This is a genomic window from Microbacterium sp. NPDC090003 (assembly GCF_044748385.1).
GTDB lineage: Bacteria > Actinomycetota > Actinomycetes > Actinomycetales > Microbacteriaceae > Microbacterium.
In genome coordinates, this window is the sequence record NZ_JBIVFW010000001.1 from 338,217 (window position 1) to 452,206 (window position 113,990).

The 113,990-nt window shown below is 68.5% G+C and carries 108 protein-coding genes and 4 tRNA genes (2 of these 112 cut by a window edge); 77 read left to right on the plus strand and 35 right to left on the minus strand.

Annotated elements, in window-relative coordinates; genetic code table 11:
• Positions 1-1,230: the final stretch of a bifunctional [glutamine synthetase] adenylyltransferase/[glutamine synthetase]-adenylyl-L-tyrosine phosphorylase gene (locus tag ACIPVN_RS01680; protein WP_400438599.1), read on the plus strand. Its footprint begins 1,746 nt before the window's first position; only the last 1,230 of its 2,976 coding nucleotides appear in the window; the start codon falls outside the window, past its left edge; it ends in the stop codon at positions 1,228-1,230.
• Between the two features lie 48 nt (positions 1,231-1,278).
• On the plus strand, positions 1,279-2,199 hold the full coding sequence (locus ACIPVN_RS01685; protein ID WP_400438602.1) for a diacylglycerol/lipid kinase family protein: 921 nt from the start codon (positions 1,279-1,281) through the stop codon (positions 2,197-2,199).
• On the opposite strand, the gene ACIPVN_RS01690 is transcribed toward ACIPVN_RS01685, so the two are convergent.
• Complete coding sequence (locus tag ACIPVN_RS01690) at positions 2,186-3,343, minus strand: AI-2E family transporter (RefSeq protein WP_400438604.1); 1,158 nt, start codon at positions 3,341-3,343, stop codon at positions 2,186-2,188. The two genes, ACIPVN_RS01685 and ACIPVN_RS01690, sit on opposite strands and share 14 nt — an antisense overlap.
• Before the next feature lie 119 nt (positions 3,344-3,462).
• On the opposite strand from ACIPVN_RS01690, the gene ACIPVN_RS01695 reads away from it, so the two are divergent.
• Together ACIPVN_RS01695 and glsA are read left to right on the plus strand one after the other, a co-directional pair.
• Positions 3,463-3,801 carry a YciI family protein gene (locus ACIPVN_RS01695; RefSeq protein WP_400438607.1) on the plus strand — a complete coding sequence of 113 codons (339 nt, stop codon included), beginning with the start codon at positions 3,463-3,465 and terminating at the stop codon, positions 3,799-3,801.
• 35 nt (positions 3,802-3,836) lie between these two features.
• Positions 3,837-4,775 (plus strand): glutaminase A, encoded by a 939-nt coding sequence (glsA, locus tag ACIPVN_RS01700; protein WP_400438610.1) that lies wholly within the window; start codon positions 3,837-3,839, stop codon positions 4,773-4,775.
• 66 nt (positions 4,776-4,841) lie between these two features.
• On the opposite strand, the gene glnA is transcribed toward glsA, so the two are convergent.
• Positions 4,842-6,266, minus strand: a complete 1,425-nt coding sequence (gene glnA / locus ACIPVN_RS01705) for a type I glutamate--ammonia ligase (RefSeq protein WP_400438613.1) — start codon at positions 6,264-6,266, stop codon at positions 4,842-4,844.
• Between the two features lie 146 nt (positions 6,267-6,412).
• Here glnA and ACIPVN_RS01710 point away from each other — a divergent pair, with 146 nt between their 5' ends.
• Positions 6,413-6,841: an RDD family protein gene (locus tag ACIPVN_RS01710; protein ID WP_400438616.1), complete on the plus strand. Its 429-nt coding sequence runs from the start codon at positions 6,413-6,415 to the stop codon at positions 6,839-6,841.
• 4 nt (positions 6,842-6,845) lie between these two features.
• On the opposite strand, the gene ACIPVN_RS01715 is transcribed toward ACIPVN_RS01710, so the two are convergent.
• Entirely contained in the window at positions 6,846-7,325 is a 480-nt protein-coding gene (locus ACIPVN_RS01715; protein WP_400438619.1) for an ATP-dependent zinc protease, read from the minus strand.
• Between the two features lie 25 nt (positions 7,326-7,350).
• Here ACIPVN_RS01715 and ACIPVN_RS01720 point away from each other — a divergent pair, with 25 nt between their 5' ends.
• Entirely contained in the window at positions 7,351-8,538 is a 1,188-nt protein-coding gene (locus ACIPVN_RS01720) for a RimK family alpha-L-glutamate ligase (RefSeq protein ID WP_247622353.1), read from the plus strand.
• Between the two features lie 61 nt (positions 8,539-8,599).
• Here ACIPVN_RS01720 and ACIPVN_RS01725 read toward each other — a convergent pair whose 3' ends face one another.
• Positions 8,600-9,307, minus strand: coding sequence for a DUF4191 family protein (locus ACIPVN_RS01725; protein ID WP_400438624.1), 708 nt, complete (start codon positions 9,305-9,307; stop codon positions 8,600-8,602).
• Positions 9,308-9,476: 169 nt separating this feature from the next.
• On the opposite strand from ACIPVN_RS01725, the gene ACIPVN_RS01730 reads away from it, so the two are divergent.
• Entirely contained in the window at positions 9,477-10,955 is a 1,479-nt protein-coding gene (locus ACIPVN_RS01730) for a hypothetical protein (RefSeq protein WP_400438627.1), read from the plus strand.
• Positions 10,956-10,966: 11 nt separating this feature from the next.
• On the opposite strand, the gene sucB is transcribed toward ACIPVN_RS01730, so the two are convergent.
• The 3 genes from sucB to ACIPVN_RS01745 form a co-directional block, all read right to left on the minus strand.
• Positions 10,967-12,694, minus strand: a complete 1,728-nt coding sequence (gene sucB / locus ACIPVN_RS01735; RefSeq protein WP_400438630.1) for a 2-oxoglutarate dehydrogenase, E2 component, dihydrolipoamide succinyltransferase — start codon at positions 12,692-12,694, stop codon at positions 10,967-10,969.
• 69 nt (positions 12,695-12,763) lie between these two features.
• A complete protein-coding gene (lpdA, locus tag ACIPVN_RS01740) occupies positions 12,764-14,137 on the minus strand; it encodes a dihydrolipoyl dehydrogenase (RefSeq protein WP_400438633.1) in 1,374 nt (457 codons plus the stop codon).
• A 1-nt stretch (position 14,138) separates the two neighbouring features.
• Positions 14,139-15,611, minus strand: a complete 1,473-nt coding sequence (locus ACIPVN_RS01745) for a leucyl aminopeptidase (protein WP_400438636.1) — start codon at positions 15,609-15,611, stop codon at positions 14,139-14,141.
• A gap of 114 nt (positions 15,612-15,725) precedes the next feature.
• Here ACIPVN_RS01745 and ACIPVN_RS01750 point away from each other — a divergent pair, with 114 nt between their 5' ends.
• The 3 genes from ACIPVN_RS01750 to ACIPVN_RS01760 all read left to right on the plus strand — a co-directional run bounded on the left by ACIPVN_RS01750 (position 15,726) and on the right by ACIPVN_RS01760 (position 18,772).
• The gene (locus ACIPVN_RS01750; protein WP_400438639.1) at positions 15,726-16,667 is read left to right on the plus strand and encodes a proteasome assembly chaperone family protein; all 942 of its coding nucleotides are present in this window, start codon (positions 15,726-15,728) and stop codon (positions 16,665-16,667) included.
• Between the two features lie 168 nt (positions 16,668-16,835).
• The gene (locus ACIPVN_RS01755) at positions 16,836-18,080 is read left to right on the plus strand and encodes an RNA polymerase sigma factor (RefSeq protein WP_400438641.1); all 1,245 of its coding nucleotides are present in this window, start codon (positions 16,836-16,838) and stop codon (positions 18,078-18,080) included.
• Positions 18,080-18,772, plus strand: coding sequence for a coenzyme F420-0:L-glutamate ligase (locus tag ACIPVN_RS01760; RefSeq protein WP_400443280.1), 693 nt, complete (start codon positions 18,080-18,082; stop codon positions 18,770-18,772). The genes ACIPVN_RS01755 and ACIPVN_RS01760 overlap by 1 nt, the downstream gene beginning before the upstream one ends.
• Before the next feature lie 68 nt (positions 18,773-18,840).
• On the opposite strand, the gene ACIPVN_RS01765 is transcribed toward ACIPVN_RS01760, so the two are convergent.
• A complete protein-coding gene (locus ACIPVN_RS01765; protein WP_400438644.1) occupies positions 18,841-19,857 on the minus strand; it encodes a sugar-transfer associated ATP-grasp domain-containing protein in 1,017 nt (338 codons plus the stop codon).
• Positions 19,858-19,940: 83 nt separating this feature from the next.
• On the opposite strand from ACIPVN_RS01765, the gene ACIPVN_RS01770 reads away from it, so the two are divergent.
• Both ACIPVN_RS01770 and ACIPVN_RS01775 read left to right on the plus strand, forming a co-directional pair.
• On the plus strand, positions 19,941-20,645 hold the full coding sequence (locus tag ACIPVN_RS01770) for an alanine racemase C-terminal domain-containing protein (protein ID WP_400438647.1): 705 nt from the start codon (positions 19,941-19,943) through the stop codon (positions 20,643-20,645).
• Entirely contained in the window at positions 20,642-21,679 is a 1,038-nt protein-coding gene (locus ACIPVN_RS01775; protein WP_400438650.1) for an alanine racemase, read from the plus strand. Before ACIPVN_RS01770 ends, ACIPVN_RS01775 begins: the two co-directional genes overlap by 4 nt.
• Before the next feature lie 96 nt (positions 21,680-21,775).
• Here ACIPVN_RS01775 and ACIPVN_RS01780 read toward each other — a convergent pair whose 3' ends face one another.
• Positions 21,776-21,994 (minus strand): hypothetical protein, encoded by a 219-nt coding sequence (locus ACIPVN_RS01780; RefSeq protein ID WP_400438653.1) that lies wholly within the window; start codon positions 21,992-21,994, stop codon positions 21,776-21,778.
• Between the two features lie 179 nt (positions 21,995-22,173).
• Here ACIPVN_RS01780 and ACIPVN_RS01785 point away from each other — a divergent pair, with 179 nt between their 5' ends.
• Both ACIPVN_RS01785 and ACIPVN_RS01790 read left to right on the plus strand, forming a co-directional pair.
• Positions 22,174-24,252, plus strand: a complete 2,079-nt coding sequence (locus tag ACIPVN_RS01785; protein ID WP_400438656.1) for a type IIA DNA topoisomerase subunit B — start codon at positions 22,174-22,176, stop codon at positions 24,250-24,252.
• Positions 24,253-24,271: 19 nt separating this feature from the next.
• Positions 24,272-25,090, plus strand: coding sequence for an alpha/beta fold hydrolase (locus tag ACIPVN_RS01790; RefSeq protein WP_400438659.1), 819 nt, complete (start codon positions 24,272-24,274; stop codon positions 25,088-25,090).
• Between the two features lie 12 nt (positions 25,091-25,102).
• On the opposite strand, the gene ACIPVN_RS01795 is transcribed toward ACIPVN_RS01790, so the two are convergent.
• A complete protein-coding gene (locus ACIPVN_RS01795; RefSeq protein WP_400438661.1) occupies positions 25,103-27,544 on the minus strand; it encodes a DNA topoisomerase (ATP-hydrolyzing) subunit A in 2,442 nt (813 codons plus the stop codon).
• Between the two features lie 95 nt (positions 27,545-27,639).
• Between ACIPVN_RS01795 and ACIPVN_RS01800 the strand changes: the two genes are divergently transcribed.
• Positions 27,640-28,710 carry an alkaline phosphatase family protein gene (locus tag ACIPVN_RS01800; protein WP_400438664.1) on the plus strand — a complete coding sequence of 357 codons (1,071 nt, stop codon included), beginning with the start codon at positions 27,640-27,642 and terminating at the stop codon, positions 28,708-28,710.
• Positions 28,711-28,721: 11 nt separating this feature from the next.
• Here ACIPVN_RS01800 and sepH read toward each other — a convergent pair whose 3' ends face one another.
• Complete coding sequence (gene sepH, locus ACIPVN_RS01805) at positions 28,722-29,807, minus strand: septation protein SepH (protein ID WP_400438666.1); 1,086 nt, start codon at positions 29,805-29,807, stop codon at positions 28,722-28,724.
• 198 nt (positions 29,808-30,005) lie between these two features.
• Between sepH and ACIPVN_RS01810 the strand changes: the two genes are divergently transcribed.
• Positions 30,006-30,299, plus strand: a complete 294-nt coding sequence (locus tag ACIPVN_RS01810) for a DUF4193 domain-containing protein (protein ID WP_247622371.1) — start codon at positions 30,006-30,008, stop codon at positions 30,297-30,299.
• 89 nt (positions 30,300-30,388) lie between these two features.
• Here ACIPVN_RS01810 and ACIPVN_RS01815 read toward each other — a convergent pair whose 3' ends face one another.
• Positions 30,389-30,853 (minus strand): DUF3093 domain-containing protein, encoded by a 465-nt coding sequence (locus tag ACIPVN_RS01815; RefSeq protein ID WP_400438669.1) that lies wholly within the window; start codon positions 30,851-30,853, stop codon positions 30,389-30,391.
• Between the two features lie 12 nt (positions 30,854-30,865).
• On the opposite strand from ACIPVN_RS01815, the gene dut reads away from it, so the two are divergent.
• The 5 genes from dut (at position 30,866) to dxs (ending at position 37,730) form a co-directional block, all read left to right on the plus strand.
• Positions 30,866-31,318 carry a dUTP diphosphatase gene (gene dut, locus ACIPVN_RS01820; protein ID WP_400438672.1) on the plus strand — a complete coding sequence of 151 codons (453 nt, stop codon included), beginning with the start codon at positions 30,866-30,868 and terminating at the stop codon, positions 31,316-31,318.
• A complete protein-coding gene (locus tag ACIPVN_RS01825; protein WP_400438675.1) occupies positions 31,311-31,898 on the plus strand; it encodes a DUF3710 domain-containing protein in 588 nt (195 codons plus the stop codon). The genes dut and ACIPVN_RS01825 overlap by 8 nt, the downstream gene beginning before the upstream one ends.
• The gene (locus ACIPVN_RS01830) at positions 31,895-32,641 is read left to right on the plus strand and encodes a DUF3159 domain-containing protein (protein WP_400438677.1); all 747 of its coding nucleotides are present in this window, start codon (positions 31,895-31,897) and stop codon (positions 32,639-32,641) included. Before ACIPVN_RS01825 ends, ACIPVN_RS01830 begins: the two co-directional genes overlap by 4 nt.
• A 154-nt stretch (positions 32,642-32,795) precedes the next feature.
• On the plus strand, positions 32,796-35,633 hold the full coding sequence (locus tag ACIPVN_RS01835) for an aconitate hydratase (RefSeq protein WP_400438680.1): 2,838 nt from the start codon (positions 32,796-32,798) through the stop codon (positions 35,631-35,633).
• Positions 35,634-35,789: 156 nt separating this feature from the next.
• Positions 35,790-37,730: a 1-deoxy-D-xylulose-5-phosphate synthase gene (dxs, locus tag ACIPVN_RS01840; RefSeq protein ID WP_400438683.1), complete on the plus strand. Its 1,941-nt coding sequence runs from the start codon at positions 35,790-35,792 to the stop codon at positions 37,728-37,730.
• A gap of 7 nt (positions 37,731-37,737) precedes the next feature.
• Here the strand turns inward: dxs and ACIPVN_RS01845 are convergent, their stop codons facing one another.
• The 7 genes from ACIPVN_RS01845 to ACIPVN_RS01875 form a co-directional block, all read right to left on the minus strand.
• Positions 37,738-38,319, minus strand: coding sequence for a hypothetical protein (locus ACIPVN_RS01845; protein WP_400438686.1), 582 nt, complete (start codon positions 38,317-38,319; stop codon positions 37,738-37,740).
• Positions 38,316-38,993 carry a TetR/AcrR family transcriptional regulator gene (locus ACIPVN_RS01850; RefSeq protein WP_400438689.1) on the minus strand — a complete coding sequence of 226 codons (678 nt, stop codon included), beginning with the start codon at positions 38,991-38,993 and terminating at the stop codon, positions 38,316-38,318. The genes ACIPVN_RS01845 and ACIPVN_RS01850 overlap by 4 nt, the downstream gene beginning before the upstream one ends.
• A gap of 53 nt (positions 38,994-39,046) precedes the next feature.
• On the minus strand, positions 39,047-39,742 hold the full coding sequence (locus tag ACIPVN_RS01855; RefSeq protein WP_400438692.1) for an SPFH domain-containing protein: 696 nt from the start codon (positions 39,740-39,742) through the stop codon (positions 39,047-39,049).
• Positions 39,743-39,927: 185 nt separating this feature from the next.
• A complete protein-coding gene (locus ACIPVN_RS01860; RefSeq protein WP_400438694.1) occupies positions 39,928-42,087 on the minus strand; it encodes a 3-hydroxyacyl-CoA dehydrogenase NAD-binding domain-containing protein in 2,160 nt (719 codons plus the stop codon).
• Positions 42,088-42,095: 8 nt separating this feature from the next.
• Positions 42,096-43,301, minus strand: a complete 1,206-nt coding sequence (locus ACIPVN_RS01865; protein WP_247622379.1) for a thiolase family protein — start codon at positions 43,299-43,301, stop codon at positions 42,096-42,098.
• A gap of 73 nt (positions 43,302-43,374) precedes the next feature.
• Entirely contained in the window at positions 43,375-44,568 is a 1,194-nt protein-coding gene (locus ACIPVN_RS01870; RefSeq protein ID WP_400438697.1) for an HRDC domain-containing protein, read from the minus strand.
• A complete protein-coding gene (locus ACIPVN_RS01875) occupies positions 44,561-45,142 on the minus strand; it encodes a DUF3000 family protein (RefSeq protein WP_400438700.1) in 582 nt (193 codons plus the stop codon). Before ACIPVN_RS01875 ends, ACIPVN_RS01870 begins: the two co-directional genes overlap by 8 nt.
• A gap of 25 nt (positions 45,143-45,167) precedes the next feature.
• Between ACIPVN_RS01875 and ACIPVN_RS01880 the strand changes: the two genes are divergently transcribed.
• On the plus strand, positions 45,168-46,322 hold the full coding sequence (locus tag ACIPVN_RS01880; RefSeq protein WP_400438703.1) for an alpha/beta hydrolase family protein: 1,155 nt from the start codon (positions 45,168-45,170) through the stop codon (positions 46,320-46,322).
• Here the strand turns inward: ACIPVN_RS01880 and ACIPVN_RS01885 are convergent.
• Positions 46,306-46,737 carry a SufE family protein gene (locus ACIPVN_RS01885; protein ID WP_400438708.1) on the minus strand — a complete coding sequence of 144 codons (432 nt, stop codon included), beginning with the start codon at positions 46,735-46,737 and terminating at the stop codon, positions 46,306-46,308. The genes ACIPVN_RS01880 and ACIPVN_RS01885 overlap by 17 nt on opposite strands.
• A gap of 19 nt (positions 46,738-46,756) precedes the next feature.
• Positions 46,757-47,650 carry a sulfurtransferase gene (locus ACIPVN_RS01890; RefSeq protein WP_400438711.1) on the minus strand — a complete coding sequence of 298 codons (894 nt, stop codon included), beginning with the start codon at positions 47,648-47,650 and terminating at the stop codon, positions 46,757-46,759.
• A gap of 130 nt (positions 47,651-47,780) precedes the next feature.
• Here ACIPVN_RS01890 and zapE point away from each other — a divergent pair, with 130 nt between their 5' ends.
• The 4 genes from zapE to ACIPVN_RS01910 all read left to right on the plus strand — a co-directional run bounded on the left by zapE (position 47,781) and on the right by ACIPVN_RS01910 (position 51,227).
• A complete protein-coding gene (zapE, locus tag ACIPVN_RS01895) occupies positions 47,781-48,824 on the plus strand; it encodes a cell division protein ZapE (protein WP_400438714.1) in 1,044 nt (347 codons plus the stop codon).
• A gap of 114 nt (positions 48,825-48,938) precedes the next feature.
• On the plus strand, positions 48,939-50,177 hold the full coding sequence (locus tag ACIPVN_RS01900) for an ammonium transporter (protein ID WP_400438717.1): 1,239 nt from the start codon (positions 48,939-48,941) through the stop codon (positions 50,175-50,177).
• A gap of 31 nt (positions 50,178-50,208) precedes the next feature.
• Positions 50,209-50,763, plus strand: coding sequence for a type II toxin-antitoxin system PemK/MazF family toxin (locus ACIPVN_RS01905; protein WP_400438720.1), 555 nt, complete (start codon positions 50,209-50,211; stop codon positions 50,761-50,763).
• 80 nt (positions 50,764-50,843) lie between these two features.
• Positions 50,844-51,227 (plus strand): SPW repeat protein, encoded by a 384-nt coding sequence (locus tag ACIPVN_RS01910; RefSeq protein ID WP_400438723.1) that lies wholly within the window; start codon positions 50,844-50,846, stop codon positions 51,225-51,227.
• A 66-nt stretch (positions 51,228-51,293) separates the two neighbouring features.
• Here the strand turns inward: ACIPVN_RS01910 and ACIPVN_RS01915 are convergent, their stop codons facing one another.
• From ACIPVN_RS01915 to ACIPVN_RS01930, 4 genes are all read right to left on the minus strand, one after another.
• Positions 51,294-51,500 carry a hypothetical protein gene (locus tag ACIPVN_RS01915; protein WP_400438726.1) on the minus strand — a complete coding sequence of 69 codons (207 nt, stop codon included), beginning with the start codon at positions 51,498-51,500 and terminating at the stop codon, positions 51,294-51,296.
• Between the two features lie 115 nt (positions 51,501-51,615).
• Positions 51,616-52,947: a flavin monoamine oxidase family protein gene (locus ACIPVN_RS01920; RefSeq protein ID WP_400438729.1), complete on the minus strand. Its 1,332-nt coding sequence runs from the start codon at positions 52,945-52,947 to the stop codon at positions 51,616-51,618.
• A 133-nt stretch (positions 52,948-53,080) separates the two neighbouring features.
• Positions 53,081-54,130 (minus strand): 2,3-butanediol dehydrogenase, encoded by a 1,050-nt coding sequence (locus ACIPVN_RS01925; protein ID WP_400438732.1) that lies wholly within the window; start codon positions 54,128-54,130, stop codon positions 53,081-53,083.
• 24 nt (positions 54,131-54,154) lie between these two features.
• Complete coding sequence (locus ACIPVN_RS01930; protein WP_400438736.1) at positions 54,155-54,706, minus strand: TetR/AcrR family transcriptional regulator; 552 nt, start codon at positions 54,704-54,706, stop codon at positions 54,155-54,157.
• A gap of 86 nt (positions 54,707-54,792) precedes the next feature.
• Here ACIPVN_RS01930 and ACIPVN_RS01935 point away from each other — a divergent pair, with 86 nt between their 5' ends.
• Entirely contained in the window at positions 54,793-55,569 is a 777-nt protein-coding gene (locus ACIPVN_RS01935) for an SDR family NAD(P)-dependent oxidoreductase (RefSeq protein WP_400438739.1), read from the plus strand.
• A 69-nt stretch (positions 55,570-55,638) separates the two neighbouring features.
• Here the strand turns inward: ACIPVN_RS01935 and ACIPVN_RS01940 are convergent.
• Positions 55,639-55,711: transfer RNA gene (locus tag ACIPVN_RS01940), tRNA-Val, on the minus strand.
• Between the two features lie 151 nt (positions 55,712-55,862).
• Here ACIPVN_RS01940 and ACIPVN_RS01945 point away from each other — a divergent pair.
• The 3 genes from ACIPVN_RS01945 (at position 55,863) to ACIPVN_RS01955 (ending at position 56,158) form a co-directional block, all read left to right on the plus strand.
• A tRNA-Gly gene (locus ACIPVN_RS01945) sits at positions 55,863-55,935 on the plus strand.
• A 54-nt stretch (positions 55,936-55,989) separates the two neighbouring features.
• Positions 55,990-56,060 (plus strand) — tRNA-Cys (locus ACIPVN_RS01950).
• A 26-nt stretch (positions 56,061-56,086) separates the two neighbouring features.
• Positions 56,087-56,158: transfer RNA gene (locus ACIPVN_RS01955), tRNA-Val, on the plus strand.
• A 76-nt stretch (positions 56,159-56,234) separates the two neighbouring features.
• Here ACIPVN_RS01955 and ACIPVN_RS01960 read toward each other — a convergent pair.
• The 4 genes from ACIPVN_RS01960 to ACIPVN_RS01975 all read right to left on the minus strand — a co-directional run bounded on the left by ACIPVN_RS01960 (position 56,235) and on the right by ACIPVN_RS01975 (position 59,661).
• On the minus strand, positions 56,235-56,528 hold the full coding sequence (locus ACIPVN_RS01960; protein ID WP_400438741.1) for a hypothetical protein: 294 nt from the start codon (positions 56,526-56,528) through the stop codon (positions 56,235-56,237).
• Positions 56,529-56,616: 88 nt separating this feature from the next.
• Positions 56,617-57,780, minus strand: coding sequence for a MalY/PatB family protein (locus ACIPVN_RS01965; RefSeq protein WP_400438744.1), 1,164 nt, complete (start codon positions 57,778-57,780; stop codon positions 56,617-56,619).
• Positions 57,781-57,871: 91 nt separating this feature from the next.
• A complete protein-coding gene (locus ACIPVN_RS01970) occupies positions 57,872-59,218 on the minus strand; it encodes a cryptochrome/photolyase family protein (RefSeq protein WP_400438747.1) in 1,347 nt (448 codons plus the stop codon).
• Positions 59,219-59,256: 38 nt separating this feature from the next.
• Positions 59,257-59,661, minus strand: coding sequence for a hypothetical protein (locus ACIPVN_RS01975; RefSeq protein ID WP_400438750.1), 405 nt, complete (start codon positions 59,659-59,661; stop codon positions 59,257-59,259).
• A 35-nt stretch (positions 59,662-59,696) separates the two neighbouring features.
• Between ACIPVN_RS01975 and ACIPVN_RS01980 the strand changes: the two genes are divergently transcribed.
• The 3 genes from ACIPVN_RS01980 (at position 59,697) to ACIPVN_RS01990 (ending at position 62,642) form a co-directional block, all read left to right on the plus strand.
• On the plus strand, positions 59,697-60,056 hold the full coding sequence (locus tag ACIPVN_RS01980) for a YnfA family protein (protein WP_400438752.1): 360 nt from the start codon (positions 59,697-59,699) through the stop codon (positions 60,054-60,056).
• A 121-nt stretch (positions 60,057-60,177) separates the two neighbouring features.
• Positions 60,178-62,103 (plus strand): threonine--tRNA ligase, encoded by a 1,926-nt coding sequence (gene thrS / locus ACIPVN_RS01985; RefSeq protein ID WP_400443282.1) that lies wholly within the window; start codon positions 60,178-60,180, stop codon positions 62,101-62,103.
• Entirely contained in the window at positions 62,100-62,642 is a 543-nt protein-coding gene (locus tag ACIPVN_RS01990) for an HIT family protein (protein WP_400438755.1), read from the plus strand. The genes thrS and ACIPVN_RS01990 overlap by 4 nt, the downstream gene beginning before the upstream one ends.
• Positions 62,643-62,644: 2 nt before the next feature.
• On the opposite strand, the gene pdxY is transcribed toward ACIPVN_RS01990, so the two are convergent.
• Both pdxY and ACIPVN_RS02000 read right to left on the minus strand, forming a co-directional pair.
• Positions 62,645-63,496 (minus strand): pyridoxal kinase PdxY, encoded by an 852-nt coding sequence (gene pdxY, locus ACIPVN_RS01995; protein WP_400438757.1) that lies wholly within the window; start codon positions 63,494-63,496, stop codon positions 62,645-62,647.
• 46 nt (positions 63,497-63,542) lie between these two features.
• Entirely contained in the window at positions 63,543-64,850 is a 1,308-nt protein-coding gene (locus tag ACIPVN_RS02000) for an aminotransferase class I/II-fold pyridoxal phosphate-dependent enzyme (protein WP_400438760.1), read from the minus strand.
• A 91-nt stretch (positions 64,851-64,941) separates the two neighbouring features.
• On the opposite strand from ACIPVN_RS02000, the gene pdxS reads away from it, so the two are divergent.
• From pdxS to ACIPVN_RS02050, 10 genes are all read left to right on the plus strand, one after another.
• Positions 64,942-65,835 (plus strand): pyridoxal 5'-phosphate synthase lyase subunit PdxS, encoded by an 894-nt coding sequence (pdxS, locus tag ACIPVN_RS02005; protein ID WP_400438763.1) that lies wholly within the window; start codon positions 64,942-64,944, stop codon positions 65,833-65,835.
• Positions 65,825-66,433: a pyridoxal 5'-phosphate synthase glutaminase subunit PdxT gene (gene pdxT / locus ACIPVN_RS02010; RefSeq protein ID WP_400438766.1), complete on the plus strand. Its 609-nt coding sequence runs from the start codon at positions 65,825-65,827 to the stop codon at positions 66,431-66,433. The genes pdxS and pdxT overlap by 11 nt, the downstream gene beginning before the upstream one ends.
• A 73-nt stretch (positions 66,434-66,506) precedes the next feature.
• Positions 66,507-67,268, plus strand: a complete 762-nt coding sequence (locus ACIPVN_RS02015) for a YebC/PmpR family DNA-binding transcriptional regulator (RefSeq protein WP_400443283.1) — start codon at positions 66,507-66,509, stop codon at positions 67,266-67,268.
• A 45-nt stretch (positions 67,269-67,313) separates the two neighbouring features.
• Complete coding sequence (gene ruvC / locus ACIPVN_RS02020; RefSeq protein WP_400438768.1) at positions 67,314-67,901, plus strand: crossover junction endodeoxyribonuclease RuvC; 588 nt, start codon at positions 67,314-67,316, stop codon at positions 67,899-67,901.
• A gap of 9 nt (positions 67,902-67,910) precedes the next feature.
• Entirely contained in the window at positions 67,911-68,513 is a 603-nt protein-coding gene (ruvA, locus tag ACIPVN_RS02025; RefSeq protein ID WP_400438770.1) for a Holliday junction branch migration protein RuvA, read from the plus strand.
• On the plus strand, positions 68,506-69,531 hold the full coding sequence (ruvB, locus tag ACIPVN_RS02030) for a Holliday junction branch migration DNA helicase RuvB (protein ID WP_400438773.1): 1,026 nt from the start codon (positions 68,506-68,508) through the stop codon (positions 69,529-69,531). The genes ruvA and ruvB overlap by 8 nt, the downstream gene beginning before the upstream one ends.
• Positions 69,532-69,603: 72 nt before the next feature.
• Entirely contained in the window at positions 69,604-69,996 is a 393-nt protein-coding gene (yajC, locus tag ACIPVN_RS02035) for a preprotein translocase subunit YajC (RefSeq protein WP_400438776.1), read from the plus strand.
• A 55-nt stretch (positions 69,997-70,051) separates the two neighbouring features.
• Entirely contained in the window at positions 70,052-71,779 is a 1,728-nt protein-coding gene (gene secD, locus ACIPVN_RS02040) for a protein translocase subunit SecD (RefSeq protein ID WP_400438779.1), read from the plus strand.
• The gene (gene secF / locus ACIPVN_RS02045) at positions 71,779-72,768 is read left to right on the plus strand and encodes a protein translocase subunit SecF (RefSeq protein ID WP_400438782.1); all 990 of its coding nucleotides are present in this window, start codon (positions 71,779-71,781) and stop codon (positions 72,766-72,768) included. The genes secD and secF overlap by 1 nt, the downstream gene beginning before the upstream one ends.
• A gap of 75 nt (positions 72,769-72,843) precedes the next feature.
• Positions 72,844-75,093 carry a bifunctional (p)ppGpp synthetase/guanosine-3',5'-bis(diphosphate) 3'-pyrophosphohydrolase gene (locus ACIPVN_RS02050; protein WP_247622426.1) on the plus strand — a complete coding sequence of 750 codons (2,250 nt, stop codon included), beginning with the start codon at positions 72,844-72,846 and terminating at the stop codon, positions 75,091-75,093.
• Here ACIPVN_RS02050 and ACIPVN_RS02055 read toward each other — a convergent pair.
• The 3 genes from ACIPVN_RS02055 to ACIPVN_RS02065 form a co-directional block, all read right to left on the minus strand.
• Complete coding sequence (locus tag ACIPVN_RS02055; RefSeq protein ID WP_400438786.1) at positions 75,080-75,631, minus strand: type IV toxin-antitoxin system AbiEi family antitoxin; 552 nt, start codon at positions 75,629-75,631, stop codon at positions 75,080-75,082. The genes ACIPVN_RS02050 and ACIPVN_RS02055 overlap by 14 nt on opposite strands.
• Before the next feature lie 63 nt (positions 75,632-75,694).
• Complete coding sequence (locus tag ACIPVN_RS02060) at positions 75,695-77,047, minus strand: DUF349 domain-containing protein (protein WP_400438789.1); 1,353 nt, start codon at positions 77,045-77,047, stop codon at positions 75,695-75,697.
• 112 nt (positions 77,048-77,159) lie between these two features.
• Positions 77,160-77,459 carry a hypothetical protein gene (locus ACIPVN_RS02065; protein ID WP_400438792.1) on the minus strand — a complete coding sequence of 100 codons (300 nt, stop codon included), beginning with the start codon at positions 77,457-77,459 and terminating at the stop codon, positions 77,160-77,162.
• Between the two features lie 87 nt (positions 77,460-77,546).
• Between ACIPVN_RS02065 and ACIPVN_RS02070 the strand changes: the two genes are divergently transcribed.
• From ACIPVN_RS02070 to hisF, 34 genes are all read left to right on the plus strand, one after another.
• Positions 77,547-78,968 carry a replication-associated recombination protein A gene (locus tag ACIPVN_RS02070; RefSeq protein ID WP_400438795.1) on the plus strand — a complete coding sequence of 474 codons (1,422 nt, stop codon included), beginning with the start codon at positions 77,547-77,549 and terminating at the stop codon, positions 78,966-78,968.
• A 50-nt stretch (positions 78,969-79,018) separates the two neighbouring features.
• The gene (locus ACIPVN_RS02075) at positions 79,019-80,326 is read left to right on the plus strand and encodes an acyltransferase (protein WP_400438798.1); all 1,308 of its coding nucleotides are present in this window, start codon (positions 79,019-79,021) and stop codon (positions 80,324-80,326) included.
• Positions 80,327-80,476: 150 nt separating this feature from the next.
• Positions 80,477-81,106, plus strand: coding sequence for a 30S ribosomal protein S4 (rpsD, locus tag ACIPVN_RS02080; protein ID WP_400438800.1), 630 nt, complete (start codon positions 80,477-80,479; stop codon positions 81,104-81,106).
• A gap of 121 nt (positions 81,107-81,227) precedes the next feature.
• A complete protein-coding gene (locus ACIPVN_RS02085) occupies positions 81,228-81,416 on the plus strand; it encodes a hypothetical protein (RefSeq protein ID WP_247622433.1) in 189 nt (62 codons plus the stop codon).
• 58 nt (positions 81,417-81,474) lie between these two features.
• On the plus strand, positions 81,475-84,135 hold the full coding sequence (gene alaS / locus ACIPVN_RS02090) for an alanine--tRNA ligase (RefSeq protein WP_400438804.1): 2,661 nt from the start codon (positions 81,475-81,477) through the stop codon (positions 84,133-84,135).
• On the plus strand, positions 84,132-84,605 hold the full coding sequence (ruvX, locus tag ACIPVN_RS02095; protein ID WP_400438807.1) for a Holliday junction resolvase RuvX: 474 nt from the start codon (positions 84,132-84,134) through the stop codon (positions 84,603-84,605). Before alaS ends, ruvX begins: the two co-directional genes overlap by 4 nt.
• Positions 84,606-84,607: 2 nt before the next feature.
• On the plus strand, positions 84,608-86,125 hold the full coding sequence (mltG, locus tag ACIPVN_RS02100) for an endolytic transglycosylase MltG (RefSeq protein WP_400438810.1): 1,518 nt from the start codon (positions 84,608-84,610) through the stop codon (positions 86,123-86,125).
• Between the two features lie 25 nt (positions 86,126-86,150).
• Positions 86,151-86,942 carry a shikimate dehydrogenase family protein gene (locus tag ACIPVN_RS02105; RefSeq protein WP_400438813.1) on the plus strand — a complete coding sequence of 264 codons (792 nt, stop codon included), beginning with the start codon at positions 86,151-86,153 and terminating at the stop codon, positions 86,940-86,942.
• A gap of 70 nt (positions 86,943-87,012) precedes the next feature.
• A complete protein-coding gene (gene aroC, locus ACIPVN_RS02110) occupies positions 87,013-88,242 on the plus strand; it encodes a chorismate synthase (RefSeq protein ID WP_400438819.1) in 1,230 nt (409 codons plus the stop codon).
• Positions 88,226-88,744 (plus strand): shikimate kinase, encoded by a 519-nt coding sequence (locus ACIPVN_RS02115; RefSeq protein ID WP_400438822.1) that lies wholly within the window; start codon positions 88,226-88,228, stop codon positions 88,742-88,744. The genes aroC and ACIPVN_RS02115 overlap by 17 nt, the downstream gene beginning before the upstream one ends.
• The gene (aroB, locus tag ACIPVN_RS02120) at positions 88,741-89,829 is read left to right on the plus strand and encodes a 3-dehydroquinate synthase (RefSeq protein ID WP_400438825.1); all 1,089 of its coding nucleotides are present in this window, start codon (positions 88,741-88,743) and stop codon (positions 89,827-89,829) included. Before ACIPVN_RS02115 ends, aroB begins: the two co-directional genes overlap by 4 nt.
• Entirely contained in the window at positions 89,826-90,263 is a 438-nt protein-coding gene (aroQ, locus tag ACIPVN_RS02125; protein WP_400438827.1) for a type II 3-dehydroquinate dehydratase, read from the plus strand. Before aroB ends, aroQ begins: the two co-directional genes overlap by 4 nt.
• 73 nt (positions 90,264-90,336) lie before the next feature.
• On the plus strand, positions 90,337-90,897 hold the full coding sequence (gene efp, locus ACIPVN_RS02130) for an elongation factor P (protein WP_247622442.1): 561 nt from the start codon (positions 90,337-90,339) through the stop codon (positions 90,895-90,897).
• Positions 90,898-90,900: 3 nt separating this feature from the next.
• Positions 90,901-91,311: a transcription antitermination factor NusB gene (nusB, locus tag ACIPVN_RS02135; RefSeq protein ID WP_247622443.1), complete on the plus strand. Its 411-nt coding sequence runs from the start codon at positions 90,901-90,903 to the stop codon at positions 91,309-91,311.
• A gap of 54 nt (positions 91,312-91,365) precedes the next feature.
• Positions 91,366-94,329 carry a DEAD/DEAH box helicase gene (locus ACIPVN_RS02140; protein WP_400438832.1) on the plus strand — a complete coding sequence of 988 codons (2,964 nt, stop codon included), beginning with the start codon at positions 91,366-91,368 and terminating at the stop codon, positions 94,327-94,329.
• A gap of 122 nt (positions 94,330-94,451) precedes the next feature.
• A complete protein-coding gene (locus tag ACIPVN_RS02145) occupies positions 94,452-96,029 on the plus strand; it encodes a Rieske 2Fe-2S domain-containing protein (RefSeq protein WP_400438835.1) in 1,578 nt (525 codons plus the stop codon).
• Positions 96,030-96,033: 4 nt separating this feature from the next.
• Positions 96,034-96,519, plus strand: coding sequence for a hypothetical protein (locus ACIPVN_RS02150; RefSeq protein WP_400438838.1), 486 nt, complete (start codon positions 96,034-96,036; stop codon positions 96,517-96,519).
• Positions 96,520-96,587: 68 nt separating this feature from the next.
• Entirely contained in the window at positions 96,588-97,118 is a 531-nt protein-coding gene (gene pyrR / locus ACIPVN_RS02155; protein ID WP_247956180.1) for a bifunctional pyr operon transcriptional regulator/uracil phosphoribosyltransferase PyrR, read from the plus strand.
• The gene (locus tag ACIPVN_RS02160; RefSeq protein ID WP_400438841.1) at positions 97,115-98,080 is read left to right on the plus strand and encodes an aspartate carbamoyltransferase catalytic subunit; all 966 of its coding nucleotides are present in this window, start codon (positions 97,115-97,117) and stop codon (positions 98,078-98,080) included. The genes pyrR and ACIPVN_RS02160 overlap by 4 nt, the downstream gene beginning before the upstream one ends.
• The gene (locus ACIPVN_RS02165; protein WP_400438844.1) at positions 98,077-99,381 is read left to right on the plus strand and encodes a dihydroorotase; all 1,305 of its coding nucleotides are present in this window, start codon (positions 98,077-98,079) and stop codon (positions 99,379-99,381) included. The genes ACIPVN_RS02160 and ACIPVN_RS02165 overlap by 4 nt, the downstream gene beginning before the upstream one ends.
• On the plus strand, positions 99,378-99,890 hold the full coding sequence (locus tag ACIPVN_RS02170) for a hypothetical protein (protein WP_400438847.1): 513 nt from the start codon (positions 99,378-99,380) through the stop codon (positions 99,888-99,890). The genes ACIPVN_RS02165 and ACIPVN_RS02170 overlap by 4 nt, the downstream gene beginning before the upstream one ends.
• Entirely contained in the window at positions 99,887-101,032 is a 1,146-nt protein-coding gene (carA, locus tag ACIPVN_RS02175) for a glutamine-hydrolyzing carbamoyl-phosphate synthase small subunit (protein ID WP_400438850.1), read from the plus strand. Before ACIPVN_RS02170 ends, carA begins: the two co-directional genes overlap by 4 nt.
• The gene (gene carB, locus ACIPVN_RS02180) at positions 101,033-104,320 is read left to right on the plus strand and encodes a carbamoyl-phosphate synthase large subunit (protein ID WP_400438853.1); all 3,288 of its coding nucleotides are present in this window, start codon (positions 101,033-101,035) and stop codon (positions 104,318-104,320) included. It begins immediately after the preceding gene.
• Entirely contained in the window at positions 104,317-105,159 is an 843-nt protein-coding gene (gene pyrF / locus ACIPVN_RS02185) for an orotidine-5'-phosphate decarboxylase (RefSeq protein WP_400438856.1), read from the plus strand. Before carB ends, pyrF begins: the two co-directional genes overlap by 4 nt.
• A complete protein-coding gene (gene gmk, locus ACIPVN_RS02190; RefSeq protein ID WP_400438858.1) occupies positions 105,152-106,060 on the plus strand; it encodes a guanylate kinase in 909 nt (302 codons plus the stop codon). The genes pyrF and gmk overlap by 8 nt, the downstream gene beginning before the upstream one ends.
• 65 nt (positions 106,061-106,125) lie before the next feature.
• Positions 106,126-106,383, plus strand: a complete 258-nt coding sequence (rpoZ, locus tag ACIPVN_RS02195; protein WP_247622455.1) for a DNA-directed RNA polymerase subunit omega — start codon at positions 106,126-106,128, stop codon at positions 106,381-106,383.
• A 91-nt stretch (positions 106,384-106,474) separates the two neighbouring features.
• Positions 106,475-107,668, plus strand: a complete 1,194-nt coding sequence (metK, locus tag ACIPVN_RS02200; RefSeq protein ID WP_400438861.1) for a methionine adenosyltransferase — start codon at positions 106,475-106,477, stop codon at positions 107,666-107,668.
• 16 nt (positions 107,669-107,684) lie between these two features.
• A complete protein-coding gene (locus ACIPVN_RS02205) occupies positions 107,685-109,643 on the plus strand; it encodes a primosomal protein N' (RefSeq protein ID WP_400438864.1) in 1,959 nt (652 codons plus the stop codon).
• Positions 109,644-109,662: 19 nt separating this feature from the next.
• Complete coding sequence (fmt, locus tag ACIPVN_RS02210) at positions 109,663-110,583, plus strand: methionyl-tRNA formyltransferase (protein WP_400438867.1); 921 nt, start codon at positions 109,663-109,665, stop codon at positions 110,581-110,583.
• The gene (locus ACIPVN_RS02215) at positions 110,580-112,058 is read left to right on the plus strand and encodes an RsmB/NOP family class I SAM-dependent RNA methyltransferase (protein ID WP_400438870.1); all 1,479 of its coding nucleotides are present in this window, start codon (positions 110,580-110,582) and stop codon (positions 112,056-112,058) included. The genes fmt and ACIPVN_RS02215 overlap by 4 nt, the downstream gene beginning before the upstream one ends.
• Positions 112,059-112,060: 2 nt before the next feature.
• A complete protein-coding gene (rpe, locus tag ACIPVN_RS02220) occupies positions 112,061-112,741 on the plus strand; it encodes a ribulose-phosphate 3-epimerase (RefSeq protein ID WP_400438873.1) in 681 nt (226 codons plus the stop codon).
• A complete protein-coding gene (locus ACIPVN_RS02225) occupies positions 112,738-113,001 on the plus strand; it encodes a phosphoribosyl-ATP diphosphatase (RefSeq protein WP_047519541.1) in 264 nt (87 codons plus the stop codon). The genes rpe and ACIPVN_RS02225 overlap by 4 nt, the downstream gene beginning before the upstream one ends.
• A gap of 38 nt (positions 113,002-113,039) precedes the next feature.
• Positions 113,040-113,879 carry an ATP phosphoribosyltransferase gene (gene hisG, locus ACIPVN_RS02230; protein ID WP_400438877.1) on the plus strand — a complete coding sequence of 280 codons (840 nt, stop codon included), beginning with the start codon at positions 113,040-113,042 and terminating at the stop codon, positions 113,877-113,879.
• A protein-coding gene (hisF, locus tag ACIPVN_RS02235) for an imidazole glycerol phosphate synthase subunit HisF (RefSeq protein WP_400438880.1) crosses the window boundary here: on the plus strand, positions 113,879-113,990 show its 5' portion. 650 nt of this gene lie beyond the right edge of the window; 112 of the gene's 762 nt are visible here — the first part of the coding sequence; the start codon lies at positions 113,879-113,881; its stop codon lies off the right edge, out of view. Before hisG ends, hisF begins: the two co-directional genes overlap by 1 nt.

Sequence of the window (113,990 nt, forward strand, 5' to 3'; positions counted from 1 at the left end):
CTCCGGATGCTGCGGGATTCGTCGGGGGCGGCCGAAAGCCTCACACGGATCCTCTCGACCTCGCGGTACATCGGCGAGCTCATGGAGTGGATCCCGGAGTCCGTGGCCTGGCTCGACAGCACCGATTCCCTGCGTCCTCGCGGCGGCGCCGCGCTGTCGGAGGAGGCCAGGGCGATCCAGACGCGGCACGAGACGATCGGTGACGCGCTCCGTGCGGTGCGGGCGCTACGGCGTCGCGAGCTGCTGCGCACCGCGATGGGCGGAGTGCTCGACGTGCTGACGATCGAGGACGTCGCGAGGGCTCTCACCGACATCACCGAGGCGACCATCCAGGCCGCGCTGCGCGCGGTGCTGCGCGAGGTCGTGCCGCCCGAAGACGACGCGCTCGACTTCGCGGTGATCGCCATGGGCCGGTTCGGGGGAGCGGAGCTGGGCTTCGGATCGGATGCCGACATCCTGTACGTGTACGCGGCGAACGGCGTCGACCCCGATCGCGCGCAGACGCTCGCGACGAAGATCGTCGCGGGTCTCCGCGAACAGGTCACCGACCATCGTCTGCCGCTCGATCTCGACGCGGGACTCCGCCCGGAGGGGCGCAACGGCCCGGTGGTGCGATCGATCGAGGCGTACGCCGAGTACTACCGTCGCTGGTCGCTGTCCTGGGAGGCGCAGGCACTTCTGCGGGCGCGAGGCGTCGCGGGCAGCGCCAAGCTGATCGCGCGCTTCACCGAGCTCGCCGACACGATCCGCTACCCCGCGGCGATCGATCTGCAGGGCACCCGCGAGATCAAGCGCATCAAAGCGCGCGTCGAGGGGGAGAGGCTTCCCCAGGGGGCCGACCCGCGTCGCCACCTCAAGCTCGGCCCCGGCACGCTCAGCGACGTCGAGTGGCTCGTGCAGCTGCTCCAGTTGCAGCACGCGCACGCCGTGCCGGGCCTGCGCACGACGTCGACGTTGGGCGCGCTCGGCGCGGCGGTCGATGCCGGTCTCCTCCCGGCCGAGGCCGCTGATCGGCTCCGCGAGGCCTGGCTGCTGTCGAGCCGTCTGCGTTCCGCGATCACGATCCTCACCGGGACGACCAGCGACGTGCTCCCTGCGGATCGCCGCGAGCTCGACGGCATCGCGCGGATCCTCGGCTATCCCGACCGCTCGGCCACCGAACTCGAGGAGGAGTACCTGGGTGTGACCCGGCGCGCCCGCAAGGCGTTCGAGAACGAGTTCTACGGCTAGACCCGTGTCGACTTGCGGCCGGAGGCGTTCGGCCCCAGGCTTGGCCTCATGAGCGTCTCGAGCATCGGCATCGTCTGGAATCCGTCCAAGATCGATGGAGACGAGGTGCGAGCCGCCGTCGACGAGGTCTTCGGCGTGGACGCTCCGGTCCGTTGGTGGGAGACGAGCGTCGACGACCCCGGGCGCGGGATGGCGGAAGAGGCCATCGCGGAGGGGTGCGAAGTGGTCGTCGCCGTCGGCGGCGACGGGACGGTCCGTGCGGTCGCCGAAGCGCTCGCGGGCACCGAGGTGGCCCTGGGCATCGTGCCGCAGGGCACCGGCAACCTGCTCGCCCGCAACCTCGGTGTGCCGCTGACGGGCATCCCCGCAGCCCTCGAGCGCGTGCGCGACGCGACGCCCCAGCACATCGACCTGGGCTGGGTCGAGTTCGACGGCGCGACCCGAGCGTTCGCCGTGATGGTCGGGTTCGGGATCGATGCGCAGATGCTTGTGGAGACCGATGACGATCTCAAGGATCGCGCAGGTTGGCTCGCGTACGTGGAGGCGATGGGGCGCGCGCTCGCGGGTACCGAGATGACCGACATCACGGTGACCGTCGACGGTGGGGATCCCGAGGAGGTGCGCGGGCACACCATGCTCATCGGAAACTGCGGCATGCTCCAGGGCGGACTTCGTCTGCTGCCCGACGCGCAGCTCGATGACGGCCTCCTCGACATCCTCCTCATCAGCTCGGAGGGCGCGCTGCAGTGGATGAACACCCTGCGATCGGTGGTCTGGGACAACGGCATCCGTCGCCTGCTCACGCGGGGCGACGAGGCGGTCAGCACCGATTCGGCACAGCACCTCGCCGTCGAGAAGATCTCCGTGACGCTCGCTCAGCCCCTCGTCTTCGAGATCGACGGCGAGGAGATGGGCGAGGTCTCGGAGTTCTCGGTGTGGGTTCAGGCGGGCGCGCTCACGGTGCGGTGAGGGCGGGCGGCACCAGCTTGCGGTCCTGTGAGGGGAACACGACCTTCTGCACGATGATGATGATGCTGGCGGCCACCGGGATGGCGACGAGCGCCCCAAGGATGCCTCCGAGCGCCCCGCCGGCGACGGCGGCGATCACGACGAGGGCGCCCGGCACGGCCACGGCCTTGTTCATGATGCGCGGCGAGAGCACGTACGCCTCGATCTGCATGTAGACGAGGTAGTAGATGATCGCGATGAGCGCCGTCAGGGGGCTGATGAACAGGCAGATCAGCGAGTTGATGATGGATGCCGCCAGGGTGCCGACGAGCGGGATCATCGAGCCGATGAAGGCGATCAGGGCGAGCAGCGCGGGCACGGGGGCTCCGATGATGCTGAGGAAGATCAGGCTCAGGATGCCGTTGACGAGGGCGAGGCTGGCCTGACCCATGACGTAGCGGCCGACGGCGCCGGAAACGTCCTCGAGCAGGCCGCTGAACGTCTCGCGCTGGTAGGCGGGGACGAAGCGCGTCGCGACCTTCTTCATGCTGCGCAGCGAAGCCATGAAGTAGAGCGTGAGGATGAGCACGATCGTCACACCGGTGAAACCGCCCGCGATGCCCGCTCCGACGGCGAACACGCCTCCGCTGATGTTGAGGATGTTGCCGGGGTCCTGAACGAAACTCAGAACCCCCTGCGCCGCGTCCTCGAATGTCGACCCGAACTGAGCCGTCACATCCTTGAACCAGGCGCTGGCCATGAAGTCCTCGACCATCTGCGGCCCGTCGGTGACGAGGTTGGTGATCTGTTCGACGAGGATCGGGACGATCGCGAGGATGATGCCGGCGAAGGCAAGCACGACGACGGCGACGACGATCGCGACGGCGGCGGGCCGTGGGAGCTTTCGCTCGATGAACGCGACGATGGGGTCGAGCCCGAGGGCGAGGAAGATCGCGACTCCGATGTAGACGAAGACCGTCGTCAACTGGCCGACCATCCCGCCGATCCCGAGGGCCACCAGCACACCGAGTGCCCCGAGCAGGCCGAACATGAAAGGATTCGTGCGGGCCGCGGCCGTGACCGAACTGACCTGTCGCGAGGTGCGGCTCGTCGCGGGGCCCGATTCGATGATCTCGGAGGTCGGGACTGTCTTCTTGCGGCGCATGGCGTTCCCCTCGGTAGTGCAGACCTCTCAGTTGACCACCGCACACCACCGTGGTCAAGCCGGGGCGGCGGGCTTGCGCAGCCGTTGATTCTGTGGTGCGCGTGGCGCACCATCGACGTATGACCAAATATCTGATCTCGTTCCCCGGTGAAGCGATGGACCTCAGCGAGGAGGAGTTCCCCCGCGTGGTGGCGAGTTCGCATGCCGTGATCGAGGAGGCGAAGGCTGCAGGGGTGTATGTTTTCGGCGGCGGGATCGACGAGGACGTCGCTCCCGTGCTGGTGACCGGGCGGGGCGCGGTCAGCGACGAGACGTATCCGGGAGTGCGGATCACGGGCGGGTTCCTCGTGCTCGAGCTGCCCTCGCGGGCGGATGCCGTCGACTGGGCGAGTCGTGTGGCGCACGCCTGCCGTTGCCCGCAGGAGCTCCGCGAGTTCGGCTACGATCCCGCGAGCTGAGGCGCGACGTGCGGCCGGCGTGACAGGCTGGTGTCATGAGTGCCGCCGAGGATCCCCGACGACTCGATCTCGACGACCTGCGGGTCCGAGCATTCGGAGAGCGAGGCGGCGCGGTCGACGACAGCATCCCGGAGCTCGCGGAGGCCGACCCGGATCTGCTGGGCATCGCCCTCGTCACCGTCGATGGCGCGACGCGGGCGAGCGAACAGGCCGACGTGAAGATCAGCATCCAATCGGCAGTGAAGCCGTTCCTCTTCGCGCTCGCGCTGCAGGACCACGGATCCGACGCGCTCGATCGCCTGGGGATCGAACCGACCGGCGAGGCGTTCGATGCCATCAAGCTGGAGAGCGGCACCGGGCGTCCCCCGAATCCGATGGTGAACGCCGGAGCGCTGCTCACCGCGGCCCTGGTCGACGGCGACGATGCCGAGGCCAGGAGTCGTCGCATCCTCGCCGGCCTCTCGGCGTTCGCCGGGCGTGATCTGCGGGTGTCCGAACGGATCGCCGAGAACGAGCACCTGCTCGGGGACCGCAATCACGCGCTCGCCCATCTGATGCGCGCCGAAGGCACGCTGGAGGTCGGCGCCGATGATGCCGTCGCCGTATACGCCCGGGCCTGCGCGGTGCTCGTCGACGCGCGGGATCTGGCGGTGATGGGTGCGACGCTGGCGGCCGGTGGGCGCAATCCCGTCACGGGTGCGGATGTCGTCGGTGCCGCGGTCGCGCGAGACGTCATCTCGGTCATGGCCACGTGCGGGGTGTACGACGGGTCCGGCCGGTGGATGCGACGTGTCGGCGTCCCCGCGAAGTCGAGCGTGTCCGGCGCGATCGTGCTGGCGGCGCCGGGAGTGCTCGGCGCGGCCGTGGTGAGTCCGCCCCTCGATGCGCAGGGCACCAGCGTGCGCGGCCACGCCGTCAGTGCGGCGCTGAGCGAGGAACTCGGCCTGCACGCCTTCGGGGTCCCCTCGCACTGACCCGCGCGGAGAACGAGAGAGCGCCCCGCCGGCCGGAGCCGGTGGGGCGCTCTTTTCGATCCGGGATCAGACGCCGAAGTACAGCTCGTACTCGAACGGGTGCGGGCGCTGGGCCATCGGAAGGATCTCGTTCTCGTACTTGTATGAGATCCAGGTCTCGATGAGCTCCTTGGTGAACACGCCGCCCTCGAGGAGGAACTGGTGGTCGGCCGCGAGAGCGTCGAGCGAGTCGAGCAGCGAGTTCGGCACCTGCGGGATGTTCTTCGCCTCCTCGGGGGGAAGCTCGTAGAGGTCCTTGTCGACCGGCTCGTGCGGCTCGGTGCGGTTCTTGATGCCGTCGAGGCCGGCCATGAGCTGTGCGGCGAAGGCCAGGTACGGGTTGCCCGAGGCGTCCGGTGCGCGGAACTCGATGCGCTTGGCCTTGGGGTTGGAGCCCGTGATCGGGATGCGGATCGCGGCCGAGCGGTTGCCGGCCGAGTAGACCAGGTTGACCGGAGCCTCGAAGCCCTTGACCAGACGGTGGTAGCTGTTCAGCGTCGGGTTGGTGAAGGCGAGCAGGGCCGGCGCGTGCGCCAGGATGCCGCCGATGTACCAGCGCGCGATGTCGCTGAGCTGGCCGTAGCCGGCCTCGTCGTAGAACAGCGGCTTGCCGTCGTTCCAGAGCGACTGGTGCGTGTGCATACCGGAGCCGTTGTCGCCGTAGAGCGGCTTGGGCATGAAGGTCGCGACCTTGCCCCACTCGTTGGCGGTGTTCTTGACGATGTACTTGAACTTCAGGATGTCGTCGGCCGCGTGCACCATGGTGTCGAAGCGGTAGTTGATCTCCTGCTGACCCGCGGTACCCACCTCGTGGTGCGAACGCTCGAGGATGAAGCCGGCGTCGATCAGCTTGAGCGTGATGTCGTCGCGCAGGTCGGCCGTCTTGTCGACCGGGCTGACGGGGAAGTAGCCGCCCTTGTAGGGGGTCTTGTTGGCGAGGTTTCCGCCCTCTTCCTCGCGACCGGTGTTCCACGCGGCCTCTTCGGAGTCGACCTTGTAGAAGCTCTCCCCGGCGGTGACCGAGTAGCGCACGTCGTCGAAGATGTAGAACTCGGCCTCGGGGGCGAAGAACGCGGTGTCGGCGATGCCGGTGGAGGCGAGGTACTTCTCTGCCTTCTTGGCGACCTGGCGCGGGTCCTTCGAGTAGATCTCGCCCGTGCGCGGGTTGTAGATGTCGAAGATCATCACGAGGGTGCTCGCCTCGCGGAAGGGGTCGATGTACGCGGTGGTGACATCGGGGATGAGCTGCATGTCGGACTCGTGGATGCTGGCGAAGCCGCGGATCGAGGATCCGTCGAACAGCTGGCCCTCGGTGAAGAACGCCTCGTCGACCGTCGATGCAGGAATGTTGAAGTGCTGCTGCACACCCGGGAGATCGGTGAAACGGATGTCAAGGAACTTGACGTCGTTCTCCTTGATGTAGCTCAGAACCTCGGACGAATCTTTGAACATGTACGACTCCTGTAAGACGGATCGATGGCTTCGGGGCCACTCGCAGAGTACGGTCGGGGGATTTCTCCACGGTATCGACTTTGTTTCGGGCGTGTTACGGCGCCTCGCCGGTCGGGGCGCATATCGGCCCTCGGTAGGCTGGGGTGGTGACGGATGCTGTGAACTCTTACCCCGGTGAACGCCTCGGACTGCCCGCATCGGGTACGGGGAGTGTCGGGCGCCTCGGGCGACGCATCGGAGCACTCCTGATCGACTACGTCGCGGCGACGATCATCGCCACGGCGTTCCTCGGTTTCGACCAGTTCGCGCTCCCGGCCGAGGCGGGACTCAGCCAGTTCGGTCCGATGGCCGTGTTCGCCCTGCTGCAGATCCTGTTCATCCCCACGGCGGGTGGAAGCCCCGGGCACCGCATCCTCGGGATGCGAGTGGTGCGCCTCGACGGCGGCTGGGTGGGCCTGTGGCGTCCGATCGTCCGCACGGCGCTGCTCGTGGTCGTGATCCCCGCGGTGATCTTCGACGCCGACCAGCGCGGACTTCACGACAAGGTCGTGGGCACGGTGCTGATCCGCGCGTGAGCGGTCAGATCCTGCCGCGGTTCCGGCGACGAGCTTCACGCGGTGCCCGGCCCCCGAGGAACGATCGGGCGGGGTCGACGGAGAACCCCTGTCGGAGCGCTTCCCGTCCGATGAGCATGCGGAACCCCATCTCATCGCGATTGCTCAGCGTGACCTCCGCCCGCACTTCGCGGTCGACGAGACGGATGAGGAGCTCCACCACGAGGCGCTCCTGCGCGTGACCGGAAGAGCTGCGCACCGCGCGGCGATCGTGCACGGGGGACTCGACGACGACGGCATCCGCCTGACTGTCCTGCCAGGGCTTCACCTTGAATCTGACCCACGGGGAGCCGTCCTGCTCGAACTCGTGGATGTCGAACGCGTGGAGCGACGAGGTGCGTGCGCCCGTGTCGATCTTGGCCTTGATCCAGTCGACGCCGAGATCGGGCAGGCTCACCCATTCTCGCCACCCCGTAAGAGTGTTTGAATGGGATGTCTTCGTCACCCGACCATCCTGGCAGGAAATCTTCGTGAAGCTCGCAGTGCTCTCCCGTGCGCCTCAGGCGTACTCCACCCAGCGCCTCCGTGCCGCCGCACTCCAGCGCGGACACAACGTCAAGGTGCTGAACACTCTGCGCTTCGCGATCGACCTCACTGCGGACGAACCCGATCTCCACTACCGGGGGCGTCAGCTCAGCGATTACGACGCGATCCTGCCGCGCATCGGCAACTCGATCACGTACTTCGGCACCGCCGTCGTGCGGCAGTTCGAGCAGATGGACGTCTACACGCCGAACACGGCCAACGGCATCTCGAGCGCCCGTGACAAGCTGCGCGCGAACCAGATCCTGTCGCGACACAACATCGCCATGCCGCCGACGGCCTTCGTGCGCAACCGCGCCGACGTGCGTCCGGCCATCGAGCGCGTCGGCGGGGCGCCCGTCGTCATCAAGCTCCTCGAGGGCACCCAGGGGATCGGCGTGATCCTCGCCCCGCAGGTGAAGGTGGCGGAAGCCATCATCGAGACCCTGCACTCCACGAAGCAGAACGTGCTGATCCAGAAGTTCATCGCCGAGAGCCGTGGGCGCGACATCCGCGCGCTCGTCGTCGGCGATCGCGTCGTCGCGGCGATGCGCCGTTCGGCAGCGGGCGACGAATTCCGATCGAACGTGCACCGCGGCGGATCGGTCGAGGCGGTCGAGCTCGATCCCGTGTACGAGCGCGCCGCGGTCCGGTCTGCTCAGATCATGGGTCTGCGCGTCGCCGGCGTCGACATGCTCGAGGGTGACGACGGACCCCTCGTGATGGAGGTGAACTCGTCCCCGGGGCTCCAGGGCATCGAAACGGCGACCAAGCTCGACGTCGCGGGAGCGATCATCGACTACATCGCCGGACAGGTCGCGTTCCCCGAGATAGACGTGCGTCAGCGCCTCACGGTCTCGACCGGTTACGGCGTCGCGGAGCTGATGGTGCACGGTGCCGTCGATCTCGTGGGCAAGACGCTCGGCGAGGCCGGCCTGTGGGAGCGCGACATCACGGTGCTCACGCTGCACCGCGGGGTCACGGTGATTCCCAACCCGCGCAAGCACGTGGTGCTCGAGGCCGATGACCGGCTGTTCTGTTTCGGAAAGCTCGACGAGATGCGCTCGATGGTTCCCGAGCGCCGCCGTCGGCGCGCCAAGGTGCGTCGGCTGCCCCGTCAGCCGCTCTCGGAGTGAGAGAAGCGCGGCCGTCCCCGAGGGGCACGGCCGCGCTTCGTCCTTCTTCGGCTGTCGGCGCTCAGCGCGGACGCTGGGCGCGCACCTTGGTCGGGTCGATCCCCTTCGGGATCGGCAGCGACGACAGCGACTGCGACACCGATTCGATGCGGCGGATGACCGCGGCCATCGTCGCCTTGTCGATCGCCTTCGGGATCTTCTTGATCGTCTTGGCGAGATCCGAGATCGCGACCTCGTCATCGCCGTGGCCGACGTAGAGCACCGTGACGGGAACGCCGTTGGCCACGCGCTGCGCCTTGCTGCGCTCCTCGTTGATCAGGCGGGTGAGGCGTCCGCGCGCGCCCTCGCCGACGACGACGATACCGCCGCGGCCCACCGCGCGGTAGACGGCCTCCTGGGTCTTGGGGTTGATGCCGACCGGGGTGTCGGAGGCCTGCCAGCGGCGGCCGAGGCTGGTGCTGAGGACGTGGCCGGTGGCGCCGGGCATGCCGTCGATCTTCGTGTACATCGCCGATGTCGACAGGCGCGTCATCAGGAACATCGCGGCGAGGACGCCGAGCATGAGGCCGGTGATGCCCCAGAGCAGAAGAGTCCACCACTGCAGTGGCGGGATCAGATACCCGACGACGAGCCCGATGAGGATGCCGCCGATGAGGATCGCGAGCTGCGCCCAGGGCAGCCAGGGGTACGCCTCCTTGGTGAACCTGAAGAGGGACTTGATCTGGGAGAAGAACCCAGGACGCTTCTCGGGTTCGGGAGTCTTTGCCATAGGGACAAGCCTACCGAGTCCCCGGTGCCGCTGAAGCCGTCGTTCGCGCCGAGCGGAGAGCGACAGGCCGGGCGTCTACCGCTCCTGCACAGTGCACGGATCGCGCGAATCCATCCCCACCAGCCGGTTTCCCCCTCTCGAGGCCGAGCCGTTGCGCTGTCATAGAGGCATGACAGATGACCTACACGGCGCCCCGGCACCGCCGCTCGTGCCGGATGCCCATCGCATCATCCGCACCCTCGACGCGGCGGAGACTCCGTTCGGCGGACTGCTCGTCACCCGCGGGGAGGGCGTGGCGGTGCAGGTCGACGCCGGCATGCTCGCGGGATGGGCGGGCTGGGGCTTCGCCGGCGCCGAGCACATCGCCGCACCGCTCGACGTCGTACGACGTCGGGACGGGCACGACGCTCTGCTGCCGTGGTGCACCGAGAGGGTCGCGAGTCTTCTCGCACGTCGACTCGTCGTCGACGAGCATCTGTCGTTGGGGGAGTGCAGCACGCTCGTGGCGAGCGTGCTGCGCGGGATCGACGAACTCGGGGAGCCAGGGGCTCGTGAGAGCGGCACCTGGTGGGTCACCGGGGAGGGACGCCCCGTGTTCGTCGTCGGGGAGGGGGAGGCTGCGTGCGTGGGAGCGGCGCGCGTGGTCGAGCTCGTCGCGGAGGGGTGCCGCGACAGGGGAATGGGTCGCGTCCTCGCTCAGGTGCAGATGGGGCTGCATCTGGGCGAGGCGCAACCACGCATACCGCAGCGTCAGATCGAGGAATGGGAGGCTGCCCTCCTGCGGATCGCCGCTCCTCGTCCTTTGCGGTGCGACGTGCTGGCGCCCGCGCGCGCCCAGGATGTCGCCCGCGCGGCGAATGCTCGACCGAGCGAGCGGGAGGCGCTCGGGCGTCGGGGCTCGGCAGCGCGCGTGACCATGCGATCCCGGCGGTCCCGAAGGGCGCAGAAGTCGTCCCTCGTCGGTGACGTGCTCGGGGTGATACGACGGAACGTGACGGAGGTGCTGCGGCGCATCGCGGCTGTGTTGCCGGACCGCGATCGTCGCTGGTCGGTTCATCGGACGGTTGCACCGACGACGGACGCAGTGAGGAGCCGGGCCACCCGTGGCTCGGCGGTTGGTTCTCGGCGTCGCAGTCTTCTGATCGCCGGTGCCGCTGCGATGGCGGTGCTGGCGGGCGGATTGCTCTGGCCCGGAGGGGAATCGGGAGAGGCCGCCGAAGGGCAGGGCGAGGCATCCCCGGCCTCGCACGCGAGCGCGACCACCGAGCCGATGGCCGGCGACGAGAGTCCGAGGGGAGAGAGAGCGAAATCGACGGCGACGGCGACCGCGGCACCGGGAGCGGACACCGGGATCACCAGCGCAGCGCCGATCGCGGCGGCGCCCTCACTGCTCAGCGGGGCGGCCGCCTGCGTGGAGGCTGCGGCCGTGTCATGCCCGGAGGTCATCGCCGAAGGATCGACGGTCGGCGTTGCGGAGTTGGCCGCGATCGCCGATGCGGAACCGTCGATCGCTCCGGTCGACGAGTACGGTGACGTCGCGGTGCTCCGTGCGGAGTCCGCGGCGGTGTCGCGCATTCTCGTTCTCGTGCGGGTGAACGAGAAATGGCTGGTCCGCGACGTGTACGACGTCGCGGACCAGCCAGAATGAGGCGTCGGTCGTCAGGCCCCGAGCTGAGCGGCGAACTCCGCCGACTCGAGGCGGGCCTTCACCGCGCCGAGGAAGCGGGCTGCGTCCGCACCATCGATGATGCGGTGGTCGTACGAGAGCGCGAGGTACACGTACGAGCGGATCGCGATCGCGTCCGAACCGCCGACCTTGACCAAGCCCGGACGCTTGACGACCGTTCCCGTGCCGAGGATCGCCGACTGCGGCAGGAAGACGACGGGGGTATCGAAGAGCGCGCCACGCGAACCGGTGTTCGTCAGCGTGAACGTTCCGCCGGCGAGCTCGTCGGGCTTCAACTTGTTGTCGCGCGTGCGGGCCGCGAGATCGGCGATCTCATGCGCGATCTCGGCGATGTTCTTCGACGCTGCGTCGCGCAGCACCGGGGTCAGCAGGCCACGCTCGGTGTCGACGGCGATCGAGAGGTTCTCGGTCGCCGGGTACACGATCTGGTCGCCGTCGACCGTGGAGTTCACGATCGGGAAGGCACGCAGAGCCTCAGCAGCGGCGAGAGCGAAGAACGGCAGGAACGAGAGCTTGTCGCCCGTCTTCTGCAGGAACGACGCCTTCACGCTGTCGCGGTACTCCGCGAGAGCCGTGACGTCGACCTCCACGACGGTGGTCAGCTGAGCCGTCTGCTGCATCGAGGCGACAGCGCGCTCTGCCAGCACCTTGCGCAGGCGCGACATCGGCTGGGTCGTGCCCCGCAGCGGCGACACCTCCAGGGGAGCCGGCGCGGCGGGAGCCGCAGCGGCCGGAGCGGAGCCGGCCGACTCGGCGGCCTTCAGCACGTCTTCCTTGCGGATGCGTCCGCCGACGCCGGTGCCGGTCACCGAGGCGAGATCGACACCCTGCTGGGACGCCAGACGACGCACGAGCGGAGTGACGTACAGGTTGTCGTTCTCGGCGGCCGGAGCCTGCGCCGCAGCAGGTGCCGGAGTGGCGGCAGGTGCCGGAGTGGCGGCAGGTGCCGGAGTGGCGGCAGGTGCCGGGGCCGCGGCAGGTGCCGGAGCGGCGGCAGGTGCCGGAGCCGGGGCAGCCTCGGGTGCGGGGGCGGCGGCCTCGGGCGCGGCCGGCGCCGCGGTGGGAGCGGCGCCCGATCCGATGCGTGCGAGCACCGCGCCGACCGAGATCGTCTCGTCTTCGGCGGCGAGGATCTCCTGCAGAACGCCGGCGACGGGCGACGGGATCTCGGTGTCGACCTTGTCGGTCGAGATCTCGAGGAGGGCCTCGTCGACCGCGACCTCGTCGCCGACCTGCTTGAGCCAGCGAGTGACGGTGCCCTCGGTCACGCTCTCGCCGAGCTCGGGGAGGACGATGTCCTTGGCGTCTCCGGCCGGAGCGGTGGCGGCAGCCGGAGCGGGCTCCGCGGCCGGTGCGGCAGCGGTTTCGGCCGGTTCGGCTGCGGCGGGTGCGGCTTCGGCGGGTGCGGCCTCGGCCGCGGGAGCAGCGGCTTCGGGGGCGTCGGCGGTCGGTGCGGGCGCGCTGCCGTCGCCGATGCGGGCGAGGAGGGCGCCGACCTCGACGGTCTCGTCCTCGGCGACCAGGATCTCCTCGATCACGCCGGTGACCGGCGAGGGGATCTCGGTGTCGACCTTGTCGGTCGAGATCTCGAGCAGGCCCTCGTCCGCCTGCACAGTGTCACCCACCTGCTTGAGCCAGCGGGTGACCGTACCCTCTGTAACGCTCTCTCCGAGCGGGGGGAGGATAACGGATGTGCTCATGACGGAGTCTCCTTAAAAAAGTTGTTCAAACGCGTGTCTAGCTTAGTGACCCTGGGCACCGGTTGGTGTTCAGAGGGCGTGCAGGGGTTTGCCCGCGAGGGCGAGGAAGGCTTCTCCGAGCGCTTCGCTCTGCGTCGGATGCGCGTGGATGAGGGGCGCGATGTCCTCGGGGTGCGCCTCCCACGCGACGGCCAGCTGGCCCTCGGTGATGAGCTCGCCGACGCGATCTCCCAGCAGGTGCACGCCGAGGACGGGCCCGTCCTTGCGGCGTACGACCTTGACCAGGCCGCCGGTGCCGATGATCTCGCTCTTGCCGTTGCCGGCGAGGTTGTACTCGTACGAGACGATCCCGTCCGCGCCGTGCTCGGCGATCGCGGCCTCCTCCGTCGCACCCACCGAGGCGACCTCGGGACTGGAGTAGGTGACCTTCGGGATCTGGCTGTCGGGGACGTTCACGGGCGACAGGCCCGCGATCCGCTCCGCGACCGCGATCCCCTGCTGGAAGCCGCGGTGCGCGAGCTGGAGGCCGGGCACGATGTCCCCGACTGCCCACACCCCGGGAACGCCGGTGCGCAGATCGTGGTCGACGCTCACGAAGCCGCGGTCGAGCGCCACACCTGCCTCCTCGAAGCCGAGGTCGGCGGTCACCGGGCCGCGGCCGACCGCGACGAGCAGGTAGTCCGCGGTGAACTCCTTGCCGTCCTCGAGGGTCACGGTCACCGAGGTGTCGTCCTGGGTCGCGGTCTGGAAGCGGGTGCCGAGCGAATACTGGATCCCGCGACGGCGGAAGGCGCGCTCGAGCCCCTTGCTCATCGCGATGTCCTCGTTCGGCACGAGATGGGGAAGAGCCTCGATGATGGTCACCTCGGCGCCGAACGAGCGCCAGACGCTCGCGAACTCGACCCCGATGACGCCCCCGCCGAGGACGAGGACGCTCTTCGGCACCTCGTCGAGGGCGAGAGCGTGCTCACTCGTGAGGATGCGCCCGCCGATCTCGAGCCCCGGGAGCGTGCGGCTGTACGAGCCCGTCGCGAGAACGACGTCGGCGCCGACGTAGACGTCGTCCCCGACGCTCACGCTGCGATCGGCGTTCAGCCGTCCCGTGCCCGCCACGGTCGTGATGCCGCGGGCTTTGACGAGCCCCTCGAGGCCTTTGAACTTCTTCGCGACGATGCCTTCGCGGTATGCGCGTACGCCCGCGGCGTCGATCCCGTCGAAGGATGCGGTCACACCGACCGCGGCCGCGTCGCGCACGTGCTCCGCGACCTCGGCGGCGTGCAGCAGGGCCTTCGTCGGGATGCATCCGCGGTGCAGGCAGGTGCCGCCGACCTTGTCCTTCTCGATCAGGGCGACGGACTTGCCGAGTTCGCTCGCACGCAGTGCTGCCGCGTAGCCGCCGCTGCCGCCGCCCAGGACCACGATGTCGAAGGTGTGCGTCGTCATGTCAGGCCTCCTGTGCCGATGCGGCCGCGAAGGCGACGATCGACCGGACCATCGCCCCGGTCGGGCCCTTCTCGGTGTATCCGAACGGCGCACTGCCGTTCTCGCCGGAACCGGCGATGTCGAGGTGCACCCAGGGGATGCGCGGAGCGTCCGTGTCGTCGGAGACACGGCCGACGAATCGACGGAGGAACAGCCCCGCGAAGGAAGCACCGGCCGCTCGGTCGCTCATGTTCGCGTTGATGAGATCGGCGATGGGGGAGTCGAGGGAATCCTCCATGTAATCCGGCAGCGGCATCCGCCACGCCGGTTCGTCGACGGACTCGGCAGCCGCGAGGAAGCGCGTCACCGTGTCGTCGTCGCCCATGACACCGGTGTGGCGGTGACCGAGCGCCATGACGATCGCTCCGGTGAGGGTGGCGACGTCGATGATCACGTCGGGCTTCTCACGGCTCGCCGCGACGAGGCCGTCGGCCATCACCAGACGGCCCTCGGCATCCGTATTGAGCACCTCGACCGTGGTGCCGTCGAGCATCCGCAGCACATCGCCGGGGCGCGTCGCGCGGCCGGACGGCATGTTGTCGGCGATGCAGAGCCACGCCGTGACCCGCACGGGGAGCGCCAGCGTCGCGATCGCGCGAAGCGCGGCGAGGCTGGTGGCGGCACCCGCCATGTCGAACTTCATCCCCACCATCGATGCCGCGGGCTTCAGCGAGAGCCCGCCCGTGTCGAAGGTGATGCCCTTGCCGACCAGGGCGATATGCCGCGTCGCGCCGGCGGGGGAGTAGTCGAGGCGAACGAGGCGCGGGGGGCGGTCGGACCCCTGCCCGACGCCCAGGATGCCGCCGAAACCCTGGTCTGCCAGGGCCGACTCGTCGAGGATCTCGACGGTGACGTCGAGATCGGCGACGCTGTCGAGCGCGCTCTGGGCGAGGTCGGCCGGGCTCTGCCACTCGGCTGGGACGTTCACGAGATCCTTCACCAGCGCCACGGCGTCGCCCATGGCCTGGATCCGGGCGACCGAGTCGTCGTCGAGCGCACCGTGCAGGATGACGGCGGAGGCACGGGCGGCGGGCTTCGTGGAGCGATAGCCATCGAAGCGGTGGCCACCCAGAACGGCGCCTTCCGCCGCTGCTTCGGCGTACTCCTCCAGGCCGGGCGCCAGAGCCAGCGACACCGTCGAGAAGCCGGTCAGCGTGCGCAGCGCCGCGCCTGCCGCGTTCCGCACCGCTTCGGCCGACGGGGTGGATCCGATGCCGACCACGGCGAACGGCAGGCTCGTCACCTCGGGGGCATGCACTCGTGCGAAGGCGGAGGCCGAGCCGGTGAAACCCACCGCGGCGAGGGCCTCGGCGAGACCGGGATACGACTCGAGCGACGTCGCCGCATCGGCGAGGTCGGGCACGACGAGCACTGCGGCATCGGCAGCGCTTCCGGGGAACTGATCGGGGGTGTGCGAGAGCACGGGAAGCGTCATGCCCTCCATCCTAGGCAAGCCGCAGGCGGCACGGGCGCGGACGGGCGGGGGTGTGTTCGCTCTCAGCAAGACCCCGCCAGCCCGTGCGTGCCGCCGTGCTCGTAGCATGGAGGAATGCCCTTCTCCGGTGAGATCCACGAACGAGTCGCGAACGCTCCGGCGGTGCCGCCCGGACTTCCGCTGGTCATGCTGCTGACCGGCTTCACGGATGCGGGCAACGCCGTCTCCGGACTCATCGAGCACCTCCGCGAGACCGCCGACCCGCAGCCCGTGGTGGTGTTCGACAACGACGTGCTGCTCGACTACCGCGCCCGCCGTCCGGTGATCTCGTTCGATCAGGATCACCTGACGCAGTTCCGACCCGCCAGGCTCGAGCTCTCCCTCGCGACCGACGCCCTGGGGCAGCCGTTCCTGCTGCTCGCCGGCTACGAGCCCGACTTCGCCTGGAACGCCTTCGCCCGCACGGTGCTCGACCTCGCCACCGAGTTCGAGGTCTCGGGACTGAACTGGGTGCACTCGATCGCGATGCCGGTACCGCACACCCGCCCGATCGGCACCACCGTCAGTGGCAACCGTCGCGACCTCAGCGTCGTGCATTCCGTCTGGCGCCCGCGCACCCAGGTGCCGGCGACGGCCGGGCACCTCCTGGAGTTCCGGTTCGCGGAGCGCGGCGATCGCGCCGTCGGGTTCGTGCTGCTCGTTCCCCACTACCTCGCCGAGACCGAGAACCCGAACGCCGTGATCGCCGCGGCCGAGAAGCTCATGGCGTCGACCGGGCTCGTGCTCATGCTCGATGAGATCCAGGAACGCCGCGAGGACTACCTCGCCAAGATCGACGAGCAGGTTGTCGGTAACGAGGAACTGCAGCAGATGGTGCACAACCTCGAGCGTCGGTACGACGCGTACATGGCCGGCCGCAACCCCGAGGACGGTACCTACGACGAGGGTGGCTTCAACGAGCGCGACCTCCCCAGCGCCGACGAGCTCGCCGCCGAACTCGAGCGCTACCTCGCCTCCCGGCCGTCGGGAGACGACGACAAGTCGGGGCGCGGGTGACGTTCGACGCCACGATCTCGGCACGAATGCACCCGCTTCCTTCCACGTGTGCGATACTGGGTGTCTGACCCGTTGTCAATCGTTCCTTCCGGGGAGCGGACTTGACAAGGGTCTTACTAGTGTCCGAAATGTCCCGGAGGGGCTCTGCCGCTCCGTGAAAGGCGAAACGTGACTCCTGCCACGACCAACAAATCCCGGACGAAGAAGACTGCCGACGACGCCGACCTCGACGTGAAGGCCGAGGTCGAAGAGAAGGTTGCTCCCAAGACCGCCGCCAAGCGCGCGGCCGCGAAGCGCGCCCCGGTCAAGAAGAAGAAGGCGGACGACATCGTCGAAGATGACGACGCCCCCGCCGCCGCGAACGACGACGCCTCGGGCGACGATGAGGATGACGACGGCAGCAAGCCCAAGTTCACCGAGCCGCTGCCGACCGGCGCCATCGTCATCTCGTCGAACGACGACGAGGACGTCCCGGTCTACTCGACGCAGATCACCGGCGCGACCGCCGACCCGGTCAAGGACTACCTGAAGCAGATCGGAAAGGTCGCGCTGCTGAACGCGGCCGAAGAGGTCGAGCTCGCGATGCGCATCGAGGCGGGTCTCTTCGCCGAGGAGAAGCTGTCGTCGATGACCGCTGCCGAGAAGACGAGCCAGCTCGGACTCGACCTGCAGTGGGTCGCCCGCGACGGTCAGCGCGCGAAGAGCCACCTGCTCGGCGCGAACCTCCGTCTCGTCGTCTCGCTCGCCAAGCGCTACACCGGCCGCGGCATGCAGTTCCTGGATCTCATCCAGGAGGGCAACCTGGGGCTCATCCGCGCGGTCGAGAAATTCGACTACACCAAGGGTTTCAAGTTCTCGACGTACGCCACCTGGTGGATCCGTCAGGCGATCACCCGCGCCATGGCCGATCAGGCCCGCACCATCCGCATCCCGGTGCACATGGTCGAGGTCATCAACAAGCTCGCCCGCGTCCAGCGCCAGATGCTGCAGGACCTCGGCCGCGAGCCCACCCCCGAAGAGCTGAGCCGCGAACTCGACATGACGCCCGAGAAGGTCGTCGAGGTGCAGAAGTACGGGCGCGAGCCCATCTCGCTGCACACGCCGCTGGGTGAAGACGGCGACAGCGAGTTCGGCGATCTCATCGAAGACACCGAGGCCGTAGTCCCGGCCGACGCGGTGGGCTTCACGATGCTGCAGCGTCAGCTCGAGCAACTGCTCGACTCGCTGTCGGAGCGGGAGGCGGGAGTCATCCGCATGCGCTTCGGCCTCGGCGACGGGCAGCCCAAGACGCTCGATCAGATCGGCGACACCTTCGGCGTGACGCGCGAGCGAATCCGTCAGATCGAGTCCAAGACGATGGCGAAGCTGCGCCACCCGAGCCGCTCGCAGTCGCTGCGGGACTACCTCGAGTGATGCAGGCGAACGAGGGCAAGGCGCTCGAGACCAGCGTCGACGGGAAGACCTTCGCGCGCATCCCGCTGCGTACACGCGTCGTGATGCCGAACGACGACATCGACCAGGTCATCACCGAATACGCGGCGTCCGCCGTGCAGCCGGGTGATCTGCTGTTCGTCACCGAGAAGATCGTGGCGATCACGCAGGGGCGCTCCTACCGTCTCGACGAGATCCAGCCGCGCAAGCTCGCGCTGTTCCTGTCGAAGTACGTCACCCGCACCCCGTACGGGATCGGGCTCGGCATGCCGGAGACGATGGAGATGGCGCTTCGCGAATGCGGCACTCCGCGGATCCTCTTCGCCGCCGCGGTGTCGGCGGTGACGAAGGCGTTCGGCCGACGCGGTGACTTCTACCGCATCGCCGGCGACAAGGCGCGCGCGATCGACGGACCCACCAAGCACACGATCCCGCCCTACAACCAGGCGGTCGTGCTCGGGCCGAAGAACCCGCGAGAGGTCGCCGCGCGACTCAAGGCACTGCTGGGCGGCACGGCGGAGGTCGCCGTCGTCGACATCAACGACATCGGCGGGAACATCCTCGGATCGACCCTCGATAAGGACGGCGAACGCCGACTCGTCAAGATCCTCGGCGACAACCCGCTCGGTCAGGGCCTGGAGTCCACGCCGTTGGGCATCGTCCGCGAGATCTGACCGCTCGCGGGCGCGACACGAGAAAGGGCCCCGGATGCTTCGGCATCCGGGGCCCTTCCGTCTGTGTCTCAGAAGCCGATGACCTCGCGATAGCGCGGCTTGTGCCCCGTGCGGATACCCGTCACGCTCGGCTTGTTCTCATACACTCCCGCGCCCCAGTTGCCCTCGACGAGGACAGGGCCGTCGGGGGAGACGACGATGTCCCAACCGACGTACTGCACCTGCGGAACGACGCGTGCGACCTGATCGATGAAGGCGCGCACCTCATCCATGTACGGCAGCTGGAAGTCTGCGATCCGGAAGCCGGAGTCGGGGTGCGTCTCGTGAACGTGCCCGTGGGAGTCGTACCCGGCGCCCACGGCGTGGCCGTTCTGGTCGAGCATCGTGTAGAAGCCGCCGAAAGTCATCTGATCGCTCACCGCCCCGCGACCGAACTTCTGCGCCATCGCGAGGATATGCGCCTTCTCTCCGTCGAAAAACGCCGTGATCCTGGTGGTGTTGACGGTGCCGGGGCAGACCGCGGCGAGGGCGTCGTGCTGGCGGATGACCTCTTCGATGAGGAGTTCGCCCCGATTGAGGAGCCCGCGGTGGAATTCGTCCCAGTCCTCGATGTCGGCCGCGTGGTAGCGGTGCACACCGGTGCCGGCCTGGCCGACCGGCTCCTTGGTGACGATCGTGCCGAGACGCTGCGTGAGTTCGCGCACGGCGTCGGCGTTGCCCTCCTCGACCACCAGCCACTCCCGATGCAGGTGGGCGGAGAAGTGCTTGTCGAACTCCACCTTGTCCTGGAAGATCCACCGGAAGTCGGGGTGGTCGTAGCGCTGAGACAGCTGGTTGGAGACGGGGTGGGTCATGTACGTCTCACGCTCCGCGCGCGTGAGCATCGCGAAGTCGTAGTCGATGTAGTCCTGGAATCCGACGTTGTGCCGTGCCGCCGACCAGAGCATGTCGACGACGATGGCGGGCACGGCCTTGTGGTGCTGCTCGGACGCCTCCTTCGCGCGTTCGACGACCGATCCGACATCGATGCGCCGTGCGCGTCCCATCAGATAGCGGATGCGGGGCGCGAGGGAAAGACGTGACATGTGACTCCGAAGGTGAGAGGGGTTCTCCCCAGTCTACGGTGGGCGCCGGTCGGCGCCTGGGAGACACCGATAGGCTGGAAAGCGTGCGTGAGACGACTTCGAGTGCCCGTCCTCGGGCGATGATCTCCCGCTCCGCTCTGGCCTCCGGCGCTGCCGCTGCGCTCCACGCGGGCGGGAGCGTCGCCGACCTGCGACGCGATGCCTGGGGGCACGGCGTGCTCGCCGTCGCGCACGCGGTGACGGCGGCCGGCGCGGAGGGCGTGCTCGTCGATTCGCAGGGCGTGCTCGAGGCACTGGCGCTCGAAGGAATCGAGGCGACGCTCGACGACGAGGCCGACATCGACTCCGCCCTGCTCTACGGCCTTCCCGATCGCGACGGCGCGGTGCCGGTCCGAGCCGTGATGCGCCTGCACGGGCTCGTGCTCTCGACCAAGCGCCTGCGGGCGGGCGATGCAGTGTCGTACGGCTACACGTTCCGGGCGGAGACCGACACCACGGTGGCGCTCATCACCGGCGGTTACGCCCAAGGAATCATGCGGGCCCTCGGTAATCGCGCGTCCGTCGAGATCGACGGACGCGAGTGTCCGATCGTCGGGCGTGTCGCGATGGACGTCTGCGTTGTCGATCTCGGCGGGGCGGATGCCGCGGTCGGAACCGAAGCGACCTACTTCGGCGGCGCGGGTCCCGCCGCCCCCGGATTGGCGCGATGGGCCGAGGTCACCGGGCTCACGATGCCCGAGCTCGTCACGGTCGCCGGCATCCATGCGGATCGGGGGTGGGAGGTATGACGCGTCCCGAACTGCGGCTCGACGGAAACGTGCTGCGTGCCAACATCGCCGCGGTGCGGCGGCGTATCGCGCCGTCCGAGCTCATGCTCGTCGTGAAGGACGACGCGTACGGCCACGGCCTGCCGTGGGCGGTCGAGACGGCGATCGAGTCCGGCGTGGGCTGGATCGGGAGCTTCGACGTGCGCAGCGCCATCGACGTGCGGCGGGTCGCGGGCGGCCGCGCGCGCATCTTCGCGTGGGCGACCTCCACCGACGCGGAGATCGACGAGGCGCTGCTGCACGACGTCGACCTGGGCATCGGCACGGCGGAATACCTCGAGCGGGTGATCGACCGCGCGGCGGCGATGGAGGTGCGCGCGCGCGTGCACCTCAAGATCGACACCGGCCTGCACCGCAGCGGCATCCTGCCGGAGGACTGGGCGGATGCCGTCGCGACCGCACGGGCCGCCGAGGCCGCCGGTGCGCTGGAGGTCGTCGGCGTCTGGAGCCACATCGCGGAAGCGAGCGATGCCGAGGACGACGAGGCCCAGGCGGTCTTCCTCGAGGCGGTGCGACACGTCGGCGACACCGGTGCTGCTCCGACCTTCCTCCATCTGACGGCGTCCGCTGCCTCGTGGTGGCGGCCCGAGTTGCGCGGCTCGCTCTCACGGATCGGCGCGTTCTGCTACGGCGTCCGCTCGGCCGACGGTCCTGAGCTCGACGGCATCCGTCCGGTCGCGACGCTGACCGCCTCGGTGGTCGACGTCGTCGACGGCGACGCGATCGTGGCGATCGGGAGCTTCGACGGCATCCCCTCGACTCTCGCGGGTGTCGCCGTCGGCACCCCGCAGGGCGCGCGGGAGCTGCGCAGCATCGATCACACCCGGAGCGTCGTCGCGGGGTGGCCGGGCGCGGCCGTGGGTGACGTCGTGCGCTTCTTCGGTGCGGGCGAGTGGGGGGAGTCGTCTGCGACGACGCTCGCCGAGCGGATCGACACCGTGGGCGAGGAGATCCTCACCCGGCTGACCTCGCGCGTGCGCCGCGTCGTGATCTGACGTAGAAGCAGGGACGCACTCGCGGCGCTGCGCGGGGGCATGCAGAAGGCCCTCGACGCGTCACCGCGGGAGGGCCTTCGTGGGCTCGGGTCGGACTCAGACGGCTTCGACGAGACGCGCGGTCTCATCGTGCCAGCTCGTCGCGATGGCTCGGAGCTTCTCTTCGTACTTGCGTCCGTGGTGGGCGCAGAACAGGAGCTCGGAGCCGTTGACCTCGGCTGCGATGTAGGCCTGTGCGCCGCACGAATCGCAGCGGTCGGCTGCGGTCAGGCGGAACTCGACCACGGAGGTCTGGCGTTCGGTCGTTGCGTTCATCTCGGTGCCTCCTCGATTCGGGTTCGCTGGGGAGCGTGCTCAATACAACCACGGAGTGGGTGGGAGCATGCCCGGATCACGGCGTGTTTCGCTCACCGCGTACGCGCGCGGTACGCGGTCGGGCGGTCAGGGGAGTGTCGGCGAGCCGCGCGGGGTGTTCGAACATAGAATCGGAGATTGTGACCGCCGAGTATTCCGCCCATCATCTCCAGGTGCTCGAAGGCCTCGAGGCTGTCCGCAAGCGTCCCGGTATGTACATCGGCTCGAACGGATCGCCCGGGCTCATGCACTGCCTCTGGGAGATCATCGACAACGCCGTCGACGAAGCCGTCGCAGGGAACGGTGCGAAGATCGACGTGATCCTGCACCCGGACGGCAGCGTCGAGGTGCACGACAACGGTCGCGGCATCCCCGTCGACGTCGAGCCGCGCACCGGTCTGACCGGTGTCGAGGTCGTGTTCACCAAACTGCATGCCGGCGGCAAGTTCGGTGGAGGGTCGTACGCCGCCTCCGGTGGTCTGCACGGCGTCGGCGCCTCTGTCGTGAACGCGCTCTCCGAGCGCCTCGACGTCGAGGTGGATCGAGGCGGCAAGACCTACGCGATGTCGTTCCACCGCGGCGAGCCCGGTCTCTTCGACGACCGTGACGGCAAGCGTCCGGATGCGGCGTTCACCCCGTTCGAGCAGAAGAGCGAGCTGCGCGTCGTCGGCAAGGCACCTCGGGGTGTCACCGGTACACGCATCCGATACTGGGCCGACCGCCAGATCTTCACGAAGGACGCCGCCTTCCAGCTCGGCGACCTCGAGACGCGCGCCCGTCAGACCGCGTTCCTCGTGCCCGGGCTCGAGATCGTCGTGCGCGACGAGCGTGCGGAGGAGAGCGTCGAGACGAGCTACCACTACGAGGGCGGCATCTCGGAGTTCGTCGACTACCTCGCCACCGATCCGCCCGTCACCGACACGTGGCGCGTGCAGGGCGAGGGGACGTTCACGGAGACCGTTCCCGTGCTGCAGGCCGACGGCCACATGGTCGCGACCGAGGTGGAGCGCGTCTGCAAGGTCGACATCGCAATGCGATGGGGGACGGGCTACGAGACCACGACGCGGTCGTTCGTCAACATCATCGCGACGCCCAAGGGCGGCACGCATCAGCAGGGCTTCGATCAGGAACTGCTCAAGGTGCTGCGCGCACAGGTGGAGCAGAACGCCCGCAGACTCAAGGTCGGCAACGACAAGCTCGAGAAGGACGACGTGCTCGCCGGCCTCACGGCCGTGCTCACGGTCAACGTCCCCGAGCCGCAGTTCGAGGGTCAGACCAAGGAGGTTCTCGGTACGCCCGCCGTGCGCCAGATCGTGGCCCAGGTGATCCGCAAGGATCTCGCCGCGCGCTTCAGCTCGACGAAGCGCGACGACAAGAGCCAGGCCACTCAGCTGCTCGACAAGATCGTCGCCGAGATGAAGGCCCGCGTCTCGGCGCGCGCCCACAAGGAGACGCAGCGTCGTAAGAACGCTCTCGAATCGTCGACGCTGCCGACCAAGCTCGTCGACTGCCGCACGAACGAGGTGGAGCGCAGCGAGCTCTTCATCGTGGAGGGCGACTCGGCCCTGGGGACGGCGAAGAATGCGCGCAACAGCGAGTTCCAGGCGCTTCTCCCCATCCGCGGAAAGATCCTCAATGTGCAGAAGGCGTCGATCGGCGACATGCTCTCGAACGCGGAGTGCGCATCCATCATCCAGGTGATCGGTGCCGGCTCGGGGCGCAGCTTCGACATCGACGCCGCGCGGTACGGCAAGGTGATCCTGATGAGCGATGCCGACGTCGACGGCGCTCACATCCGCACCCTGCTGCTCACTCTCTTCTTCCGCTACATGCGGCCGCTCATCGAGCACGGCCGTGTGTTCGCCGCCGTGCCGCCGCTGCATCGCGTGGTCGTCATGAACCCGGGCTCCAAGCCGAACGAGACGATCTACACCTACAGCGAGCAGGAGATGCACGCGTTGCTGGCCAAGCTCCGCAAGGCCGGCAAGCGCTGGCAGGAGCCGATCCAGCGCTACAAGGGTCTCGGTGAGATGGATGCGGAGCAGTTGGCGAACACCACGATGGACCGATCCGGGCGCCTGCTCCGCCGCGTGCGCATGGAGGATGCCGAAGCGGCCGGCCGCGTCTTCGAGCTGTTGATGGGCAACGAGGTCGCTCCGCGCCGCGAGTTCATCATCGATTCCTCCGACCGGCTGTCGCGCGAGGCGATCGACGCCTAGGTCGTCGTAGGGTCGGAACGTGGACACCCTCGACCGACGCCTGGCGCGGCCGGGGGCGGTGATCGCCTTCGCCGACGGCGGGGGAGACGGGCGACCGGTGCTGCTCGTGCACGGTGCCGGGATGGATCACACGATGTTCGACGCGCAGGCGGAGGCGCTGACTGCTGCCGGCTTGCGTGTGCTCCGTTCAGACCTCCGCGGGCATGGGGCGTCCGCTCTCGACGAGGGGGTGCGGTTCTCGGCGCGTGAGGCTCTCGGCGACATCACGGCGCTGTTGGCCGAGTGCCGGATCGCGCGAGCCGTGATCGTCGGCCATTCGCTGGGCGGCAACCTCGCGCAGGCCTACGCGGCAGCTCAGCCCGCCCGGGTGAGCGGAGTGGTGGTGATGGATGCGAGCTGGAACGCGGGACCGCTTTCGCATGCGGAACGCTTCGCCCTTCGTCTCGCCGCTCCGACGCTCGCCCTGGTGCCGTCTCGCCGGCTCCCTGGGATCATGGCGCGTGCCTCGGCAGTGACGGCAGGCGCGATCGCTCGCACAGAGGAGATGTTCGCCCGCACGCCGAAGTCGGTCTTCCTCGATGTCTGGCGCGCGACAGCCTCGCTGATCGCCCCCGAGCCGGGATACCGCTCGCCCGTACCGCTCGGACTCATCCGCGGGGCCGAAGATCGCACCGGCAACATCGCAGCAGCCATGCCTCGGTGGGCGGAGGCCGAAGGCGTCGATGAGCGCGTCGTTCCCGACGCCGGACACATCCTCACCTGGGATGCGCCGGACGAGACATCCACGGCACTCCTGGAGATCCTCGCCGAGGAATCCTTCGTCACCGCGATGCGATGAGCGTGGGAAGGATCAGACGAGCGTGCGACCGATGCTCCCGATGACACCGTCCGTCGGCTGACCCGAGGCGTCGCGTCGTGCGCCGGACTCGGGCAGCCTCCGCACGGCGCCGGTCGGGTCGACGGCCTGCGCGGGGCTCGGCCCGACCCACGCCACCGTCAATCGGTCCTCACCCTTCAGGAAGGCATGCGCACGCACGCCCCCTGTGGCACGGCCCTTCGCCGGGTACTCCGTGAACGACGACACCTTCGCCCGACCTGCATCGGTGCCGGGGAGGATGCTGTCGGAGCCCGAGACCGTCGCCACGACGGCATCCGATCCCGCGCCGACGACGCCGAAGAAGAGCACGGATGCCCCCGCCCCGAGCTTCACGCCGGCCATGCCTCCCGCGGGGGCGCCCTGCGGGCGCACGGCCGAAGCCGAGAAACGCAGCAGTTGGGCGTCGGTGGTGACGAACACCACCTCGGAGTCGTCGGGTGCGTCCGCGGCACCCACGACGGAGTCCCCGGCCTTCATCGCGATGACCTCGATGTCCGGGCGAACGGGAATCGATGTCGGGACGATGCGCTTCACCGTTCCCTGCGCCGTCCCCAGCGCGATGGGGGTCTCACTGTCGAAGCGAACGAATCCGAGGATGCGTTCTCCGCGGGTGGTGATCCCGAGGTAGTCGCGCAGCGGCGTGCCTGCGGCGAGCTGCACCGAGCTGGAGGGCACCGAGGGCAGGTCGACGGGGGAGAACCGGACGACGCGCCCCGCGCTCGTCAGCGCGCCGATCTCCGCCCGAACCGTCGTCTCGATCGTGGCGAGGATCGCATCGTGCTTGCTACGGCGCGCGGGAACCGTGAGCTCCTGTCCGTCGACGAGGTCGACCCGAACCGCGCGTCCGGTCGTCGACAGCACGAGGACGGTCGGAGCGTCCGCGATCTGCAGGTCGGCGGCGCCCTTCGTCGCACGGGGCTTCGGCGGTGCGGCGTTCATGAGCAACGTGCGGCGCGGGGTGCCGTAGGCGTCCGCGGCGGCGTCGAGTTCGGTGGCGACCGCCTGACGCAGCAGCGCGTCGCTGCCCAGGAGCTCGCGGAGCGCCGCGATGTCGGCGAGGAGAGCATCGCGCTCTGCTTCGAGTTCGATGCGCGAGAACTTGGTGAGTCGACGCAGGCGAAGCTCGAGGATGTACTCGGCCTGGAGCTCGCTGAGATCGAACACGTCGCGCAGCTTGGTGCGTGCCTGCTCGGAATCGTCGGACGAGCGGATGACCTGGATGACCTCGTCGATGTCGAGGATCGCGATCAGGAGGCCCTCGACGAGATGCAGACGCTCTTCGCGCCGGGCCAGACGGTAGCGACTGCGGCGGGTGATGACCTCCAGCCGGTGCGCCACGTAGACGCTGAGCATCTCCTTGAGGCCGAGCGTGCGGGGCTGGCCGTCCACGAGCGCGACGTTGTTGATGTTGAACGAGTCCTCGAGGGGGGTGAGGCGGTACAGCTGCTCGAGCACGGCGTTCGGGTCGAAACCGGTCTTGATCCCGATCGCGACGCGCAGACCGTGGTTACGATCCGTGAGGTCGGTGACGTCGCTGATGCCCTGGAGCTTCTTCGCCTGGACGGCATCCCGGATCTTCTCGATCAGTCGCTCGGGTCCGACCATGTACGGCAGCTCGGAGACGATGATGCCGGTGCGCCGTGGGCCGAGCGGCTCGATCGACACCTTCCCCCGCACCTTGAGCGCGCCGCGCCCGGTCGTGTATGCATCCTTGACGCCGTCGAGGCCCATGAGGACTCCGCCGGATGGGAAGTCCGGTCCCGGAACGTACTCCATGAGCTCTTCGGTCGTGGCGTCCGGGTGCTCGAGCAGGTGCGTCGCGGCGGCCACGACCTCGATCAGGTTGTGCGGCGCCATGTTGGTCGCCATGCCCACGGCGATACCGCTCGCGCCGTTGACCAGGAGGTTGGGGAACGCAGCCGGCAGCACGGCCGGCTGCTGGAACTGACCGTCGTAGTTGGGGATGAAGTCGACGACGTCCTCATCGAGGTTCTCGGTGAGCGCGAGGGCCGAGGCGGCGAGGCGCGCCTCCGTGTAGCGCGCGGCGGCGGGGCCGTCGTCGAGCGAGCCGAAGTTGCCGTGCCCGTCGACGAGCGGCACGCGGAGGGCGAAGTCCTGAGCGAGGCGCACCAGTGCGTCGTAGATCGCCGAGTCGCCGTGCGGGTGCAGCTTCCCCATGACCTCGCCGACGACGCGGGCGCTCTTGACGTGTCCGCGGTCGGGACGCAACCCCATCTCCGCCATCTGGTACAGGATTCGACGCTGCACGGGCTTGAGGCCGTCGCGGGCATCGGGGAGGGCGCGCGAGTAGATCACGGAGTACGCGTACTCGAGGAAGGACCCCTGCATCTCGCTGGAGAGATCGATGTCCTGGATGCGCTCCTCGACGGGCTCGGGCGGCGGCGTTTTCGGCATGGGGTTCCTGAGGGCGTGCGGGAGCCTGTGTCAGACTGGCTCGGGTGTCCCTCATGCTACCGTCCGAGTCCGCGTCAGCCCGGAGCATCGTCGGGGTGGCGGACGACGTGTTCTCCGCATTGCACGGCGATGCCGGGCGTCTTCCGCGAGCGTCGTCGGTCGTGCTCGTCGTCATCGACGGGCTCGGTGCCATCGGGCTGCGTGCGCACGCCGGTCATGCCCGCAACCTGACGGCGCAGATGACCAAGCGCGACGTCGCGACATCGGTCTTCCCCTCGACGACGGCCTCGGCGTTGACGAGCATCCTCACCGGCGTCTGGCCGGGCGAGCACGGGCTGATGGGGTACCGGGTCATCGACCCGGATCGTGACCTCCTCGTCAATCAGCTCACGGGATGGGAGAGCGAGGGGCTGGACCCTGCGACCTGGCAGATGGCTCCGACGATCTTCGAGCGTGCCGCGACGGCCGGGCTCGGGGCGTTCGCGGTCGGACTCGCCGCGTATGCGCAGAGCGGGTTCACCCGTGCGACCATGCGCGGCGCGGCCTTCGCTGCAGAGGCGCGTGCGGCCGACCGCGTGCGACTCGCCTACGCCCTCGCCGAACAGAACCCCGGTTCCCTGGTCTACTGCTATCTGCCCGAGGTCGACAAAGCGGGGCACAAGCACGGGATGGCGTCGGCGGAGTGGTTGGCTGCGCTCGAGGACGTGGATGCGGCGCTCTCGGCACGCGTGCCCTCTGGCGTGGGAGCGCTGGTCACGTCGGATCACGGCATGATCGACGTTCCCGAACGGCGGCAGATCGTTCTCGACGAGGCTCACCTGGCGGGTGTCCGGCACGTGGGGGGAGAGCCGCGCATGATCCATGCCTATCTCGAACCCGCATCCGACGCCGAGGCGGTCATCGAGCGGTGGCGTTCCGACCTCGCGGGCCTCGCCGACGTCGTCTCACGGAACGAGGCGGTGGCCGCAGGGCTGTTCGGACCGCGGGTCGCGGATGCCGCGGCGGCGCGCATCGGTGACCTGCTCGCCGTGCCGCGGGGGAACGGGGCGATCTACGATGGCACGGCCGCCGATCAACGCGGTCGCGGCATGGTGGGACAACACGGCGGGCTCACTCCGGAGGAGCGTCAGGTGCCGCTGGTCGGACTGGGTGCGTTCGCGCACTGAGCCCGCGAGGGTCACTCGTCGGTGCGTGCTCCGAAGACGATCTCGTCCCAGGAGGGCATCGCGTTGCGGCGACGCTTGCGCGAGGACGAATCGTTCGACTCGGAAGAGTCGCGCGGGGCAGGGGGAGCGTCCGTGCGGGTCTCCTCGGGCTGCTCCGGCTCGAAGGCGTCCTCGAAGAGCGCGATCAGGTTGCGATCCGGCTCGTCGTCGGTCGCGCCGGCCGACGGGCTCGGCTCTGCAGCCGGCGCTTCGTCGATGACCGGCGACGCCTCGCGCTGTCCGCGACGGCGACGGAGCGCCTCCAGCAGATCCGCGGTCTCGGGATTGGTGCTCTGCGTCTCCGGCGCGCGGTTGATGGCCGCGGCCTGCGCAGCTGCGTTCGATCGTTCGGGAGCGGGCGGCTCCTCGACGGAGACCTCGGGTGAGGGCACGAGGCGCGGGCCGAACGCTCCGGAATCGAACCGGCTGTCGTCCTTGTAGGGCGAGGAGGTGCGGTCGGACTCCACGGCACGGAGTCGCGGAATGAGTCCGTCGGGGAGGGAACCCTGACGGGAGAGCTGGGTGGCGTCGGCGTTCAGCGGCGACAGCGCGCTGCGGCGGGGGTCGAAGCTCCACCGCGCGTCATGATCGACCTCGTTCGCCGTGAACTCCAGCTTGATGATCCAGCCGGACTCCTCTTTCCAGCTCGCCCAGCGCTCGGCGGTCGCCGCGACATCGGAGAGCTTGGCGCGGATGGCCGTGCCGAACGTGGGCTGCGCGTCCGGTTCGACCTCGCTGCCGATCAGGACCGGAACGGCGAGCGCCTGTCCGATGACGTGCTCACGCTCGGCGAGCACCGGTGCCTCGAAGCGCACGACGTCATCGACGCTGATGCCGAGCAGGGCGGACACCTCGGATGCCGTGAGGCCGGCGCGGATCTGCGCCTGGATGTCGCGCGGGCTGGCGGCGAGCTTCTGGGCGGCCGGTTCGGCCTGCCGGGTCGCCCTGCGCAGCTCGCGCTGCAGCACGTCGTCGATGGCCAGCGCGAACCGCTCGCCAGACTCGGTCGCGAGCACGAGGACTCCTGCCTCGGTGCCGACGATGGTGACGTTTTCCATGCGAATGCCCCTCTGATGGGTGTGCATTCATGGTGTCACGCATGGCCCCGTCCGCGCGGGAATACCCTGGGCGCGCCGCGAGTTTGCTCTGTCGATCGCACCGGCATTTGCGAAATGCCTCTCGGTCATGCAAACTATGGCCGCCGAATACCCGACGGCGCACCACCACTCGCACCATGAATGTGGAGATCTAACCGCATGGCAACCGACTACGACGCCCCCCGTAAGAGCGAAGACGACTCCGAGTCGATCGAAGCCCTGAAGGAGCGCGTTCCCGACAAGCTCTCCGGATCGACCGGAGACGAGGACGCCGACAACCCGTCCAGCTTCGACCTCCCCGGAGCCGACCTCTCCGACCTCGAGCTGGATGTCGTCGTGCTGCCCGCGCAGCAGGACGAGTTCACGTGCATGAGCTGTTTCCTCGTGAAGCACCGCTCGCAGCTCGACCATGAAGAGGCCGCGGGCCCGATCTGCAAGGAATGCGCGGCCTGACGGCTCAGCGCGACGAATCACGCGCCCCGACCCTCGCGGTCAGGGGCGCGTTGTCGTCTGCGGGCGGTGGTCGGTGACGGACGACGCGCTCAACGCTGAGCGCTGCGGATGGCCGCGGCGAGGCGGTCGGGGGTGCGGGTCGAGATCGTCCACGCGGTCACCGGGTCGGCTGGGTCGTCGTTCGGGACGACGACGATGCCCTCGATGCCGCCGCGGATGAGGTGCCACCCACGGGCGGGCAGTCCCGTTCCGCGTGCGGCTTTCGCATCGGTGCCCGTGAGCGCGAGCGGAGCGCCCAGATGGGTGACGTCGATGTGCGCACGGCCGGCGCGCAGCACCCCGTCCTCCACCGAGACGACCGGCGTGACGACGATGGAGAGCGCCACGAGGAGCGCGGAGACGGCTGCTCCGGCGACGAGGGCGATCGTCGCGCCGACCGGCACGAAGATGAGGGCCACCATGGGGCCGGCGAGAGCGACCGTGACCAGGAGCCACAGGCTCGGCGAGAGCCTCTCGCGGTAGCGCGATCGTGCGTCGGTGGTGGGGTTCTGCATTAGCCTCATGGGGTGACCGATTCCGTTGATATCCCCATTATCGCCGCTCAACCGCCGGTCTATGCGCATCCCGGCGATGCCGGCGCGGACCTGACGGCCGCTGAGGCCGTGCGTCTCGAGCCGGGGGAGCGCGCCCTGGTGGCCACGGGTGTGCGTATCGCGCTGCCGGACGGCTATGCCGCCTTCGTCGTGCCGCGCAGCGGTCTCGCGGCGAAGCACGGCATCTCGATCGTGAACTCGCCGGGAACCGTCGACGCGGGCTACCGGGGTGAGATCAAGGTGAGTCTGATCAACACCGATACGAGGAGCGCGTACGATGTGGCGGTCGGCGATCGCATCGCGCAACTGATCATCATGCCGGTGACGCGAGCCGTGTTCCACCCGGTCGACGAGCTGCCCGTGAGCGTTCGCGGCGAAGGCGGATTCGGATCCACCGGATATCAGGCAGGGAAGAGCAATGACTGACAACACCCCCACTCCCCAGGAGTCCGGACCGCTGAACCGTGCCGTCGACGGCCCCTTCGACGACTCCGAGGCGAATCCCGTCCGGCCCTACATCGACCTCGGCGGCATCAAGATCCTGCCGCGCGAGGGCCTCAACCTCCGTCTCGAGGTCGAGGAGCAGTCGAAGCGCATCGTGGCCGTCGGACTCGACTACGCGGACTCATCGCTGCAGGTCCAGCCCTTCGCGGCGCCTCGCTCCGGTGGGCTCTGGGACGAGACCCGGGTCCAGCTGCGCGACCAGGTCAAGGCACAGGGTGGCCGCGTCGAAGAGCGCGAGGGTTCCCTCGGCAAGGAGCTGTTGGCCGAGGTGCCCGCCTCCGCGAACGAGGGCAGCGGGCTCCGCCTCGCGCGTTTCATCGGCATCGACGGTCCGCGGTGGTTCCTGCGCGGCGTGATCGGCGGTGCCGCGGCATCCGATCCCGACGCCGCCGCGAAGGTCGAGGACCTCTTCCGCTCGATCGTCGTCGTGCGCGGTGGATCGCCGATGCCGCCTCGCGATCTCATTCCGCTGAAGATGCCGGCCACGCCGGGATCGGCGTGAGCGGGGGGACCCCGCAGGGCGACCGCGAGCAGTCGGCCTCGGAGATCCTCGGCGCGGCTCTCAGCGGAGCGGCACGCCGCGCCGGTGTCGACCCGGCTGAGGGCGCGAACACGCACACCGTGGTCTGGTCGGCTATCGGAGGGTGGCGGGGGATCCTCGAGTCGGTCCTGCCGAGCCTCGCGTTCGTCGTCCTGTTCACGATCCGGCCCGAGCCGCTCATCCTCGCCCTCGGAGTGTCGGTGGGACTCGCCGCCGTGTTCACGGTCGTCCGTCTGCTGCAGAAGTCGCCGCCTTCGGCGGCGATCGGCGGGCTGGTGGCTGCGGGCGCGGCCGCCGCGCTGGCGCTGATCACCGGACGCGGGCAGGACAACTTCGTGCCCGGGCTGATCACGAACGCCGCGTACGGCACGGTCCTGCTCATCACCGCGCTCGTCGGGTGGTCGCTCATCGGCATCGCCGCGGGCTTCCTCATGGGGGAGGGGATGGCGTGGCGTCAGGATCGGCGCAAACGCCGCGCGTTCCTCTGGCTCGGCGTGGCCTGGTCTGCCCTCTTCTTCGCCCGGCTCGCCGTACAGCTCCCGCTGTACCTCGCGGGCGAGGTGACCGCGCTCGGCACGCTCAAGCTGATCATGGGGCTCCCGCTGTTCGCTCCGATGGTCGCCGTGACCTGGCTCGTCGTACGCGCGCTGTATCCGCCGGACAAGCGCGGGACGGACCCGGCGGAGACGGCCTCGGAGGCGTGATAGATTTATCTTGATATCAAGATAAATCGCAGGGCTTCTGCCTGGAGGGCCCAAGGCGCAGACTGGTTAGGTCCGCCTTGCTAGCCCCGGCCCCTCCCAGGCGAGCAAGATGGAGTCGCCTGTCGCTTCCATCAGATCAGAAGGAGACGGAATCGTGTCCACGGTGAACAGCTTCGGTGCCCAGAGCACCCTGACGGTCGGCAGCACCGACTACGAGATCTTCCGCATCGACACGGTGCCCGGTTTCGACAAGCTCCCCTTCAGCCTCAAGGTGCTGCTGGAGAACCTCCTTCGCACCGAGGATGGCGCGAACGTCACGAAGGCGCAGATCGAGGCTCTCGGATCATGGGATGCCGCGGCCGAGCCGAACACCGAGATCCAGTTCACGCCGGCGCGCGTCGTGATGCAGGACTTCACCGGCGTGCCCTGCATCGTCGACCTCGCCACGATGCGCGAGGCCGTCACGGCACTGGGCGGCGACGCGAACAAGATCAACCCGCTCTCGCCGGCCGAGATGGTCATCGACCACTCGGTCATCGCCGATCTGTTCGGCTCCGAGAACGCTCTCGAGCGCAACGTCGAGATCGAGTACGAGCGCAACGGCGAGCGCTACCAGTTCCTCCGCTGGGGTCAGACGGCCTTCAGCGACTTCAAGGTCGTGCCGCCCGGAACCGGCATCGTGCACCAGGTGAACATCGAGCACCTGGCGAAGGTCATCTACGACCGCGAGGTCGGCGGCGTCCTGCGTGCGTACCCCGACACGTGTGTCGGCACCGACTCGCACACGACGATGGTCAACGGCCTCGGTGTGCTCGGCTGGGGCGTCGGTGGCATCGAGGCCGAGGCCGCGATGCTCGGTCAGCCCGTCTCGATGCTCATCCCGCGCGTCGTCGGCTTCAAGCTCAGCGGCGAGATCCCCGCCGGCGTCACGGCGACCGATGTCGTTCTCACCATCACCGACCAGCTGCGCAAGCACGGCGTGGTCGGCAAGTTCGTCGAGTTCTACGGCGAGGGCGTGGCATCCGTGCCGCTCGCCAACCGTGCGACCATCGGCAACATGAGCCCCGAGTTCGGGTCGACGGCCGCGATCTTCCCGATCGACGACGTCACGCTCGACTACCTGCGCCTCACGGGTCGCAGCGAAGAGGCCGTCGCGCTCGTCGAAGCGTACGCGAAGACGCAGAAGCTGTGGCACGACCCCTCGCAGGAGCCCGTCTTCAGCGAGTACCTCGAGCTCGACCTTGCGACCGTCGTCCCGTCGATCGCGGGTCCGAAGCGCCCGCAGGACCGCATCCTCCTCTCGGAGGCGAAGTCGCAGTTCGAGCAGGACATCCTCGCCTACGCGACGGCGTCCACCTCCGACGACGTCGTCGACCTCGAGTCCAAGCACTCGTTCCCGGCATCCGACCCGGGTAACGTCCCCGGCGAAGAGGAGCCCCGCACGACGCGCCCCGTGCACATCAATAGCGGCGCACCGGCGAACGTCTCGACGCCCGTGCCGGTGACGACCCCTGACGGCGAGAAGTACATCCTCGACAACGGCGCCGTCACGCTCGCCGCCATCACCTCGTGCACCAACACCTCGAACCCGTCGGTCATGATCGCCGCCGGTCTCGTCGCTCGGAAGGCGCTCGAGAAGGGGCTCAAGCAGAAGCCGTGGGTCAAGACCACTCTCGGCCCGGGCTCGAAGGTCGTCACCGACTACTACGAGAAGTCCGGTCTCGACAAGGATCTCGAGGGTCTCGGCTTCTACACCGTCGGCTACGGGTGCACGATCTGCATCGGAAACTCCGGCCCGCTGATCGAAGAGGTCTCCGAAGCGATCAACTCGCACGACCTGGCCGTCACGGCGGTGCTCTCGGGCAACCGCAACTTCGAGGGTCGCATCAGCCCCGACGTGAAGATGAACTACCTCGCGAGCCCGCCGCTCGTGATCGCGTACGCGCTGGCCGGTTCGATGCACTTCGACTTCGAGAACGACTCCCTCGGCAAGGGCAGTGACGGCAACGATGTCTTCCTCAAGGACATCTGGCCGTCGCCCGACGAGGTGCAGGAGATCGTCGACTCGTCGATCTCGCGCGAGCAGTTCATCAAGCAGTACGCGACCGTCTTCGACGGTGACGAGCGCTGGCGCAGCCTGCCCACTCCCGAAGACGCGATCTTCCAGTGGGACGAGGAGTCGACCTACGTGCGCAAGGCGCCGTACTTCGAGGGCATGACGATGGAGCTGACCCCGGTGCAGGACATCAAGGGTGCTCGAGTCATGGCGACCCTCGGCGACTCGGTCACCACCGACCACATCTCGCCCGCCGGAAACATCAAGCCGGGAACGCCGGCCGCGCAGTACCTGACCGAGCACGGCGTCGATCGCAAGGACTTCAACTCCTTCGGCTCGCGCCGCGGCAACCACGAGGTGATGATCCGCGGCACGTTCGCGAACATCCGTCTGAAGAACCTCATGGTGTCGGCGGTCAACGACGGTGCTGTGGTCGAGGGTGGCTTCACCCGCGACTTCACGCAGCCGGGCGGCCCCCAGTCCTACATCTACGACGCGAGCATGAACTACCAGGAGCAGGGCACGCCCCTCGTCATCTTCGGTGGCAAGGAGTACGGTTCCGGCTCGTCGCGCGACTGGGCGGCGAAGGGCACCAGCCTGCTGGGCGTCAAGGCGGTCATCACCGAGAGCTTCGAGCGCATCCACCGTTCCAACCTGATCGGCATGGGCGTCGTCCCTCTGCAGTTCCCCGCCGGTGAGAGCTGGGAGTCGCTGGGCCTCGACGGCACCGAGATCGTCTCGATCGAGGGCCTGGAAGAGCTCAACAACGGCGTCACCCCCAAGACGGTGCGCGTCACGGCGACGCCGAGCGAGCACTCGCCCGAGGGCAAGCAGGCCGTCGAGTTCGACGCGGTCGTGCGCATCGACACCCCCGGTGAGGCGGACTACTACCGCAACGGCGGCATCCTGCAGTACGTTCTGCGTTCGCTCGTCTGAGCGACCCGACAGGGGGATCCGGCGCATCGTAGCCGGGTCCCCTTCGTCATGCCAGGGGGTGCGTCTCCCGGGGGATTCCCCGGGGTTGGCGGTACCATCGAGAAGGCCCCGGGTACCGAGTCCGGGACCGACGACACAGCAGGTGAGGAGGTGCCGATGCCCATTCTTCCGAGCATCTCAGGACCCAGGGACCTCGACGGTCTGAGCACCGAGCAGCTGACCGATCTGGCGCAGGAGATCCGTGATTTCCTCGTCGAGAACGTCTCCCGCACGGGCGGGCATCTCGGCCCGAACCTCGGTGTCGTCGAGCTGACGATCGCGCTTCACCGCACGTTCTCCTCACCGGACGATCCGTTCATCTTCGACACCGGGCATCAGTCGTACGTGCATAAGCTGCTCACCGGTCGCCAGGACTTCTCGGGGCTTCGCGTGCGCGATGGTCTCGCGGGCTACCCGCAACGTGGAGAGAGCCCGCACGACGTCGTGGAGTCCTCGCATGCCTCCAGCTCGCTCAGCTGGGCCGACGGCGTCTCCCGCGCGCTCACGGCGACCGGTCGCGCCGACCGCCATGTGATCGCCGTCGTCGGCGACGGCGCGCTCACGGGGGGCATGACCTGGGAGGCGCTCAACAACATCTCCGACGACAACGATCGCAATCTCGTCATCGTCGTCAACGACAACGGGCGCTCCTACGCCCCGACCATCGGTGGGATGTCGCGCTTCCTCAACCGCGTGCGCACCGCCGCCGCGTACAAGGACCTCCACCACAAGTCCGATCGGCTCTTCCGTGCCTTCGGCCCCGTGGGGCGCGCCGTCTTCCGCGGAGTCCGCGGCGGCACGCACGGGTTCCTCTCGCGCTTCACGAACAACGAGGCCCTGTATTCGAACCTCGACATCAAGTATCTGGGGCCGGTCGACGGGCACGACCTCCCGGCGCTCCTCGAAACCCTCGAACTCGCGAAGTCCTACGGTGCTCCGGTCATCGTGCACGCGATCACCGAAAAGGGGCGTGGCTATCAGCCGGCACGCGACGACGACGCCGACCAGTTCCACGCCGTCGGCAAGATCGACCCCGCGACCGGCGAGACGCTCTCCTCGGGTGGCCGGGGATGGACGGATGTCTTCTCCGATGCGCTCGTCGACATCGGGTCGCGCCGAGACGACGTCATCGGGATCACGGCGGCGATGCTCCGCCCCACCGGTCTGGCGCCGTTCGCCGAGCGGTTCCCCGATCGTGTCTACGACGTCGGTATCGCCGAGCAGCATGCCGTCGCATCGGCGGCGGGACTCGCGTACGGGGGACTCCACCCCGTGGTCGCGGTCTACGCGACCTTCATGGGGCGCGCGTTCGATCAGGTGCTCATGGATGTCGCCCTGCACCGCGCTGGCGTGACGTTCGTGCTCGACCGTGCCGGCGTCACCGGTCCCGACGGGCCCAGCCATCACGGCATGTGGGATCTGGCCATGCTGCAGATCGTGCCCCACATCCGCATCTCGGCTCCGCGCGACGGCATCCGCCTCACCGAGGCGCTGGAGGAAGCCGTCCTGGTCGATGACGCACCCACGGTCATCCGCTTCCCGAAGGGCGAGGTCGCGGCAGAGCTGCCCGCGCTGGATCGGCTCCACGACGGCGTGGACGTGCTCGCGCGAGGCGAGAGCGAAGACGTGCTGATCGTGGCGATCGGACCGTTCGCCGCCATGGCCATGGACGTGGCGGAGCGGTTGCGCGCGCAGGGGATCGGAGCGACCGTGATCGACCCTCGGTGGGCGATCCCGGTGCAGCCGTCGGTCGTCGCTCTGGCCGCACGTCATCGTCTCGTCATCACCTTGGAGGACGGCATCCGCGTCGGTGGCATCGGAACACGCGTGCGCCAGGTGCTGCGCGAGGCGGGCATCGACACGGCGGTCGACGAGCTCGGTCTGCCCGACGAATTCCTCGACCATGCGTCGCGGGAGCAGATTCTGGCGGATGCTGGCCTGACGGCCTCGAAGATCGCGCAGGATGTCGTGTCCCAGGTGCTCGGAACGCGGATCCCGGTGGCTCGGAGCGCGGGAGAGACCGGAACGATCGACCTCCCGCTGTCCGAGCGTCACTGACCCCGCGTCAGTTCGTCGCGCGGTCCTCGGCGACCGCATCGCGATCGCGCTGCGGCCGACGCGGTGGCGTCGTTCCCGCGTCCTCGCGCAATGCTCGGCGCGCCGTCCACCACCACCCGAACGGGAGTGCCACGGCGGCTGCCAGTGCGGGGTAGGCGATGACTGCGCCGCCCGGGAGGAACTCCATCACCCCGAACGGGCGGCCGCTCGTGACAACCGCGAGGTACAGGAATCCGACGAAGATGCCGAGGAACGAGTACACCGCCAGATGAGCGGTGAAGGAGCGCACCGTTCGCAGCGATCGTGCGATGGCGCGGACGAGCAGCAGACCGAAGGACATCACTACTCCGGAGGCGATAGCGGCCAGGAGGAGGACGAAGAGCACCAGCATGATGAACGGGCCGACGCCGCCCAGGTCGAGTCGTCCACTGCTGAGTGCGGTACCGAGTCCGAGCACCACGAGCCCTGCGGCGAGCAGAGCCAAGAAGGTCCCCCAGGCAATGAGCGCGCCGCGCAGCATTTCGTCCGGGGTGAAGGCCATCGGCTGGTCGACGGTGCGCAACGCGCGGGGCAGGGGGAACTCGGTCATGACCGCACCTCGGTGATGAGCCGCAGCATTTCGCGTGCTCCGGCGTGCACTCCGGGAAGCCGGAGGAACGGGATCGCCAGCGCGAAGAGGCGGAGACCCGCGTCGAGCAGGCGGGACGTCGCCATCCGGTCGGTCGATTCGTCGTACGTCCAGCGCAGCACCAGGGCGAGGTGCATCACGAAGAGTGCGCGCGGGAGGAGGGCGGTGATATCCGCCGGAAGACGGTGCGTCGCGCCGTCCACGGCATCCCGGAACAGGGCGATCGTCAGGTCACGCGCGGGTGAAGACTCGGCGGAGAGGGGGTTCAACGGGGAGTCGGGCGCGATCATCGCGCTGAGAAACCCCGGGGCGATGCGGTGGTACGGCGTCAGCGTCGTCAGCCCCGTCTCGAAGACGATGCGCAGTCGATCGACGAGTCCGTCGGTCTGCGCAAGCAGCGTGCGTGCAGAGGCGGCGTGATCGATCTGGACACGTTCGTAGAGCTCCTGCACGAGATGGTTCTTGGACGGGAAATAGTAGTACGCGTTGCCCACCGAAACTCCGGCCTCTGCGGCGATCGTGCGCATGGTCGTGTCCGCGTAGCCGTTCGCGACGAACGACGAGATTGCTGCTGCGCTGATGCGTGCGCGCGTGCGAGCGCTCTTGGACGGAGCGGGGGAGCTAATTTCGAACATGTTCAAAAGTATACGCCGATAGAGTCGGTTCGGTTCGGTCCGGTTCGAGCAGGTCAGTTCAGTGCGTGCAGCGCGGCCACCGCCTGCGCGTCGCGATCGGTGTCACGGAGCGCCGTAGACAGCAGATAGCCGTCGGTGAGCGCATCGCCGGTGACCATGACGCGGACGAGTTCGACTCCGCAGGAACGCCGCACGTCTTCGGCACTCGCGGCGATGACTCGGGTGTTGATCTCGTCGTTGTGGGGGAGTTCCGCACCGTCGAAGCCGCGGATCACATCGCGGAGAGCGGCGCCGACGATGTTCGACGCCCGCTCCGTCACGTTCATGACGTCGAGCTCGAACACGCGGAGATCACGGCCGGAGGGGATCGGTCGCCACTCGAACGACGCATGGACACGATGTTGATGCCCCTCCGCCCCCGTCATCTCGCGCGCGGGGAGGTCGGTCGCGCGACAACGCACGTCGACGAGTTTGTACCAGAAGAACAGCGGGAACGCGCCGTGCGATCCGGGGTGCAGCACGACCACCTCGCCGACAGCCCCGCCGCGGCTGCTCGCACGCCGCTGAGGGCGGTTCCGGATGATGGGCTTTCCGTTGCGGGTGCGAATCGCCGCCCAGCCTTCATCCACCGTGACGATGAAGATCTTCAGGAGCGCCGGCACGACCAGCACGATCGTGAGAATCGCGGTTCCGGTCTTGAGGAGACCCGAGAGTCCCTTCCCGCCCAGCATCGAGAGGAGCATGTCCATGCACCCACTGTGCCTCCTCCATCGCGCGAGGGGCGCTCGTCCGAGCCGTTCGGAGCGGCTGTTCACGCCGTGTTCCGCGCTCGTTCGTCGGGCCGCCTTCCGCCGGAAACGGTTGACGGTGGTCATGCTCCACCGGACGACGGAGGGGGCCGTGCACAGTGCACGACCCCCTCCGCTGCGCGTGATCAGCGGTTCTCGACGCCCCGGATCTGCGGCGTGTGGAACGACCCTCCGAAGGCGCGATCCGACGCGCCCTCGCGGTCGAGGTACGGCGACGCGCCACCGTCGATGAACGGCCAGCCCGCGCCGAGGATCAGACAGAGATCGATGTCCTCCACCTCCGGGACGACACCTTCGTCCAGCATCCGCTTGATCTCGTCGGCCAGTCCGTCCTGCACACGCCGCAGGATCGTCGCGGCCGATGCGGGAGCTGCACCCACGGCGGGCTTCAGCAGTTTCTCGGCCTGCTTCGTCCAGCCGGTGACGCGGCCGCCCTTGTCCTTCTCGACGATCGCGTCCAGCTCGGCCAGGGCGTGGAAGTTCTCGTTCGCGTAGAAACGCTCGGGGAACGCCGTCGCCATGGTGTCCTGGACGTGCGCTGCGACCTTCCAGCCGACGAGGTCGATCAACTGGAACGGCCCCATCGGCAGACCGAGCGGACCGAATGCCTTTTCGACGTCGACGATCGGAGTGCCCTCGTACACGGCGCGAGCCGCTTCACCCATGACTTTCGCCAGCAGGCGGTTCACGACGAATCCGGGAGCGTCGGCGGTGAGCACCGCGTTCTTGCCGAGGTTGCGCGCGACGACGAAGGCCGTCGACAGCGCGGCATCCGACGTGCTCGGCGTCTTCACGATCTCGATCAGCGGCATGACCGCGACCGGGTTGAAGAAGTGGAAGCCGACGAGACGTTCGGGGTGTTCCAGCTTCTGGCCGATCTCCGCGACCGACAGCGACGAGGTGTTCGTCGCCAGGATCGCATCCTCGGCGATGATCTTCTCGATCTCACCGAACACCTGCTGCTTGACGCCGACCTCTTCGAACACGGCCTCGATCACGAAGTCGCAGTCCGCGTAGAGGCTCTTGTCGGTGGTACCGGTGACCAGCGCTCGTAGCTTGTTGGCGGAGTCGGCGTCGAGGCGGCCCTTGGTCTCGAGCTTGCCGATCTCCTCGTGGATGTACGCCACGCCCTTGTCGACGCGCGCCTGATCCAGGTCGGTGATGAGCACCGGCACCTGGAGTTTGCGCACGAACAGCAGGGCGAACTGGCTGGCCATGAGACCGGCGCCGATGATGCCGACCTTGGTGACCTTCTTCGCGAGCTGCTTGTCCGGAGCACCCACGGGGCGCTTCGCACGCTTCTGCACGAGGTCGAACGCATACATGGATGCCGCGAACTGGTCGCCCGTGACGAGATCGGCGAGTGCCTCGTCCTCACGGGCGAACCCCTCGGCCTTGGTGCCGCTCTTGGCCCTGTCGAGCAGGTCGAGCGCCGCATAGGGCGACCTCGGCACGGTGCCGATCTTGGATTCGAGCATGCCGCGCGCCATCTTGATGGCGATCGGCCACTTGGTGAGCCGCTCGAGCTTGCCGGGCTCGTTCCTGCGCTCTACCTTCTTACCGCCGAGCACCGCGTCGGCCCAGGCCAGCGAGTTCTCGAGGTAGTTCGCCGCGGGGAAGATCGCGTCGAAGATGCCGAGATCGAACGCCTGCTGAGGCTTGAGCATCCGGTTCTGCTTGAGCGGGTTCGAGATGACGACCTCGAGCGCGTTCTCGATACCGATCAGGTTCGGCAGCAGGTAGGCGCCACCCCAACCGGGGATGATGCCGAGGAAGACCTCGGGCAGCGCGATCGCAGCGGCAGAGGAGTCGACCGTGCGGTAGGTCGAGTTCAACGCGATCTCGAGTCCGCCTCCCAGCGCGAGACCGTTCACGAACGCGAACGAGGGCACGCCGAGCTCACCGAACTTGCCCAGTACCTTGTGGCCGAGCTGCGCGATGAGCCGTGCGTTGTCGCGCGACCCGACCTTGCCGATGTCGGAGAGGTCCGCGCCCGCGGCCAGGATGTACTGCTTGCCCGTGATGCCGACCGCCTGGATCTCTCCGGCGGCCGCTCGCGCGGCGAGAGCGTCGAGGGTCTCGCCGAGCTGCGTGAGCGTCGCGGGGCCGAGGGTGTTCGGGCGGGTGTGGTCGCGCCCGTTGTCGAGTGTGATGAGCGCGAGGACCTTGCCCGACGCCAGACGGATGTCGCGGACGGCCGATCGCGTGACCACCTCGCCGTCGGTGAGTGCCTGGATCGGCGCGAAGTCGACGTTCGCGTACTGTTCGGAAACCGTGTTCGCCATGCCTGCCATCACTTCCGCTTCTTGCCGTCGTAGTGCGGGTTCTCCCAGATGACCGATCCGCCCTGTCCGAGGCCGACGCACATCGCGGTCAGGCCGTAGCGGACATCGGGGCGCTCGGCGAACTGAGCCGCGAGCTGAATCATCAGACGCACACCGGATGCCGCGAGAGGGTGGCCGAGCGCGATGGCCCCGCCCCACTGGTTGACCCGGGGGTCGTCGTCTGCGATGCCGAAGTGGTCGAGCAGCGAGATGACCTGGATGGCGAACGCCTCGTTGAGCTCGAACAGCCCAATGTCGGAGATCGACAGACCGGCCTTCTTCAGGGCCTTCTCGGTCGACGGGATCGGGCCGATGCCCATGATCTCGGGCTGGACGCCCGCGAACGCGAACGAGACCATGCGCATCTTCGGAGCGAGTCCCAATTCCTTGACCGCGCCGCCACCAGCGAGCAGCGACATCGTCGCGCCGTCGGTGAGGGGCGACGACGTGCCGGCGGTGACCCGACCGTGCGGCCGGAACGGCGTCTTCAGAGCGGCCAGATCCTCCATCGTGGTCTGGGGGCGGCGCCCCTCGTCCTCGGTGGCGAGCCCCCAGGCGCCCTCGGCGTCCTTGATCGCGACCGAGACGAGGTCGGGCTGGATCTTGCCCGCGTCGTAGGCGGCCTGCACCTTGTGCTGGCTGAGCATGCCGAACCGGTCGGAGCGCTCCTTGGTGAGGTGCGGGAAGCGATCGAAGATGCGCTCGGCGGTGACGCCCATGTTGAGCGCTCCGGGGTCGACCATCTTCTCGGCGACGAAACGCGGGTTCGGGTCGGCGTTGCCGCCGATCGGGTGGTGGCCCATGTGCTCCACGCCACCGGCGAGGGCGAGGTCGTACATGCCCACGCCGATCGAGGCGCCCATGGTGGTCACGCTGGTCATCGCTCCCGCGCACATCCGCTCGACCGCGAGGCCGGGAACGGTCTGGGGGAGTCCTGCGAGGATCGCGACGGAGCGACCGAGCGTGAGGCCCTGATCCCCGGTCTGCGAGGTTGCAGCGATCGCGACATCATCGATGCGGTCGGCCGGGACGGCCTGATTCCGCTCCATGAGACCGATGGTCGCCTTCACGGCGAGGTCGTCTGCGCGGGTGTTCCAGTACATGCCCTTTTCGCCGGCGCGCCCGAAGGGGGTGCGCACTCCATCGACGAAGAAGACGTCCGAGATCTCGGCCACTCTGCCTCCAAGTTTGTGCGGTGGCCTCAGTCTAGGGAGGCCCCGAAACGGGGAGGAATCGGTTGGATCGAACCTACGAAGCGGTGGCGGGAGCCTCGTCAGGCTGTTGCGCTGCTTCTACAAATGCTGCGGCAATCTTCTGTGCGGTTTGTTCAACCTGCCAGGAGCGCGCGCCCAGCGCGGTCAGTGCGTCGCCGACGGCTTCCGGGGTGACTCCCGTCGGCGCCCACGCGACGCGACGGAGATACTCGGGCGTCAACAGGTTCTCCGTCGGCATGTGCAGCTCTTCGGCGATGGCCTCGACCACGGGGCGTGCGGCTTTGAGTCGCGCATCCGCGTCGGGATTGCGGTCGGCCCACGCCCGCGGAGGAGGCAGGGCGTCGCTCGGAACCCGTTCGCGCGGCAGCTCCTCGCTCGCCCGGCCGTCGACGATGGCCTGCCACCAGCGGTCGAGCTGTGTGCGGCTCGCGCGCCCCTGGAATTCCTTGATCCCAGCGAGAGCCTGCTTGCTCTGCGGATTCGCCATGACCGCTGCCACCAGAGAACGGTCGGGGATGAGCCGTCCGGGTGAGACATCCTGGTCCTGCGCATATGCCTCGCGCGCCTGCCAGAGAGAGCGTGCCACGGCGAGGTTGCGGGCACCGCGCACCTGATGCAGCCCACTCAGACGCCGCCAGGGATCTTCTCGGGGCGGCTTGGGGGCGCGACTCAGGGTCGCTGCGAACTCCTCGGCCGCGAATGCCGTCTTCTTCTGCTCGTCGAGCTCGAGAGCGAGGGCATCGCGGACGTCCACGAGGTGCAGCACGTCGAGGGCTGCGTACTCGAGCCAGGAATCCGGCAGGGGGCGCGTCGACCAGTCCGCGGCCGAGTGCTCTTTCTTCAGCATGATGCCGAGCGTGTGCTCGACAACCGCGGCGAGACCGACGCGCTCGTGTCCGAGCAGACGCGATGCCAGCTCGGTGTCGAAGATCGTGTGCGGCTCGAGATCGAGTTCACGCAGCGAGGGGAGATCCTGACTCGCAGCATGGAAGACCCACTCGAGATCGCCGATCGCCGCGTTCAGAGGGGTGAGATCGCCGATGGCGGGCGGGTCGAAGAGGAACACACCGGCGTCCCGGCGGAACACCTGCACGAGGTAGGCGCGCTGGGAGTAGCGGAAACCGGAGGCGCGCTCCACATCGACGGCGACCGGACCGGTGCCGTTCGCGAGCACGGCGCAGGCGGCGCGGAACTCCTCGGCATCCGAGATCACGGAATATTCAGTCACGTACAGCCTTTCGCGCGCCGAGAACGGCGATGCCCTCGGAACCGGGCGGAAGACCCGCCAGCATTCCGACCAGTTCGGCCCATGCCTCGACGTGCGGTCGGAACGGGCCCTGCGGAGTCCAGGACGCCCGCAATTCTATCTGTGCGCCGTCGCCTTCGAGGGCGAGGCCTCCGAATCCCCTCGACAGCGTCTTGGTCGAGGTGCCCGACGCCGCGCTGTAGCGGGCCTCCCGGGAATCGAGGGCGTCGACGAGCCACGACCAGGTGACGTCGGCGAGCAGCGGATCGGTGCCGATCTCGGTCTCGAGCGGCGCCTGCGCGAAGATGACGATCCGCCACGATCCGCCCCAGCCCGCAGGCTCCTCCGGATCGTGCAGCAGCACGAAACGACCCGTGCCGTACACGGAGTCGCCGTCGTCGTCGGGGCGGACATCGGCGGCGAGCGCCAGAGCGAACGGCGCGAGGCCCGTCGGGGTCGGAATCTCGCGCACGGTGATGTCATCGCGGAACGCCGTCTCGCGCAGTTCTGCGGCGGCGTTCTCGAAGAGGGTCCCGGCATCGGGGGGTGCGGTCACGGCAACAGGCTAGAGTCAGGAAGCGATGAAGAGTCTCAGGCACGCCGTTGCACTCCTTCTCCCTGTCCTGCTCGCGCTCGGAGCGGCATCCGCGCTGCTCGTGCTGAGCATCGCCCGCCGGGTCGTGATGCCGACGCGGAGCGGACCCAACACGAAGATCCTCTCGGTCGACACGGGAGCGCAGACCATCGAGCTCGGTCGCACGCTCGACACCGAGCTTCCCGGCCGCTACGGGCTCTACACGAGCGGAACGTACGGATACGTCAAGCTGGGTGCCGTGCTCAGCGCCGACAGCACGACCGTGCGGCGCAAGCTCCTCACGCAGATCGAGCCGGGTGCGCGCGTCGACCGTGACGCGGGCTTCAGCGGCTGGTACTACTCCGCCCCGTCGGAGCTGCACCTGCCCTGGAGCAACGTCCTCATCGGGTCGCCCGCCGGACCCTGCCCCGCGTGGTTCTTCCCTGCGGAGTCGACGACCTGGGTCATCCAGGTGCACGGACGAGGAACGACGAGGGCCGAGTGCCTGCGTGCGGTGCCCGTCCTCCATGCCGCGGGGCTGCCGAACCTCGTGGTCTCGTACCGCAACGACGGCGAGGCGCCGCGAAGCCGCGGCGGTTCGTACGCACTGGGAGCCGCGGAATGGCGTGATGTGGACGCGGCGATCGCCTACGCCCTCCGGCATGGAGCTGAGCGGGTCATCCTGATGGGCTGGTCGATGGGGGGTGCCGTCTCGCTGCAGACCGCTGTGAACTCCGGTCACCGCGACCGCATCGCCGGCCTCATCCTCGAGTCCCCGGTGGTCGACTGGCGCACCGTGCTGCGTTATCAGGCACGAGAGGCGGGGCTCCGCGCACCGCTTCCGGCACTCGCGATGGGGGCCCTCTCCCTTCCGGTGACCGCGCGGCTGAGCGGGGCGGAGGAAGCGATCGCGTTCGATCGCCTCGACATGGTCGCGCGCGCCGAGGAGCTCGCCGCCCCCACTCTCATCCTGCACAGCGACGACGACGGCTTCGTGCCCGCCGACGCCTCGCATGCCCTGCGGGAGGCGCGTCCGGACCTCGTCACGATGCCGTTCTTCTCGGGGGCTCGCCACACGAAGATCTGGAACTACGACGAGACCGGCTGGACCGCAGCGATCCGCGACTGGCTCGCGGCGCAGGGCTTCAGCGCTTCTGCCTGACCTGCTTCTTCGCCCGCATCAGCATGCCCGTCATGCCGCCGATGCGCAGGGGGGAGACGGCCTTGGTCAGACCGATCGCCTGCGGGTAGTCCTCGGGGATCGCCAGCACCTCGTCGGGCGTGAGTCCCGTGATGCCCTGTACCAGGATGCTCGCGAACCCCCGAGTCGTCGGCGCCTCCGGCGGTGCGGTGGCGTGCATGACGACGCGTCCGTCGACGATCTCGACGTAGATGTACACGGGGGATTGGCACTCGGCGACGCGTTCGCACATCTCGGGATGGTTCGCGACCTCCTCGGACACAGCCGGGAGCTCGTCGGCGAACTCCAGAAGGAGCAACAGCCGGTCGCCCTCGGGCGTCTCGAGGAAGGCGTCTCGGATCTCGGCGAGGGTTTCAGGAACGTGCGTTTCGCTCATCCCTGTCATTGTCACACGCTCAGAGCGCTCCAGGCTCCGAGCCGGTGACGATCGGAACGCGCACCGCGCTGCCCCACTCGGTCCACGACCCGTCGTAGTTGCGCACGTTCTCGAAGCCGAGGAGGTGCTTGAGGACGAACCACGTGTGGCTGGACCGCTCGCCGATGCGGCAGTAGGCCACGACCTCGTCCCCGTCGGCGAGACCGGCGCCGTCGCGGTAGATGGCATCGAGTTCGGCGCGCGACTTGAACCCGCCGTCCTCCGCGACCGCCTTCGCCCACGGCACGCTCTGCGCGGTGGGGATGTGGCCGGCGCGCAGAGTGCCCTCCTCGGGGTAAGCGGGGGCGGTCGTGCGTTCCCCGCTGTACTCCTCGGGGGAGCGCACGTCGATCAGCGGCTTGCCGATGTGGGAGAGCACGTCCTCCTTGTAGGCGCGAAGGAGCGTGTCGTCGCGCTCGACGATCGGGTACTCGACCGCAGGGCGATCGGTCGCCTCGCGCGTGATCTCCCGGCCCTCGGAGATCCAGCGGTCGCGACCGCCGTCGAGCAGGCGCACGTCCTCGTGGCCGAAGAGCGAGAACACCCACAGCGCATACGCCGCCCACCAGTTGTTCTTGTCGCCGTAGATGACGACCGTGTCGTCGCGGGCGATGCCCTTGCGGCTCAGCAGCTCAGCGAAGCCCTCGCCGTCGACGTAGTCGCGCACGACCGGGTCGTTGAGTTCGGTGTGCCAGTCGACCTTCACCGCGCCGGGGATGTGCCCGGTCTCATACAGGAGCACGTCCTCATCGGACTCGACCACGACCAGCCCCGGCTCTCCCAGGTGCGCGGCGAGCCACTCCGTGGTGACGAGCCTGCCGGGCTCGGAGTACTCGGCGAACTTTGCGGACGACGTGTCGAACTCGACGGTCACGGGTTGCTCCTCGGGGGTGTGCGAGTGAAAGGGGCGGGCGGCGACGGCGTAGTGTTGTTCCGTCGCTTCGACGATAGTTCCCCGCGGTGCCGCAGGCGCCGGATTCGTAAGACTTCGACACAGGAAACGAATGACCGACACGCAGAGCACCACGGGCGTCGTGCGCCTCAGCGACCGCCAGCCGACCGTCACCGGTCCCGAGATGCTCGCGAGCCTGGTGCCGCCGCCGCAGTTCGACGGTGCGACGTTCGACAGCTACCGTGCGGATGAGGCGTATCCCTCCCAAGAGGAGGCGAAGGAGACGCTCCTGCGGTTCGCCGGACGCGGAGCGCCGGTCAAGAAGGCGTCGTTCTTCAGCCGACCCAAGAAGGAGCCGGCGGTCAAGCCCGGCGTCTATCTCGACGGCGGTTTCGGTGTCGGGAAGACGCACCTGCTCGCGTCGATCTATCACGCGATGCCCGCCCGACGGAAGTACTTCGGATCCTTCATCGAGTACACCGCCCTGGTCGGGGCCCTCGGGTACAAGAACACGGTCGACCTGCTGCGCGGCGCCGACCTCCTCTGCATCGACGAGTTCGAGCTCGACGACCCGGGCGACACGATGGTCATGACGCGTCTGCTGGGCGAGCTCGTCACCTCCGGCACGAAGCTGGCGGCCACCTCGAACACCCCTCCCAACGCTCTGGGCGAGGGTCGGTTCGCCGCGCAGGACTTCCTCCGCGAGATCCATCAGATGTCGGACAGCTTCCAGACGATGCGGATCGACGGAGTCGACTTCCGGCAGCGGGCGATCGACGGGCACTCGATCGTGCTCTCCGAGGACGAATACTCCTCGGCGATCGACGCGGCATCCGAATCCGGGCTGGTGTCCGACGACTCGTTCGACGAGGTCGTCGCGCATCTGGCGCGCGTGCACCCCTCTCGGTACATCCGCCTGATCGACGGACTCCGACTCGTCGGGCTGCGCGATGTGCGCGTGCTCACCGATCAGTCCGAGGCGCTCCGATTCGTCGCCTTCGTCGATCGCGTCTACGACGCGCAGATCCCGATCGTCGCGACCGGAGTATCGCTGGACCAGGTGTTCGCCGACGAGATGCTCGGCGGTGGGTACCGCAAGAAGTACCTGCGCGCCATCTCCCGGCTGAATGCACTGACGCATTCCAGCCGCGCGTAACGCGATGGTTACACACCGACGCCGGGTGTAACCGGAGCGAAACACTCCTCGCGTCTTCCCGAAACCGGGCATCGCCACACTGGTGCTCTCAGTTACTCGGATGTGAGGTATTCCATGGATGCTCCCGGCAACATCTCCTGGGCGATCACCGCGACCGCCCTCGTTCTTCTCATGACTCCCGGTGTCGCCTTCTTCTACGGCGGCCTGGTCAAGGCGAAGAGCGTGGTCAGCATGATGATGATGAGCTTCGGCTCCATCGGACTGGTGGCCGTGCTCTGGATCCTGTTCGGCTACTCGATGAGTGCCGTCGACAGCCCCACGCAGTTCGCGGGCAACCCGTTCGCCGACTTCGGTCTCTCGGCTCTGTCCGAGGGCCCCGACGCGAACGTCGCCCTCCTCGGTGTCGCCTACGGCGCGACCTTCGCGATCATCACGGTCGCTCTGATCTCCGGCGCGATCGCCGACCGCGCCAAGTTCGGCTCCTGGCTGATCTTCGCCGGCATCTTCGCCACGGTCGGGTACTTCCCGATCGCCGCGTGGGTCTGGGGCGGCGGTTGGATCATGAACCTCGGCACCACGCTCTTCGGTGAGGACAGCGGCATCGCCGTCATCGACTACGCCGGTGGGACCGCGGTGCACATCAACGCGGGTGCTGCGGCTCTCGCTCTCGCCCTCGTCCTCGGCAAGCGCATCGGCTTCCAGAAGGGCATCCTCAAGCCGCACAACGTGCCGCTGACGCTGCTCGGCGCCGCACTGCTGTGGTTCGGCTGGTTCGGTTTCAACGCCGGTGCGGAATGGCTGTCGGAGGACATGGGCGGTGTCGGGCTCATCGGCATCAACACCCTCGGCGCCACGGCTGCGGCCATCCTCGGGTGGATCGTCATCGAGAAGATCAAGGACGGCAAGCCCACCTCGGTCGGCGCCGCCTCGGGTGCCGTCGCCGGTCTCGTCGCCATCACCCCCGCCTGCGCCAATCTGACTCCGGGCTGGGCTCTGGTCCTCGGACTCGTCGCCGGTGTCGTCTGCGCCCTGGCCGTCGAGCTGAAGTTCCGCCTCGGTTTCGACGACTCGCTCGACGTCGTCGGCATCCACCTCGTCGGTGGCCTCATCGGTACCCTCTACCTCGGCTTCTTCGCCACCGGACAGGGCATGTTCACCGGTGGTGACTGGCGCCTGCTGGCCGTCCAGGCGATCGCCGCCGGCGGCGTGCTGATCTACTCCTTCGTCGTCGCCTTCATCATCGGCTTCGCGATCGAGAAGACGATCGGCTTCCGCGTCACCAGTGAAGACGAGATCGCCGGTGTCGACTCCGTCGTCCACGGCGAGGAGGGCTACGCGCTCACCGACGCCTGATCGAACAGCGCGAGCGACGTAGTGTGAACGTGTGAGTTCATCCAGGAGCATCCTCGTCACGATCGCGCAGGCGCTGCTCGACGCATTGACGCCCCGAACGCCCCGGCCCCGCAAGGAGCCGGGGCGTTCAGCTGCGCGGAAGACGTCGAGTGCGGATGCCGGGCGTTCCCGCGGGAGCCAGACCGTGCGCCTCGATCCCGCGCGCCTCCACGACATCCTCATCTCGTACGCCCCTGATCGTGACGGTGCTCCCGATGCCGGGGAGATCATCTGGACCTGGGTGCCGTACGAGGAGGGCGACGGCCGGGGCAAGGACCGCCCGGTGCTCGTGATCGGCCGGGAGTCGGCGGATCGGGTGTTCGCGGTGAGGATGACCAGCCGTTCGCACGACGGCGATCACGACTACCTGTCGATCGGGTCGGGGGAGTGGGACTCCCAGGGGCGGGAGTCCTGGGTCGACGTCGAGCAGCTCTACAGTGTGCACGATGCCGGCATGCGCCGCGAGACGGCTGTGCTCTCTCAGCCTCGCTTCGATCGTGTCGCGGCCGCGCTGCAGAAGCGCTACGGCTGGCGTGTGACTCGTTAGCGAGCGATCCAATCCGTTTCCATCGGGGCGCCGAACTCCTTGCATGAGCCGCTCCCGCGGTTCCCGCACAAGGAGGCATCATGCGTTTCATCCCCACGAAAGTCCACGGAGTCCTCGACTACCTCGTCGGCATCGCGCTGATCGCGGCACCGTGGCTGTTCGGATTCGCCGCAGTCGGTGGAGCAGCCGTCATCATCCCGATCGTGCTCGGCGTCGGCCTCATCGTCTACAGCCTGTTCACGAAGTACGAATGGGGTCCCTTCGGGTTCATCCCCATGCCCGTGCACCTCGTCTTCGACATCGTCGCGAGCCTGTTCCTCGCCCTGTCGCCGTGGATCTTCGGTTTCTCCGGAGAGGCCCTCAACGTCTGGCTGCCGCACGTCGTCGTCGGCGTGACGGTGATCATCGTCGTGCTGTTCTCGAAGCCGCAGCCCGAGACCACGCCGCGGGCCGCCCGAGCCTGACGTGCACACGGACCGGCGCCCCTCCTGTTCTGAGCAGGAGGGGCGCCTCCGTCGTTCGGCAGCGGATCATTCCTCGGCGAACGGGCCGCCGTCGTCGGTGAGGCCGGTGGCCTCGACCTCGGCGTCATCGAGGCGCTTGTCCTCGGCGGGCGGCAGGTCCTGGAGGAACTCGCGATCCTTGTTCGGGTCGCCGCTGCCGTCGCCCTGCAGCGCATCCTCGCCGCTGACGCCGTCGGGTGCCGAGGGGATCTGCTCGTCTCGTGCATCACTCATGTGCATCTCCTTATCGCTCGCGCGCCGCGGGCGCGGCGCTCGTGCGCATCAGCGTGCGCGACTTCGTCCCGATTGATCGAGGGGCTGGTCAGCATCCGCAGCGAGATGGTAGCGCTCAGCGTCCGCGAGACCAGAGCCGCTCGATCGCCACGGTGCGGGCGAGGATCCGTTCGGCCGCGCGGTGGCCCGACAGCAGCGCGGCGGGCACCGTCGCCGGGTCGTCGGTCCAGGTCGCCTCGCCGGCGATGTGGAGAACTCCGCCGATCGGAGTGGCCAGGTCGTCGTGGTCGGCGGTCGTCGAACCGGGCGTCATGTATGCGTAGGCGCCGCGGGACAACGGATCGTCCTGCCAGTGCGTGCGGTTCACGGCCACGGGTGTCGGCACGTCGGCGCCGTACAGCCGGCGCAACTGCGCGAGGACCGACTCCACGACCCGCTCATCCGACCAGTCCCGCGTCTCCTGGGCGGCTGGGCCCGCGGCGAAGGTGAGCAGCGTCGGCTCGCCGTCGAGAACGGTGAGGTCGTACCATGAGTGCCACCACCGCCCCTCGGGCCCCTGTTGGCGGATCGCATAGACGTCGTCGTCCCAGAACCGTGTGGGGAAGCGGAGGAAGATCTTCTCAAAGGCGTTCATGCGCAGGCGTGAGAGAGCCCCGGCGTTCGGCTCGGGCAGCGCGGGGTCGATCACCAGCGCGGGGGACTGCAGCACTCCGACCGGCACCGTGAGTGCCGCCGCCGCCGCGCGGAAGACGCCGTGCGGGCTGATGGCGACCACGCCCTCGTCCGACCATTCGACACGGGAGACGGCGTGGTCGAGACGTATGTCGAGTCCGTCGGCCAGGTGCGTCGCGAGGCTGTCGTACCCATCGGGGAAGACGACCTCGTCGCCGTCGATCGTGTCGTCGTCGAGGCCGTGAGCGGCGAGGTCCTCGATCCAGGCGCCGTACTGCTCCTCGGCACGGTGCTCGAGATACTCGCGCACCCGCTGCGTACGATCGGCGTCCCATCCCTGTATCGCGAGGGCCGCCTCGGTCACGTCGCGATACGACGCATCGACTGCCGACTCGGCGATGGTGTCGCGGAGCACCGCATCCACTGCATGGATGTCTGCGACGTAGGCGGTGGCATCCGCGTCGGACAGGCGGATGCCCTCGGGGCCGTAGTGAGCGATCGGACGGCTGTCCGGTTGGTAGCCCCCCACCGTGAACTCCCGCGTGCGAAGGCCGAATGCGGTCGCCGCGGCCGCGACCGGACTGCCGTCGATACCGTGGATCCAGGAGGCGCCGAGATCCGTGACGCGCCCGGCCGAACGATCGGTCGTCACGCGTCCCCCGATGCGATCCCGCGCTTCGAGAACGATGACGCTCAGGCCCTCCGCCCGCAGAAGTCGGGCGGCGGAGAGGCCGGCGATTCCCGCACCGATCACGATCGCGTCAGAAGAGTGCATGAGGGTTCCTTCGCCGGAGGGCATCGCTGGGGGTGATCCCGACGTTAGTCAGTCGGACCCCACCGGCGGAAGAGCACAGGGCGATGGCCGCGGCCGATCGCGTCGGACCCCGGCCATCGCCCCGAGGCGCGTGTCAGGTCGACTGAACGAGGATCTTCGCTCCAGCACCGCCACGGAGTGCGTGGATCGCGTCCACGACGCCGTCCAGCGGAACGTCCTGCACCCATCCTGTCGTGTCGTACACGCCCGCGGCCATCGCGGCGATGACCGCGTCGAAGTCCTCGGGGAGATACGCCAGCGCGCCGGCGATCTCGGTCTCGGCCATCACCAGCTGGGTCGGCAGGAAGTCCATCGTGCGCTCGTGGATCGCGACGACGACGACACGGCCACCCGGCACGAGGCTGGCGAGCGAGGAGGTGACGGCGGGGCCGGCGCCGGCGGCATCGAATGCCACATCGACGCCGTCGCCGTCGGTCAGAGCGGCGACGGCTGCGCCGAGGTCCTCCGCCACCGGGTCGACGACCGTAGCGCCGAGGGCCGCGATGATCGCACGTCGATCGGCGCTCGGCTCGGACACGAGCACCTTGTCGATGCCCCGGGCTTTGAGGGCGAACCACACGCCGATGCCGATGGGGCCGGCGCCGGCGATGAGGGCGGTTCCGCCCGGCTCGACGCCGCTGCGCGAGACAGCGTGCCAGGCGACCGACATCGGCTCGACCAGGGCGCCGAGGCGCAGGTCGACGTTCTCGGGGAGCACGTGCAGCTTCGACGCGTCGACGGTCGTGAACTCGGCCATGCCGCCGCCGTTTGAGCTCAGGCCGTGGAATCCGATCTTCTGGCACGCGTTGTACATGCCGCGGCGGCATGCAGCGCAGTCACCGCAGTAGTAGATGGGCCAGACGGCCACCCGGTCGCCGACCGAGATGCCGTCGACCCCTGCGCCGAGCTCGACGACCGTGCCCGAGAACTCGTGTCCGAGGATCTGGGGAAGCGTCGATCCCGTCAGCGGATGCGGGTGTTCGAAGTCGAGGCCCGCTGCTTCCGGCGTGTAGTAGACGTGTAGGTCGGAGCCGCAGATGCCCGCGAAGGCATTGCGCAGCTTGACCTGGCCCGGCCCGGGGGAGGGATCTGCGACCTCCTCGATGCGGAGGTCCTCCTGCGAGTGGAACACTGCGGCCTTCATCCTTCTCTCCTTTTCCGGCGGCCGTCAGCGCAGCCACCACTCCGGGGACGCCGCGAGGATGAGCCTCACGGCGCGGTCTATGTCGTGGTCGCCGCTGCGCAGCCACTCCTCGATGGAGCCCACGGTGCCGGCGGCGGCGTAGGCGAACGCGATCCGCATCGCTGCGGGGTCCTCCCGGAAGACCGGCGGCACGATGTCGGGATGCAGGCGCACCCAGAGCTCGAGGCCCGACCGGATGGACCGCTCGAGGTTGCTGCGCAGGGGAGCGGCGAGCAGGGGGTGCATCGCGCCGCGATAGACGTCCGCGCGACGGACGACGTGCTCGAGCAGTGCCCGCTCGCCGTCACCGATCGTGTCGGTGCGCGGGAGGATCTCCATCGCTTCGGCGATCTCGGTCGAGAGGGCGTCGGCGAGAAGATCGACGGGGCTCTCGGCGTGCCGGTAGAAGGTGTCGCGGGTCACACCCGCCGCGGCGCAGACGGCGGAAGCGGTCACGTCGGCGATCGGCATCCGTCCGGCCAGATCGAGGATGGCACCGCGGAGGTGTTCCCGAGAACGTCGCGTCCGTGCATCCATGTTCCACAGTTTATCCGACATGTGTCAGATAGGGCGTATCGTGACGGGCGAAGACGGCACCACGACGGTGCCGGAGAGAGGAAGTCATGTCAGGGTTCGAGAACAGCGTCGCGGTCGTCACCGGCGGAGTGTCGGGTATCGGAGCGGCGATCACGCGCCGCCTCGTCGATCGAGGTGCGAAGGTGTTCGTCGCCGACATCAATGCGGATGCCGTGGCCGCCGCCACCGAGACGTTCGGCGAGAACGTGGCCGGCTTGCGCACCGATGTCACCGACGAGCAGTCGATGGAGGCGCTCTTCGCCGCCGCCGTCGAACGATTCGGCCGGATCGATGCGGTGTACAACGTCGCGGGCGGCTCGAAGCCTGGCCGCGTCATCGACATGGACCTCGCGACCTGGGACTTCAACATCAAGTTGAACCTCTACGGAGCGTTCCTCGGCACCAAGCTCGGAGCGAAACAGTTCCTCGCCCAGGGCAGCACGGGTTCCATCGTGAACATCGCCTCGCTCAACTCCCAGGTGCCGATGCACTCGGGTGCCGGCTACTCGACGGCGAAGGCCGGTGTCGTGATGCTCACGAAGAACGCCGCACTCGAGCTCGCCGAGCGGGGTATCCGCGTGAACGCGATCTCGCCCGGCCTCGTCGCCACGCCGCTCACCGGCGGACTGCTGGCCGTCCCGGGAGTCATGGAGACCTACCTGGATCGCATCCCGGCGAAGCGCGCCGCCGATCCCGATGAGATCGCCGGCGTCGCACTGTTCCTCGCGTCGGCCGACGCGTCGTACGTCAATGGAGAGAACATCGTCGTTGACGGCGCGTGGGCGACGACCGGCTACCCCGACCTGCGCCCCTTCATGGGCTGATCCCTCGGCTCAGACGGAGGGGACGAAGAAGCCCCGCTCCGTCGAGGCGACGTGCGGGGCTGTGATCCGTGGGCGATACCGGACTCGAACCGATGACCTCTTCCGTGTGAAGGAAGCGCGCTACCAACTGCGCCAATCGCCCATGACCCAGGGGGTCGAGAAACGATACTACCGGACGCGTACGGGCTGTGATGACCATCCGGCGAGACACGCGCGAGATTCGCTTCCGGTTTGGACAGTCGCGGATCATCGGCTAATGTTTCATAAGTGCCCGGGACAACCGGGAACGAAATGCGGATGTAGCGCAGTTGGTAGCGCACAACCTTGCCAAGGTTGGGGTCGCGAGTTCGAGTCTCGTCATCCGCTCGAGTGTAGAGGGTCTTCTTCGGAAGACCTTCCGCACGTGGGGTCAATCCACACGGTGGCGTGGCCGAGCGGCTAGGCACCGGCCTGCAAAGCCGTTTACACGGGTTCGAATCCCGTCGCCACCTCACTGAGAACTGAATAGCCTTCATAGGCGCGATTGGCGCAGCGGTAGCGCGCTTCCCTGACACGGAAGAGGTCACTGGTTCGATCCCAGTATCGCGCACAGACGAAACCCCCGGTCCAGCCGGGGGTTTTTGCGTTCCCGTGCCGTGTCACCTTCTTCGACAGGCGGCGGGCACTCAGCGGCTCTCGTGACCGAAATAGGCGAAAAGCCAGACGACCACCCCGGTCACCGCTGCCGTCACGAAACCGAGTGCGGTCGGAAAGGCGCTGCTTCCGTACATCCACGTCGGAAAGAGCGCACATCCCACGGGAGCATCGGTCTCCCATGCTCCCGCGAGCCACCCCGTTCGGCAATAGTCCTGGATGGCGGGTGCGACGACGATTCCCGCGATGAGCCCTCCGACCGGGCTCGTGACAGCCGTCCAGACGGCCGCGAATTGCGCATCGGCGTGCGAATCGGCCTCGCCCATATCGGTACCCTTTCCCCAGCGGTACCCCTCCGCCCACAGCAAACCATGCCGAAGCGCCCGGTGGAAGGGGCGCGGAGGATTTCGCCGGTCAGCGGGCGGCCAGCGCGGCGGCGATCCGACGAACCGCATCCTCCAGGAGCGGTCTGGGCAGGGCGAAGACGAACCGGGTGAACCCGACCGCGGAGACCCCGCAGGCGGCCCCGTCGGTCATCGCGACGCCGGCATGCTCGCGGAACCACTCTCCGAGATCGCCCGTCACGCCGGTCTCGCGGAAATCGAGGAGCGCGATGTAGGTTCCCTCGGGAACGGTCATCTTCACCTGGGGGAGGTGCTCGGAGACGAGTGCCGCCAGTGCTCGCCGGTTGCCGTCCAGATACGTGACCGTCTCGTCGAGCCACGCACCCCCACCGGTGTAGGCGGCGACGTTGGCGACGGCTCCGATCGTCGACGTACCGTGCCCCGACCAGGCACCTTCCTTCTCCCAGAGCGCGGCGTCCGAGGCGTTCGAGACGATCACCTGCGCGCACTTCAGTCCCGCCAGGTTCCACGCTTTGGAAGCGGAGGTGGCGGTGAGGGTGTGACCTGCGGCGACGTCGGAGATCGATGCATAGGGGATGTGCCGGCCGGGGGCGTAGACGATCGGCGCGTGGATCTCGTCGGAGAACACGCGCCCACCCGCGTCGTGCACGGTCTTCGCGACCCGTTCGAGTTCCTCTCGCGTCGCGACCGTCCCGAGGGGGTTGTGCGGATTGCACAGCACGAACAGCTCACCTCCCTCGGCGAAGGCCGCGGCCACGGCCTGCTGGTCGATGACCCAGCGGCCGTTCTCGACGATGCTCGGAACCTCGATGACCCGTCGCCCGTGCATCGGGGGAACCATGAGGAACGGCATGTACGCCGGTGTCGGCACGATCACGGCGGCTCCCGGCGCGGTGTACTGCTCGATCGCGTACTCGAAAGCGGTGATCACATCGGGCACCTGCTTCACCTGAGCGGGAGAGATCTCCCAGCCGTAGCGCGCGCCGTACCAGGTGGCCGTTGCAGCGGCGAGCTGATCGGCGAGGTGCTGCGGCAGGTAGCCGGTGAGGCCCTGCTCGAGGGCATCGCCCACGGCGTCCTTCACTGCCGGCGCGACGCCGAAATCCATTTCGGCGACGAACGCGCCGATCGTGTCGGGGAAGGTGGTCCACTTGACGCTCCCCGCCTCTCGCAGATCGTTCTCGGTGAGGGTGTCGAAGCGGTCGACGGACATACGGGGATCCTTCATGGCAGGGAAGCGGGGGCTTCCTCGATCGTACGGTGAGTGAGCGCCCGCGGGGCCGTGGCACCGGCCGTCGGACGGCTCACCGATCGCGGGGCGCGCGCTTGACGACGTCGTACGCGGCGAGCGCCGCCTTCCGTGTCTCCCCGAGATCGACGATCGGTTCGCTGGGGGCGTCCGACGCCCACTGGGAGATGTAAAGCCTGTTCGGGTCGAACTTCTTGGCTTGGAGCTCGGGATTGAAGATACGGAAGTAAGGTGCCGCATCCGCCCCGGAGCCCGCCACCCATTGCCAGTTGAACGGATTGTTCGCCCCGTCGGCGTCGACGAGCGTATCCCAGAACCACTCCTCGCCGTGGTGCCAGTCGATCAGGAGGTTCTTCACGAGGAAGGATGCCGTGACCATCCGCACGCGATTGTGCATGTAGCCCGTGCGCCAGAGCTCCCGCATCCCCGCGTCGACCAGCGGCACTCCGGTCTCCCCACGCCGCCATGCGCCGAGGTGCGACGGCTTCAACCGCGGCCAGGGGAATGCGTCGAACTCGGGCCGGAGGTTCTTCGACGCGAGATCGGGGAAGTGGTAGAGCGTGTGCCACGCGAACTCGCGCCATCCGAGTTCGGAGAGGAAGCCGCCCGCGCCTTCTGTCTCGACTGCTTCGTGCCACACCGTGAACGGACTGATCTCGCCCCAGCGCAGACGCGGGGAGAGAAGAGACGTGGCACCCGCGGACGGTTCGTCGCGCGCTCGGTCGTACGCGCCGAGGTCCTCGTCGAGGAAGGTGCGCAGCCGGTGTCGCGCGCTGGGCTCCCCGGGCTCCCACGTCTCGCGTAGCCCCTCCGCCCAGTCCGGACGGGTGGGGAGCAGACCCCAGTCGTCGAGATCGTCCGACGCGGGGGCCGAGCGGATGCCGTCGATCTCCCGCGGTTCGGGGAGCGGGAGACGCGGCGCGGGCAGCGCGAGGCAGGCGCGCCAGAACGGGGTGAAGACCGAGAAGTGCGTGCCGGCGCCCGTTGTCACCGTCCACGGCTCATGGAGAAGGGATCCCGCGAACGAGGCCACCTCGATGCCGTCCGCCCGCAGCGTGGTCTTCAGCTCGGCATCGATATCGCGCTCGGGGCGGCCGTACCGGCGATTCCAGAACACGGCGCCCGCACCGGCATCCGCCACGACTTCGGAGATGACACGGCCGGCAGGGCCGCGGCGTAGCACCAGCGCACCCCCGCGTTCTCTCAGCCGTTCATCCAGCGAGGCGAGGGAGTGATGCAGCCACCAGCGGGCCGCGCCTCCGAGCGGGCGGATGCCGGGGGACTCCTCGTCGAGCACGTACACGGCGAGGATCGGCTCTCCGCGATCGATCGCGGCGCGCAGCGCGGGGTTGTCGGCGAGGCGCAGATCATCTCGGAACCACACGAGCGAAGGCGAGGACATCGCCCCATTCTGGCGCCCGTCACGTCATCGGGGAAATGTCAGCGGCGGCCTTGACTTCGCCCCTCGGCACTGGTCGCCCACACCGCCCACGCCATCAGGAGCGGCTGCAGGAACAGCCGTCCGAATCGGCGGCGGTCGGTGTCGAGCCCCGGCGTCGAACGGCCCGTGCGCCACTGATGCACGTTGCCGGGGAGCACGGCGGCGAAGAACATCGCTGTCGCCCATCCGATCCTGCGGCGTTCCCGGGGAAGTGCGACCAGGCCCACCGCGAGCCCGACCTCGACCACGCCCGACGCGACGACGATCGCTTCCTTGTCGAGGCGGGATATGCGGGTCGCCCAGTCCGGCACGACGACACGGAACCCCCTCGTCTGCACGAAGTGCAGAATCCCGATGGCGCCCAGGGCGGCGGCGAGTGTCCAGCGCGCGATCGTTCGAGTCATCCGTTCACGCTACCCGGTACTGCCAGACTGGCCGCATGACCGTGTTCCGCATCATCGTGCTCTTCGTGCTGGCCGCCGTCGCCGAGATTGGTGGAGCGTGGCTGATCTGGCAGGCGCTCAAGGAGGATCGCGGGTGGATCTTCGCCGTGCTCGGAGTGATGGCCCTCGGCGCCTACGGATTCGTGGCCGCGCTCCAGCCCGACGCCAACTTCGGCCGCGTGCTCGCCGCCTACGGCGGCGTGTTCATCGCGGGATCGCTCGCCTGGGGCATCATCGTCGACGGCTTCAAGCCGACCGTCTGGGACTGGGCGGGGTCGTCGATCGCCCTCGTCGGTGCGGCCATCATCATCCTCGCGCCGGCCGTGACTCAGGCGGCCGGCGAGCCGGGGGCGTGACGGTCAGCGCGACCGGGCCATGCGAGTAGCCTAGATCCAGACCCAGATGGAGTGATCAGTGCCTGAAAACGCCCAGCCGAAAGACGGCTTCGCCCTGTTCTCTGACCGATCCGTCGTCGCCATGCGCGTCAACGGCATCCTCAAGGACCTCGCGACCACAGTGACCGACGCCGACGAGGTCGAGGCGGTCACGATCGACAGCCCCGACGGCCTCGGCATCCTGCGCCATTCGACCGCGCACGTGCTCGCCCAGGCGGTGCAGCGCATCAACCCGCAGGCGAACCTCGGCATCGGGCCACCCATCACCGACGGTTTCTATTACGACTTCGGCGTCGATTCTCCGTTCACGCCCGAGGACCTGAAGGCGATCACCAAAGAGATGCAGCGCATCGTCCGCGAGGGCCAGCGGTTCGTGCGCCGCGTGGTGACCGATGACGAGGCCCGCGCCGAACTCGCCGACGAGCCGTTCAAGCTCGAGTTGATCGGGCTCAAGGGCGGCAAGGAAGCGGCCGATGGCGCGTCCGTCGAGGTCGGCGAGGGCGAACTCACGATCTACGACAACACCACCCGTGACGGCGAAGTGGTCTGGAAGGACCTCTGCCGCGGCCCGCATCTGCCGAACACGCGCATGATCGGCAACGGCTGGGACCTCACCCGCGTTGCCGCCGCCTACTGGCGCGGTAGCGAGAAGAACCCGCAGCTGCAGCGCATCTACGGCACCGCGTGGCCGTCGAAGGACGAGCTGCGGGCGTACCAGGAGCGCCTCGCCGAGGCAGAGCGCCGCGACCACCGCAAGCTCGGCAGCGAGATGGACCTGTTCTCGTTCCCCGATGAGATCGGCTCGGGTCTCGCGGTGTTCCACCCCAAGGGCGGAATCATCCGGTACGAGATCGAGGAGAACCTGCGCAAGCACCTGCTGCGCAACGGTTACGACCTGGTCAACAGCCCGCACATCACGAAGAAGGATCTCTTCATGACGTCGGGTCACCTGCAGACCTATGCCGACGGCATGTTCCCGCCGATGCACCTCGATGAGGTCGTCGACGAGGAGGGCAACGTCACGCGGGAGGGGCAGGACTACTACCTGAAGCCCATGAACTGCCCGTTCCACAACCTCATCTTCCGCTCGCGCGGGCGTTCGTACCGCGAGCTGCCCCTGCGGCTCGCGGAGTTCGGCACGGTCTACCGCTACGAGAAGAGCGGCACCCTCTCGGGCCTCACCCGTGTGCGCGGTCTGACCCAGGACGACGCGCACATCTACGTCGCGCAGGATCAGGTCAAGGAGGAGCTCACCACCAACTTGAACCTCGTCCTCGACCTCCTCCGCGACTACGGCCTGAACGACTTCTATCTCGAGTTGTCGACGAACGAAGAGGGCAACCCCAAGTTCCTCGGCGACCCGGAGCAGTGGTCGACGGCGATCGAGACCCTCAGGGAAGTCGCCGTGGAATCCGGGCTCGAGCTCGTCGCCGACCCGGGCGGCGCCGCGTTCTACGGTCCGAAGATCTCGGTGCAGGCGCGGGACGCGATCGGGCGAACCTGGCAGATGTCGACGATCCAGCTCGACTTCAATCAGCCCGATCGATTCGAGCTGGAGTACACCGGGTCGGATGGGCAGAAGCACCGCCCGGTGATGATCCATCGCGCACTGCTCGGATCCGTCGAGCGTTTCTTCGCGATCCTCCTCGAGCACTACGCGGGCGACTTCCCGCTGTGGCTCGCACCGAGCCAGGTCGTCGGTGTGCCGGTCGCCGAGCAGTACGGCGACTACCTCGACGACGTGGTCGGACAGCTCCGCGCCGCAGGGGTCCGTGCCGACGTCGACCACTCGGACGACCGTATGCAGAAGAAGATCCGCAACCACACCACCGCCAAGGTGCCGCTGATCCTCATCGTCGGTGAACAGGACCGCGCGGCAGGAACGGTTTCATTCCGCTTCCGCGACGGCACGCAGGAGAACGGCGTGCCCGTCGCGGATGCCGTGAACCGCATCCGCGCCGCGATCGAGTCGCACGCCCTCGTGCTGAAAGCGGGGGACCTGGCGTGACCGGGATCGACTCGGAGGACGCCGGTACGTTCGCCGGAGTCCCCGACGAGTTCCAGCGGCTCTGGACCCCGCATCGGATGGCCTACATCCAGGCGGGGCCCGAACCGCTGCGCGAGGAGTGCCCGTTCTGCGAAGCACCGAAGCATCCGGATGCCGAACGGCTGATCGTCGCCCGCGGTGAGACCGCCTACGTGCTGCTGAACCTGTTCCCTTACAACTCGGGACATCTGCTCGTCTGCCCGTACCGGCACATCGCGACGTACGACCAGGCCACCCCCGAAGAGGTCGCCGAAATCGGCGCACTGACGCAGACCGCGATGCGTGTGCTGACGGAGGTTTCTCGCTGCGACGGCTTCAACATCGGGATGAACCAGGGCGCCGTCGCCGGCGCGGGAGTCGACGGCCACCTGCACCAGCACGTCGTGCCGCGGTGGCGCTCCGACGCGAACTTCTTCCCGATCATCGCGAAGACGAAGGCACTCCCGCAGCTCCTGGGAGAGGTGCGGGAGGCCGTCGCGGGCGCCTGGCCGGTGGCCTGAGCTCAGCGGACCTGCCGGGCGGTGAACTGCATGCGCGGGTGCGCGTAGAACTCCTGCGCCTCGACGAGCTGCAGCTCGCGCTCTCCGGAGTCGAGCGTGGCCTTCAGCAGGTCGAAGACACTCGATGCGGTGCGCTCCAGGGCGGTCTGCGCGCTGCCGGTCTCGACGTAGTGCGCGGTGAAGAGCGCGGCGGTCACGTCGCCCGATCCGTTCGCCTTCATCGGAAGGTGCGGTGTCTGCACGATCCAGGCACCCTCATCGTCGACCGCGAGCATCTCGATCGTTCCCTCTTCGCGGTCCGGACGCTCGACGCTCGTGACGAGCACCGTCCGCGGTCCCATCGCGCGGGCCAGGTCGACCGAGGCCAGTGTGGACTCGAGCGTGTCGGGATCGGTCTCGGTGAGGAAGCCGAGCTCGAACTGGTTCGGCGTGATGATGTCCGCCACCGGCACGACCTTCTCCCGGAGCAGCACGGGGATCGCGGGCGCGACGAAGCACCCGGATTTGGCGTTGCCCATGACCGGGTCGCACGCGTAGACCGCATCCGGGCTCTCCGCCTTGACCCGGGCGACGGCGTCGATGATCACGTCGCCGATGCCGTCGCCGCCCTGGTACCCGCTGAGCACGGCGTCGATGCCGCCGAAGACGCCACGATCCTGGATGCCGGTGATGACCTCGCGCACCTCGGCGGGATCGATCATCGGGCCGCGCCAGGCCCCGTATCCGGTGTGGTTCGAGAAGTTCACGGTGTAGACCGGGAGGACCTCGACGCCGATGCGCTGCAACGGGAACACCGCGGCGGAGTTGCCGACGTGACCGTAGGCGACGGCGGACTGGATGGAGAGGATCTTCATCTCCCGATCCTTTCTTTCAGGGCGGGTGCGTTCCCGCTTCGGGTGGTCATCGGGAAGCCGCGACGAGGTCGGCGACGAAGGCTGCGGCATCCGCATCGGACAGATCGTGGACGGTCAGCCGCAGATGCCGTGACGGCTCGGCCTTCTCATCGAGGGCGAACTCGTCACCGGTCCGGGCCAGCCATCCGCGGCGCATGAGCTGTTCGGCGACGGCGCGCGCGGGGCGCGGCAACTCGACCCAGAGGCTGAGGCCGTCGGAGTCGGGGGCGTCGAATCCGTGAGTGCGCAGGAGCCGAGCGAAGGCGGCATTGCGCTCGGCGTAGTGCGCCGCAGCGATGCCGATCGTCTTCAGGGCTGAGGGATCGGTCAGCTGGGCATGCGTGAGTCGCTGGAGCAGATGGCTCACCCAGGTCGTCCCCGGGCTGAGCCGCATCGACAGGCGTTCGGCCGTGTCCGGGTCGGTCGCTGCGAGCGCCAGGCACATGTCCGGGCCGAGGAACTTCGAGACGGAGCGCACGAGGGCGAAACGCCGGTGCTCCGGTCCGATCACCGTCTCGTAGGGGCGCTGCGAGAGCATCGAGAAGTGGTCGTCCTCGATGATCAGCACGTAGGGGTGGTCGGCGAGCACGGCGCGGAGCTCGGCCGCGCGCGCGGCCGTCAGGCTGGTGCCGGTGGGGTTCTGAGCGCGGGGAGTGCAGATGATGGCGCGGATGCCGGCATCGAGCGCCGCGCGGAGGCCGGCGACCGTCATCCCCTCTCCGTCGACGGGGACCGGCACGGCGCGGTACCCTCCGAGTCGCACCGTATGGATGCTCGCGAGGAAGCAGGGGTCCTCGAGCGCTACCGCGTCATCGCGCGTGAGAGCCTGTGCGAGGAGCCGCTCGACGGCGTCGACCGCGCCGCTGGTGACGGTGACGCGGAAGTCGGCGTGATCGAGGTCGGTGGCGATCCACTCGCGTGCCCAGGCGTCGAGGCCGCGGTCGATCACGGGCTCCCCGTACAGCACAGGGCGTCCGGTGACGCGGGCGAGTGCGGGGGACGGATCGGGGATGAGCCGGGGCTCGGGGTTGCCCGTACCGACATCGCGGAGGACGGTGTCCGCCGCGTAACCCTCCTGGGCCACCGCCTCGACGCCGGCGATCGTGGTGCCGGCGCGCCCGCGGGAGACGACGAGCCCCGCCTGGGCGAGCTGGCGATAGGCGGCCACCGCGGTGTTGCGATTCACGCCGAGAGTGGTGGCTAGTTCCCGGACAGGGGGAAGCGGATCGCCGGGGCGGAGGGTGCCGCGGTCGCGCAGGGCGCGCACGCTGTCGGCGATGTCTGCTGCGGTCGTTCCGGTGATCTCGGCGCTCATGGGTCCTCGACACCGATTCTAGAACGTCCGGGACGATGCTACGGTTTGACATAGATCAAACGAGTCATTTGGCTCAGCCGAGAGGAATGCGATGAACGATCAGGCAACCACCGGATCCGCGCGGGTCAAGCGCGGTCTCGCCGAGATGCTCAAGGGCGGCGTCATCATGGACGTCGTCACTGCGGAGCAGGCCAAGATCGCCGAGGATGCCGGCGCCGTGGCCGTGATGGCGCTGGAGCGGGTTCCGGCCGACATCCGCGCGCAGGGTGGGGTTTCGCGGATGAGCGACCCCGACATGATCGACAGCATCATCGACGCCGTCTCGATCCCGGTGATGGCGAAGGCGCGCATCGGCCACTTCGTCGAGGCGCAGATCCTCCAGGAGCTCGGCGTCGACTACATCGACGAGTCGGAGGTGCTGTCGCCGGCGGACTACGTCAATCACATCGACAAGTTCGGCTTCACCGTGCCCTTCGTATGCGGGGCGACGAACCTCGGCGAGGCGCTGCGTCGCATCAACGAGGGCGCCGCGATGATCCGCTCGAAGGGCGAGGCCGGCACCGGTGACGTGTCGGAGGCGACCAAGCACATCCGCAAGATCATGAGCGAGATCAACGTGCTGCGTTCGATGACCAAGGACGAGCTCTACGTGGCGGCGAAGGAGTTGCAGGCGCCCTACGACCTCGTCGTCGAGGTCGCGGCGACGGGCAAGCTGCCGGTCGTGCTGTTCGTCGCGGGAGGAGTGGCGACCCCCGCGGACGCCGCGATGATGATGCAGATGGGCGCGGACGGCGTGTTCGTCGGTTCCGGCATCTTCAAGTCGGGCAACCCCGCCCAGCGCGCCGCGGCGATCGTGAAGGCGACCACGTTCCATGACGATCCGAGCGTGATCGCCCAGGTCTCGCGCGGGCTCGGCGAGGCGATGGTCGGGATCAACGTGTCCGACCTCCCCGCACCGCACCGGCTCTCCGAGCGTGGCTGGTAGTCCGACCGTCGGAGTCCTCGCACTGCAGGGCGACGTGCGCGAGCATGTCGCCCTGCTCGCAGAACTCGGAGCGGACGTGGTGCTCGTGCGCCGCCCGGAGGAGCTGGTCGGGATCGACGGACTCGTGCTGCCGGGCGGAGAGTCCAGCGTCATCGACAAACTGGCGCGGATGTTCGGGCTTCAGCAACCGATTCGCTCGGCGATCCGGGCAGGGATGCCGATGTACGGCACGTGCGCGGGACTCATCCTCCTGGCGGACACCGTGCTCGACGCGATCGCGGGGCAGGAGTCGTTCGGCGGCCTCGACATCGACGTGCGGCGCAACGCCTTCGGACGCCAGTCCGAATCGTTCGAGATCGACCTCGATGTGCCGGTGCTCGGCGACGCTCCCGTGTCCGCGACGTTCATCCGGGCGCCGATCGTCGAGCGTTCGGGGGCTTCCGTCCAGGTGCTGGCCACCCTCCCCGACGGCACGGTGGTCGCTGTCCGCCAAGGGCCGTTGCTCGGCACGAGCTTCCATCCCGAGATGGACGGTGAGCGCCGATTCCACGAGCTCTTCCTCGACGAGGCGCGACGCTACGCGAGCGCACCCCGGTAGTCGACGTCACGATTCGTTAGACTGGACGATGCCCTGGGCCGTGCCCACGGGCGGATACGACGAGTGGAGACTTATGTCCGGGCATTCCAAGTGGGCCACCACGAAGCACAAGAAGGCCATCATCGACTCCAGGCGCGCCAAGTCCTGGGCCAAGCTCATCAAGAACATCGAGGTCGCAGCCAAGCTCGGCGGCGCCGACCTCGCGGGTAACCCCACGCTGTTCGACGCGGTGCAGAAGGCGAAGAAGACCTCTGTCCCGAAGGACAACATCGACCGCGCGGTCAAGCGTGGAGCCGGAATCGGCGGCGAGGCCGTCGAGTACACCTCGATCATGTACGAGGGATACGGCCCGAACGGCGTGGCGCTCATGATCGAGTGTCTGACCGACAACAAGAACCGTGCCGCCGCCGAGGTGCGCACGGCTCTCAGCCGCAATGGGGGAACGCTGGCCGACCCGGGCAGCGTCGCCTACAACTTCTCGCGCAAGGGCGTCATCGTCGTCGGTTCCGAGGGGACCACAGAGGATGACGTCATGATGGCCGCGCTCGAGGCGGGTGCTGAAGAGATCGAGCCGCACTCCGAGGGTTTCGAGATCATCACCGAGGCGACCGACCTCGTCACCGTGCGCAGCGCGCTGCAGGAGGCGGGCATCGACTACGAATCGGCAGACGTCGAATTCGTGCCGAACCTCAAGGTGGAGATCGACGCCGACACCGCACGCAAGGTCTTCCGCCTGATCGATGCACTTGAGGACAGCGAGGACGTGCAGAACGTCTTCAGCAACTTCGACCTCTCGTCCGAGGTGCAGGCCGAACTCGAGAACGACGACAGCTAGGCGCGCCACGCGCCGGACGTCGACGGTGCCGCCTAGCCTGGGGGAGTGACCTCCTCCTCGCTGCGCGTGCTCGGGATCGACCCGGGCCTCACCCGATGCGGTGTGGGCATCGTCGACGTCGACGGATCGCGTCGCGGAACGCTCGTGCACGTCGGAGTGATCCGCTCGTCTCCGGATGCGCCGATCGGCGAGCGTCTCGCGACCGTCGCCGCCGGTATCCGCGAAGTGATAGTCGCGCATTCCCCGCACGCGGTCGCTGTCGAGCGCGTGTTCGCGCAGCAGAACACGCACACGGTGATGGGCACGGCTCAGGCCAGCGGAGTCGCGCTGCTGCTCGCGGCCGAGGCGGGTCTTCCCGCAGCGACTCACACGCCGAGCGAGGTCAAAGCAGCGGTGACCGGATACGGATCGGCCGACAAGCGCCAGGTGCAGGCGATGATCGCTCGGATACTCCGTCTCGATGCTCCTCCGCAGCCGGCGGATGCCGCCGACGCCCTCGCCATCGCGCTCTGCCACGCCTGGCGCCGGGGCAGCGCGGGGGTGGCTGCTGCTGCGGGCGGGCTGACGCCGGCGCAGCGCGCGTGGGCTGATGCCGAGCGTGTCGCTCGAACATACGTACGACGTGGGGCCTAGGCTGGGAGGATGATCTCCTCCCTGCACGGCACCGTGCTGCACTCGACATCCGACCAGGTCGTCGTCGAGGTGGGCGGCGTCGGGTTCTCCGTCGCCGTGCCGGCCGACGTCGCGCACACCGCGACGGTGGGGGAGCAGCTGCGGTTGCACACGAGCCTGATCGTGCGCGAGGACGCGCTCTCGCTCTTCGGATTCGCCGAGCGCGACGAGCTCGATGTCTTCGGGCTCCTCATCAGCGTGACGGGGGTCGGGCCGAAGTCCGCACTCGGGGTGCTGTCGCACCTGACCGTCGACCAGATCGCAGAGGCAGTGAACGCCGAAGACGACGCGCCCTTCCGCCGCGTGTCCGGAATCGGCCCCAAGACCGCGAAGCTCATCGTCGTGCAGCTCGCCGGCAAGGTGCAGCCGACGGTTGCGGCGGCGCCGAGTCCCTCGGGTGCGTCGGATGTGGTGGGTCAGGTCGCGGCCGCCCTCGTCGGACTCGGATGGTCGGAGAAGGTCGCGACCGAGGCCGCCGCGCAAACCGCCGCCGAGGCATCCGACGCGGAGCGTTCTGCCGTCGCACCGCTGCTGCGTCGCACGCTCGCCATGCTGGGGCCCGCACGTGGCTGACGCTCTCGACGCATCCGAGCCCGTCGACGAGACCGAGCTCGCGATCGAGGGCGCCCTGCGCCCGACCAGTCTCGGCGAGTTCGTCGGACAGCAGAAGGTGCGCGGTCAGCTGCAGCTCCTGCTCGAGGCGGCCCGCATCCAGAGCCGCCCCGCTGATCACATCCTGCTCGCGGGTCCGCCCGGACTCGGCAAGACGACGCTGGCGATGATCGTCGCGCACGAGAGCGAGCGCCCCCTGCGCCTGTCGAGCGGACCGGCCATCCAACACGCCGGCGACCTCGCTGCGCTCCTGTCGAGTCTCGTGCCCGGCGAAGTGCTCTTCATCGATGAGATCCACCGGATGGCGCGCTCCGCCGAGGAGATGCTCTACCTCGCCATGGAGGATTTCCGCATCGACATCATGGTCGGCAAGGGGGCGGGGGCCACCAGCATCCCGCTGGAGCTCGCACCGTTCACCCTGGTGGGAGCGACGACACGGTCGGGACTGCTGCCGAACCCGCTGCGCGACCGATTCGGGTTCACCGGTCATCTGGAGTTCTACGAGGAGGGTGAACTGGAGCGGGTGATCGCGCGATCCGCAGCGGTGCTCGGCGTCGACCTTCCGTCCGATTCGCTCTCCGAGATCGCGCGCCGATCGCGGGGGACGCCCCGCATCGCCAACCGTCTTCTCCGGCGCGTGCGCGACTACGCGCTCGTGCACGGCGGGGGAGCGGCGACCATCGCCGACGTCCGCGCCGCGCTCGAACTGTACGACGTCGACCCGATCGGTCTGGACCGTCTCGACCGCGCCGTTCTCGAAGCGCTCGTACGACGGTTCCGCGGGGGGCCGGTGGGACTCAGCACCCTCGCCGTCGCCGTCGGCGAAGAGGCCGAGACCGTCGAGAGCGTCGTCGAGCCCTACCTCGTGCGGATCGGATTCCTCGGCCGCACTCCGCGGGGTCGCGTCGCGATGCCCGAAGCGTACGCGCATCTCGGTGTCTCGCACCCCGACGGAGCGCTTCGCTTCGATGACCTATAATCACAGAAGACTTCCCCGAAACTTCTGTGCGCCCGTTGATGGTGCGTGCACCTCAGAAAGGCGCTCCGCCCCATGGAAATCATCCTCTTCGGTCTGCTGGCCGTCCTCCTCGTCTTCATGATCTTCAACACGCGCAAGCGTCAGAAGCAGATGAAGGCAGAGCAGGAGGAGAAGGCGACGAAGACGGTTCCCGGCGTGCGCGTGCTCCTGCAGGGCGGCATCTACGGCACGATCGTCTCCTACGACCCCGATGACCTCGACCACCCGGCATCGGTCGAGGTCGCCCCCGGTGTCGTGATCGAGGTGCACAGCCAGGCGATCCTGCGCATCGTCGAGCCGAAGGACATCGTCGCCGTCGACGCCGAGCTCGCTGACGACGCCACCATCGTCGAGGCCGACGTGCCCGTCGCCGAGACCCCGGAAGAGACGCGCGCGCGCCTCGACCGCGACGCAGACGACAAGTAAGTCCGCGGCGTTCGACCGCACCCCGGAATCCGGCCTCTCAGAAAGCTGAACTCACGTGGCTTCATCCTCTCCTGTCCGTCACGCCTGGCGGGTCCTTCTCGGCCTGCTCCTCGTGACGGGTGTCCTCTTCGGCATCAACGCAGCCGGGGTGTACGTCTTCGGGAAGAGCTCGTGGGCTCCGGAGCTCGCACTGGACCTCCAGGGCGGTACCCAGATCGTGCTGCAGGCAGAGACCGAGGATGGCAACCCGCCGACAGCGGAGCAGCTCGATCAGGCGGCGTCCATCATCCGTCAGCGCGTCGACGCTTCGGGCGTCGCGGAGGCCGACATCACCACGGAGGGCGGACAGAACATCGTCGTCCAGATCCCGGGTGTCGCCGATGAGCAGACACGCGAGCGGATCACCAGCAGCGCGCAGCTCGAGTTCCGAGCGGTCCTGGCCACGACCGCCGCGACGACGTCCTTCGTCGGTGACGACGGCAACGAGACGCCGTACCCGAGTCCCGACCCGTCGCTCGAGGCGACCCCGACGGCCGAGCCGACCGACGGCAGCGACCTCAACTGGGCCACCCCCAAGTTGCAGGCCGAGTTCCTCGCCTACGACTGCGCGAACCCCGACAACCCCACCAACGTGCCGAGCGAGCAGCCGATGATCGCGTGCGACGAGGCAGGTCAGGCGAAGTTCCTGCTCGGTCCGGCCGAGCTCGACGGAACGGCGATCGACGACGCGGCGAGCGGCCGCGATCCGCAGAACGGCGCATGGCTCGTCCAGCTCACCATGAACCCGGACGGGGCCGACAAGTTCGGCAAGGTCAGCACCCGCCTGAACCAGAACCGTATCGACGGCCTCACCCCCCGCGATCAGTTCGCCTTCGTGCTCGACGGCGTCGTGATCTCGGCTCCCCGTATGAACGGTGTGATCCTCGACGGCCGGCCGAGCATCTCGGGCAGCTTCACCCAGGATTCGGCGACGACCCTCGCCGACCAGCTCAAGTACGGTGCGCTGCCGCTGAGCTTCACCGTGCAGAGCTCCGACACGGTGTCGGCCACGCTCGGTACGCAGCAGCTCCAGATCGGCCTCATCGCCGGTCTCATCGGCCTGATCCTCGTCGCGATCTATTCGCTCATCGTCTACCGAGCCCTCGGGACGGTGATCATCGCGTCGATCGCGGTGATGGGTGTGCTGACCTACATCGTCATCTGCATCCTCGCGTGGCGCCTCGGCTTCCGTCTCTCGCTGGCGGGTGTGGCCGGTCTGATCGTGTCGATCGGATTCACCGCCGATTCCTTCATCGTCTACTTCGAGAGAATCCGAGACGAGCTGCGCGACGGGAAGTCGATCACCTCGGCCGTCGAAGACGGTTGGGGACGCGCCAAGCGCACGATCTACATCTCGAAGTCCATCAACATCCTCGCCGCGCTCGTGCTGTACATCCTCGCCGACTCGACGGTGAAGGGCTTCGCGTTCACGCTCGGCCTCACGACCATCATCGACGTGTTCATCTTCGTGATCTTCACGCATCCGGTCATGCAGCTGCTCGCCCGCACACGCTTCTTCGGGGGAGGCCACAAGCTCTCCGGGCTCGACCCCGAAGCACTGGGCGCGGTCTATCGCAATCGGTCGCAGTTCCGCGAGGTCGCGACGACATCCGCCGGTCGTGGCGCGCGCAACTCGCGTTCACGCGGCGAGGCGGAGCGTCGTCAGACCATCGCCGAGCGCAAGCGCGCGGAGGCTCTCGCGGGTGACAGACCCACCAACGCCGGAAGTGAGGGAGACGCCTGATGCCTTCCATGAATGAGTTCGGCAACAACCTGTACACGGGAAAGACCTCTTTCCCGTTCGTCGGTCGTCGCCGCCTGTGGTTCATCATCGCGATCATCCTGGTCGTGGGCTCGGCCCTGGTGCCGCTGATCCGTCCGATCCAGTTCTCGATCGAGTTCACCGGCGGATCGCAGTTCACCGTCGCGGCCCCGGACAGCACGGATCAGCAGATCGCCACCGACGCGGTCAAGTCGGTCGTGCCCGAATCGGCCACCAAGGTCGTCGTGGTGAACGGCGATGACATTCGCGTGCAGACCGACCAGATGACCGCCGACGAGACGCAGCAGGTCACCGCGGCTCTCGCCGAGGCGTATCAGGTCGATACCGCCGAGGTGACGTCGTCGTTCATCGGCCCGGCCTGGGGTGAGAGCGTCACCCGCCAGTCGCTCTGGGGCCTGGCGATCTTCCTCGCCCTGACCTTCCTGATCCTGGCGATCTACTTCCGTACCTGGAAGATGTCGGCCGCGGCGATCATCGGTCTGCTCGATGTGCTCGTGATCACCGTCGGCGTCTACGCGCTGGCCGGCTTCGAGATCTCGCCGGCGGCGGTGATCGGATTCCTCACGATCTTGGCGTACTCCTTGTACGACACGACGGTCGTCTTCGACAAGATCCGAGAGAACACGCACGAGGACGGCGAGAAGTCCGCGCGTCTGTTCGGGGAGTCCGTCAACCTGGCGGTGAACCAGACCCTCGTGCGATCGATCAACACCTCGGTGGTCGCAGCCCTCCCGGTCGGAGCGATCCTCTTCATCGGATCGCTGTGGCTCGGCGCCGAGACGCTGACCGACATCTCGCTGTCGATCTTCGTCGGCATCCTCGTCGCGACGTACTCGACCCTGTTCGTCGCCGCTCCGCTCTACTCGCTCTTCCGCGAGAACGAGCCGCAGATCCGCGAGCGAGACGCCCGGATCCGCGAAGCGCGCCTGCGCGCGACGGTCGAAGCCTGACGTATCCGTCCGGTGGGATCCCGTCCCGCCGGACGGACGTAGGATTGTCTGATGTTCTGATTCGGAGGTGAGCGGATGGCGGAAGCACAGTCGCCGGCGCAGGGATCGAGCCTGCGGCGTCTGGTTCCCCGCATCTTCTCGCGCGCGTCCAGGGTCAACGACCTCGACAACCTGATCCGCACCGTCCGGGCCAATCACCCCCGCGGTGATTTCTCGGTGATCGAGCGCGCGTACGCGGTTGCCAAGGACAAGCACACCGGGCAGCAGCGTCAGAGCGGTGAGCCGTACATCACGCATCCGCTCGCGGTCGCGCAGATCCTCGCCGAGCTCGGTCTCGGACCGCGCGCCATCGCGGCGGCGCTCCTGCACGACACCGTCGAAGACACCGGCTACGCGCTGACCGACCTCACCGCCGAGTTCGGCGACGAGGTCGCGATGCTCGTCGACGGTGTCACCAAGCTCGACAAGGTGAAGTACGGCGAGAGCGCCCAGGCCGAGACCGTCCGCAAGATGATCGTGGCGATGTCGAAGGACATCCGCGTGCTCTTGATCAAGCTCGCCGACCGCCTGCACAATGCGCGCACCTGGGGCTTCGTCCCGCCGGAGAAGGCGGCGAAGAAGGCCAAGGAGACGCTCGAGATCTACGCGCCGCTGGCCAATCGCCTCGGTATCCAGGCGATCAAGTCCGAGCTCGAGGACCTCTCGTTCGCCGTGCTGCACCCCAAGATCTACAACGAGATCCACAGCCTCATCGCACAGCGCACTCCGCAGCGCGAGAAGTACCTGAGCCAGGTCGTCGAGGAGATCGACGAGGATCTGCGTGATCTGCGCATCCGCGGCAAGGTCTCGGGCCGACCGAAGCAGCTCTACTCCGTCTACCAGAAGATGGTGGTGCGGGGTCGAGAGTTCGACGACATCTACGACCTGATCGGCATCCGCGTGCTCGTCGCCTCGGTGCGCGACTGCTACGCCGTGCTGGGTGCGATCCATGCCCGGTGGACGCCGTTGCCCGGTCGGTTCAAGGACTACATCGCCACCCCGAAGTTCAACCTCTATCAGTCGCTGCACACGACCGTGATCGGCCCCGCGGGCCGCACGGTCGAGATCCAGATCCGCACCCACGAGATGCACCAGCAGGCCGAGTACGGCGTTGCGGCGCACTGGATGTACAAGGAGCGGATGAATGGCGGCAAGGCCGAGGTGCGGGCATCCGACACCGACATGGCCTGGCTCGCGCATATCTCCGACTGGCAGGCCGAGACGGCCGACCCGGGGGAGTTCCTCGACTCGCTGCGGTTCGAGATCGGCGCGAAGGAGGTCTACGTCTTCACTCCGAAGGGGCGCGTCGTCGGTCTTCCTGCCGGTGCGACCCCCGTCGACTTCGCCTATGCGGTGCACACCGAGATCGGCCATCGCACCATGGGTGCGAAGGTGAACGGCCGCCTGGTGCCGCTCGAGTCCGAGCTGAAGAGCGGCGACGTCGTCGAGGTCTTCACCTCGAAGAACCCCGATGCCGGACCGAGTCAGGACTGGCTCGGGTTCGTCAAGAGCACCCGTGCGCGCAACAAGATCCGCGGCTGGTTCACGAAGGAGCGACGCGAGGAGGCCATCGAGCAGGGCAAGGAGGCGATCGCCCGCGCGATGCGCCGGCAGAACCTGCCCCTTCAGCGTCTGATGAGCCAGGACTCGTTCGCCGAGGTCGCGCAGCAGTTGCGCTACGAGGACGTCTCGGCGCTGTACGCGGCGGTGGGCGAGGGGCACATCTCGACCCAGTCGGTGCTCGAGAAGGTCACGGCCAACGTCGCCGCCAACGACACGACGACCGGCGCCATCGACCTCCCGGGTAGTGTGCCGACCCGCGAACCGCGTGCGGGCGACTCGGGCGTTCTCGTGCGCGGAGCCGCAGACATCCTCGTGAAACTCGCGAAGTGCTGCACGCCGGTGCCCGGCGATCCGATCGTCGGCTTCGTCACGCGCGGAAGCGGCGTCTCAGTGCACCGCAGCGATTGCGTCAACGTCAAGGCCCTGAGCAACGAGCAGGACCGATTCGTCGAGGTGTCGTGGGCACCGACCACCAAGAGCGTGTTCCGCGTGCAGATCCAGGTCGAGGCCCTCGACCGCTCCGGTCTGCTGTCCGACGTGACGCGCGTGCTGAGCGAGCACCACGTCAACATCCTCTCGGCCACGGTCAACACCAACGACGACCGATTGGCGATCAGCCGGTTCGTGTTCGAGATGGGCGATGCCGTGCATCTCGACCGCGTGCTCAATGCTGTGCGGAGGATCGACGCGGTGTACGACGTCTACCGCGTCACGTCTTCCTGAACCCGAGCCCCTCGAGGAGTTCCAGGGCACGTCGAGAACCGGGAACGCGCCGCAGGGTGCGGATGCGTTCTCGCGCGCTCCCGAGCAGATGCGGGTCGTGCTCGATGAGCATCTGCGCCCATCGATCCAGTGTGCGATCACGCTGGCTCCCAAGCGCGAGGTCCATCAGGGTGCGTTGCGGACTCGTGATCGGGATGCCGCCGATGATGAGGAGATCCTCGGCCGGGAGGGGAGTGTCGTGGTAACGCACGCGCGGACTCTGCACTGCGCGGATGCGCCTCGCCACGGCGCGGCGGAGGTGGTGCGGGTTCGGGGGCGCGTCGCACGCACCGTGGACCCAGACGGCACTCGGACCGCAGACCGCGGTGCCCGGCTGAACGATCGCAGCGATCGACGCGGCGCGGACGTCGGCATCCTCGACGAGATCCGCGGGGATGAAGGCCTCGCCGACATCCACGACGTCGCCGTCGAGGCGGGCAGCGGTCAGTTCGGGGAGCGTCAGGCGTTGGCCGGGCAGATACAGGAAAGCGGGATGCACCAGGCCAGTGTGACCCAGGGCATCCCGCTGTCGCGCGCTCGGATGCGAGCTGTGGAGAACTCGTCAGCCGCCGAGGGCGCTCAGCCAGGCGCGACGCGCTTCGAGAGCGTCGGATGCTTCCTTGATCGCCTTCTTGTCGCCGGACTTCTCGGCCGCGGCGAGCTCGGACTCGAGCTTCTCGATCGCCTCGAGGAGCTGCGAGCTCATGTCGTTGGCGCGCGCCTTGGTCTCGGGGTTGTTTTTCTTCCAGTCGACCTCTTCGCGGGCCTTGAGGGCCTGCTCGATGACGCGGAGCTTGTCGTCGAGCGCACGTTCCTTGTCGCGGGGGAAGATTCGGCCGATTTCATCCCACTGCCGCTGGATGCCGGTGAGCAGGGCGCGGGCGCGCTTGATGTTGGGCTCGTCGGCGACGGCCTTGGCCTCTTCCAGAAGAGCCTGACGCGCCTCGATCTTGGGAGCGGATTCGGCCTCCTCGGCGGCGGACTGCTCGGCACGCGCGGCGTAGAGCGCGTCTCCGGCGGCCTTGAACCGTGCCCAGAGGGCATCGTCCGCCTTGCGGCCGGCCCGGCCGGCGGCCTTCCATTCATCGAGCAGCGTGCGGTAGGCGGGAATCCCGTCGGTGCCGCGCGGGGCGAGGGCTTCGGCGCGCTCGATCAGACGGGTCTTCGCTTCGCGCGCCACCTTGTGCGTGTCGTCGAGCTCCGAGTAGAACGCACGACGGTGCTTGTCGACGACCGAACGAGCATCACGGAATCGCTTCCACAGCTGCTGAGACAGGCCCTTCGACAGGCGCGGGCCGTTCTGCTGCTGAGCCTGCCAGGCGTCGAAGAGCTCGCCGAGCTCGGCGGTGACCTGCTTCCACTGCACCTTCGAGAGGTCGCGCGCGGCGATCGCCTCGGCGCGCTCCACGAGGGCGGTGCGCTCGGCGATGGCCTGGTCGAGCAGCTCCTTCGCACGCTGCTGCTCCTCGGCCGTGGCTTCGGAGAGCGAGGCCGTCAGCGTGTGGAGCCGCTCGAGGAGGCCTGCGAGATCACCGACGGCAGCGGCATCCGTGGCTTCGTCGACCAGGTGACCGGCCTGCTTGACCAGATCGCTCGCGGTCGCGCCACCGGCCTGGTGGCGCTGTTCGAGGGTCTGCACCTTGAAGGCGATGTCCTCGTACTTGCGCACGAAATAAGCGAGTGCCTCGTCGGGCGTGCCGTCGGGGTACTGGCCGACGACGCGCCAGTTCTCTCCCTCGCGCACCTCGACCGTGCCGTCCTCACTGACGCGACCCCACTTCGCAGCATCGCTGGAGACGGGTGCGGTGGGCGCGGCCGGAGCGGCGGCGGCAGGGGTGGGCAGCTTGCGCGGCAGGGGCTTCGCCGGGGGAGCGGGGACGGGGGGAGTCGGCTTCGAGGACTCGTTGGCAGACACAGTGTTCTCCTTGCGCGGTTGGCCGCGGGAGGCGGAAAGGACGATGTTCAGCCTAGTACGCCACGACGATGCGATGCGGTGACGTTCCGCTCCGCGTCGGAGCGGGCGCGGATCACTCCGCGGGGGTCTCCTCGGGAGCGGGCGCCTCGGTGGGTACGGGGGTCTCCACGGGAGCGGTCGGCTCGACGGACGACGAGGGCGTGGGGGTGGGCTCCGGTGCCGTGACCTGCGCGTGCGCCACCTGGCTCGCGATCGCTGCGAGCACGAGGACCGCTCCACCCACACCGGCGATCACGTTGTCGCGCACGCGTCGACGGATCCTCTCCTGGTGCAGAGCCGTGCGCGCCGCATAGACGCGTGCGCGCTCGGCCTGTGCGCGCTCCTGAGCGCTCTTCGAACCGCGTGCCGCCATTGCGTGCTCCTCTCGACGACGCCGCCGGGCGACGTCGTCTCAGAGCATATCGTCGCCGGTGTCGGCGGACCGCATTAGCCTGGAGGGATGACCCCTGCCGCCGCCCTGCTCTCGGGGCAGACGCCGCTCGCCGTGCGCATGCGACCCGTCTCGCTCGACGAGGTGGCCGGTCAGCGGCACCTGCTCCGTTCGGGATCGCCGATCGTCGCCCTCGCCGACCCGGAGGCTTCGTCGCCCGGCGCGGTCTCCATCATCCTCTGGGGTCCTCCCGGTACGGGTAAGACGACGCTCGCGCAGGCCATCGCCCGCTCGTCCGGTCGCCGCTTCGTCGAACTCTCGGCGATCACGGCGGGGGTGAAAGACGTGCGCGAGGTGATGCAGGAGGCGATCACCCAGCGCGACCTCTACGGACAGACGACGATCCTGTTCCTCGACGAGATCCACCGCTTCACCAAGGCGCAGCAAGACGCTCTCCTCCCCGGCGTCGAGAACGGGTGGGTGATCCTGATCGCCGCGACGACCGAGAACCCGTCGTTCTCCGTGATCTCGCCGCTGCTCTCGCGCTCGCTCCTCCTCACCTTGCAACCGCTCACCGACGACGACATCGGTCTGCTCGTCGATCGCGCCGTCGTCGATGCGCGCGGCCTGCACGGCGCGGTGACCCTCAGCGACGAGGCGCGGGCCGCGCTGATCCGCCTCGCATCCGGCGACGCACGCCGTGCCCTCACCGGACTCGAGGCCGGGGCAGCGGTCGCGCTCTCGCACGGGAGCCCGCCCGCCACCGACGACGACGATGACGATGACGATGATGAGGATGCCGACGCGGCGGGCGATGGCACCGGGGAGGGGACCCCTGCAGGGGCATCCGTCGCACCGGAAGTCTCCGCCGACGACATCGCGCAGGCCGTCGACCGAGCACTGTTGCGCTACGACCGCCAGGGAGACGAGCACTACGACGTCATCAGCGCGTTCATCAAGTCGATCCGGGGCTCGGACCCCGACGCGGCCCTGCACTACCTCGCCCGGATGATCGAGGCGGGGGAGGATCCCCGGTTCATCGCTCGGCGGCTCGTGATATCCGCATCCGAGGACATCGGCCTCGCCGATCCGCAGGCGTTGGTGATCGCCGTCGCCGCCGCCGATGCCGTGGCCTTCATCGGCATGCCGGAGGGCCGCATCCCGCTCGCCGAGGCGACCGTGTACCTCGCGACGACGGCCAAGTCGAATGCGGCGTACGCGGGCATCGACGCCGCGATAGCCGACATCCGCAAGGGTGGTTTCGGGCGCGTGCCGCTGCATCTGCGCGATGCCCACTATCCCGGAGCGAAGCGGCTCGGTCATGGCCGCGGCTATGTCTATCCGCACGACAGCGAGTTCGGCATCGTGGCGCAGCAGTACCTTCCCGATGAGTTGCAGGGGCGCCGCTACTACGCGCCGAAGACCCTGGGCGCCGAGCGTGACGTCTCGGCGCGTCTAGAGAGGATCCGTCGCATCCTCGACGGGCGCTGACTCGCGGCCCCTGCCCCGCCCCTGACGCGCGACCCTCTACAGTGTGGCGGGTGACGCGTTCTCCTCTTCGCATCCCTCCCGACCGCGACCTCTCGATCGACTTCGTCCGCGCGATCTGCCTCCCGGTGGTGGTCGTGCTGCACGCGATCCAGATGGGGATCGAAGGCGATCCGCCCCGTGCGTTCAACGCACTCGCGGAGTGGACGCCGTTGGCGTGGATCACCTGGATCGGGATGATCATGCCCACGTTCTTCATCGCGGGCGGTTTCGCGGGCATCACGACCTGGCGGCGGCTCGAGAAGCGAGGAGAGACGGCGGGGGAGTACATCCGCGTCCGGGCCCTCCGGCTCGCGCGCCCGGTGTTCCTCGCGATGCTCGGCGTGCTCGTCGCCCTCGCGGTGATGGCGGTCTGCGGAGCAGATGTCGAGTTCCTCCGAACCTTCGCGTTCCGGCTCGCCGAGCCACTCTGGTTCATCGCGGTCTACGCGATCTGCACCTCGTTCGTGCCGCTGATGGCCGCGCTGCACCGCCGCGCGGCCTGGACGACCTACGTCGTCCTGGCCGCGCTGGTCGTGATCGTCGATCTGGTCTCTCGTTTCGGGGGCCTGCCCGTCGGCGCCCTCAATTGGCTCTTCGTGTGGCTCTTCGTGCAGCAGCTCGGCTTCGGTGTGCGGGATCAGTGGTACTCGCGCCGCCCGCGATGGCTGCTCCTGGTGCTGGCGGTCGCCGCCTACGGCCTGATGTGCGTCGCCGTCTTCGGGTTGGGCTACGACCCCGACATGATCGCCAACCTCAACCCGCCCACCGTGCTCCTGCTCCTGCTCGGCCTGGCCCAGGTCTATCTGTTCACGCTTCTTCAGCCGGCGATCCGCGCGCTCATGCGCCTGCGACCCGCCCTCGTGATCATCGGCGCCCTCGGAACGTACGGCATGGTCATCTACCTGTGGCACACGGTCGCGATGGCGATCGTCGTCGGCGCGCAGCAGGCGCTGGGGCTGTCGTTCCCCGCGGTGCTCACCCCCACCTGGTGGATCACACGCATCCCGTGGGTGCTCGCGATCGTGGCGGTGCTCGCCGTGCTCTGCGCGATCGTTCCCCGGATCGAACGCATCTGGCCCCACGAGAGGGCGCGCTCCATGCCGCTGCCGGCGGCGATCACGGCGACAGCGCTCCTCGTGGCGGCCGTCGGATGGGTGCTCACCCAGGGCTATCTCACGCTCGGGATCGCCGCAGCGCTGGCGGCGATCGTGCTCGCGATCGCGTGGCTCACCGTCGGCGGGCCTGGTCCGAATCGAACGTCGGAGCCGCTCGAGGAGGCTGCCGAATCCGGCGCATCGCAGGACGCCCGGCGCCTCTGATAGACTTGAGCGGCTCGAAACCAAGTTTTCGGGCATCTCCTCGTTCACACCACACCTCGACGGCGCCCCGGCGTGCGCCCCGAGGAAGAACGCGGGCGATACGTCCGTGAGTCGCGAGAGACGCGACCACGTCATCGGAAGGACAGCTTCGTGACCACGAAGTCCCAGGACCGCCGCAAGGTGCGTCTGAGCCGTGCCCTCGGCATCCCGCTCACCCCGAAGGCCGCCCGCTACCTCGAGAAGCGTCCCTACGCTCCGGGTGAGCACGGCCGCACCAAGCGCAAGGCTGACAGCGACTACGCCGTCCGTCTGCGCGAGAAGCAGCGTCTGCGCGAGCAGTACGGCATCCGCGAGAAGCAGATGCGCAACACCTTCAACGAGGCCCGCCGCCAGGATGGTCTGACCGGTGAGAACCTGGTCGAGCTCCTCGAGATGCGTCTCGACGCTCTCGTGCTGCGCGCCGGCTTCGCCCGTACGACGGCGCAGGCTCGCCAGCTCGTCGTGCACCGCCACATCCTCGTCGACGGCCAGCTCGTCGACCGCCCGTCCTTCCGCGTGAAGGCCGGGCAGCTCATCCACGTCAAGGCCAAGAGCGAGGGCACCGAGCCCTTCCAGGTGGCAGCAGCCGGCGGTCACGCCGAGGTCCTGCCCCCCGTTCCGGGCTACCTCGAGGTCGAGCTCGACAAGCTCCAGGCCCGCCTGGTCCGTCGTCCGAAGCGCGCCGAGGTCCCCGTGACCTGCGAAGTGCAGCTCGTCGTCGAGTACTACGCGGCTCGCTGAGCCCACGGAGCGCTGATCTCAGCGTTCCAAACGAGAGGCGTCGGGGTGACCCGACGCCTCTCGTCGTTTTTGCATACGATGGAGACACCGCGCCTTCGCGGGTCAAGGCAAGGATGACGACATGAAGAACATGGTGTGGTTCCTGATCGGCGTGATCGGCGGCTTCGTCGCTGCGCATTTCATGAACAAGGACCCCCGCGGGCACGACATCCTCGCCGAGGTCGATGCCAGGATCAACGGCTTCACCGCGCTCATCGGCGACGCGTATCGCGCGCAGGAGGCCCGGCTCACCGAGCCGGAAGACCACTGACCCCTCGCGCAACCGCGCGGAACTTCTCACCTCCGAACAAGGACACCCGGGCACCCCTATGAATTCTGCGGAAATCGCGCAGCGCTATCTCGACTTCTTCGAGAAGAACGACCACGTCATCGTTCCCTCCGCCTCGCTCGTCAGCGACGACCCCTCCCTGATGTTCACGGTCGCGGGCATGGTGCCCTTCGTCCCGTATCTCACGGGCGTCGTGCCGTCGCCGCATCCGCGGATCGCCGACCTCCAGAAGTGCATCCGTACGAACGACATCGAAGAGGTCGGCAAGACCGCGCGTCACGGAACGTTCTTCCAGATGCTCGGCAACTGGTCGTTCGGTGATTACTTCAAAGAGGGCGCGATCCGTTACGCATGGGAGCTCCTCACCAGCAGCGAGGCCGATGGCGGCTTCGCCTTCGACGAGAAGGACCTCTGGGTCACCGTCTACGAGACCGACGACGAGGCCGAGTCGATCTGGCGCGACATCATCGGACTCAAGCCCGAGCGCATCCAGCGCCTCGGACGTGCCGACAACTACTGGAACACGGGCCAGCCCGGCCCCGGCGGCCCCGACTCGGAGATCTTCTTCGACCGAGGACCGGCGTACGGTAAGGACGGCGGTCCCGCCGCCGACGACTCGAGGTTCCTGGAGATCTGGAACCTCGTGTTCATGCAGGACTTCATCGAGAACATCCGCGGAAAGACCGAGTTCGACATCGTCGGCGAGCTCCCGCAGAAGAACATCGATACCGGTATGGGTCTCGAACGCGTCGCCTTCCTGAAGCAGGGCGTCGAGAACATGTACGAGATCGACCAGGTGCGCCCCGTTCTCGATCGTGCCGTCGAACTCTCGGGCCGCACGTACGGCAAGGTCCACGAGGACGACGTGCGCTTCCGCGTCATCGCCGATCACGTGCGCTCGTCGCTCATGCTGCTCTCCGACGGAGTCCGTCCGTCGAACGAGGGCCGCGGCTACATCCTCCGCCGTCTCATGCGCCGCACGGTCCGTGCGATGCGTCTGCTCGGCGTCGACGAGCCCGTGTTCCCCGAGCTCTTCGCCACGTCGCGCGACGCGATGAAGTCCTCGTATCCCGAGCTGGAGCGCGACTGGTCGACCCTCTCCGCATCGGCGTTCGCCGAGGAGGAGACCTTCCGCCGCACCCTGGCGCAGGGATCGACGATCCTCGACCTGGCGCTCGACGAGACCAGGAGAGAGGGCAAGACGGCGCTGAGCGGCCCGGAGGCGTTCCTGCTGCACGACACCTACGGATTCCCGATCGATCTCACGCTCGAGGTCGCCGAGGAAGCCGGGCTCGAGGTCGACCGCGGTGCGTTCGACACGCTCATGCGCGAGCAGCGCGACCGCGCGAAGGCGGACGCACGCAACCGGAAGCGTCAGCTCGCGGACGTCTCGGTCTATCGCGAGCTGCGGGCGCTCGGCGAGACCGGTTTCGACGGTTACACGGAACTCGAGGTGCAGTCGCGCATCCTGGGCATCCTCGTCGACGGACAGCCGGTGCGCAGCGCATCGGAAGGCCAGATCGCCGAGGTCGTCCTCGCCGAGACGACGCTGTACGCCGAGTCCGGAGGCCAGGTCGCCGACAAGGGAACCATCGTGGGCCCCGGCTTCGAGCTCGAAGTGCTCGACGTGCAGCGGCCCGTGCCCGGCCTCATCAGCCACACGGTGCAGGTGAGCACCGGAACGGTGGCCGTCGACGACGCCGCCACGACGGTTGTCGACGCGGCCAACCGTCGCGCTGCGCGTCAGGCGCACTCCGCGACGCACCTCGTGCACGCTGCACTCCGTGACACGCTCGGTCCGACCGCCACGCAGGCGGGCTCGCTGAACCGCGCCGGCTACATGCGCTTCGACTTCTCCTGGTCGCAGGCGCTGTCGGCCGACACGCGCACCGAGATCGAGGAGATCACGAACCGCGCCGTCCACGACGCACTCGAGGTCACCACGCGGATCGTTTCGCTCGACGAGGCGAAGGAAGCCGGCGCCATGGCGCTGTTCGGCGAGAAGTACGGCGATGTGGTGCGCATGGTCGACATCGGCGGCCCGTGGTCCCGTGAGCTCTGCGCGGGAACGCACGTGGCCTCCAGCGCCGAGATCGGCCTCGTGAGCCTCGTCGGGGAATCGTCGGTCGGCGCATCCAACCGTCGCATCGAGGCGCTCGTCGGCGTCGACGCGTTCCGTGAGCTCGCGGCCGAGCGTGCGATCGTCTCGCAGTTGACGAGTTCGCTGAAGACACCGCGCGATCAGCTCGCCGAGCGCATCGCCGACCTCTCCGCGAACCTCAAGTCGGCCGAGAAGCGCATCGCACAGTTCGAGTCCAAGGAACGAGCTGGGCGGATCCCCGCGATCGCCGACGCTGCGCGCCGGATCGGTGCGTTCCACGTCGCCACGGAATCCCTCGGGGAACTGGCCTCGGCCGACGATCTGCGCGAGCTGGTGCTCGGCGTCCGCGACCGCCTCGGCTCCGACGCTGCGGTCGTCGCACTCGGCGCCGTCGTGAACGGTCGTCCGGTCGTCGTCATCGCCACCAACGACGCGGCCCGCACCGCGGGTGCGAAGGCGGGAGCGCTCGCGAAGCGCGCCGCCGGAGTGCTCGGCGGCGGTGGCGGCGGTCGTGACGACGTCGCGCAGGGCGGCGGAACGGATGCCGCGGCACTGCCCGCGGCACTCGACGCCATCGCTCAGGAGCTGCACACAGCGTGAGCGGGTTCCGACGCGGGGTGCGCCTCGGCATCGATGTCGGGCGCGCCCGTGTCGGCGTCGCGCGGTGCGATCCCGACGGGATGCTCGCCGTGCCCGTCGAGACCGTGCCGCGGTCAGACACCTCGATCGACCGCCTCGTGGAGCTCGCGGCCGAGTACGAGCCGATGGAGTTCGTCGTCGGGCTTCCGGTGAACATGCAGGGCGCGGATACCGCGTCGACGGTGGACGCGCGGGAGTTCGCCACCGCCCTTCGCACGCGCACCGGCGTCCCGGTCCGTCTCGTCGACGAGCGTCTCAGCACGGTCTCCGCGCACGCGGCCCTGCGTTCTTCAGGTCGAAATCAGAAGAACTCTCGTAGCATTGTGGATCAGGTCGCCGCGGTGGTGCTGCTGCAGCAGGCGATCGACATGGAGAAGAGCACCGGAAACCCGGCCGGTGCCGCTGTCCCGTCCGACGAGGAGCATCCCTGAACATGTCCGAACGCGATGGCGCGTCCTCCGCGCCCGATGCGAACGAGCCGCTCGGCGATCTCTTCGCGAACCTCCCCGAGCCGACGCAGCAGCATCCGACGGCCGATTACAGCGCCCCCGTCCCCGGTTCCCGGCGCGCCGCCCGCGAGGCCGCGCAGCGTGGCGAGGTCGACCCGGAGAGGACGCCCAGCGCCGCGCCGGATGCGGTGGACCCGGTCGGTACAACTGTGCCGCCCACTGAGCCCGCGATCGCGGCCGCGGAGTCGCACGCGCATCCCGCCGCGTCGGACGTGCCGGACGATCCCGCCCGCATCGAGCCCGTCGCCGTCGGCGCACCGGCGGCGGCAGCCGCGGCATCCGCGTCGTCGACGCCGCCCGACGCACCCATCGGTGGAGGCCTCGATGCCCTGTTCGTCGCCCCCGATGACGACCGCGCTCGCGCTCAGAAGCCCAAGAAGCGCGGACGTGGATGCCTGATCGCCCTGCTCATCATCCTCGTGATCGTGGGCGGCATCGCCGCCGCCGGCGCCTGGGCGATGAACACCTACGGCGAGCAGATCAACGACATCATGGGCTGGGGTGAGCCCAAGGACTACGAAGACGGCCAAGCCTCCGGCGAGGCCTTCGTCACGATCAAGGACGGCGACACCGGACGCCCGGTGTCGACGGCACTCTACGAGGCCGGCGTCACGAAGACCGAGGACGTCTTCTACGACTACCTGATCGAGGAGAACATCGCGGTCACCTTCTACCCCGGGGTGTATCGCCTGCAGGAGAAGATGACCGCCGCCGCCGCTCTCGAGGCGCTGGGCAACGAGGACAACAAGCTGGAGAACACGGTCTCGGTCGGCGAGGGCGCGACGATCGAGTCCTCCCTGCCGGCGATGGCGGAGACGCTCGGCCTGCCGATCGCGGATTTCGAGGCCGCCGTCGCCGATCCCTCCGCCTACGGCGTCGATGCGCCGAGCCTCGAGGGATGGCTGTTCCCGGCCGTGTACACCTTCGATCCCGAGGTCGCCGCGACGCAGGTGATCCAGCGCATGGTCGATCGCACGCGGGAATCGCTGACCAGCGCGGGCGTTCCCGACGCCGACGCCGAGCGCATCCTCACGATCGCCTCGATCATCCAGCGAGAAGGTCGCACGGCCGACTTCGCGAAGGTGAGCCGCGTGATCCAGAACCGTCTCGACATCGACATGAAGCTGCAGATGGACTCGACGGCTCAGTACGGGTACGGCTCGCTGCACGAGGGCGTCGTGTCGAGCTCGGCCGAGGCGCTGGAAGACGACAACGACTGGAACACCTACGTGCGCACGGGCCTGCCGATCACGCCGATCGCGAGCCCGAACGACGCCGCGATCGACGCCGCGATGCACCCGGAGGACGGTCCCTGGCTGTACTTCGTCACGATCGACCTGTCGACGGGCGAGACGCAGTTCTCGGAGACCTACGAGGAGCACCAGGCCGGCATCGAGAAGTGGCGCGATTGGTGCCGGGCGAATCCGGATGCCGGCTGCTGACGTTCGTGGCCCCCACAGGCTCGCGGTGTGGGGGGATCCGATCGCGCACTCGAAGTCGCCGGCGCTCCACGCCGCGGCGTATCGTGTGCTCGGTCTGGACTGGGAGTACGACCGCCGCCGGGTGAACGCCGACGACCTGCCTGCGGCGGTGGCCGGTCTCGACTCATCGTGGCGCGGGCTCTCGCTCACGATGCCTCTCAAAGAACAGGCGTTCCGGGCGGCGTCGGTGCGCGATCGCCACGCGACCTTGACGCGGGCCGTGAACACGCTCCTGCTCGACGGGCGGCCCGCGGGGTTCAACACCGACGTCGGAGGCATCGTCGACGCGCTGGCCGATGACGGGATGCGGGCGGCGACCTCGGTGCGCATCCTCGGTGCTGGCGCGACGGCGGCATCCGCCCTGGTCGCTGCGGCAGAGATCGGTGCCGAGCGGGCGGAGATTCGAGCACGACGGCCGGATCGTGCCGCGGCACTGGCCGATCTCGGCGACAGTCTCGGCGTGACCGTCTCCGTCACCTCGTTCGATGCGACGCCCACCCCGATGGATCTGACGATCGCGACGCTGCCGTCGGGTACGTCGCTTCCCGCCGATGTCTCCGTGCCCCTGGCGGCTGACGGGGGAGTGCTGTTCGATGCCGCCTACGCGCCGTGGCCATCGGCGCTGGCCGCGGTGTGGAACGACGCACCGGTCGTCTCGGGCCTCGGGATGCTGCTCCATCAGGCGATCCGTCAGATCCGAGTGTTCCTGCACGGCGACCCGGCGCACGCGCTCGACGACGAGGCATCCGTCCTGGCCGCGATGCGCGCCGCTCTCTGATCCGGAGCGCTCTGTGACACGACGCTGAAACGCGGACGGCGGGTGCGGCCGCGCATGGGAGACTAGAAGAATGCTCCGCGTGCTGACGGCCGGCGAATCGCACGGCCCCGAACTCATCGCCATCATGGAGGGCCTTCCCTCCGGTGTCCCGATCTCCTCCGAGGCGATCCAGGCCGACCTCCAGCGTCGCAAGCTCGGCTATGGGCGCGGCTCGCGCATGAAGTTCGAGCAGGACGAGCTGAGCATCTCCGGTGGCGTCCGCCACGGCAAGACCCTGGGCAGCCCGATCGCGCTGCGCATCGGCAACACCGAGTGGCCGAAGTGGACCGAGGTCATGAACCCCGAGCCCGCCGAGCTCACCGACAAGTCTCGCGGGCGCGGCGCGCCGCTCACACGCCCCCGCCCGGGTCACGCCGATCTCGTCGGCATGCAGAAGTACGACTTCGACGAGGCCCGCCCGATCCTCGAGCGGGCGAGTGCGCGGGAGACCGCCGCCCGCGTCGCGTTGGGCGCCGTGGCCCGTTCCTTCCTGGGCGAGCTCGGTATCCGTCTCGTGAGCCACACCCTCTCGATCGGCCCGGTCGCTGTGCCGGCCGGTTCGCCGCTGCCCACCCCGGATGACGTCGACGCCCTCGACGCCGATCCGCTCCGGTGCTTCGATGCCACAACCTCCGCGCTGATGGTCGCCGAGGTCGACGATGCGAAGAAGGACGGCGACACGCTCGGCGGCATCGTGGAGGTGCTCGCCTACGGCCTTCCGCCGGGACTCGGCTCGCACGTGCACTGGGACCGTCGGCTCGACGCGCGCCTCGCCCAGGCGCTGATGAGCATCCAGGCCATCAAGGGCGTCGAGGTCGGTGACGGCTTCGAGACGACGCGTCGTCGCGGCTCGGCCGCCCACGATGAGCTTTTCGCGACCGACGGCGGCATCACCCGCGGCTCCGACCGCGCCGGCGGGACCGAGGGCGGGATGTCGACCGGCACCGTCCTGCGCGTGCGCGCCGGGATGAAGCCGATCGCCACGGTGCCGCATGCGCTGCGTACGATCGACGTCGCGACCGGTGACGACGCGACGGCGCATCACCAGCGCTCCGACGTCTGTGCGGTGCCAGCGGCGGGCGTCGTGGCGGAGGCGATGGTCGCCATCGAGCTCGCCCGGGCCGTCCTCGAGAAGTTCGGCGGCGACAGTGTCGGCGAGACCCGCCGCAACCTCGAGGGTTACCTCGCGGCGATCCCGGCGGAGCTGCGCACCGCGCCGGCATCCGAGGCCGCGCTGCTCGCGCATGACGAACAGCACTGATCCGCTCACACTGGTGCTCGTCGGTCCCATGGCTGCGGGCAAGACCAGTGTGGGGAGGCGTGTCGCACGCCGCCTGGGCGTGCCGTTCATCGACACCGACAAGCGCATCGTCGCCGCTCACGGCCAGATCCCGGCCATCTTCGCCGAGCACGGCGAGGATCGCTTCCGCGAGCTCGAGCGGCTCGCGGTCGCCGACGCGCTCGCGGAGGGCGGCGTCGTCTCCCTCGGCGGCGGCGCCGTGACGGATGCTGGAACCCGCGCCCTGCTGGGCGCGCATCCCGTCGTCTTCCTCACGGTGAGTCCCGAAGCCGTCGCGGATCGGATCCGCGGAGCCGGACGCCCGTTGCTCGAGTCGGAGGATCCCCTGGAGCGCTGGATCTCGATCTTCGAGGCGCGACGGGACTGGTACGAAGAAGTGGCCACGGCGACGTTCGACACGTCGCGCCGGCCGATGCAGAAGATCGCAGACGAGATCGTCACCTGGAGGAGAGAGCAGCGATGACCACCACGACCATCAGCGTCACCGGAGACGATGCCTACGACATCGTGATCGGTCGGGACATCCTCGACCGCGTGTCGGGGGCGCTGACGCCTGCGGTGCGCAAAGTCCTCGTGGTGCACCCCCCGACGCTCGCCGCGCGCGCGGCCGAACTGCGCGACAGGCTCCTCGCCGACACCGGGAACGGTCCGCGCGAGGTCCTGCTCGCCGAGATCCCGGATGCGGAGCAGGGCAAGCGCATCGAGGTGGCGGCCTTCTGCTGGCAGGTGATGGGGCAGTCGGACTTCACGCGTACCGATGCCGTCATCGGCTACGGCGGGGGCGCGGTGACCGACCTCGCCGGCTTCGTGGCCGCGACCTGGCTGCGCGGTATCCAGCTCGTTCAGGTGCCCACCACCGTCCTCGGCCTCGTCGACGCCTCCGTCGGGGGGAAGACCGGGATCAACACCGCCGAGGGCAAGAACCTCGTCGGAGCGTTCTGGGCTCCGCGCGCGGTGATCGGCGACCTCGACGAACTGCGCAGCCTCAGCGCCAACGAGGCGACAGCCGGGTTCGCCGAGGTCGTGAAGGCCGGGTTCATCTGGGCACCGGAGATCCTCGACATCGTCGAGGCGGATCCTGCGCGTGCCGTGGACCCCGCGTCGGACGAGTTCCGCCGTGCGGTCGAACTCGCGATCGGCATGAAGGCCGCCATCGTCTCGGAGGACTTCCGAGAGGCCGGGCAGCGCGAGATCCTCAACTACGGCCACACGCTCGGGCACGCCATCGAGCACGCCGAACGCTACCGCTGGCGCCACGGCGCGGCGATCTCGGTGGGCATGCTCTTCGCCGCCGAACTCTCGCGTCTCGCCGGGCGCCTCTCCGACGAGGCAGCGCTGCGCCACCGCACGGTTCTCGAGTCACTCGGGCTCCCGACGTCGTACCGCGCGGGCGCCTGGCCGCAGCTTCTGGCCACGATGCAGCGCGACAAGAAGAGCCGCGGGGGAATGCTGCGTTTCATCCTGCTCGACGACATCGCGAAGCCGACCGTGCTGCAGGCGCCGGACGAGTCTCTGCTCTTCGCCGCCTATCAGGAGGTCGGCGCGTGAGCGCGCGGATCCTGCTCGTCAACGGCCCCAACCTCAATCTGCTCGGCACCCGTGAGCCCGAGGTCTACGGCACGGCGACCCTCGACGACGTCGAACGTCTCACGACCGAGGCCGCCGCCGCCGCGGGCTACGAGATCCGTGCGGTCCAGAGCAACCACGAGGGCGTCCTGATCGACGCGATCCACGCAGCCCGCGAGGACTGCGCCGCGATCGTGATCAACCCCGGCGGGCTCACGCACACGTCCGTGGCCCTGCGCGACGCATTGACCGGGGTCGCCCTGCCCTTCGCCGAGGTGCACATCTCGGACGTGCACGCGCGGGAGGAATTCCGCCATCACTCCTACCTCGAAGACGTCGCCGCGGTGCGGGTCATCGGGCGTGGCGTGGAGGGGTACGCCGAGGCCGTGCGACGGCTCACCGCGCTCATCCCGTAGAATCTACTGTCGGCCGGGTCCGCGCCCTGCGAGGGCGGCCGCGAAAACCACACAGGAACGGAACTCTCAGCGCATGGCATCTACCGCAGACATCAAGAACGGCGTCGTCCTCAGCATCGACGGGCAGCTCTGGAGCGTCATCGAGTTCCAGCACGTGAAGCCCGGAAAGGGCGGTGCGTTCGTGCGCACCAAGCTCAAGAACGTCGTCTCCGGCAAGGTCGTCGACCGCACGTACAACGCGGGCGCGAAGATCGACATCGAGAATGTCGACCGTCGTGACTTCACCTACCTGTACAACGACGGCGACGGCTTCGTCTTCATGGATGCCACCGACTTCGATCAGCTCACGGTCGGCGCGGCCACGGTCGGCGACGCCAAGAACTTCCTGCTCGAGAACCAGCAGGTGACGATCGCACTGAACAACGGCAACCCGCTGTACATCGACCTTCCGGCGTCGGTCATCCTCGAGGTGACGTACACCGAGCCCGGTCTGCAGGGCGATCGCTCGTCCGCCGGCACCAAGCCCGCCACCCTCGAAACCGGTTACGAGATGCAGGTTCCGCTGTTCCTCGAGACCGGCACCAAGATCAAGGTCGACACCCGCACGGGTGAGTACCTGGGTCGCGAGAAGTAAGGCGTGAGCGCTCGGACGAAGGCGCGCAAGCGCGCACTCGACATCCTCTTCTCCGCCGACGTGCGCGGAGACGACGTCGCCATCGCCCTCGCGGCCGAAGCCAAGAGGGCGGCGAGCGAACCTGCTCGCGAGGCCTCCTGGCTCTACGCCCGAGAGATCGTCGACGGCATCATCGATCACCGCGACGAGATCGACGAGCAGATCACCACCCACAGCCGCGAGTGGAAGATCGAGCGGATGCCGGCGGTCGACCGCGCACTCCTGCGCATCGCCGTCTGGGAGATCCTGCACAACGACGAGGTCCCGACGGCTGTCGCGATCGACGAGGCCGTGGAACTCGCGAAGGAGTTCTCGACCGACGACTCCGGTGCGTTCGTCCACGGCGTCCTCGGTCGGGTGTCCCGCGCGGCCTGAACGCTCTGACCGCGCCTCCGCCGAGTGTCGGAGCTGCGGGGGAGGATGAGGTCCATGGCGCTCCCGATCGATCCCGCGCGACGTGATCCCTCGCCTCCGCACGACGGGTGGCGCTCGCTGCTCGGCACGCGCGACGCCGACGACGACCTCGCTCCGCTCGCGCTCGGCGTCGAGCTCCGCTATCGCGAGGCGCGCGGGGGTAATCCCTGGGCGGCCCGTCCGCTCCGCGCGGCGACACCTCGCGACGTCGCGCGGCGTACGGGGGAGATCCTTCTCGGCATCCGTCCTCTGGAGCGCAGTGCGGCCAGCGGCGCGTGGGTACAGGGCGGCGCGACGTGGGACGCCGTTCGGCGGTCGTCGGCGCGGTACGGGCGTGAGCGTTCCCGCTGGTTCGCGGATCTCCTGAGCATCGCGCGGGATTCCCTGCTCTCGGGCACCGCCAGTGACTGGTTGCTGGTCGACCACCTCGAATCCCGGCTGCTGTGGCCCCATCTCCGCACGGGTGCGGCGCTCGGCATTCCCCTCGTTCCGACGCAGAAGGATGTCGAGGTGCTGCTGGCCTCTCGTGCCGGCGTGCGCGCGGAGATCACGCGGAGGGACGAGGGCGACCTCGCGGTCTCGGCCGTGGTCGACCTCGACGGCGAGACGATCGGCGACGCCGACCTGCATCCGATCGGACGCAGCGGCGTCTATGCCGTGACGTCGCACGGGCACCGGGTGCGGGTGCTCCTGGCCGAGATGCCGCTCAGCGACCCGGTCCACGCGCTGATCGCGGCTCCCGGCCCCCTCGTGGTGCCGCACGCGGACGAAGAGGTGTTCCTGCGAGAGGCGTATCCGCTGCTGGCGCGGCGCATCGAGGTGCGCGGCAGTGCGCGAGTCGATCTTCCGCCGTTGCCTCTACCGACGCCGGTGCTCCAGCTCACGTTCCGTCGCGGCGACACGATCGCCTTCGCGTTCGAATGGGAGTACCGGGGCTTCGGTCGCGTGCCTCTCGGCGAGTCCGCCCACGGCGTGCGCGATCGGGTGGCCGAGACAGCAGTCCTCGAACCGATCGACGCCCTCTGGCAGCAGGCGACGGGCGAGGGGCTCGCGTCCACGGGCGCGTTCCACGACGTCGAGGCCGCCGAGTTCGTCACGCATCTCGTGCCCCGCCTCGAGACCGAGGGCGTGGTCGTCGAGGTGTCCGGTCGACGCAAGACCTATCACGAACTCACCGGCGAGCCGGAGGTGACGGTCTCGACGGTCGAATCCGCCGACCCCGACTGGTTCGACCTCGGCGTGCTGGTGCGCATCGATGGACGGCTGATCCCGTTCGAGCCGCTCTTCACCGCCCTGACGAAGGGGCGCAAGAAGCTCCTGCTCGTCGACGGGAGCTACTTCTCATTGCAGCATCCTGCGCTCGACCGCTTGCGCGAACTGCTCGAGGAAGCGGCTGAACTCGACGAGTGGGAGACCGGCCCGCGCATCAGTCGACACCAGACCGACCTCTGGGAGGAGTTCGAGGACCTCGCGGATCAGGCCCTGCCCGCCGTGAGCTGGCGGGCCACGGCCGAGGGGCTCCGTGCCGCCACGGGAGTGCCTCCCGCGCCGATGCCGCGGGGGATCACCGCTCAGCTGCGGCCGTATCAGAAGCAGGGGTTCGACTGGCTCGCCTTCCTCTGGGAGCACCGGTTGGGAGGAATCCTCGCCGACGACATGGGCCTGGGGAAGACGCTCCAGATCCTCGCCCTGATCGCGCATGCGCGCGAGACGGGGGAGCGCCGGCCGTTCCTCGTGATCGCGCCGACATCGGTCGCCGGAACCTGGCAGTCCGAGGCGTCGAGGTTCGCCCCGGGACTGACCGTGCACGTGCGCGGCGCGACACGCTCGTCCGGACTGGCGGAACCGTTCGGTGCCGATGTGGTCGTCACGACGTACGCGATCGCCCGTCTCGACGCGGACGCCTTCGCCGCGGTCGAGTGGGCGGGAGTCATCCTCGACGAGGCGCAGTTCGTCAAGAACCCTGCGACCAAGCTGCATCGCGCGATCGTCGGCTTCCCTTCGGACGTCACGATCGCGGTCACCGGCACCCCCCTCGAGAACAGTCTCAGTGAGCTCTGGGCACTCCTGCAGCTCAGCGCACCCGGGCTCTTCCCCTCCGCCCGCGCGTTCCGCGAGCGATACATCCAGCCGATCGAGCAGGGCAGGGTCCCTGAGAACGAGGAGGGTGGCGCCTATCGTCAGCGTCGTCTCGCGCAGCTGCGGCGACGGATCCGCCCCCTGGTGCTGCGGCGCACGAAAGAGTTCGTAGCCCCCGACCTCCCCTCGAAACAGGAGCAGATCCTCGAGGTCGAGCTCAGCGCCTCGCATCGCGCGCTGTACGAGGCGGTGCTGCAGCGCGAGCGTCAGAAAGTGCTCGGTCTGCTGCCCGATCTCGATCGCCATCGATTCATCGTGTTCCGCTCCCTGACGCTGTTGCGGATGCTGAGTCTGTCGCCGGCCCTCATCGACGCGAACGATCGCCGAATCGGGTCGCGCAAGCTCGACGTTCTGCTCGAACGGGTCGCCGAACTGCAGGAGGAGGGGCACCGCGCGCTCGTCTTCAGCCAGTTCACGTCGTTCCTCGACCTCGCCGCCGAACGGCTCACCGCCGCCGGAATTCCCTTTGCCCATCTCGACGGAGCCTCACTGCGGCGACAGGAGATCGTCGACGGCTTCCGCGACGGCGCGCAGCCGGTGTTCCTCATCAGCCTCAAGGCGGGTGGGTTCGGCCTCACACTGACCGAGGCCGATTACGTCTTCCTGCTGGATCCCTGGTGGAACCCGGCTGCCGAAGCGCAGGCCGTCGACCGCACGCACCGCATCGGACAGTCCTCGCAGGTCTTCGTCTATCGCATGATCTCGGTGGGCACGATCGAGGAGAAGGTGCTCGACCTGCAGCGGCGCAAGGCCCGGCTCTTCTCGGCCGTGATGGACGACGAGGCGCTCTTCGCCCAGACGCTCACCGCCGACGACATCCGCGGGCTGTTCGACGGCTAGGACCGGATGCCGAATTAACCACGGCCCCGTCGCCGCGGACGTACAGGGGGGCGCGGGTAGAATCGGTGCCGTCCAGGAGGGCGCTCGCACAGGAGCGTCCGGGATGCACCAGGAGGAGCGCAATGCGGATCACGGGACTCGGCCACGCCGGGATGTTCATCGAGACGGTCGGCGGGAACATCATCTGCGACCCCGTGCTCGGCCCGTCCTTCTTCGGCTCGTGGTTCCCCTTCCCCGACAACCGCGCGCTCGACTGGGAGCGCTTCGGGCGGGAGGCGGACTTCCTCTACATCTCGCATCGTCACCGCGACCACTTCGACCCGAAGCTTCTCGAGCGCTACATCCGCAAGGACATCGAGGTGCTGCTGCCGGAGTACCCGATCGATGACCTCGAACAGGACATCCGCGCCCTCGGCTACACCAACATCACGTACGCACCCGCGGGAGAGATCATCCAGCGCGGCGACCTCAAGATCATGATCACCCCGCTGCGCGCACCCAGCGACGGCCCCATCGGAGACTCCTCGCTGAGCGTCGACGACGGCACCGGGTCGGTGCTGAACCAGAACGACTCGCACCCGCTCGACCTCGACAGCCTGCTGCACTTCGGTAAGCCCGACGCGTACTTCACCCAGGTCTCCGGTGCGATCTGGTGGCCGATGGTGTACGACCTGCCGATGGATGCGAAGCAGAACTTCGCGCAGCTCAAGCGCGAGGCGCAGAACAAGCGCGCGATGTACTACATCGAGAAGGTCGATGCTCCGCACGTCTTCCCGATGGCCGGGCCGCCCATGTTCCTGCGTGACGACCTCTTCGATTTCAACGGCACGGGGCGCAACGGCGAGTCGATCTTCACCGACCAGAAGCAGTTCCTCGCGCACATGGAGCAGCTGGCGCCGCAGTACGACGGTCAGCTCTTCATCCCCGGAACGGTCGTCACGGTCGCCTCGGGCGAGGTCACGACCGAGCAGACGCTGTATACGGATGCCGAGATATCGCACATCTTCGACGAGAAGTGGGACTACCTCGAGGAGCAGCGCGCCAGCCGTCAGCAGGAGATCCGCGACGAGGAGGCATCGCGCGCCGAGCCGCTTCCCGCGGAGGAGATCCTCGCGGCGATCAAGGAGTGGTGGGAGCCGCTGCTGAAGAAGTCCCGCACGATCCGTCTCGGTGTCGGCGGCAACGTCCGCTTCCGGATCGGCGACCTCGACATGGTGGTCGACTTCCCGCGCGCCAAGGTGCGCGAGTACGCGGGGGAGGAGTGCGTCTACTGGTACACGATCCCCGCCGACCTCGTCTCGACGAACATCCGCGATCACGAGATCGACTGGTCGAACTCGATCTTCCTCTCCATGCAGTTCCAGGTGGGGCGCAGCGGCAAGTTCAACGAGTTCCTCACGACCTTCCTCAAGTGCCTGTCGGTCGACCGTATCGAGTACGTCGAGAACTGGTACCAGGAGCAGACTGACCAGACCGAGGACGCCGAGATCGGCGATTGGCTCGTGCAGCGCCGGTGCCCGCACCTGCGTGCCGATCTCACCCGTACCGGAACGGTCGATGGCGACGGCATCCTCACGTGCAGCATGCACGACTGGAAGTGGGACCTGAAGACGGGCCGCTGCCTCTCGACGAGCGGTCACCCCATCCGTTCCTCGAAGCTCGAGGAGTCGACGGACGACGTGCTCGCCGAGGCGAGCTGACCGCGTGACACTGGCAGGCGCGCGCTGGGTCGTGCGGTCCACCCCTGAGCGTCTGGTGCGGATCGCCACCGACTTCCTGCTCGATGAGGGGTTCGTGCACCGTGACGATTCCTTCGGCGATGTCGCCGGTGTTCACGACTCCGGATGGGTGGCCACGTCTCTCGAGATCGGTGAGCAACAACGTCCTCGGCGTTTTCACGTGCTCCGCCGCCCGCAGCCGATCACCTCCCGGACACTCGTCGTCGCGACGGCACGATCCGTGTCGCGCGATGTGGCCGAGCTGGTCGTGTTCCCCCACCCGTCCGATCAGGACGGTTCCGACGCGGCGCGAATCGCGGCTCCCCGCCTGACGCTCGCGCTCGAGGGCATCACCGCTGCGGCGGGGGCCGAGGGAGCGATGCTCTCGTACGAACCGCTGACGTCGATCGCGGCAGATGACACCAGCCCCGCCGGGCCTTCGACGGTCCGCGACGTGCTCGGATGGCGCTGACACCCCGCTAGACTGGTGACGAAAGCAACCTTTAACACCGTCCTGTGAGGCGGAGAAGGGAGCGGCTGATGAGTGCACGCACCGTCTTGCACGAAGCCGATATCTCGCGGGCTCTGACCCGCATCGCGCACGAGATCCTCGAGTCCAATCGAGGGGCCGACGACCTCGTCCTGCTGGGTATCCCGACCCGCGGAGTGACGCTCGCCCATCGCCTCGGCGCTCTGATCAGTGACATCGCTCAACGCCCCGTTCCGGTGGGCGCTCTCGACGTCACGCTCTTCCGAGACGATCTCGCGAAGCATCCGACACGCTCTCCGCGTCCCACCGAGATCCCGGCCGGCGGTATCGAGGGCCGAACGGTCGTGCTCGTCGACGACGTGCTCTTCTCCGGTCGGAGTATCCGAGCCGCACTCGACGCGATCCAGTCGATCGGGCGCCCGTCCGTCGTGCGACTGGCGATCCTCGTCGACCGTGGGCACCGTGAGCTCCCGATCCGTCCCGATTTCGTGGGCAAGAACATCCCTTCCGCGCGCACCGAGCGCGTCAACGTACGTCTCGTCGAGAACGACGGGGCCGAGGAGGTGACGATCGGCGAATGAGGCACCTCCTGGACACCCGCACCCTCGATCGCGCCACCGCTCTGCGCATCCTCGATGTCGCCGAGGACATGTCCGACACGCAGTCCCGCGAGGTCAAGAAGCTCCCGACCCTGCGGGGCAAGACCGTGGTGAACCTCTTCTTCGAGGACTCGACGCGGACGCGCATCTCGTTCGAAGCCGCCGCCAAGCGCCTCTCGGCCGATGTCATCAACTTCGCCGCCAAGGGGTCCAGTGTCTCGAAGGGCGAGAGCCTCAAGGACACCGCCCAGACGCTCGAGGCGATCGGCGCCGACGCGGTCGTCATCCGCCATCCCGGCTCCGGAGCCCCGCACACACTGGCGACGAGCGGATGGATCTCCGCCGGTGTCGTCAATGCCGGTGATGGAACGCACGAGCACCCCACTCAGGCGCTGCTCGACGCTTTCACGATCCGCAAACGACGGTTCGGTGCCGACAGCCGCGGCCGCGACCTCTCGGGTGTGCGCGTCGTGATCGTCGGCGACGTGCTGCACTCCCGGGTCGCGCGCTCGAACGTCTGGCTCCTCGCGACCCTCGGCGCCGACGTGACTCTCGTCGCGCCGCCGACGCTCGTGCCGCAGAACGTATCGCTGTGGCCGATCCGCGTGGTCTACGACCTCGACGAGGCTCTGGCCGGCGAACCGGACGCGGTCATGATGCTGCGGATCCAGCTCGAACGCATGAATGCCGCGTATTTCCCGACTGAGCGGGAGTATTCCCGTCGATGGGGACTCGACGCGCGGCGTGTGGCGGGTCTTCCGGACGGTAGCATTGTGATGCACCCCGGACCGATGAACCGCGGACTGGAGATCTCCTCCGAAGCGGCCGATTCGCCCCGCTCCACGGTGCTGGAGCAGGTCACCAACGGGGTGTCCGTGCGCATGGCGGTGCTGTACCTGCTGCTGGCAGGGGAACGAGACGACGAACGAGGGGGAGACCTGTGAGCGAGACCCTCGTCATCACCGGCGCGAAGCTGCTCGACACCGAGAGTGCCGACATCATCATCGAGGACGGCCTGATCGCCGAGATCGGCAGCGGACTGAGCCGCGCCGGCGCTCGGGTCATCGACGCGGGGGGTCTGGTCGCGCTGCCGGGCCTGGTCGACCTCCACACGCACCTGCGGGAGCCCGGCTACGAGGCATCCGAGACCATTCTCACGGGTACGCGGGCCGCGGCATCCGGCGGGTTCACGGCCGTGTTCGCGATGCCGAACACGTCGCCGGTCGCCGACACCGCCGGCGTCGTCGAGCAGGAGCTCGCGCTGGGTGAGGCCGCAGGCTACGCCACTGTGCAGCCGATCGGCGCGGTCACCGTCGGGCAGAAGGGCGAGCGCCTGGCCGAACTCGGTGCGATGGCCTCTTCGCGCGCACAGGTGCGCGTTTTCAGCGACGACGGTTTCTGTGTGTTCGATCCGCTCATCATGCGGCGCGCACTCGAGTACGTGAAGTCCTTCGACGGAGTGATCGCCCAGCACGCGCAGGACCCGCGTCTGACCGAAGGCGCCCAGATGAACGAGGGCACCGTCTCGGCAGAGCTCGGACTCACGGGCTGGCCCGCGGTCGCGGAGGAATCGATCATCGCGCGCGACGTGCTGCTCGCCGAGCACGTCGGCTCACGCCTGCACGTCTGCCACCTGTCGACGGCCGGATCGGTCGACATCATCCGCTGGGCCAAGAAGCGCGGGATCGCGGTGACCGCCGAGGTCACCCCGCACCACCTGCTCCTCACCGACGAGCTCGTGCGCGGATACGACGCCCGCTACAAGGTCAACCCGCCGCTCCGCCGCGAAGAGGACGTGCTCGCCGTACGCGAGGGGCTCGCCGACGGCACGATCGACATCGTCGCCACCGACCACGCGCCGCACCCGAGCGAGGCGAAGGCGTGCGAATGGCAGGCCGCCGCGAACGGCATGGTGGGGCTCGAGAGCGCTCTGCGCGTCGTGCACCAGTCGATGGTTCAGACCGGACTGCTCGCCTGGGAGGACGTCGCCCGGGTGATGAGCGCGACTCCGGCCAGGATCGGTCGTCTCACCGGTCACGGAACGCCGCTCGTCGCCGGGCAGCCCGCGCAGCTCGCGCTCTACGACGCCTCTGCGGAGGGCGTCTTCAGTGAGACCGACCTGCACGGGCGCAGCACCAACTCGCCCTACCTCGGTCGCGCGCTTCCCGGTCGGGTGGAGTACACGGTGCACGGCGGACGACTCACGGTCGACGCCGGCTCGCTCGTCGAAGGCCTGAACGCATGAGCGCACGGGACATCGCGATCGCGATCACCATCGCCGTCGCGCTCCTCATCCTGCTGACCATGCTGCTCTCGTGGCGACGACGGCAGCGACGCGATTCGGCGATCGTCGCTCCGCTGGGAGTGCCCGAGCACGCCGAGGTCGCGTCGCGTCACGAAGTGCTCTACGTCTCGACGACGAAGCACGACCAGCCTCTCGAGCGCCTCGCGATCTCGCCGCTGGCCTACCGCGCACGCGGTGAGCTCGCGATCACGGACCGCGGCGTGGCGCTCTGCCTCGACGGAGCACCGACCGTGTTCCTCGCCTCCTCCCGCCTGGTCGACATCGGCCGCGCGACCGTCACCATCGACCGCGTGGTCGAGCCGGGCGGACTCGTGCGCATCGACTGGCGGGCCGACGACCACACCGTCGTCGACTCCTACCTGCGACTCGCCACCGGCGACCCCCAGAACCTCATCTCCGACCTGCGACGGCTCATCCCCGCCGCTCACGACACAGGAGCCACAGAATGACCGCTCTTCCCGAATCCGCCGTGCTCGTCCTCGAGGACGGCACCCGCTACACCGGACGCGCCTACGGCGCGCGCGGCACCACCCTGGGCGAGGTCGTCTTCTCGACCGGAATGTCCGGCTACCAGGAGACGATCACCGACCCCTCGTACGCCGGCCAGATCGTGCTGCAGACCGCACCCCACATCGGCAACACCGGAATGAACGACGAGGATCCCGAATCCCGCCGCATCTGGGTCGCCGGTTACATCGTGCGCGACCCTTCGCGCGTCGTCTCGAACTGGCGCGCCAACGCCTCGCTCGACGACGTCCTCGTGCAGGACGGGATCGTGGGCATCAGCGGCATCGACACCCGCGCCATCACCCGCCACATTCGCTCCGCCGGATCCATGCGCGGCGGCATCTTCTCGGGAGCGGACGCCTCGCTCGACGCCGAGGAGCAGGTGCGCATCGTTCGCGAGGCGCCGCAGATGGCCGGTCAGAACCTGTCCGCCGAGGTCTCGGTCGACGCGGTCACGATCACGACGGCGCTGGGGGAGCGGGTCGGCAACCTCGCCGTCCTCGACCTCGGGGTCAAGCAGGCCACGATCGACAATCTCGCCTCCCGCGGTTTCGAGGTGCACGTGATGCCGCAGACGTCGACGATCGACGACATCCGTGCGATCGATCCCGTCGCCGTCTTCTACTCGAACGGCCCCGGTGACCCCGCGGCCTCCGGTGACCACATCGAACTGCTGCGCGCCGTTCTCGACGACGGCCTTCCCTTCTTCGGCATCTGCTTCGGCAACCAGCTGCTGGGGCGCGCGCTCGGCCTCGGCACCTACAAGCTGCCGTTCGGACACCGCGGCATCAACCAGCCCGTGCTCGACAAGTCCACCGGGCGCGTGGAGATCACCGCGCACAACCACGGATTCGCGGTCGACGCTCCGCTCGACGGGGCTTTCGACAGCCCGAACGGCTACGGCAAGGTCGAGGTCAGCCACATCGGCCTCAACGACAACGTGGTCGAGGGTCTCCGCGCTCTCGACATCCCCGCCTTCTCGGTGCAGTACCACCCGGAGGCCGCGGCCGGGCCGCACGACGCCAACTACCTCTTCGACCGGTTCCGCGACCTGGTCATCGCCAGCCAGAAGGACGCCAAGTAAATGCCCAAGCGCGACGACATCAACTCCGTCCTCGTCATCGGCTCCGGCCCGATCGTCATCGGCCAGGCCTGCGAGTTCGACTACTCCGGCACCCAGGCGTGCCGTGTGCTCCGCGAGGAGGGCGTGCGCGTCATCCTCGTCAACTCGAACCCCGCGACGATCATGACCGATCCGGACTTCGCCGACGCCACGTACGTCGAGCCGATCACCTGGGAGGTCATCGAGACCATCATCGCGAAGGAACGCCCCGACGCGATCCTTCCGACGCTCGGCGGTCAGACCGCGCTCAACGCGGCGATCCAGCTCCACAACCACGGCATCCTCGAGAAGTACGACGTCGAGCTGATCGGCGCGAACTTCGAGGCGATCAACAAGGGCGAGGACCGCCAGATCTTCAAGCAGCTGGTGCTCGATGCCGGCGCCGACGTGGCCGACTCGCGCATCGCGCACACCATGGACGAGGTGCTCGCGGCCGCCGATGAGCTGGGGTACCCGCTCGTGGTGCGCCCGAGCTTCACCATGGGCGGCCTCGGCTCCGGATTCGCGTACGACGAGGAGGACCTGCGGCGCATCGCCGGCGCGGGGCTGCACGACTCGCCGACCAACGAGGTGCTCCTCGAGGAGTCGATCCTCGGGTGGAAGGAGTACGAGCTCGAGCTCATGCGCGACACCTCCGACAACACGGTCGTCGTCTGCTCGATCGAGAACGTCGACCCGGTCGGCGTGCACACCGGGGACTCGATCACCGTCGCCCCGGCGCTCACTCTCACCGACCGCGAGTACCAGAAGATGCGCGACATCGGCATCGACATCATCCGCGCCGTCGGCGTCGACACCGGTGGGTGCAACATCCAGTTCGCGGTGAACCCCGAGAACGGGCGCATCATCGTGATCGAGATGAACCCCCGCGTGTCGCGTTCGAGCGCACTCGCTTCGAAGGCGACCGGATTCCCGATCGCCAAGCTCGCGGCGAAGCTCGCCCTCGGCTACCGCCTCGACGAGATCCCGAACGACATCACCGGGGTCACGCCGGCGAGCTTCGAACCCACGCTCGACTACGTCGTGGTGAAGGTGCCCCGCTTCGCGTTCGAGAAGTTCCCGGCCGCCGACGTCACTCTCACGACCACCATGAAGTCGGTCGGCGAGGCGATGGCCATCGGCCGCAACTACGCCACGGCCCTGCAGAAGGCGCTGCGTTCCCTCGAGAAGCGCGGCTCGAGCTTCCACTGGGGTCCGGAAGAGCGCTCCGTCGAAGAGCTCCTCGAGATCTCCAAGACGCCGACCGACGGCCGCATCGTGGTGCTGCAGCAGGCGCTGCGCAAGGGCGCGACGATCGAGCAGGCCTTCGACGCGACGGCGATCGACCCGTGGTTCCTCGACCAGATCGTTCTCATCAACGAGGTCGCCGAGATCGTGCGCACCGCTCCCGAGCTCGACGCCGCGACCCTGCGCTACGCGAAGGAGCACGGCTTCTCCGACGCGCAGCTGGCCGAGATCCGCGGCGAGAGCGAGGACGAGATCCGTGGCGTGCGCCGCGGCCTCGGCATCCGGCCGGTCTACAAGACCGTCGACACCTGCGCCGGCGAGTTCCCCGCCCTCACTCCGTACCACTACTCGAGCTACGACTTCGAGACCGAGGTCGAACCCTCCGAGCGCACCAAGGTCGTGATCATCGGATCGGGCCCGAACCGCATCGGACAGGGCGTCGAGTTCGACTACTCGTGCGTGCACGCGTCGTTCGCGCTGTCGGATGCCGGGTACGAGACCGTCATGGTCAACTGCAACCCGGAGACGGTGTCGACCGACTACGACACGTCGGACCGTCTGTACTTCGAACCCCTCACCCTCGAAGACGTCCTCGAGGTGCTCGACGCCGAGGCCGCCAGCGGCACCATCCTGGGTGTCGTCTGCCAGCTCGGCGGACAGACGCCGCTCGGTCTCGCCAAGGGGATCGAGGCGGCCGGATACACGATCCTCGGCACGAGTCCGGCCGCGATCGACCTCGCGGAGGAGAGGGCGCTGTTCAGCGGCATCCTCGACGCCGCCGGACTCGTGGCCCCGCGTCACGGAACGGCGATCGACGTCGACGGCGCCGTGGCGGTCGCCGAGGACATCGGCTACCCCGTGCTCGTGCGGCCGAGCTTCGTGCTCGGCGGACGGGGCATGGAGATCGTCTACGACACCGAGAGCCTGCGCGACTACTTCGTGCGCACCGCCGGTGAGGTCGTCATCGAGGAGGGCAAGCCCCTCCTCGTGGACCGCTTCCTCGACGACGCGATCGAGATCGACGTCGACGCGCTCTTCGACGGCACCGAGCTGTTCATCGGCGGTGTGATGGAGCACCTCGAGGAGGCCGGCATCCACTCCGGTGACTCGAGCTGCACCCTCCCGCCCATCTCGCTCGGACGCAGCGACATCGATCGGGTGCGCACCGCGACGCTCGCGATCGCCCAGGGCGTCGGAGTCCGCGGTCTGCTGAACGTGCAGTTCGCGATCAGTGCCGGCGTGCTCTACGTGATCGAGGCGAACCCGCGCGCCAGCCGCACGGTTCCGTTCGTCTCGAAGGCGCTGGGCATCCCGCTCGCGAAGGCGGCCAGCCGCGTCATGGCCGGATCCTCGATCGCCGAGCTGAAGACCGAGGGCATGCTGCCCGAGAACGACGGTTCGCGGGTGCCGCTCGGCTCGCCCGTCGCGGTGAAGGAAGCGGTGCTCCCGTTCAAGCGCTTCCGCACCAAGGACGGCAAGATCGTCGACTCGGTGCTCGGACCGGAGATGCGCTCGACCGGAGAGGTCATGGGCATCGACAAGGACTTCCCGACCGCCTTCGCCAAGAGCCAGGCGGCGGCATACGGGGGCATGCCCACCTCCGGCACCGTGTTCATCTCGGTCGCCGACTCCGACAAGCGGGCGGTCATCCTGCCCGCGCACCGGCTGCAGCAGCTCGGTTTCACGATCGTCGCGACCGAGGGCACGGCGGAGATCCTCTCCCGGAACGGCATCGCGGTGCAGGTCGTGGAGAAGTTCAGCGAGACCCAGGAGTCGGGCGCGCAGAACATCGTCGACCTGATCAACGACGGAGCGATCGACATCGTCGTGAACACCCCCTCGGGCGGCACGGCGCGTGCCGACGGCTACGAGATCCGAGCCGCGGCCGTCGCCGCCGACAAGGCGCTGTTCACGACCATGGCCGTGCTCGGCGCCGCTGTGAGCGGAATGGACGCGGCCGACGAGGGCTTCGAGGTGAAGAGCCTGCAGGAGTATGCGCTCGACCGTCAGGCCGCGGTGTGAGCGCAGGTTTCGGTGAGCGGGCGCGCGCGGGAATCCTCGCGCGCGGCCCGCTCTGCGTCGGGATCGATCCGCACGCGTCGCTGTTGGCGTCGTGGGGGCTGACCGACGACGCCCGAGGCGTGCGGGAGTTCGGTCTGCGCACGGTGGATGCGGTCGCCGAGCGGGTAGCCTTCGTGAAGCCGCAGGTCTCGTTCTTCGAGCGTTTCGGTTCGGCCGGCTTCGCGGCGCTCGAGGATGTGCTGGGCGCTGCACGGCGAGCGGGCCTGCTCGTGATCGCCGATGCGAAGCGCGGTGACATCGGCAGCACGATGGATGCGTATGCGGCCGCCTGGCTCACTCCGGGGTCGCCGCTCGAGGCCGACGCGCTGACGGTGAACCCGTACCTCGGTGTGGGGGCGCTCGACGGCGCGTTCGCTCTGGCGAACACGCATGGCAAGGGGCTGTTCGTCCTGGCGGCGACCAGCAACCCCGAGGCCCGTTCGTTGCAGGCATCGAAGGGTTCCGGCGGCTCGAGCGTCTCCGCCCAGGTCATCGACGAGGTGTCCGCGCGCAACGCCGCCGTCGTCTACGACGGCGAGTGGGGGAGCGCGGGCTTCGTGATCGGCGCGACCGTGGACTGGACGGAGGCCGCGATCGCGGCCTTCGCGCCACCCGCGCCGATCCTCGCCCCGGGGTTCGGTGCGCAGGGCGCGACCCCCCGGGACCTGCCGCGTTTCGGCGCCATGGCGCCGTGCGTGATCGCGAGCGAGAGCCGGAGCGTCCTCGCCGCGGGGCCGAACGGATTGGCCGATACGGTGACCGCGCGCGTCGCAGAGTACGAGGAGTCCCTGAATGTCTGATGTCCGGGTGGTTCCCGAGGTCGACCGCGCCGCCGCGGCGCGCAAGGCGGTCGAACGCCGGCGTGCGCGAGCGTCCCTCAAGCGTGACCTGACGACGCGCGTGGTGACGCCGCAGGCGGTGCTGCGCCGCGCGACGGAGGACGCCGACTCGGTCGAGGGCTCGTTGCGCATCACGGACTTCCTACTGGCGCTCCCGGCGATCGGGGCGGGCAAGCGTGATCGCGTGCTCGACGAATTGCGGATCTCCCCGGTGAAGCGCCTCGGCGGCCTGGGCGTCCGTCAGCGGGCCGCGCTCTCCGAGTGGCTCGACGGCCGCTTCCCGCCTCCGGTGCCGCGCGGGGCACGCAGTCGACTGCTCGTCCTCGCGGGTCCCACGGCAGTCGGCAAAGGCACCGTGGCGGCGCACATCCGCGAGAACCACCCGGAGATCCACCTCTCGGTCTCGGCGACGACGCGGGCTCCGCGGCCGGGCGAGATCGATGGGGTGCACTACTACTTCGTCGACGACGCCGAGTTCGATCGGCTCATCGCCGAGGGCGAGCTCCTGGAGTACGCCGTCGTGCACAACCATTCCCGCTACGGCACGCCGCGGGCGCCCATCGACGCCGCGCTGGCCGAGGGCAAGACGGTGCTGCTCGAGATCGATCTGCAGGGTGCGCGCCAGGTGCGGGCGGCGGAGCCGTCGGCAACGCTCATCTTCCTGCTGCCGCCGAGTTGGGACGAGCTGGTGCAACGGCTGGTCGGGCGGGGCACCGAGGGCGCCGAGGAACGGGCGCGCCGCCTGCGCACCGCGAAGGTCGAACTGGCCGCCCAGAACGAGTTCGACCACCTCATCGTCAACGAGACGGTCGCCGCCGCGGCCGACGAGGTCGTAGAATTGTCTTCAAGCTCTGCGCGCTGAGTGCTCTCGCGCGCCCATCGCACCGTCTTCGCGACGATCCCGTCGCCTGATCAGGAGGTCTCATCATGGCCGGACACCACACCAAGGGCATCATCGATCCCCCCATCGACAACCTGCTCGACCGCGTCGACTCGAAGTACGAGCTCGTGATCTACGCGTCGAAGCGCGCGCGTCAGATCAACGACTACTATTCCGATCTGCACGAGGGCAACCTCTTCGACAACGTCGGCCCGCTGGTCGACTCCTCGGTCGAGGACAAGCCGCTCACGATCGCGCTCCACGAGATCAACGAGGACAAGCTCCGCCTGCGTCACGCAGAGTGACATTCGTGGCCCGCGCACCCGCTCTGTCGGTGGCGCGGGCCAGAATGGGTTCATCAGCCCTTCCCCTTCCGATCCCGTTCTGGAGTCCCCGATGAGCGCCCTGCGTCTGTTCACGTCCGAGTCCGTCACCGAAGGGCACCCGGACAAGATCTGCGACCAGATCTCGGACAGCATCCTCGACGGTCTTCTCGCGAAGGATCGGGACTCCCGTGTCGCTGTCGAGACCCTCGTCACCACCGGGCTCGTGCACGTGGCAGGCGAGATCCGCACCGAGGCGTACGTCGACATCCCCACCATCGTCCGCCAGGTGGTCAACGGCATCGGCTACACCTCCAGTGAAACCGGCTTCGACGGCGATTCGTGCGGCGTGAGCGTTTCGGTGGGCGAGCAGTCCACCGACATCGCGCACGGTGTCGACAACGCGCAGGAGCACCGCGACGGTTCATCCGTCGACCCGCTCGACGGCCTCGGCGCCGGCGACCAGGGCATCATGTTCGGGTTCGCGACGAACGAGACGCCGCAGCTCATGCCCATGGCGGCGTGGACGGCGCATCGCATCGCGGAGCGCCTCACCGAAGTCCGCCGCAGTGGCGAACTGCCCTTCCTCCGTCCTGACGGCAAGACGCAGGTCACACTCGGCTACGACGGCTTCACTCCGAAGACCGTCGACGCGGTCGTCGTGTCGACCCAGCACCACCCCGACATCTCGCAGGACGAGCTCAAGTCGCTGGTACGCGAGCGCGTGATCGCGCCGGTGCTCGAGAGCACGGGCCTCGACCTCGACGACGTCACCTACTACATCAACCCCGCGGGTCCGTTCGTCACGGGCGGCCCCAAGGGCGACGCCGGCCTGACCGGACGCAAGATCATCATCGACACCTACGGCGGGGCTGCGCGCCACGGCGGGGGAGCGTTCAGCGGCAAGGACCCGTCCAAGGTCGATCGCTCCGGCGCATATGCGACCCGCTGGGTCGCGAAGAACGCGGTCGCGGCCGGCCTGGCGGATCGGCTCGAGGTGCAGGTCGCCTACGCGATCGGCGTCGCACGCCCGGTGGGCCTCTACGTCGAGACCTTCGGCACAGGCAAGGTCTCGGATGAGGTCATCACCCGAGCCATCAACGAGGTCTTCGATCTGCGACCGCAGGCGATCATCGAACAGCTCGACCTGCTGCGCCCGATCTACGCGCAGACCGCCGCCTACGGTCATTTCGGCCGCGAGCTGCCCGACTTCACGTGGGAGCGCACGGATCGGGTCGACGAGCTGCGCCGCGCCGCCGGCCTGTGACGGAACGCCACCTCCCATGAGCGCCGACAGTCGGCGCATCGCGCGCGTGCTGCTCGACTCACCGCTTCCGCAGCTCGACCGTCTGTTCGACTATGCGGTCCCCGCCGAACTCGGTGATATCGCACCCGGTGTACGCGTGAAGGTGCCGCTTCGCACGGCAGGTCGGGTGATCGACGGCTACGTCGTCGAGGTCGGCAGCGAGGACGACGCCGACCGGCCTCTCTCCGAGGTCGACACCGTCGTCTCTCCCGTGCAGGTGCTGCCGGAGCGATTGCACCGACTCGCTCGAGCGGTCGCCGATCGTGCCGCGGGCTCGGCATCCGACATTCTCCGCCTCGTCATCCCGAAGCGGCAGGTGCGCGTCGAGAAGGCCTGGACCGCCGACTCCTCGCCGTTCGAGCCGTCCGCCGACGTCGTCGCCGCAGCGGAGGCCGTCGTCTCCCTCTACGAGGGCCTGGGGGACACCCTGAGCGACGGAGGGCGTGCGGCGGTCGAGGCCATTCCGGGTCTCGACGACGGCCGACCGGCATGGGCCGTGCTTCTCGCCGGCGCCGCCGTGCGGACTCTCGCCGCCGGGAGATCATCGATTCTCGTCGTTCCCGATCACCGCGATCTCGATCGGGTGCTCGCCGCCCTCGCCGACCTCGTGCCGGCGGAGCTGGTCGTGCGCTACGACTCGCGCCAGACGAATCCGGATCGCTACCGCGCCTTCCTCCGTTCGCTCGAGGATGCGCCCTGCATCGTCGTCGGCAACCGCTCAGCCGTCTATGCGCCGGTGAGGGCGGGACTCGTCGTGATCTGGGACGACGGCGACCCGCTTCTCGGAGAGCCGCTCGCACCGTATGTCAACGCGCGAGATGCTGCCCTTCTCCGCCAGGGCGAGGAGGGGTCCGCTCTGCTCCTCGCCGGGCACACTCGCACGACCGACGTCGAACGTCTCGTCGCGCTCGGGTGGCTCCGTGACATCAGGGCGACGCGACGCGTCCTTCCCCGCGTCATCCTGAGCACGCCTCAGGAGATGGAGCAGCCCACCGCGCAGCGGATGCCATCGTCGGCCTTCCTCGCCGCCCGTGAGGCGACGGCGGAGGGGCCCGTGCTCGTGCAGGTGTCGCGCCCCGGGTTCGCACCGTCGCTGGTGTGCGCCGAATGCCGCGCACCGGCGCGCTGCGCGCATTGCGGCGGCCCTCTCGGAGCGCGCCATCGGGGCGCCGTGCCGGTATGCGGCTGGTGCGGCCGGAGCGCGCGCGCCTGGACCTGCCCGACGTGTTCGTCGACGAAGCTGCGCCTCGCGTCGTCGGGCAGTGAACGCACGGCGGATGAACTGGGACGGGCCTTCCCGGGGGTCCGGGTGATCGTCGCGGATGGGGCGCATCCCGTCGAGAAGGTCGATGCGAAGCCCGCGCTGGTCGTGGCGACGCGCGGAGCCGAACCCGCAGCGGAGGGCGGGTATCGAGCGGTCGTCCTGCTCGACGGCCCGCGGATGCTGCAATCGCCCGACCTCCGTATCGGCGAGTCGTGTCTGCGCTGGTGGTCGAACGCCGCGGCGCTGGCGGCTCATGGCGCACCCGTCCACCTCGTGGGCGTCAACGGCCAGGCCGCCCGCGCCCTGGCGACCTGGAACCAGAGCGGCTACGCCCGCTCCGAGCTCGAGAGCCGAGCGCCCCTGCACATGCCGCCCACGACACGGGTCGCCCTCGTCGAGGGCTCGGCCGCCGCGGTCTCGCGCGCGCTCATCGCGCTCGGCGAACTCGCCCTCCCGTCGGATGCCGTGCTGGGGCCCGTCCCCGTCGAGTCCGACGACGTCCCCGCCCGCGTGCGTGCGCTCGTACGATTCGAGTACGGCGCCGGAACACGGGTCGTGACGGCGCTGCGCGCCGCCGTCGTCGCCGAAGCCGTCGCCAGCCGCCGCGGTCGCGGGAAGAATCCGCGGAGCACCCTCACCGTCCGCCTCGATATCCTCGATCCTGAACTCTGATCCCTCCGGAGAACCTTTCATGCGCCTCGTCTTCGCCGGTACACCGTCTGCCGCTGTTCCCACGCTCCGCCGCCTGGCGACCGAACACGATGTCGTCGGTGTCGTCACTCGACCCGATGCGCCGCTCGGCCGGAAGCGGGTGCTCACGCCGTCCCCGGTGGCCCAGGCCGCTGTCGAGCTCGGCATCCCCGTCATCGCCGCTGCTCGTCTCGACGCCGAGGCGACCGAGCGCATCCTCGCCCTCGAGCCGGAGCTCGGCGTGATCGTCGCTTACGGCGGCCTCGTGCGGGAGCCCCTTCTGTCGGGGCCGCGCGAGGGCTGGATCAACCTGCATTTCTCGATCCTCCCCGCATGGCGCGGCGCCGCGCCGGTGCAGCGCGCGCTGATCGCCGGTGATCCCGTGCTCGGTGCGAGCGTTTTCCGGCTCGTCGCAGAGCTCGACGCCGGGGATGTATTCGCGATGCGCGAGATCGCGCTGCCCGACTCGGCGACCGCGGACGTCGCACTCGCGTCTCTCGCCGAAGAGGGGGCGGCGCTCACCGCCGAGGTGGTCGCCGGGATCGACGGCGGCAGCGCCCGCGCCGTTCCCCAGACGGGTGAGCCCACCTTCGCCCCCAAGCTCACGCTCGAGGATGGCGCCCTCGACTGGTCGGCCCCGATCGAGTCCGTGTTCGCGCGGTTCCGCGGGGTCACCCCCGAACCCGGCGCGCATACGACCGTCGGCGGGCAGCGGGTGAAGATCCTCGAAGCCGCCCCTGCTGCCGACACCGCTCAGCTCGCCCCCGGGGAGATCAGCTCGACGAAGAGGGCGGTGCTGATCGGCACTGCTTCCGCCCCGCTCGCCGTAACACGTGTGCAGCCCGCCGGCAAGGGAGCCATGAATGCGGCCGACTGGTGGCGCGGGCAGCGGGACGCCGAAGGGATGCGTGCAGGATCATGAGCGATGAGAAGCGACGACGCCAGGGCAAGCCCGGGCCCTCGCGTCCCCGCACGGATGCCACCCAGCGGTCGACGCGCGGGAGCGGTCAGCGTGTACAGGCTCGCACCGTACAGCCCGCCCGCCGTGTGGCCTACGGAGTCCTGCGCGCCGTTTCGGAGGACGACGCCTACGCGAACCTCGCGCTGCCGCACGCGATCGGCGATGCCGGCCTCACCTCGCAGGACGCGGCGCTGGCGACCGAGCTGACCTACGGCACTCTCCGCCGCCGCGGCACCTACGATGCGATCATCTCCGCGGCCGCCGATCGTCCGGTCGACTCGATCGATCCCGCGGTTCTCGATGCGTTGCGCCTGGCCGTGCATCAGCTGCTCGCCACGCGCGTGGCATCGCACGCCGCGGTGAACGAATCCGTGAACATCGTCGCCACCGAGGTGAGCCGGGGAGCGTCGAGCTTCGCCAACGCCGTGCTCCGCCGCATCGCGCGCGAGACGCCGGGCGAGTGGCAGGAGAAGATCGAATCGTCCGCGCGATCCGACGACGAGCGCCTGGCGCTGAGCAGCGCGCACCCGGTCTGGGTCATTCGTGCGCTTCGCCGTGCCCTCGACGCCGAGGGCCGGGTGTCGGAGCTCGAGGCGCTCCTCGAGGCCGACAACGCCTCGCCCGAGGTGACCCTGGTCGCCCTCCCCGGGCTCGCCGAGCCGGCGGAGCCCCGTCGCCCGTATGCCGCGACCGCATTCGGATCGCCCGGCGGCGATCCCCACCGCATCATCGCCGAGGCGCGCGGAACCGTCCGCGTTCAGGACGAGGGCTCGCAGCTCGTCGCCTTGGCTCTCGCCGAAGCGAAGCCGATCGCCTCGGGAGAGAAGTGGCTCGACCTCTGCGCGGGCCCCGGCGGCAAGACCGCCCTGCTCGGCGCGATCGCCCACCAGGCCGGTGCCGTGCTCGAAGCGAACGAGGTGGTCCCGACACGCGCGGGGCTGGTGCGCAGCGCTCTGCGCCCCGTCCCCGGCGACGTCCCCGTGCACGAAGAGGACGGTCGCGTGCTCGCGTCCTCGCGTCGCGGCGAGTTCGATCGTGTGCTCGTCGACGCTCCCTGCACCGGTCTCGGTGCGCTGCGGCGCCGCCCCGAGGCACGCTGGCGCAAGTCACCCGCCGATGTCGCCGAGCTGGTGCCGCTCCAGGAGCAGTTGCTGTCGGCGGCGATCGACGCCCTCGCGCCCGGCGGCATCGTGGCCTACGTCACCTGCTCGCCCCACCTCGCCGAGACGACCGGAGTGGTGCAGGAGGTTCTCCGAGCGAGAGACGACGTCGTCGAACTCGATGCCCGGGCCGTGGTCTCCGAGATCTCCCGTTCGCCGATCGATCTCGCATCCGGCGGCCGCACCGAGTCCGGTTCCGTCCAGCTGTGGCCGCATCGTCACGGCACCGACGCCATGTTCCTCGCGCTCCTGCAGCGCGTATCGAAGGGAGACTGACCGTGGAACTTCCCCGCGCGCCGCGCATCAACCCGAGCGTCCTCGCCGCCGACTTCGTCAACATGCAGAGGGATCTCGCGAAGATCGCCTCCGCCGACTTCGCCCACGTCGATGTCATGGACAACCACTTCGTGCCGAATCTCACCTTCGGACCGCAGATGGTCGAGCGCATCCAGGCGACGAGTCCGATTCCGCTCGATGTGCACCTGATGATCTCGGATCCCGACCGCTGGGCGCCCGGTTACGCCGAACTGGGGGCCGCGAGCGTGACGTTCCACCTCGAGGCCGCTGCCGATCCGGTGGCACTCGCCCGACGGCTGCGTGCCATCGGTGCGCGCGCCGGGGTGGCGATCAAGCCCGGTACGGCGGGGGAGAGCCTCTACGACATCCTCGACGAGTTCGATCAGATCCTCGTGATGACCGTCGAGCCGGGCTTCGGCGGCCAGGGCTTCATGCCCGAGACGATGCCGAAGCTGCGCGGGCTCGCCGACGAGGCGCGGCGTCGGGGCTCCGACGTCTGGTTGCAGGTGGACGGGGGGATCTCCGATCGCACGATCGAGATCGCCGCGGCCGCCGGGGCCGACACCTTCGTCGCGGGATCGGCGGTGTACGGAGCCGATGACGTCGAAGCCGCCGTCACTCGGCTCAGGGGCCTCGCGGGAGCCGGTAGCCTGGAAGCGTGAAGACTTTCGACGAGCTGTTCGCCGAGCTCAGCGTCAAGGCCGAGACCCGCCCCGAGGGATCGGGCACGGTCGCCGAGCTCGATGGCGGCGTGCACACCATCGGCAAGAAGATCGTCGAGGAGGCCGCCGAGGTGTGGATGGCTTCGGAGTACGAATCCGACGATGCCGCCGCCGAGGAGATCTCCCAGTTGCTCTACCACGTGCAGGTCATGATGCTCGCGAAGGGGCTCTCGCTGCAGGACGTCTATCGACATCTGTGATGCGCTCCGCCCATCCCGATTCGATCCGAAAGCCAGACATGCTGCGCATTGCCGTTCCCAACAAGGGCTCTCTCTCCGAGACCGCCGCCGAGATGCTCGCGGAGGCCGGATATGCCGGCCGCCGCGACCCCAAGACCCTGCACGTGATCGACGCCGAGAACGACGTCGAGTTCTTCTTCCTCCGCCCGCGTGACATCGCCACGTACGTGGCCTCCGGCGCACTCGATGTCGGGATCACCGGTCGCGATCTCCTCCTCGACGTGCAGCAGCCCGCTCGCGAGATCGAGCAGCTCGGATTCGGCGGCTCGACCTTCCGTTTCGCGGGCCCTCCCGGGCGATTCTCCTCGCTCGAGGACCTCGAGGGCGTCCGCGTCGCGTCCGCCTATCCGGGCCTCGTGGGGTCCTTCCTGCGCGAGCACGGCGTCACCGCCGAACTCGTCCAGCTCGATGGCGCCGTCGAGTCGGCTGTGCGTCTGGGCGTGGCGGATGCCGTGGCCGATGTGGTCTCGACCGGCACCACGCTCCGCCAGGCGGGTCTGGAGATCTTCGGCCCGGTGATCCTCGAGTCCGAGGCCGTGCTGATCAGTCGTGACGGCGATGCCGATGGCACCGACACCCTCCTGCGCCGCCTCCGCGGCGTGATGGTCGCCCGTCGTTACGTGCTGGTCGACTACGACCTGCCGGCCGAACTCGTGGACCAGGCCGTCGCGATCGCTCCCGGGCGCGAGTCTCCGACGATCTCGCCGTTGCGCGATCCCGCCTGGGTCGCCGTCCGCGTGATGATCCCGCGCAAGCGCGTGAACCAGGTGATGGACGACCTCTACGCGCTCGGAGCGCGGGCGATCCTCGTCACCGCCATCCACGCCGCGAGACTCTGATGGCTCTCGCGCGGCGCGTGATCCCGTGCCTCGACGTGGCCGACGGCCGCGTGGTGAAGGGTGTGAACTTCGAGAACCTGCGTGACATGGGCGATCCGGTCGAACTCGCCC

Bases quoted from the DNA above. Each gene is read 5' to 3' on its own strand.
- ACIPVN_RS01685 (WP_400438602.1), top strand. From the start codon at position 1,279: ATGAGCGTCTCGAGCATCGGCATCGTCTGGAATCCGTCCAAGATCGAT.
- ACIPVN_RS01690 (WP_400438604.1), bottom strand. From the start codon at position 3,343: ATGCGCCGCAAGAAGACAGTCCCGACCTCCGAGATCATCGAATCGGGC.
- ACIPVN_RS01695 (WP_400438607.1), top strand. From the start codon at position 3,463: ATGACCAAATATCTGATCTCGTTCCCCGGTGAAGCGATGGACCTCAGC.
- glsA (WP_400438610.1), top strand. From the start codon at position 3,837: ATGAGTGCCGCCGAGGATCCCCGACGACTCGATCTCGACGACCTGCGG.
- glnA (WP_400438613.1), bottom strand. From the start codon at position 6,266: ATGTTCAAAGATTCGTCCGAGGTTCTGAGCTACATCAAGGAGAACGAC.
- ACIPVN_RS01725 (WP_400438624.1), bottom strand. From the start codon at position 9,307: ATGGCAAAGACTCCCGAACCCGAGAAGCGTCCTGGGTTCTTCTCCCAG.
- ACIPVN_RS01730 (WP_400438627.1), top strand. From the start codon at position 9,477: ATGACAGATGACCTACACGGCGCCCCGGCACCGCCGCTCGTGCCGGAT.
- sucB (WP_400438630.1), bottom strand. From the start codon at position 12,694: ATGAGCACATCCGTTATCCTCCCCCCGCTCGGAGAGAGCGTTACAGAG.
- lpdA (WP_400438633.1), bottom strand. From the start codon at position 14,137: ATGACGACGCACACCTTCGACATCGTGGTCCTGGGCGGCGGCAGCGGC.
- ACIPVN_RS01745 (WP_400438636.1), bottom strand. From the start codon at position 15,611: ATGACGCTTCCCGTGCTCTCGCACACCCCCGATCAGTTCCCCGGAAGC.
- ACIPVN_RS01750 (WP_400438639.1), top strand. From the start codon at position 15,726: ATGCCCTTCTCCGGTGAGATCCACGAACGAGTCGCGAACGCTCCGGCG.
- ACIPVN_RS01760 (WP_400443280.1), top strand. From the start codon at position 18,080: ATGCAGGCGAACGAGGGCAAGGCGCTCGAGACCAGCGTCGACGGGAAG.
- ACIPVN_RS01765 (WP_400438644.1), bottom strand. From the start codon at position 19,857: ATGTCACGTCTTTCCCTCGCGCCCCGCATCCGCTATCTGATGGGACGC.
- ACIPVN_RS01775 (WP_400438650.1), top strand. From the start codon at position 20,642: ATGACGCGTCCCGAACTGCGGCTCGACGGAAACGTGCTGCGTGCCAAC.
- ACIPVN_RS01780 (WP_400438653.1), bottom strand. From the start codon at position 21,994: ATGAACGCAACGACCGAACGCCAGACCTCCGTGGTCGAGTTCCGCCTG.
- ACIPVN_RS01795 (WP_400438661.1), bottom strand. From the start codon at position 27,544: ATGCCGAAAACGCCGCCGCCCGAGCCCGTCGAGGAGCGCATCCAGGAC.
- sepH (WP_400438666.1), bottom strand. From the start codon at position 29,807: ATGGAAAACGTCACCATCGTCGGCACCGAGGCAGGAGTCCTCGTGCTC.
- ACIPVN_RS01810 (WP_247622371.1), top strand. From the start codon at position 30,006: ATGGCAACCGACTACGACGCCCCCCGTAAGAGCGAAGACGACTCCGAG.
- ACIPVN_RS01815 (WP_400438669.1), bottom strand. From the start codon at position 30,853: ATGCAGAACCCCACCACCGACGCACGATCGCGCTACCGCGAGAGGCTC.
- ACIPVN_RS01825 (WP_400438675.1), top strand. From the start codon at position 31,311: ATGACTGACAACACCCCCACTCCCCAGGAGTCCGGACCGCTGAACCGT.
- dxs (WP_400438683.1), top strand. From the start codon at position 35,790: ATGCCCATTCTTCCGAGCATCTCAGGACCCAGGGACCTCGACGGTCTG.
- ACIPVN_RS01845 (WP_400438686.1), bottom strand. From the start codon at position 38,319: ATGACCGAGTTCCCCCTGCCCCGCGCGTTGCGCACCGTCGACCAGCCG.
- ACIPVN_RS01850 (WP_400438689.1), bottom strand. From the start codon at position 38,993: ATGTTCGAAATTAGCTCCCCCGCTCCGTCCAAGAGCGCTCGCACGCGC.
- ACIPVN_RS01855 (WP_400438692.1), bottom strand. From the start codon at position 39,742: ATGGACATGCTCCTCTCGATGCTGGGCGGGAAGGGACTCTCGGGTCTC.
- ACIPVN_RS01860 (WP_400438694.1), bottom strand. From the start codon at position 42,087: ATGGCGAACACGGTTTCCGAACAGTACGCGAACGTCGACTTCGCGCCG.
- ACIPVN_RS01880 (WP_400438703.1), top strand. From the start codon at position 45,168: ATGAAGAGTCTCAGGCACGCCGTTGCACTCCTTCTCCCTGTCCTGCTC.
- ACIPVN_RS01885 (WP_400438708.1), bottom strand. From the start codon at position 46,737: ATGAGCGAAACGCACGTTCCTGAAACCCTCGCCGAGATCCGAGACGCC.
- zapE (WP_400438714.1), top strand. From the start codon at position 47,781: ATGACCGACACGCAGAGCACCACGGGCGTCGTGCGCCTCAGCGACCGC.
- ACIPVN_RS01900 (WP_400438717.1), top strand. From the start codon at position 48,939: ATGGATGCTCCCGGCAACATCTCCTGGGCGATCACCGCGACCGCCCTC.
- ACIPVN_RS01910 (WP_400438723.1), top strand. From the start codon at position 50,844: ATGCGTTTCATCCCCACGAAAGTCCACGGAGTCCTCGACTACCTCGTC.
- ACIPVN_RS01915 (WP_400438726.1), bottom strand. From the start codon at position 51,500: ATGAGTGATGCACGAGACGAGCAGATCCCCTCGGCACCCGACGGCGTC.
- ACIPVN_RS01920 (WP_400438729.1), bottom strand. From the start codon at position 52,947: ATGCACTCTTCTGACGCGATCGTGATCGGTGCGGGAATCGCCGGCCTC.
- ACIPVN_RS01925 (WP_400438732.1), bottom strand. From the start codon at position 54,130: ATGAAGGCCGCAGTGTTCCACTCGCAGGAGGACCTCCGCATCGAGGAG.
- ACIPVN_RS01930 (WP_400438736.1), bottom strand. From the start codon at position 54,706: ATGGATGCACGGACGCGACGTTCTCGGGAACACCTCCGCGGTGCCATC.
- ACIPVN_RS01935 (WP_400438739.1), top strand. From the start codon at position 54,793: ATGTCAGGGTTCGAGAACAGCGTCGCGGTCGTCACCGGCGGAGTGTCG.
- ACIPVN_RS01960 (WP_400438741.1), bottom strand. From the start codon at position 56,528: ATGGGCGAGGCCGATTCGCACGCCGATGCGCAATTCGCGGCCGTCTGG.
- ACIPVN_RS01965 (WP_400438744.1), bottom strand. From the start codon at position 57,780: ATGTCCGTCGACCGCTTCGACACCCTCACCGAGAACGATCTGCGAGAG.
- ACIPVN_RS01970 (WP_400438747.1), bottom strand. From the start codon at position 59,218: ATGTCCTCGCCTTCGCTCGTGTGGTTCCGAGATGATCTGCGCCTCGCC.
- ACIPVN_RS01975 (WP_400438750.1), bottom strand. From the start codon at position 59,661: ATGACTCGAACGATCGCGCGCTGGACACTCGCCGCCGCCCTGGGCGCC.
- ACIPVN_RS01980 (WP_400438752.1), top strand. From the start codon at position 59,697: ATGACCGTGTTCCGCATCATCGTGCTCTTCGTGCTGGCCGCCGTCGCC.
- thrS (WP_400443282.1), top strand. From the start codon at position 60,178: ATGCGCGTCAACGGCATCCTCAAGGACCTCGCGACCACAGTGACCGAC.
- pdxY (WP_400438757.1), bottom strand. From the start codon at position 63,496: ATGAAGATCCTCTCCATCCAGTCCGCCGTCGCCTACGGTCACGTCGGC.
- ACIPVN_RS02000 (WP_400438760.1), bottom strand. From the start codon at position 64,850: ATGAGCGCCGAGATCACCGGAACGACCGCAGCAGACATCGCCGACAGC.
- pdxS (WP_400438763.1), top strand. From the start codon at position 64,942: ATGAACGATCAGGCAACCACCGGATCCGCGCGGGTCAAGCGCGGTCTC.
- ACIPVN_RS02015 (WP_400443283.1), top strand. From the start codon at position 66,507: ATGTCCGGGCATTCCAAGTGGGCCACCACGAAGCACAAGAAGGCCATC.
- ruvA (WP_400438770.1), top strand. From the start codon at position 67,911: ATGATCTCCTCCCTGCACGGCACCGTGCTGCACTCGACATCCGACCAG.
- yajC (WP_400438776.1), top strand. From the start codon at position 69,604: ATGGAAATCATCCTCTTCGGTCTGCTGGCCGTCCTCCTCGTCTTCATG.
- secF (WP_400438782.1), top strand. From the start codon at position 71,779: ATGCCTTCCATGAATGAGTTCGGCAACAACCTGTACACGGGAAAGACC.
- ACIPVN_RS02050 (WP_247622426.1), top strand. From the start codon at position 72,844: ATGGCGGAAGCACAGTCGCCGGCGCAGGGATCGAGCCTGCGGCGTCTG.
- ACIPVN_RS02065 (WP_400438792.1), bottom strand. From the start codon at position 77,459: ATGGCGGCACGCGGTTCGAAGAGCGCTCAGGAGCGCGCACAGGCCGAG.
- ACIPVN_RS02070 (WP_400438795.1), top strand. From the start codon at position 77,547: ATGACCCCTGCCGCCGCCCTGCTCTCGGGGCAGACGCCGCTCGCCGTG.
- ACIPVN_RS02085 (WP_247622433.1), top strand. From the start codon at position 81,228: ATGAAGAACATGGTGTGGTTCCTGATCGGCGTGATCGGCGGCTTCGTC.
- alaS (WP_400438804.1), top strand. From the start codon at position 81,475: ATGAATTCTGCGGAAATCGCGCAGCGCTATCTCGACTTCTTCGAGAAG.
- mltG (WP_400438810.1), top strand. From the start codon at position 84,608: ATGTCCGAACGCGATGGCGCGTCCTCCGCGCCCGATGCGAACGAGCCG.
- aroC (WP_400438819.1), top strand. From the start codon at position 87,013: ATGCTCCGCGTGCTGACGGCCGGCGAATCGCACGGCCCCGAACTCATC.
- ACIPVN_RS02115 (WP_400438822.1), top strand. From the start codon at position 88,226: ATGACGAACAGCACTGATCCGCTCACACTGGTGCTCGTCGGTCCCATG.
- aroB (WP_400438825.1), top strand. From the start codon at position 88,741: ATGACCACCACGACCATCAGCGTCACCGGAGACGATGCCTACGACATC.
- efp (WP_247622442.1), top strand. From the start codon at position 90,337: ATGGCATCTACCGCAGACATCAAGAACGGCGTCGTCCTCAGCATCGAC.
- ACIPVN_RS02140 (WP_400438832.1), top strand. From the start codon at position 91,366: ATGGCGCTCCCGATCGATCCCGCGCGACGTGATCCCTCGCCTCCGCAC.
- ACIPVN_RS02145 (WP_400438835.1), top strand. From the start codon at position 94,452: ATGCGGATCACGGGACTCGGCCACGCCGGGATGTTCATCGAGACGGTC.
- pyrR (WP_247956180.1), top strand. From the start codon at position 96,588: ATGAGTGCACGCACCGTCTTGCACGAAGCCGATATCTCGCGGGCTCTG.
- ACIPVN_RS02160 (WP_400438841.1), top strand. From the start codon at position 97,115: ATGAGGCACCTCCTGGACACCCGCACCCTCGATCGCGCCACCGCTCTG.
- ACIPVN_RS02170 (WP_400438847.1), top strand. From the start codon at position 99,378: ATGAGCGCACGGGACATCGCGATCGCGATCACCATCGCCGTCGCGCTC.
- carA (WP_400438850.1), top strand. From the start codon at position 99,887: ATGACCGCTCTTCCCGAATCCGCCGTGCTCGTCCTCGAGGACGGCACC.
- carB (WP_400438853.1), top strand. From the start codon at position 101,033: ATGCCCAAGCGCGACGACATCAACTCCGTCCTCGTCATCGGCTCCGGC.
- gmk (WP_400438858.1), top strand. From the start codon at position 105,152: ATGTCTGATGTCCGGGTGGTTCCCGAGGTCGACCGCGCCGCCGCGGCG.
- rpoZ (WP_247622455.1), top strand. From the start codon at position 106,126: ATGGCCGGACACCACACCAAGGGCATCATCGATCCCCCCATCGACAAC.
- metK (WP_400438861.1), top strand. From the start codon at position 106,475: ATGAGCGCCCTGCGTCTGTTCACGTCCGAGTCCGTCACCGAAGGGCAC.
- ACIPVN_RS02205 (WP_400438864.1), top strand. From the start codon at position 107,685: ATGAGCGCCGACAGTCGGCGCATCGCGCGCGTGCTGCTCGACTCACCG.
- fmt (WP_400438867.1), top strand. From the start codon at position 109,663: ATGCGCCTCGTCTTCGCCGGTACACCGTCTGCCGCTGTTCCCACGCTC.
- ACIPVN_RS02215 (WP_400438870.1), top strand. From the start codon at position 110,580: ATGAGCGATGAGAAGCGACGACGCCAGGGCAAGCCCGGGCCCTCGCGT.
- hisG (WP_400438877.1), top strand. From the start codon at position 113,040: ATGCTGCGCATTGCCGTTCCCAACAAGGGCTCTCTCTCCGAGACCGCC.